Here is a 108428-nt window from a genome sequence, read left to right as displayed (position 1 = left end):
TGCCGAACGTCGCGATGCGCTCGCCTTCCAGCGTCGCGTCGAGGGCGTAGACCAGATGGCCCGGTTCGGTCTGCGGCAACAGCTCAATGTGCAGCGACAGCAAGCGCGGCTCGTATTTGAGCAGCGTGTCGGCGATGGTCCGCATCAGTCCATGGGCGGCAGACGGCAAGCCTTCGAGCACGGCGCCCATGTCCGGCAGGCCGTAATCGGGCAGGTGCGCGAGGGTGCCCGCGCGGCTGTTGAGAATGCGCTGCAGGTTGTCCAGCACCGAGAGCACGTACTGGTCGTCCTCCGCCACCCGGGCCAGATCGAGTTCACCGGTGAAATTCTGCAGCAGGGTTTCGTAGAGCGACGGGTTGAGCTCGGTCATGGCTCAACCCTCGGCCAGGGGGCGCAGCGTCAGCCGGCTTTCCCCCAGTTCGATAACCCGTGGCCGGTCCGGGTCGAGGTCGTCGCGGTTGAGCAGCATGCGCCAGTCGTTGGCCTGTGAATCGGGCTCGCGGAACAACCCGACGACGGCGACCACCCCGGCGTTTTCGTCCAGCGGCACATCCAGCTGCGCACCCTCCCCCGGCTTGATCACCAGTGAGCGCTGATCCAGCAGGTCAGCGCCGAGGAGGCGGTCGGCGTCCCGCAGCAGGTCGTCGTAGGTGGCTTTGCTTGCCGATTTGCCGTCGCGCAGCTGGTACACCCGCACCATCACCGGCACCGACAAGGCGCGCATGATGTCAGCGCCGCCGTCATCTTTGAGCCAGAGGTAAACGGGAATTGCCATGTGAAACTCCTTGCTTGGGTTATCGAGTGCCGCGAAATGCGACGGGGGTAGCCGGCCCGGCCCCGGCAGAAAGCGACCCGCAGGCCCCCTCTTCCGGCACCAGACGGATATCGACGCGGCGGTTGGCCCTGCGCCCTTGTTCGGTGTCATTGCTGGCGATCGGTTGACTGGCGCCGTAGCCCTGCACGGCGAAGCAACTGCCGGGAATGCCGCCCATGCGCTGCATCCAGTCGCGCACCGAAGCGGCGCGGTCGCGGGACAGGCGCAGGTTCTGCTCGGCGCTGCCGGTGGCGTCGGTATGCCCGGTGACGACGATCAGCCAGCCGGGTCGGGCCTTGATGCCGACCAGTGCGTTGATCAGCACCTGGGTCGACTCGGCCTTGAGTTCGGCGCTGCCGGTGTTGAACAGCGACAGCGTGTCCAGCCGCACTGGCCCGGACGCCTGCGCCGTGTCGGTTGGCGGCCGGTAACGGCCGATGGCGTGCCAGACCGTGGTGCGCAGCTGTTCGGCGCGGTAAAGGCCGAGGCCCAGCGACCAGGGCTCGCCGTAGCGGTAGTAGTCATCCAGCCGCCGGGCGTCGTCGTGCAGAACGGTCAACGCCGCTTCGCGCCGGGCTACCGCCTGCTGGTCCTGGCGATCGGTTTGGTTGATCGAAGCGTAGCGGCGCAGGTCGTCACCGACCTGGCGGATCAACAAGGTGTTCTGCCGGGCCGAGCTCGACACCGCGACGACGGCAGCGAAGACCGTCAGCCAGACGCCGATGACAGTGGCGCGCCGCGCGGCGCTGTCGCCGGTGTGTCGGGGCAGCAATTCCAGCAAAGGATCCGGCGCGGGCAAAGCACCGCCCGTGTCGATCGTTAACCGGGTCGGCACCAGCGCAGTTTTTACCTGTATCCAGTGCTGCCAGACGCTGCCAGGCATCGGGTCAGGCAGACACGCCACTTGGCAGATTGCATAGGCCACTGGCGACGGCGCGCGATGCCGGCCGATCCCGGTGAAGTGCGGCGCGACGTACTGAACCAGCCATGCGCCGTGGGCGTTCATCTGCACGGCGAGCTGCATACGGTCAGTGAGCGCGGCAGCATCTTGCCTCTGCCAGTCCTCGACGCTGACGCAAGTGCCGTTGCTTCGCACCCGCGCCGATGGCTCGCCATTTTCCCAGCTGAACCAGACGGGTTCGGTGCGCAAGCCGCCCTCTTCCCGGCTGAAGCCGGTCCCACGAGCATCCCCCGGCCCTTGGGACATGTGCTGATAATTCACGACCCACAACGGCAACGCCTGCGCACACCTGCGGACCACCGACAGCTGATGAATCAGCGCACGAAGCTGGCCGGCCAGCACCGCGCTGTCCGCGTGTTGGGCTGGATTGATGACGAACATGACGCTTATCTGCGCACGCCATTGCGGACGGGCGGCCAGCAGCGCAGCGGCCACACCGGGCAATCGTTCAAGGCTCGGCACGCTGACGTAACAACCGCTCGCCGTCGTCCGCACAGCGGTTTGCTCGGCGATATCGGCATCAGCATCGGGATCAACAGCAAAAAGCCCCGCCGCCCCCTCGCCACACACCAGCACCACTGGCAGCCGATGTTCGCTGCCGGGAAGGGCTCTGAACTCATCCAGACTTAGCGAACCACCGACACGCGCCGACCTCCGCCCCGCCAGCAGCCATCCAACGACCACCAGAATCACGGCGCCAAAGACAGCGACCGCTTGAGCGACCAGGCTCAGCGGCAAAACGCTGATCACCATCAGCGCCAGGCATCCCGACCACAGGGAAAGCGCGCGCATCAACTTGAGTGTCATGGGCGCGTCACACCCGCTCGGTCACAAGGGAAGCGACCAGCGCCGCCAGGTGCGAATCCAGCAACCACCAGATGCCCGCCAGCAATAATCCGGCCGCCAGCAGATGCAACAGCGGTGCGCGCAACCAGGCCGGCAAGGGTTTGCGTCCCCTGGCGTCGATCCAGGTGGACAGCGGCTGATCCAGGGTCAGCGGCGCTACCCGGGCGGTCAACTCGGCCATCAACTGTTGCCGCTCGGGGTGGTTCGGTTCCTTGTAGCGTCCGAGAAACCCCAGCATCAGAACGCGGTGATACACCCTCAGCACGCTCGGGTCCGGAGACGGCTCGTGCAGCACCTCACGCATTTCTTCGTACAGAAACTGCCCCGCCTGATGACGTCCGAAGTAATGCGCCTGAAGCGGTTCGTGGGTCCATTTGGCGCGGGCACTGGCATCGGCGTGGGCCAGCACGGTTTCATCCAGCAGCGCGCATTGAGCGTGGCTGATGAAGTCGACACTGCGCTGGCTGACGCCGGCTTGCTTGAGGGCATCGCGAACCTCTACCACCTGGCGGGTGCACAGGTTCCAGAGCGCATCGCTGTCCGGGGCGGCCGCGCCATGGCGCAACTCGACCACCAGCAGGTAACTGTCCTGCAGCAGCTGATCGACATTGACGGGCTGGGTAGCCGACTGGCTTTTCATCGGCCGGCTCATGAGCGCAATACCGCAAACAGCTCAAGCTTGACGTCCGGCAGCGTGGCCGGGACGTAGAACGCACAGACCCCTTCGGCGAGCACGGCCTGACCGCTTGGATGAGCGAAGTCCAGAGCGAAATACTGGTTTTCAAGACGCAGCGGGATCGCCGCCGGCACGTGGCTGAGGGGCTGCAGCGGAACGCCGTCCAAGGCTGCGTTGATCAACCGATCGACGTCGTCCGGCGTGCCGACCTTGCACAGCCGCGGGAACTGCGCCTGCAGTTGCGCCGGTGCCTCGCGGCAGCGCACCGACAGGTAAAAGTCAGCGGCGTCGGCCTCACGCAGCCGTGGGTCGTTGAACGTCACTTGCCAGCGCCCCGGGAGCACCCGCTCCAGCGCCAGAGCGATCACCCGCGACGGCAGACTGGCTTCGAGCAACGTCGAAATCATCTGCATCAAGGGCGGGAACACCGTTTCAAGCGCTTCGTGACGGTAGGCCGGAATCGCCTCAACGTCGTGTTCGAGGGAGAACGTCAGCAGCGCCCCCGCCAGCTTCACCAACTCCTGATAGACCTGCTCGGGATGGCGCGCAGGGCTTGCCTTGAAATCGGCAAGCACGGGCTGGTAAGTGTTGAGCGCATTGAGCAGCCAGAATAGCGAGACATCGGCCACTGCGAAGTCGGCCATGCGCTGGTTGCTCTCACGGCGCATGCCCATCAAGCGCTGGCGCTTGGACGCCAGTTGGGTCAGCAGATTGTCCAGTTGCACCAGCAAACCCGCGTGCCCTGCAAAGCTCAACAGCGGTGGCACGAACGCCTCGTCCAGGCACGCGCGCCCTTGCCCGTCCCGCACCAGCCGGGCGACCGGACAGGTCAGGTAATCGGCATTGTCATCGCTGGCCAGACGCAGGCTGAGCAGGTGCTCGAGCACGCCGATCGACTGTTGATCGTCGCCGTACAGATCCTGCACCTCACGCCACTCCTGCCGGTAGCGCACCGGTCGGTCAGCGCGAGCCCCCTCGAACAGGCAGTTGCCGCCATTGGCCTGCTCCAGGGGCAAACACAACATCACTGTGGCGCCCTGCCCCGGTTCGATCAGGATGTGTTCCAGGGCCAGCGCGGCGGGCAGCCGATCAACGCTGTCGGTGTCGATCAGCGTGCCATCCGGCAGCCGCACGCGCAGCGTGGACGCCTTCAGTTTGCCCAGCCGCAACGCTTCAAGATCAAACGTCGCTGTCTGCACGCCCCACGGATGGACCCGCGACAGATGGGCGATGCATTCGTTGGTCCAGGCTTCCCAGCGCGCTTGCTGCTGGAATTGCTGCTGGGACAGCAGCGCCCCGGCAGCCCAGAGAGGTCGGTCGATTTTCATGTTGTGCTCACCTATGGCCGACGTCAGGTTTTGGCTTTGGGCATCTGGGAAACCAGCGACAGATTCACGTCCATGCCTTCCACCTGGAAATGCGGCACGGCGTACAACTTCACGCGGAAGAAACCGGGGTTGTCGTCGATGTCCTCCACCGTCACCCGCGCGTCACGCAGCGGATGGGAGGCCTGCAAATCGTCCCCCGGGTCGGTCATTTCGGTGACCAGCCCGCTGATCCACTTATTCAATTCCAGTTCCAGCAAACGCCTGTCCTTGGTGGTGCCGATGTTTTCGCGCTGAATCAATTTCAAATAATGCGCAATGCGCGACAGCAGAAAGATATAAGGCAGCCGCGAATTGATCCGGCTGTTGGCCGTGGCATCGGCGGTGTCATACAGCGCAGGCTTTTGCGTCGAGTTGGCGGAGAAGAAACAGGCGTAGTCGCGATTCTTGTAATACGAGAGCGGAATAAACCCCAGATTGGCGAATTCAAACTCCCGGGTTTCCGGAATCATCACTTCCGACGGGATCTTCACCTGACTGCCGGTGCCCAGGTCATATAAATGAATCGGCAGGTCCGTGACTGCCCCACCGGACTGTGGCCCGCGAATTTGCACACACCAGCCGTTATTGACGAAACTCTTCACCATGTTTGCAGCGAAGGCGAAAGAGGCATTGGTCCACAGGTATTTGCTGTGGTCGGTGCCTTTGACACTTTCCACATAATTGAAACTGCGCACCGGAATGGTGTCCGGGCCATAGGGCAACCGCCCCAATACCCGGGGCATGGTCAGCCCGATATAACGGGAATCATCGGTGTCTCGGAATGACTTCCACTTGATGTATTCCGCGCGATCAAAGTAATTGCCGATGTCTTTGATGGCAGCCACTTCCTCCATGGTTTCCTTGCCGAAGAAGGCCGGGCCGACTGAACCAATGAACGGCATATGCGCCGCCGCTGCGACTTTCGATATATTGCGAAGCAGCGCGATATCTTGCGGACTGCGATCAAACTCGTAACTGGAAACAGCCGCCGCAATGGGCTCACCGCCGGGTGTGTCGTATTCCTGGGTATAGGTGTGCATATACAGACCGCTCTGGGCGATCTCGGGGGCGTCTTCGAAATCCTGGACCAGATGGTCCTTGCTGATGTCCAGCAACTCGATGCGCACGTTCTGGCGGAAGTCGGTCTGATCGATCAGCGACTTCGCTCCGCGCCACGTCGACTCGACCCGCTGGAAGTCCGGGTGATGCATGACGGCATCAAGCTGACGGCTGATCTGCGCGTCCAGCGAGGCGATGTGTTCGTCGAGCAGGGTCTTGTCGAGGCGCTGAACCTTGCGCGACGAACCCTTGAGCAGGTTGAGGAACACGCTGACGGCTGCGGTCACGCGCTCATCGGCGGAGATCTCCGACAGCGCCTCGTTGTTCTGGAACGCCTCGATGTCGCCCAGGGCTGACACCGGGTTGAGGTTGATTTTGGAAAAGAGCGCGCTATAAACGCCCGTGCTTTCTTCGGACAAAACGGTGCCACCGCCTGAGACTGCGGAAGAGTGTTTCGAGGACATGTTTGATACCTGCTATCAGAGACCCGGGTGATTAACGCTCTGTGGGTGCGGCGAGCATCGCCAGTTCGGCGCGCAATTCATCGCTCAGCGTTTCGTCTTTGACGATGCGTTCAAGTTCGTGCCGGAAGGTGGCGTTGTCGAGCAGGTTTGATTTGAGGTCACGCAACAGATTGCGAGTCGCCAGCAGCGCGCGCAACGAGGGTATTTGTCTGGCCACGTGTTCCGGCTCGAAGTCTTTCATTCTTTCGAAATTCAAATCCACTGAAGCGTCGGAACCTTCGTCGGCGAAGGTGTTCTCAACGGTGAGTTTCAAGGCAGGGGAAAATTCCGCCAGCACACTGTCGACATTGTTTTTATTGATATTAATCTTGGTGCGTTCGGACAAGGGCCGGTCTTCCCGGCCATTGCTGTAGTCCCCGAGCACCATTAATTTAAGCGGCAATTCGACTTTTTTCTGCGCACCGCCAGTGTGCAAATCGAGTTTTATATTGACCCGCGCCTTGGGCACTTCATTTTGAAAGCTGTTTGAAGCCATAACTCCTCCGTCGAAAATGCCACACATCACAAAGGGGAATATCCGGATCGCAGGGCCTTTGTATCAGCCGAACGCCCGCACCCCAAGCGGTCAAGTTTTAACAAGTGTGAGCAAAGAATGGGCTGATGAAGTTTTCATCGAGCTCGGGAAGCGGCAAGGCTAATTCCCTACGAATAAAAACTCTACCTACCAAAGAGAGGAAGAGAGGTGTCCTACGGAAGTCTAGAATCCTTCCTACAAAATAATCTCAGACAGAGGAAGGGCTACAGAATTAAACACCCAGCGCAATACAGTGGCGGCGGGTTTTAAAGTACAGCTATAAAAAAACCGCAGGCGGTTGAACAGCATCCGCTGTGCAACACGCCTGCGGCCGGTTGGAGCAAATGAATCAGAAAATATAATCCGTGGTCAGGAACGTCGACTCACGGTTGTGAATGATGTCGCTGATCAGCGCCTTGTTGCTCTCCTGGAACTTGGTCGCCACCAGGGTGCGGATCGAGAACACCCGCAGCGCATCGTCCACCGACAGCGTGCCCTCGGCCGAATTCTTGCGGCCGTTGAACGGGAAGCTGTCCGGGCCGCGCTGGCACTGCGCGTTGATGTTGATCCGGCCCACCTGATTGGCGAACGCATCGACCAGACGCCCGACCTGCTTGGAGTCGTTGCCGAAGATACTCAGCTGCTGACCGAAATCGGAATCCAGCACGTACTCGATCACCGTTTCCAGATCGCGGTACGCCACCACCGGTACCACGGGGCCGAACTGTTCTTCGTGGTAAACGCGCATGTCCGGGGTGACCGGGTACAGCACCGCCGGGTAGAAAAACTGCCCGTGGGTCGTGCCGCCACCTTCGTTCACCACTTTGGCGCCTTTGCTCACGGCATCGTCCACCAGCCCTTGCAGGTAATCGGTCTTGCCCGGCTCCGGCAGTGGCGTCAGCGAGACGCCCGGTTCCCACGGCATGCCCGGCTTGAGCTGGGCGAGTTTCTCCTCGAACTTTTCAAGGAAACTGCCGACCACGTTTTCATGCACGAAGAGGATCTTCAACGCCGTGCAGCGCTGGCCGTTGAACGACAGCGAGCCGGTAATGGCTTCCGTCACGGCGTTGTCCAGGTTGACATCCGGCAGCACGATTCCCGGGTTCTTGGCATCCAGACCCAGTGCGGCGCGCAGACGGTGCGGCTTGGGGTGGAGCTTTTTCAGGGCGCTGGCGGCCTTGTTGGTGCCGATGAATGCGAACACGTCGATCTTGCCGCTGGCCATCAGCGCACTGACGGTCTCGCGGCCGCTGCCGTAGATCACGTTGATGACCCCGGCCGGGAAGCTGTCGCGGAACGCTTCGAGCAGCGGACGAATCAGCAGCACGCCAAACTTGGCCGGTTTGAACACCACGGTGTTGCCCATGATCAGCGCCGGAATCAGCGTGGTGAAGGTCTCGTTCAACGGGTAGTTGTAAGGGCCCATGCACAGGGTCACACCCAGCGGGACGCGGCGAATCTGGCCGAGGGTGTCCTGCTCCAGCTCGAAGCGGCTGGAGCGACGGTCGAGCTCCTTGAGGGCGTTGATGGTGTCGACGATGTAATCGCAGGTGCGGTCGAACTCTTTCTGCGAGTCCTTGAGGTTCTTGCCGATTTCCCACATCAGCAGCGTCACCACCGCGTCGCGCTGCTCGCGCATCAGCTTGAGAAAGGTCTCGACGTGATGAATGCGATCAGCGACACGCATGGTGGGCCAGGCGCCCTGGCCACGGTCGTAGGCGTTGACGGCGGCGTCCAGCGCGGTCATTGCGGTGTCGGCGTCCATCAGCGGCGTGCTACCCAGCACCACGGATTCCAGGCCCGCGTCGGTCTTCAGCGAGACCGGGCTCAACACCGGCGCCAACGGCCCGTGCCATTGATGCAGTTCGCCATTGACCAGGTAATCGCGCTGCTCGATGGCGGGGCCTGCGCGAAACTGCTCAGGGATCTCGTCGGCGCGCGGGTACAGGTTGTCCAGGCGGTTTTGCAGGGTCATCTCATTTACCTCTTCCAGTCGGTCATCGTGCCAAACAGGCTGGACACACTACGCCACAGCCGCCGCCGAATGAAAAGCGTCGAGATAAATGTCACGTCCGGGTGACACGAAAACCGTCTGCCACCCGTGCCAGAGTTGGCGTTCAGGCCACCGCGGTCTGGTTGCGACCGGATGCTTTGGCCCGGAACAGCGCCTTGTCCGCGAGGGCCAGTAGCCCATGCAAATCCTGATCGTCGTGGTCCCACTCGGCGACGCCGAGACTCGCCGTCACCCCTTCGTCGTGCTGGCAGATGATGTCGGCGATGGCCGAGCGCAGTCTCTCGGCAATGATCTGCGCCGCGTCGATCGGCGTGTTGGCCAACAGCAGCGCGAATTCCTCTCCGCCCAGGCGGCCGCTGACATCTGCGTCGCGCACGGATTGGCGGATGACCCTGCCGATCTGCCGCAAGACCTCGTCACCTGCCTGATGGCCGTGGCCGTCGTTTATGTGTTTGAAATGGTCGATGTCCAGCATCAGGGCGCAGAGCGGCAGATCGGCCTGCTTGCAGGTCTCGTACACGGCTTCGGCCCGATGGAAGAAGGCACGGCGGTTTTGCAGTCCAGTCAGCTCGTCTGTCTGCGCGGCGTGGGCGGCGATACGATGGGCGTGTTCCATTTCACGGCTCAGGCGAAAGGCCTTCTCCATGGCCTGAGACAGTTTGCGCGTCGCGCTGACCACAAAGCCGGCAAAGATCAGCGACGCAGCCGCCATCCCCTGCTGCGCGGTCTGGGGCTGAACCAACAGCCAGATCGTGCACGGCAGCAGCACCAGCGCAATCGACACCAGGGTCATCGAGCGGTACGCCGAGTAGCAGGACACCGCACTCACTGACATGCCCACGGCGAACAGCAGCACCAGCGTCTGGATCAGCAGATCCCCGGCCTGCATCAGCGCCAGCGCGCCACCGCCCCAGATACCGGCCGACAACACCAGCGTGATCCAGTAAGTGCTTTCCCAGCGCTCAGGGGTCCGGGCGGTTTCCGGCATCCGGAAATAAATGGCCAACATCACCAGGCGCAAGACGGTCGACGCGCCCAGCAGCCCTAGCCACCAGACAATCAGCGAGTGTTCCAGGCGCTCCCAGCAGATCCACGAGAGGATCACAGCCGCCAGCGCGCTGCCGAACACCGAGAAAAAACTTTGGCGCAGGAGCAGCTGCAATCGATCGTTGCGCACTTGGGCCCGTATCAGGGCCTCACGCGCCGGTTGAGAATCATGGAGGTACATCGAGTTCGCCCGACCCTGGCACTGGAAACGGGCCGATTGTGGCATCGTGCTATGACGCTTAACAACTCGCGCGCCAATTAACTCACATCTAACGAAAAGCAGCGTCGCCGATCGTTGCCTGTCAGGGCTCCAACCCCTCTGAAACGGGGGTTTCGGGCGAGGGCCATGACTGCGGACCGAGCAGCTCGATCAGCCTCAGCGCGTTGCCTGTAGCGGCGCCACTGGCGGTGTTGTCAAAAATACACCACGTCGGCGCGCCGCCTTGGGCCTCGGCCTTCAGCGCTACGGCCAGACGCGCCAGATAATCTTCTTCATAGGCGCTGTAATAGAGGCGCGGCGCCCCGTGCAGTCGCCAGTAGCGCAACCCCGGCCAACCTGCCGGCTGACTGTCGTTGCTGAGCCTCGACGGGTCGACCGTTGCTTGCGTAATGCGCCAGTGAGTCAACAGCGATTCGGCCTGCACCCAGGTTTCATGGCGCGGCTCAATGACCACCTGCCCCGCAAAGCGCTCGCGCAACCCGGTGAAAAACACCTCTGCCACGCCTGGCTCGAACGCTAGCGACGGCGGCAGTTGCAGCAGCAGGCACCCCAACCGCTCGCCCAGTTCACCGCATTGCCCGAGGAATTCATCCAGTGCCGGTGCGCAGCCCTGCAAGCGGTGTTCATGGGAAATGAGCTTGGGGATTTTCACCGAAAAGCGGAAATCCGCCGGCACCGATTCAGCCCAGCGCGCATAGGTCTGCGGACGATGGGGCCGGTAGAACGAGCTGTTGATTTCAGCGGTATTGAAGTGCCGGGCGTAGCGTTGCAAGTGGGTGCCGTCCCCCGGAAACGCCGGCCCATGCTCGCGGCCCAGACTCCAGCCGGCGCAGCCCACGAAGATTCTGCCAGGCTCCTTCGAAAGAGCGCCGTCCAAAACGGCATTGTTCAAAACAGCATCTCCAAGGCTTCGCCCATGAAGATCTCTGCGGTCTTCGGGCCGATGCCGTCGAACGCCAGCAGGCGCTTTTCGAAGTCGTGACGGTCAGCGCTGGCGGCGGCCATTGCACTGACCGCACCGCCATATTCATCCGTCAGCTTGTTCGCCAGTGCCAGCAGGCGCACGGCGGTGGATTCGTCGTAACGCGCGTAACCGCCCTCGCCCAGCATCCTCACCCGTTCCCGGTGGGTGCAGGCTGCCAGCTTTCGCGGGGTGTCGCACCCGTGCCTGTCGACGATGACGTCGTAGGTCTGCACCGCCGCCTGCGCCCGAATCCGCTTGCCCATCAGGAAACTGGCCAGCAACCATTTGAACAGCGCCAGTTCACCGCCCTGTACAAGGTCGATACCCAATTCCTGCGCCGTGATGTGCTTGCCCATGGCCGCTCCTCGATTTCCATTGCTGGAGTGACTTCTCAAGGGGCGGATGAGTTCGATCTTTTGGGCGGTGTCTGGATCGACAGCCCTCAGGCGTTGGACAGCTGGTTGATGCCGATGACCTCACCGCTCCAGATCATCTCGTAATGGGCACTCTGCACGATGGACGTGACGTGGCGCGGAGTCAGGAGTGCCCAGCAATGATTGCCCGGCGAGCGCACCGATTGGTACCGCAGCCCGGCAATCCCGGCCTGCTTCGCGGCCTTGCCCAGCACACGGGATTGCGCGTAGTCGTCGGGTGCGTAAATGGGGTCGGAGAACGGGATGGCGGTGGCGTCAACGCAGCCCGCCTCGGTGAAACTGCAACTCAGGCAGCGGAACACAAAACGCTCGTACTTCAGCGCCGCAACCCGTGACCAGTACAGCTGTTGATGATGGCGCACCTCGGCGATGGCCGTGTCGACCGTGTCGGCCAGGTACAGCGCGCCGAACTCACCGCTGCTGAAGCGCGAGCCCGCAGGATTGACGTGGGTGAACGGCGCGACTGCGTAGGAACAACCGGGAATGCCGAAAGGGATTTCGGTCAGGGGAATCAGCTCGATGCGGCCGACTTCGTTCTGCAGGCGCGGGTTGGTGAGCGCCTGAATCCGGTACAGGGTCTCGAACTCGGCGGCGTCGGCGACGTCGCTGAACAGATCGATCGGCGGGAATTTGGAATTGACCAGGCGATAGCCCTGCTGCGCCTCACCGGCGAGCTCGGGAAGCGCGTCCGGCGTCACCATTGGGCGCCCCGGAGCGTGTCGATGCGTCGGAAAGTTTCGTAGAGCGAGATCATGTCGCCCTGGGCCATGACGTCCAGAGGCTTTCTGCCGTTGAAAAACTCGTTGTGGTTTTCCATCGACGGGAAGCCGTAGGCGTTGTCGGGATTGTCGAACAGGGTTCGCAGGGCGGCGTGGATGTTCAGCACGAAGCTGACGCGCTGCATCTGGTCCTGATCCAGCGCCACCGACCACTGTGCGTCGTCCTGGCGGGCGCGGGTATAGGTGCTTCGGGAAATGCGCAGAATCTGACAGGCCTGCTCGCTGTTGGCCTTCCATTTGTCCAGAACCCGCAACGCCGCCCGCAAACCCACCACGCACTCGGACTTCGACAGTTGCCGCGCTGGAATGGCGATGGTCATGGAATTACCTCTTGGTCACGGCAGATGCCTTTTCTGTAGACGCAACCTTAATCCATCTGCATCCACGGACGCAATGTCAAGTTGCAGCAGCATGGACTTATAGCGCGACATCCGACGCTTTCCCGGCTAAAGCCGGTCCTACATTCGAGGCCATCACCGCCTCCCTGAATGCACGCGATCCCGAGTAGGACCGGCTTTAGCCGGGAAGAGGCCTGCGCGAGCACCCTCACCTCTGCGGTATGACACCTGACGTTTCCCGGCTAAAGCCAGTCCCGCATTTGAGGCCATCTTCATCTCGCTGAATGAACGCGATCCCCAGTAGGACCGGCTTTAGCCGGGAAGAGGCCTGCGCGAGCACCCTCACATTTGCGGTATTAAAACTGACGTATTCAACAGCCATCCTACGGTCGAGATGATATCCAACCCACTGAAACACACGCCCCCAAAACGCTCGTCCCAGAGCCTTCAATCCCGTGAAAAAAATGTGAAAATGACATTAGTCACATCTGGTAATGATTCGCATCTTGATTCAGAATCGCGCTCCCCACCGCCCTCTCAGGAACGTCCATTGTGATCCCTCGCCTCCCCGCCTCCTTTCTTCTGGCTGGTGTCGTCACCGCCATGTCTGCCGCCAACGCAGCAGACGACCTCACTTTGCCGGCGATGCAAATCCAGGACACCGTTCCCCAGGACGACGGGCAAAGCGTGGGCTATCAGGGCAAGCCTTCTTCGAGCACCACCAAGCTGGGGCTGACCAACAAGCAGACGCCACAGGCGATCACCACCATCACCCGCGCGCAGATGAACGACTTCAAAATGAACGGGGTCAAGGACGCCCTGCGTTCCGCGCCGTCAGTGACCGTTGAGCAAAGCGAAAGTGACCGCACGGAGTTCACCTCCCGCGGGTTCGACATCGGCAGCTTCGAGTACGACGGCATGGGCATGCCCTTCGCCCAGACGATCATGATCGGCGATCTGGACATGGCCGAGTTCGAGCAAATCGACGTGCTCCACGGCGCCAACGGTTTGATGAGCGGCACGGGCAATCCTTCCGCCACGGTCAACTTCATCCGCAAGCGCCCGACCCGGGATTTCCAGGCGCAGATCGACACCAGCGTGGGCTCGTGGGACAACCGACGCATCGACGTCGACGTGTCGGGGCCGTTGACCGACACCGGCAATGTGCGCGGCCGCTTCATCTATGCCCACGACAAGGGCAACTCGTGGATGGACCGCTACAGCCACGAGAAAAACGTCGCCGCCGGCCTGCTGGCATTCGACCTGTCCGACGCCGACACCCTGACCGTGGGTTTCACCCAGCACAACAGCGATTCCAACGGCAGCACCTGGGGCAACCTGCCGCTGGTTGACATCAACAATAACCCGATCCACTACAGCAGCCGCTCGTCCAATGTGGGCCAACCGTGGACCTACTGGAACATGCACACCCAGCGCGCGTTTGCCGAATGGAAGCATGACTTTGGCAACGGCTGGAACGCCACGCTCACCGGCACCGGTATTACGGAATACCAGGACACCAACATGCTGTACGTGTCGAGCGTCACCGATGACGACGCCTCGGTGTTCGCCGCTGATACCTCCAGCAAGGCGCACCAGTTGCTGGGGGAAGCCAAAGTCTCCGGGCCCTTCAGCCTGTTCGGCCGCGACCATGAGTTGACCTTCGGCGCCGCCTATGGCCGCACGCACCAGAAAGCCCGTGAATACGATGCTGGCGGGGGCACCTACTTCGACACCTCGTTCGCTGGCATTCTCGCCGGCAATACCCCTTCGCCGCAGTTTGACTACACCAGTGACGTCACCAACACGCAGAACTTCGAGGACCGCCAGAAGAGCCTGTTCGCCGGTGCGCGCTTCAGCCTGGCGGATGACCTGCACTGGATCGCCGGTGCGCGCATGCTCAGCGTCGACGGCACGGGGGAGAGCTATGGCACCGATCACTCCCAGCGCGAGCACGGCAAAGTCACGCCCTACACCGGTCTGGTGTACGACCTGACCCCGCAGTGGAGCGTCTACACCAGCTGGACTCAAATCTTCAATCCGCAGTACGGCACGGTCGGCGTTGACGGGAAAGTGCTGGCGCCGCTGGAAGGCAAGAGCCTGGAAGCCGGCGTCAAAGGCAGCGTGATGGACGATCGCCTGAACCTGACGGCTGCGGTGTTCAAGACCAAACAGAGCAACGTCCAGTCAGCGGACTTCGTCGAGGTGGGCTCGCAGTTCCGCTATTTCACCGACGATTACAAGAGCCACGGCATCGAGCTGGAAGCGTCGGGCGAAGCGCTGCCGGGCCTCGACCTGCTGGCGGGTTACACCTACGTGCACATCGAAAACGATGACGGCGACAAGGCCCGCCGTTATGTGCCGACCCATGCTTTTCGCGGCATGGCCAGCTACCGGTTGCCAAGCCTGCCCCAAGCCAGGATCGGCACTCGGGTGAGCTGGCAGAGCGGGATTCAGAACGATCACTACAGCGTCATCCGCCAGAACGCGTACGCGCTGGTCGACCTGATGACCAGCTACGACATCGACAACAACTGGAGCACGGCGCTGAACTTCAACAACGTCACCGACCGCAAATACCTGACCTCGCTGTACAGCGGCACGGCGAGCAACTACGGCGCGCCGCGCAACCTGACGGCATCGTTGACGTGGCGGTACTGACCAACCCGAAATTTTTTATCACGGCCGCTTGACTTCCCTTTTCCAATCAGTAAGATAGCGCGCATTCCGCGATAGCTCAGTTGGTAGAGCAAGTGACTGTTAATCACTGGGTCCCTGGTTCGAGTCCAGGTCGTGGAGCCAGACAGAAGCAAACGAAAAGGCCAGCGCTTAGCTGGCCTTTTTCGTTTCCGATCGCTTTTCCCGGGCGCTCCCAGCCTGAAGCGGGACTGCATCAGCCCCGCTGCGCCCTTATCGTCAGGCCTTGGTGTAGCGCAGCCACACCGCGCCGCCGTCCTGCACATCCGCCGACGTCAACTTCAAATGCGTTGGTTGTTTCCACGCCTCGGTCGGCACCTCGAACGACGCCGGATGCTCGCCTCGCCCGTCGATCAGCGGCAGAATCAGCACACTGACTTCATCGACCAGCCCGGCGCTGACGAACGAGCCACTGACATGGGGGCCGCCCTCGACAATCAGGCGCTTGCAGCCCAGCTCGCTCGACAGGATCTGCACCACCTGCTGCAGGTCGATCTCGGTCTTCCCGGCAAAAATGTAAGAGACCTGAATCGACTGCAGGTACGCCAGGTAGTCATCCGACGCCCCTTCGGTCAGGACTTCGACGACGTGGGAATCCAGCGCCTGATTCTTTTTCCAGCCCACCTTGCCCTGGGGGTCGATGGACACGGCATAGGCCTTGGCGCTGCGATCAGCGAAGTAATGACTGCGCTCGATGAGGCCTTTGGCGAGGCCCTTTGGATAGCCCTCGTCGTGGGCGATTTCCTGCATCGTCACGCGCCCGCAGATCCAGGCATCGAACTCGAACGTCTGGGCGAGCTTTTCGTATAAATCTCCGGCGTCTTTCTTGAACGTGCGATCCCAGCCATCGGTAAGGGCGTGGCCGTCGAGGGAGGACATCATGTGGCAAATGACATAAGGCTGCATGGCAGGCTCCAGGCTGATAAGTGTGTAGAGCCGACCCGGATCCCGCGGCAATAGTTCACCCCGTCACTCGACCTGGCCTTCACAACCTGCTGCCCATCATTGCCGGTGATGTAGACCATGAAGGCTATTGTCTTCAGCTTCGGCAGGGCTCGCGTAACATCGCGTCATCCCAGACCCGACACGGACTTGCCACCATGACCCTGCACATCATCAATGCCTTTGCCCTCACCGCTGTGACCGTTTTCCTGGTCAACCGCGCGTTCGCCTTATACGACCTGATCAATGCAGCGACGGTGTCAGAGCATCACTGAGGGCCTGACAGCCCGACGCACGACGATTCAAGCAAGGCACCGAAATGCCAGGCCGCAATGGCCTGGCGGTCCCGCGATTATCGGCGGCAGACCTGTTCAATGACTTAGAAATAGGCCTGCAGCGCTTCAAGCCCACCCACGTAAATCCCCTTGAATAATTCCTCGACGTCCGCATCGGTCACACCGTCGGCGGTGAACACGCCTGACCATTCCACCCACGCCCCCTCATCGCCATCCTCTTTGACTTTGAACGTCGCCAGATAGTCCTTGATCGGAAACGGTCCTTTGTCGATGGAGTAGCTGTACGTGCGAGCCGAATTATCGTAGGTCTGCAGGCGCTCGGTGATTTCAGCACCGTCGTCGGTGGTCAGGTGACGGACGCGTCCGCCCTCTTTTGCTTCGCTGCTCTTGATGAACGGCAGCCACTCGTGCAGCGAGTGGAAGCCACCGGTGAGTGCCCAGACCTTTTCGGCCGACACCGGGATGCGAATGGATGCAGATGCTTGAGCCATGATGTTCTCCAGAAATGCGGGCAGCGGCCGGTCAGCCAGCGCTGGATCGCGTGGCGGGACCGCGCCCTCTCTAAATAAGCGGTAACCGCGAGCAATCTTGTCACGATTGCCGCTGTTTCGGGAGGGTGAGCGCCGCAAACATCAGTCACCCTACCGGCGATGATGATCTGCTTGCGCCTGGCGTGGCCCCTCGTTTCTCGGGGTTCGTCCGGTCACGCCTGCACCCCAGTCACGATTGGCGGTGGCTGGGCTTGTTGCGCAGGAAGATCAAAAGAATGAATCAACAGCTTCCCGGCGGAAGCCGGTCCTACAAGTGACCGCGATGCCTTAGTGGGACCGGCTTTAGCCGGGAATAGGTCTCACGCCGAGATGAAGGTGTCAGGCAACGAAACCGTCACCTTCCAGCAGCGAGCGCAGCATCCAGGCGGCTTTTTCGTGAACCTGCATGCGCTGGGTCAGCAGGTCGGCAGTGGGTTCGTCGCTGACCTTCTCCAGCAACGGGAACAGGTCGCGGGCGGTGCGTACCACCGCTTCCTGCCCTTCAACCAGTTGCTGGATCATGTCGGTCGCAGCGGGCACGCCCGGCTCTTCCTTGATCGACGACAGCCGTGCGTAGGTGGAATAGGTGCCCGGTGCCGGGAAGCCCAGGGCTCTGATGCGTTCGGCAATGGAGTCCACTGCGGTCGCCAGTTCGGTGTACTGCTCCTCGAACAGCAGGTGCAGCGTGCGGAACATCGGGCCGGTGACGTTCCAGTGGAAGTTGTGGGTTTTCAGGTACAGCACGTAGGTGTCGGAGAGCAGCCGGGACAGTCCTTCAACGATCTCTGCACGGTCTTGCTCGTTGATTCCGATTTCAATAGCCATGAGTTGCTCCCTAAGGTCTGTTGATTGCTGAGGGGTCGATTCTAGAGAGCACGCCCTGTTAACTGAAATCACCGCTGCCAATCGCTGCCATCGACACGGCCTATGAAACGCCGTCGCCCAACGACAATCGGCGTTGAAACAACAGTAGCCATTCGCGAGCAAGCTCACGCCCACAAAATCGTGGATCGCCCCGGGTTTCGGCCGGTTCGTTGGACTGGTGGGAGTGAGCTTGCTCACGAAGAGGCCAGGACTGCCGGCCACTTTCTCTGGGGAATGACAGTCCGACTTCGTGAGTAAGGTGGAGCGCCACCCCGGTCACTGCCACAGGTCTGCGGCATGTTTTGAAACCGCGGTCTGCTCCCCCAAAACCTCTGGTGAGTGGAAATCAGATTCCGCTCAACGCCAGGTCCATCGCGAAGTACGTGAAGATCAGATCCGCGCCCGCGCGCTTGATGGCGCCGAGGGTTTCACGCACGACGCGGTGTTCGTCGATGGCGCCGGCCTGGGCGCCGAACTTGATCATCGCGTACTCGCCGCTGACCTGATAAGCCGCCAGGGGAAGGTTCGAGGCTTCGCGGATGTCGCGGATGATGTCCAGGTACGCGCCGGCCGGCTTGACCATCAGCGCATCGGCGCCTTCGGCCTCGTCCAGCAGCGATTCGCGCAGGGCTTCACGACGGTTCATCGGGTTCATCTGATAGGTTTTACGGTCGCCCTTGAGCGCCGAGCCGCCGGCTTCGCGGAACGGGCCGTACAGCGCCGAGGCGAACTTGGTCGAGTACGCCATGATCGGCGTCTGGGTGAAACCGGCGGCGTCGAGGGCGGCACGAATCGCTTTCACCTGGCCGTCCATGGCCGCCGAGGGGGCAATCACGTCAGCACCGGCACGCGCCGCCATGACGGCCTGCTTGCCGAGGTTTTCAATGGTCGCGTCGTTATCGACATGGCCGCCATGCATCACACCGCAGTGGCCGTGGTCGGTGTACTCGCAGAAGCAGGTGTCGGACATCACGATCATTTCCGGCACGGCGGCCTTGATGGTCCGCGAGATCCGCGAGACCAAGCCGTTTTCCTGCCAGGTGTCGCTGCCGGTGGCGTCCAGGTGGTGGGACACGCCGAAGGTCATCACCGACTTGATGCCCGCACGGGCGTATCGCTCGACTTCCTGCGCCAGCTTCGACTCGGGAATGCGCTGCACCCCAGGCATGCTGTTGATCGGCACGAAGTCGTCGATTTCTTCTTCGACGAAGATCGGCAGCACCAGATCGTTCAGGGTGAATTCGTTCTCCTGAAACAGCGAGCGGAAGCTTTCGTTGCTGCGCAGACGGCGTGGACGGGCAGCGGGAAACAGACTGGACATGGCGGTTCCTGAGCTAAAAATATCCGGAAGATTGCCGGGCCCGAAAGGTCCGGCACTTTCAATGGCGCGAAGCTTATGCCTGCGCCGCCCTTGATTCAAACGCCGTGACAAGAAAGTCCCTTACGTCGGCCGCAACAGTGTTCAGAAACAGCGTGCAGAAACGGCGTGGAGAACCAACGCAACGGCGGCAGGTCATTTAGCAATGCCGCAGCCGTTCCGCCTGCGCATCGCCAGAATGAGGCCGACCTTGAGCAACCCTTCCGATCAGCGCAACAACCGTTCTCTGGACGGTATTAACTTCTTTCTGGCGGATGTGCGCGATGGGCTCGGGCCCTACCTCGCGATCTACCTGCTGGCCGTGCACAAGTGGGATCCGGCAAGTATCGGACTGGTCATGACCCTCGCCGGCATCGCCGCGCTGGTCACACAAACCCCGGCGGGTGCGCTGATTGACCGCACCCGCAGCAAGCGGATGGTGGTGATCGTGGCGGCCTTGCTGGTGACCGCCGGGTGTCTGGCGCTGCCGTTCATTCACGCGTTCACTTGGGTGGCGATCACCCAGAGCATCAGCGCCATCGCGGGCTCGGTGTTCGCCCCCGCCATCGCCGCCATCTCCCTGGGCATCACCGGGCCGAAAGCCTTCACCCGACGGACCGGACGCAACGAAACCTGGAACCACGCCGGCAACGCCTGCGCCGCTCTGCTGGCCGGCATTTTTTCATGGATGTTCGGGCCGATTGCGGTGTTCTACCTGATGGCGTTCATGGCGCTGGCGAGCATCGTCGCCGTCTCATTTGTCGATGCCTCGGCGATTGACCACGACGTCGCCCGCGGCTTTGACCCCAACCATGACCAGGGTAAGGACCAGCCCAGCGGCTGGGCGGTATTGCTGCACAACCGACCGTTGCTGGTGTTCGCCATCTGCTGCGGGCTGTTTCACCTGGCCAATGCGGCCATGCTGCCGCTGGTGAGTCAGAAGCTTTCGCAGATCGACGTCAACCTCGCCACGCCGCTGACCTCCGCCTGCATCGTCGCCGCGCAGTTGGTGATGGTGCCAGTGGCCTGGCTGGTGGGGGCGAAAGCCGACGTCTGGGGGCGCAAACCCTTGTTGCTCGCCGGCTTCATTTTTCTGCCGCTGCGGGGCGTGTTGTATGTGATGTCGGACAACCCGTACTGGCTGGTGGGCGTGCAGTTGCTGGACGGCATCGGCGCCGGGGCGTTTGGCGCGCTGCTGCCGCTGGTGGTCAAGGACCTGACACGCGGCACCGGGCGCTTCAACGTCAGCCTGGGGGCGATCTCGACAGTGTTTGGCCTGGGCGCGGCGCTGAGCAACGGCCTGGCCGGACTGGTCGTCCGCGAGGCGGGCTACAGCGCGGCGTTTCTGACATTGGCGGCGATTGCGGCCGTGGCGTTCGTGCTGCTGTGGCTGGCGGTGCCGGAAACCGGCGAAGCCGTGGCCCATGATCAACCCGAGGGCGCGCCAGCTACCTGATCCACGGAGTTGAAGGTCGGGGGAACGACGTTCGACGGCATGGCGCCGTCGTTCGCCGGGAAATGGGTTTAGAATGCCGCCCCTTTCCCACTGCCGACCTGCCGCCCACCGATGAATGCCGACGCCCTCGACCTGCTCGACTCCCACCTCCAGACCGCCCTCGCCGCCCCGCCCGCCGAGACTCGCCGCCTGTTTCACGGCCGTGGCCGACGCTGGCCGGGGCTCGAGCAACTGACCGTCGACTGGATGCAGCGCGTGGTGCTGGTGTCGCTGTTCAAGGCGCCAGGCGCCGATGAGCTGGAAGCCCTGAAGCAGCGGCTGTCCAGGCTGATCGAGTCACCGGCGTGGCAGCAATCCCGCGCCCACACGCTGTTGTTGCAGCACCGCTATCTGCCGGACAGCCACACCGAGGCGCTGTTGGGCGAGGTGCTGGAGGAATGGACGCTGACCGAGGGCGGCCTGCGTTATCTCGTGGATTTCGGCAAAAAACAGAACACCGGGCTGTTCCTCGACATGCGCTACGGTCGCGACTGGGTGCGGGCCAATGCAGCGGGCAAGCGGGTGCTGAATCTGTTTGCCTACACCTGCGGGTTTTCGGTGGCGGCGATCGAGGGTGGCGCGGAGTGTGTGGTCAATCTGGACATGTCCCGGGCTGCGCTGAGTCGCGGCCGCGACAACCATCGCTTGAATGGCCATGACCTGAGCAAGGTCACTTTTCTCGGCCACGAGCTGTTCAAGTCTTGGGGCAAGGTAAAAAGCACGGGGCCCTATGATCTGGTGATCATCGACCCGCCGTCGTTTCAGAAAGGCAGCTTTTTGCTGACCAAGGATTATCAGCGGGTGCTGCGCAAACTGCCGGAACTGTTGACCCCGGACGGCACGGTGCTGGCGTGCATGAACGACCCGCTGCTGGGCGCGGACTTTCTCATCGAAGGCGTGACCCGGGAAGCGCCGGGGTTGCGGTTTGTCGAGCGGTTGGAAAACCCGCCTGAATTCGCCGATGCCGAGGAAGGGGGTGGGTTGAAAGCGTTGGTGTTCCGCCAGGGCTAATCGCAACGCGCGCGGCTTGGTAGGACAGGCTTCAGCCGGGAAGAGGCCCGTTTGTACACCACCAATTCTGCGATGTGACGCCCGACGCCTTCCCGGCTAAAGCCGGTCCTACAAGGACGCGGAGCGTCTAGGTCTGCATGCCCACGCGGAGCGTGGGAACGATCATCACTGAGTGATCGCAGTGCGTCAGTGGGACCGGCTTATGAACATCCGAGTTCTAGGCACTCAACCGCGAGATCACGTCATTCAACCCCACCGACAACACATGGAGATCCTGACTCGCGGTCTGCGTGCGCTGGACGTTGTCCTGGTTGGTGGTGGCAATCGCAGTGATTTCCGTCAGGTTGCGGGAGATGTCTTCGGCCACGGACGTCTGCTCTTCCGCAGCCGTCGCAATCTGGCGGTTCATGTCACGGATGGCTTCCACGGCACTGGTAATGCGTTCCAGCGAGGAGCCTGCCAGCGCCACCTGATCGACGCTTTCCTGGCTGCGGGCCTGCCCGCTTTCAATGGCTTGGGCAGCATCGACGGCGCCGGTCTGCACCGAGCTGATGATCTGGTTGATTTCCGCCGTCGAGGCCGCGGTGCGCTGGGCCAGCGTGCGCACTTCGTCGGCAACCACCGCAAAACCGCGCCCGGCATCGCCGGCACGGGCTGCTTCGATGGCCGCGTTCAGCGCCAGCAGATTGGTCTGCTCGGCGATGCCGCGAATCACTTCCAGCACCTTGCCGATGCGCCCGCTGTCGGTTTCCAGACGGCGAATGACGTTGGCGGTGTTGCTGATCTCGGTGCGCATCTGGGTGATCGCTGTGATGGTCGCGCCCATCACCTTGCTGCCTTCCTGGGAACTGCGATCCGCTTCGTCAGCGGCCTGGGCGGCCTGAGCCGCGTGGCGGGCGACTTCCTGGGCGGTGGCGGACATTTCGGTCATCGCCGTTGCCACCTGATCGGTGCGCTCGAACTGCTCGTGGGTGCCCTGGGCCATCAGTGCGGCAATCGCCTTCAGTTCGCCACCGGCACTGTCCAGGTCGGTGGTGCTGCGCTTGAGGCGGGTAAAGGTGTCGGCAAGGAAATCCCGCAGCGTGTTCGCCGCAACGGCCAGACGTCCCAGCTCGTCCTGACGGGTGATGCTGACGCGGTCGCTGAACTTGCCCTGACTCAGTTGCGCGACGTATTCGATCAACATGCGGATCGGGCCGACGATGTTGCGGTTGACCATCCACAGGGTGAGCACGCCGACCAGCAACGCCGAGGCGAGCATGACCAGCGTGCCGATAAGGATGGTCCGGTCGGCGGTGCTGCTGAGGATCGTCGACTGCTGGTCACTTTGCTTGCGCAGGCCAACCACCAGGCCGGTCATCTGCTCACTGGCGGCACGGTCAACGCCTTTGACGGCCATGTCACCGGCAACCGGATCGCCACCGGAGGCAATGTAAGCGTCACGGCCTTTGCGGTAGGCCACGCCGAGGGTGCGGTGCTCGTTGCGCAGCGCGTCGACCTGGGTTTTGGTCGCGGGGTCCAGCCCGTCCATTGCACTCAGGCTGCCGAGGGTGTCCTGCACCTGGCGTTCCTGGTCTTCGAACTGCGCCCAGAACTTGTCGCGGTCGGCCGGCTGTTTGCCGCGCAGCAGCACGTTCTTCCATTCCTGCACCTGAACCTTGAACTGCAGGTTGGCCTGATCGACCAGTTGCGAGGCGTGCAACGGCCCCTCAAGCAGACCGCGATAGGCGTGGACGTTGCTGGACAGGAACTGGAAACACGCCAGGGCAATCAGCACGACCAGCACGAGGCTGCCGCTGAGCAGCGCGAGGATCTGCAATCTCAGGGATTTCGACATAGGAGGATCTCAAAAGGGAGGACAACCTGCTCCGAGGATCACCCGGAGTTTTTGCGGCTTGCCACATCCCTGTGCCATCGCGTCGGAGCGGTCCGAAAACGAGGCGCCTGCACAGAGTGCTTCGACCCTGCGCAGGGCTTCTTGAAGGCCGGCCCGGCAGATCCGACGAACGGCTGAGAAGCCCCAAGAGCAAGGCCTGCAGCCCAATCAAACGGTTATCGAAATGTACTGAAAGGGATTCAGATGAGTGTGTCGGCAGCGGCAGTCATTCTCGCTGACCGAACACCTGAGAGGGGCGGCGCAGCACCGGATCGAAGGGATTGATCTTCTGGCTGATCGCCGTTGCCTCGCGCTTGAGCATGTCCACCACCGTGGGCATGCGGTCTGCACTGAGGCGGTCGCTGAGGGTGGCCACGCTCAACGCCGCCACGGCCCGGCCATCGCGGTCGAGAATCGGCACCGCCAGACCCGCCATGCCTTCCAGCACGCCGGTGTTGCGCGCGGCGTAGCCGGTCCGCCTCACTGTGTCGATTTCCGAGCGCAGCATTACTTCGTCGTAGAGGTGGAAATCCCGCAGGCGCGGCAAGTTGTAGCGGATGACGGTCTCGCGTTCTTCTTCCGGCAGAAACGCCAGGATCGCCAGACTGCCCTGCCCCACGCCCAGTGCCACCCGACCGCCGATGTCGCCGGTGAAGGTGCGGATCGGGTACGGCCCTTCGCTGCGGTCCAGACACACCGCATCGAAACCACTGCGGGCCAGCAGAAACAACGAGTCCCCCAACGAGGCCGATAGGCGCAGCAAACTCGGCCGCACCACGTCGCGCAGGTTGCCGGACTGTCCGGCGCGCGCGGCAAGGGCGAAAAATTCCAGGCTCAGGCGGTAACGCTTGCTGCGCAGGTCCTGCTCGACCATGCCCTCGTCCATCAGGCTGCGCAGCAAACGGTGGGTGGTCGGTTGCGACAGACCCACCTGCTGCGCCAGTTGTGTGACCCGTTCACTGCCATCGGGACAATTGCCCAGCGCCCGCAGCACGGCAAACACGCGAGAGACCGCACCAACCCCTGTTTCTTTCTCAGCGCTCTTCCGCTCAGTGGAATCCATTTCGCCCCGATCCTCATTTCTTTTCGCTGATTGAATGAATTCGCAAAAACTACTCACTCAATGAAATTGCTCGTTGAGCGCATCCTAGTCTTGGGCCTAGGATCGGTCCACAGGGCGATTTGAATAACAGCGGCAGCCGACACCGATCGAGCGCCAGCGTCCACGGCCACACGCAGCACTTCTCTTCGCATCTGCCCATAAAAAACGCACGCCTTCGGTGTGCACGAAAAAAGGTGGAACGCAGCCATGGCTTTTCTTCAACTCCAGGCACTGTGCAAACGCTACGGCCCCATCGATGTCGTCGTGGCCACTGACCTTTCCGTGGAGCAAGGCGAATTCGTCTCCCTGCTCGGCCCCTCCGGCTGCGGCAAAACCACCACCCTGCAAATGATCGCCGGCTTCGTTGATGTGAGCGCCGGCCGCATCCTGCTGGACGGCCGCGACATCACCCACGCCAAGCCGGCCAGTCGCGGGCTGGGCGTGGTGTTTCAGTCCTATGCGCTGTTCCCGCACATGACCGTGCGCGACAACGTCGCCTTCGGCCTGAAAATGCGCAAAGTCTCCGCCGCCGACATCGAGCGCCGCGTCTCCCGGGTGCTGGAACTGGTGCGCCTCACGCCCCATGCCGAGCGTTACCCTCGCGAGCTGTCCGGCGGCCAGCGTCAGCGGGTGGCTTTGGCCCGGGCGCTGGTGATCGAGCCGCCGGTGTTGCTGCTGGACGAACCGCTGTCCAACCTCGACGCCAACCTGCGCGAAGAGATGCAGTTCGAGATCCGCCGCATCCAGCGCGAAGTCGGCATCACCACCCTGATGGTCACCCACGACCAGGCCGAAGCGCTGTCCATCAGCGATCGCGTCGTGGTGATGCAGGCCGGGCGCATCACCCAGATCGACGAGCCCTACCACCTCTACGAACACCCCCGTACGCGTTTCATCTCCGGCTTCGTCGGCAAGGCCAATCTGCTGCGCGGCGATCGCGATGCCAGCGGCGCGGCCCAAGTACGCCATGAGCCTGGCGACGGCGAGCTGGTGTTAAGCCTGCGCCCCGAAAAAATCGACCTGGTGCCTGCGGGGACCGGTCGCCTGCAAGGCCGTGTGGTCATGCGCTACTTCCTCGGCAGCCAGTGGCTGTACCGCATCGAAACGCCCATCGGCGAAATCACTGTGGTGCGCCGCAACGATGGCGACGCGCCGATGAACGAAGGCTTCGCGGTGGGCCTGGACTGGCCGTCGGACCTGCTGCGGGTGTTGGGCGTCGACGAGGTGCCGGCATGAGTGTGCTGCGCGACACCGGACGCGGGTACCTGCTGTCGGCGCCGGCCCTGGCGCTGTTCTTCGGCCTGCTGGTGCTGCCGTTGCTGCTGACGCTGGTGCTGTCGTTCAACGTGTTCGACTACGAAATCGGGGTCAAGGGCGGTGAGTGGACGCTGGCGCAGTACACCAATCTGCTCACCGATTCGTACTTCTACGAGATCTTCCTGCGCACCTTCTGGATCAGCGCGCTGGTGACCCTGCTGTGCGTAGTGATCGGCGTGCCCGAGGCCTACATCCTCAGCCGCATGGGCACCCCGTGGCGGTCGATTTTCCTGATCCTGATCCTCACGCCGCTGCTGATTTCGGTGGTGGTGCGGGCGTTTGGCTGGAGCCTGTTGCTGGGCGCCGACGGCTTGATCAATCAGGCGATCCAGGCCCTCGGCGGTCGACCGATCAAGATGCTCTACACGCCGTTCGCGGTGATTCTGGCGCTGGTCCACGTGATGCTGCCGTTCATGATCATCCCGGTGTGGACCTCACTGCAAAAGCTCGACGCCTCCGCTGAACAGGCCGCGCTGTCCCTTGGCGCGACTCAGGCGCAAGTGATGCGCAGGGTGGTGTTGCCTCAAGTGATGCCCGGCGTGCTGTCGGGGACGTTGATCGTCTTTGGCCTGTCCGCCAGCTCGTTTGCCATCCCCGGACTGCTCGGCGGGAGGCGCCTGAAGATGGTCGCCACCGTCGTCTACGACCAATACCTCTCGGAACTCAACTGGCCCATGGGCGCGGCGATTGCCGTAGCGCTGCTGCTGATCAACCTGCTGGTCATGCTGTCGTGGAACCGGCTGGTCGAAGGCCGCTATAAAAAATCCCTGGGGGAATGAGCGATGTCCAAGAACGGTCCTCTGGCCCTGTCGTTTCATGCCCTGGTGGTGGTGTTCATGCTGGCGCCGCTGGTGGTGGTGTGCCTGGTGGCCTTCACCCCGGAGAACACGCTCAGCCTGCCGTGGCACGGGTTTTCCCTGCGCTGGTTCAGGGCGGTGTTCGAGCGCGCCGACTTCATTCAGTCCTTCTATAACAGCCTGATTCTGGCGGTGGCCGCCGCCACGCTGGCGACGTTGATTGCGGTGCCAGCGGCGTTGGCGATCACTCGCTATCGCTTTCCCGGCCGCGACTTCCTCAACGGCCTGTTCCTGTCGCCGATCATCATTCCCCATCTGGTGCTGGGGGTGGCGATGCTGCGCCTGTTCGCGCTGATGGGCGTGAACGGCAGTTTCGTCTGGCTGATGTTCGCCCACGTGGTGGTGATCACGCCGTACGTGCTGCGCCTGGTGATTGCCGCCTCCATCGGCATGGACCGCAGCGCCGAGCAGGCCGCCGAATCCCTCGGTGCCAGCCGCTTCACGCTGTTCCGCCTGATCACCCTGCCGATGATCCTGCCCGGCGTGGCCGGTGGCTGGCTGCTCGCGTTCATCAACAGCTTCGATGAAGTCACGCTCTCGATCTTCGTCACCTCGCCCTCGACCCAGACCCTGCCGGTGCGCATGTACGTGTACGCCACCGAATCCATCGACCCGATGATGGCGGCGGTTTCCGCGCTGGTCATTGCGCTGACGGCGGCGACCATGATCATTCTCGACCGGGTGTATGGCCTGGACCGTGTGCTGGTGGGGAGGCATTGATGACTGTTCGGTTTACCCACCTTTGCCCGATGGAGCGCACGCCATGGCCTTGCTGAAACGACTGACCGAACGCGACCGCGCCGTGCTGCCCTTCACCCTCGACGGTCAGCCGGCCAGCGGCTTGCAGGGCGATACAGTGCTCACGGCGGTGCTGACGGCAGAAGACTCATTGCGCGGCAGCGACTTCAGCGGCGAACCCCGGGCCGGTTTCTGCCTGATGGGCGCGTGCCAGGATTGCTGGGTGAAACTGGGCGACGGCCGCCGGGTGCGGGCCTGCTCGACGCTGCTCGAAGCCAATGTCTGCGTGACCCGCGATCCGGGGCGCAGCCTATGAACGGGGCGAAAAACGGAGCCGTCAGCGAGGCCGTCAACGCGCCAGCGACCTCGGGTGCGAGCACGGTCATCGTCGGCGCCGGCCCCGCCGGAATTCGCGCGGCGCAGACGCTGCTTGCCCACGGTCTGCGCCCTTGTCTGCTGGATGAAAGCCTGCGCGGCGGCGGTCAGGTCTATCGACGCCAGCCGGAGCATTTCAAACGGTCGGCGAAGGCGCTGTACGGTTTCGAAGCGGGCAAGGCCGAGTCGGTTCACACCACCCTCGATCAGTTGCAGGCTGAGATCGACTACCGTCCCGAGACGTTGGTGTGGAACGCCGAATCGCGCACCCTCGATACCCTGCACAATGGCCGCGCGGCGCAGGTCCCGTTCAAGCATCTGATCGTGGCCACCGGGGCCACCGACCGCATCCTGCCGGTACCGGGCTGGACATTGCCCGGCGTCTACAGCCTCGGCGCGGCGCAGATCGCGCTGAAGTTTCAGGGCTGCGCCATCGGTCAGCGCGTGGTCTTTGCCGGCAGCGGGCCGCTGTTGTATCTGGTGGCGTATCAATACGCCAAGGCCGGTGCGACGGTGGCGGCGGTGCTCGACAGCTCGCCCTTCTCCGCCCAGACCCGCGCCCTGCCCGCGCTGCTCGGGCAACCGTCGACGCTGGCCAAAGGGCTTTATTACCGCGCCTGGCTGACGGCCCACGGTGTCCCGGTCCACCAAGGCGTTCATCTGCATGACATTCAGGGCGAGCGACGGGTCAGCGGGGTCAGCTGGCAGCAGGGCAAGCAGCTCAAGGACCTGGCCTGTGATGCGGTCGCGTTCGCCCATGCCCTGCGCAGCGAAACCCAGCTGGCCGATCTGCTCGGCTGCGACTTCGCCTGGAGCGCGTTGAACCGTGCCTGGCTGCCGACCCGCGACGCCGCCGGACGCAGCAGCGTCGAGGGGGTTTATCTGGCCGGTGATGGCGCGGGCATCATGGGCGCCGACGCCGCCGAAATGGCCGGCGAACTGGCGGCGCTGACCTTGCTCGGCGATCTCGGCTACCGCATCGACCGCGCCCGCAGCATCGAATTACAGCGCCAACTGGAAGCCATCCAGCGGTTTCGCCAGGGGCTGGAAACCGCATTCCCGTTCCCCGAAGACTGGGCGGCCAAGGCGCCGGACAGCCTGATCGTCTGCCGTTGCGAGGAAGTCAGCGCCGGCGAGATCCGCCAGACCGTGGCCGAGGGACATTGGGAAATCAACCGGGTCAAGGCCATGTGCCGGGTCGGCATGGGCCGCTGTCAGGGGCGCATGTGTGGGCTGGCCGCGACGGAAATCGTCGCTCACGCATCGGGCCGCGAGGTTGCCTGCGTTGGTCGATTGCGTGGGCAGGCACCGATCAAGCCGCTGCCATTTGGCGTGGAGGCAGAACAATGACCCAGCCCGTCGAGGTGGATGCGGTGGTGATTGGAGGAGGGATTGTCGGCGCCTCGGCGGCGCTGTTTCTCGCCCTGAGCGGCAAACGCGTGGCGCTGCTGGAAAGGGACTTTTTCGGCTCTCACTCAAGCGGTGTGAACTACGGCGGCGTGCGCCGTCAGGGCCGGCCGTTGTCGCAACTGCCGCTGTCCCGGCGCGCCCATGAAATCTGGGGAGACCTGCACGCGTTGATCGGCACTGACGGCGAATACGTGCGCTCCGGGCATCTCAAGCTGGCCCGCAGTGACAAGGACATGGCCGCGCTGGTCGCCTATGAAGAGGCGTCCCGGGGATTTGGGATGCAGCTGCAGTTGCTCGACCACGCCCAGTTGCGCGCGCGTTTTCCCTGGGCCGGGGACGTGGCGGTGGGCGCCTCGCTGTGTGCCGACGATGGCCATGCCAATCCGCGCCTCGTTTCTCCGGCGTTTGCCTTTGCTGCGCGCCGCGCCGGTGCGCAGACGTTCGAGCAGGCCCACGTCAGTGCGGTCAGCCATGACGGTCAGGCGTTTGTCGTGCGGACCGCCGATGATCAGTGCTTTCGTGGACCTTGGCTGCTCAATTGCGCCGGCGCCTGGGCGGCTCAACTGGCCCAGCAGTTCGGTGAACCGGTGCCGATGCGCGCGGGCCACCCGGCGATGCTGGTGACCGAGCCGCTGCCGATGTTCATGGACGTCAGCACCGGCGTCGAGGGCGGCGGCATCTATGCCCGTCAGGTGGCGCGGGGCAATTGCGTGCTGGGCGGCGGTCAGGGTTTTCCGCTGGACCCGGCCACCGCGCGTCCCGGTCAGGCGGCGATTCTGGAGATCCTGCGCAACGCCGTTGAGCTGTACCCGCCGCTGGCCGGTGCCCAGGCCATTCGCACCTGGAGCGGCACCGAAGGTTATCTGCCCGACCGCGAACCGGTCCTGGGTGCCAGTTCCACGCAACCCGGTTTACTGCACGGCTTCGGCTTTGCGGGATCGGGCTTTCAGATTGGCCCGGCGGCGGGCGAGGCGCTGGCGCAGATGGTCTGTGCCGGGGCGCCGAACATCGACCTGACGCTGTTCTCGATCACACGCTTTCAATCGCAACCGCGCACTTCATCGCCTGCCATCGTCGTGCCGTCCGGCACCGATAACGTCATTCCATTGCTCAGAGGAAGGTCGAACCCATGACTCATATGAAACGTGTTGCCCTGACTGGCTTGTCTTGCCTGCCGTTTGCCGTGTTTGTTGCTTCGATGCCCGTACAGGCCGAACCGACGCTGTACCTGGGCATGAACGGCGGCACCATGGAGCGCTTGTACGCCGACAACGTGCTGCCCGCGTTCGAGAAAGCCAACAACGTCAAGGTGGTGATCGTGCCAGGCACGTCCTCGGACATCCTCGCCAAGGTTCAGGCCAGCAAGGACAATCCGCAGATGCACGTGATGTTCCTCGACGACGGGATCATGTACCGCGCCATTTCCATGGGCCTGTGCGGCAAGCTGAATCCGAGCGCGAGCCTGGCGGACATCCCGGCCAAGGGCAAGATCAAGGACGAAGCGGTGGCCGTCAGCCTTGGCGTCACCGGGCTTGCCTACAACACCAAGATGTTCAAGGACAATGGCTGGAGCGCGCCGACGTCCTGGGCCGACATGGCGGACCCTAAATATAAAGAGAAGCTGGTGTTCCAGTCGCTGGCCTCTTCTACGTTCGGGCTGCACGGTTTTCTGATGTTCAACCGGTTGCAGGGCGGCAACGAAACCAACGTCGAGCCGGGTTTCAAGGCGTGGCCAAAGACGGTGGGGCCGAACGTGCTGGAGTACATCGCCAGTTCCGCGAAGATATCGGAGATGGTGCAGACCGGCGAAGCGGCGCTGTTCCCGCTGACGCCGACCCAGGTCACCGCGCTCAAGCTCAAGGGCGTGCCGGTGGAATACGCGCCGCCGAAGGAAGGCGGTGTGGTGTTGAACGTGGCCGAATGCACCATCGCCAACAACGACCAGCCGGAACTGGCGCAGAAACTCGCGGCCTTCCTGCTGACCCCGGAAGCCCAGGCGCCGGCCCTGGAAATGGGCGACCAGATCCCGTCCAACCCGAAAACCCCGACCACCGACAAGACCCGTGGCCAGGTCGAAGCCATGAACAAATACCTGGAAACCGCCGTGACCATCGACTGGGATCAGGTCAACCAGGTCCGCCCGGAATGGAACGCCCGCTGGAGCCGCACGATCGAGCGCTAGATGGTTAAAGCAGGACCGCGATCCAACAGTAGGACCGGCTTCAGCCAGGAAGGCGTCGGAGGCCATACCGCAAATTGGATGGCGCACATACTGGCCTCTTCCCGGCTGAAGCCAGTCCCTCACCGACCGCGATCCAACAGTGGGACCGGCTTCAGCCGGGAAAGCGTCGGTAGGCGCGCTGCAAAATTGTGGGTCTAAACACTGGCCCATTCTCGGCCAAAGCCGGTCCCACTAATCGACCGCGATCCAACAGTGGGACCGGCTTCAGCCGGGAAGGCGTCGGAGGCCATACCGCAAACTGGATGGCGCACGCGCTGGCCTCTTCCCGGCTAAAGCCAGTCCCACTAACCGACCGCGATCCAACAGTAGGACCGGCTTCAGCCGGGACGGCGTCGGAGGCCGCGCCGCAAATTGGATGGCGTACGCACTGGCCTCTTCCCGGCTAAAGCCAGTCCCCCTGACAGACCGCGATCCAACAGTGGGACCGGCTTCAGCCGGGAAGGCGTCGGAGGCCATACCGCAAATTGGATGGCGCACGCACTGGCCTCTTCCCGGCTAAAGCCGGTCCCACTAATCGACCGTGATCCAACAGTGCGCCCGGCTTCAGCCGATCTCAGGCCCGGAACGCCGCAAATCGCACCACATGTGCACCTTCGACACATACTGCTCTCCCACCGCCACCGCATACGGCTCCACCCCAAACGGGACAAAGCCCATCCGTTCGTATAAGCCCTGCGCGCCGCGGTTGCCGTCGGTGACGGTCAACTGGACCAGCAACAGCGGTGGCTGGCTACGGGCGTAGGCCAACACGCTGCTGATCAGGTCGTGGCCAATGCCTTTGCCGCGATGGGCGTGGGGAACATACATCCCGAACAGCGTGGATTTGTGGCGGGCTTTCCTTCTGGTTTCCAGGGACAGGCCGGCAACCCCCAGCAAACTGCCTGATTCAACGGCGCCAAACACCACCTCTTTCGCGTCAGGCCCGACCACAAGCCGCTTTTCCCACCAACTGATCGGCAAAGCTTCGCGCTCGCCGACGTCGGAGGTAAACGCATCAGGATGGAGGGCGTACGCTTCAAGCATCAGGGCTCGATACGCCGAGGCATATTCCGGGGTCAGTCGCTGAATGGTCGTGGTCATCGAGGTCGCACCGCAGGGTCGAGCGCTGATTATGTGGCTCAGCCGGTGTGACGACTACCGCCCGCGCGCAGATTCAACAAACGCCCTCTCCCTTCGCGCCCGTTCAGTCACGCATCGGCGTGCAGCATGCGGCGAAACACCGGGTTTTCACGCCGGCTATTGCAAAAACCCTGCTCATCGCTGCAACCTCCACGGTTTGTGCAGTTCAGACTAATCGCGACAGGTAAAATCGCGCACCGTGGGCGCGTCAGTTCGAGGGAGATTTCCATGCGTTTCAGATCATTCATCCAGTGTCTCGCTGTTGTGCCCCTGGCGCTGCTGATGGCAGGGACAGCCGTGGCCGGCGAAGAAACGCAGCTGATCCAGTCAATCAATACCTACCGCAGCCAGGCCCAGCCTTGCGCCAATGTGGCGTCGACCGAGCTGCCGCCACTCAACAGCGACCCGCGCCTGAACCTGCCGGCCAGTGGCACGGTGGACCTGCAGCCGATGCTGGCCCGGGCGTCGTATCCGATGGTCAGCGTCCAGGCGATCACACTTTCGGGCCCGCGCGACGCGCAAGCGGCGATGGCCGCCATTCAGGAAAGTTTTTGTCAGGTGGTGCTCAATCCGCAGTTCGTCGACATCGGCGTCAGCCGCAACGACCGCGACTGGCGCATCGTGCTGGCACGTCCGCTGCTGGCGGGCGGGTTGGGAAATGCGCAGGCCGAGGGCCAGAAACTGCTGGGGCTGATCAATGAAGCGCGCAAGCAGCCGCAGCAATGTGGCGCCCAGTCGTTTCCTGCGGCGGCGCCGCTGGTGTGGAACGACACCCTGATGAGCGCAGCCGAGAGCCACTCGCGTTCCATGGCCAACAACAATTATTTCGATCACAAGGGTCGCAATGGCGGGACGCCGGGGGACCGTGCGGAGCTGGCCGGGTACATCGGCCAGCAGATCGGCGAGAACATTGCCGCCGGCCAGGACAACGCGCGCAAGGTGGTCGAAGGCTGGCTTGCCAGCCCCGGCCATTGCGCCAACCTCATGAACCCGCAGTTTCATGACCTGGGCGCTGCGTACGCCACCGACCCGAAAAGCGACGCCGGCATTTACTGGACGGCGCTGTTCGGGGTGCAGTAACGCTAGCAGCTACTCAAGCGCCGCTCTCATCAACCCCACAGCGTGCGGCCGAAGAACGTCAGCGTGCGGTCCATGGCCAGCTGCGCCCACACCGGGTCGTATTGCGTGCCCGGAATCCGGCCAGGTCCTACGGCTTCTTCGTTGGCAAAGGCGTGGTGGGCCAGGTAGCGGTGGAATTCCAGGTCCACGCCGCCTTCGCTGAGTTTGGCTTCGAGCTGATCGACGCCGTCCGCCGGGAAGAACTCATCCTGGGTGCCCCAATGCGCCAGTACCGGCACCTTGATCGCCGCAGGGTCGAGGAATTCCAGCGGCGGCATGCCGTAGAACACCACGCCGGCAGACAGTTCGGGGATGAAGTTCAGCGCCAACAGGGTCAGCGCGCCGCCCATGCAGAAGCCGGTGACGCCGACTTTCTGGCTGTGGCCCTTGAGGTATTGCACGGCGCCGCGGATGTCCTGGGTGGCGGCGTCGGCGAAGTCGAGTTTGTCCATCAGGTGATGGGCTTCTTCTTCCTCGACCGTCATTTCGCCACGGTACAGATCAGGCACCAGCGCCAGATAGCCCGACGCGGCAAGCCGATCGGCCACGCCACGGATCTGGTCGTTCAGGCCCCACCATTCCTGAATCACCACCACGGCCGGTGCGCCGTCGGTCTTGGCCGGGCTGGCCAGGTAGCCACTCAACTCTTTGCCGTCGGGGCGTTTGAAGGTGACGGTCTTGCCCGTTGCCTGTGTCGATGCTTGAGTCATGGGGTTCTCCGGAGAAGGAATTCGCGTTGATTAACAGCGTGAGACGACTGACCGTCAGTGCTACGACAGCAACACGACGCGCAACAGCGTGACGCACGTGAAACTAATGACCGGTCCGGCGTGGAGTCCGTTCAGCCGTTCTGCAGATCCGTGCCCATGGCCGCGCCGGCGCTGTCTCGACAACGCTCGTCACGGGGGGCAGAACGATGATCGCGCAGCTGCTGTTGCAGCGTCGCTGCCGAGGGCGCGTAAAGGAAGCCGAAGGACACGCTGTTGCGTCGGCCTTTCACCGCGTGATGCATGAGATGCGCGTGGTAGAGGCGTTTGAGGTAGCGGCTGCGCGGCCGTGGTCGCGCAGGCCAATGACGATGGACCATGCCATCGTGAATAAACACGTAGAGCAGACCGAACGCCGCAACGCCGGCGCCCACCCACTGCAATGGATCATGGCCGCTGTTGCCGGCAACGATCAGCGCGATCGCCACCAGGGCCAGGGCCAGCAGATAGAGGTCGTTGGTTTCGAACGCGCCGAGCTGTTCTTCGTGGTGGGACTTGTGCAGGAACCAGCCCCAGCCGTGCATCACGTACTTGTGGGCGAGGAAGCCGACCCCTTCCATGGCGACAAGGGTCAGGAGAAAAATGATGAAGTTGAAGATCATAGCGTCGGGAGGGCCGATGGGTCTGGGCGTCGAGGAGCAGCATACCGGGGTCACGGGAAATTTCCAGATTCGCGCTCACAACGTTTGCTTTCCTGACCAACCGATGTAAAAAATGGCCCCATGGGTGAGCGTCTCGAACGCTTACTGTATTTGTGCCCTGCCCCCTCGCGGCGGCCGGCACCGCTTTCAAGGAATCAAGAATGGCTCCAAGACACGTCATCAACGCTTCGGTCAGCCCCAAGGGCAGCCTGGAAACACTGTCCCAACGTGAAGTCCAGCAGCTCAGCGCCGCAGGCTCCGGCAGCATTTACACCCTGTTCCGCCAGTGCGCCCTGGCCATCCTCAACACCGGCGCCCATGTCGATAACGCCAAGACCATCCTGGAGGCTTACCAGGACTTCGAAGTGCGCATCCACCAGCAAGACCGTGGCGTGCGCCTCGAACTGCTGAACGCCCCGGCCGACGCCTTCGTCGACGGCGAGATGATTGCCAGCACCCGGGAAATGCTCTTCAGCGCCCTGCGCGACATCGTCTACACCGAGAGCGAGCTCGACAGCCAGCGCATCGACCTGAGCAGCTCCCAGGGCATCACCGATTACGTATTCCACCTGCTGCGCAATGCCCGCACCCTGCGCCCCGGCGTCGAACCGAAGATGGTGGTGTGCTGGGGCGGCCACTCGATCAACACAGAAGAATACAAATACACCAAGAAAGTCGGCCACGAGCTGGGCCTGCGCAAACTGGACATCTGCACCGGTTGCGGCCCTGGCGTGATGAAAGGCCCGATGAAAGGCGCGACCATTGCCCACGCCAAGCAGCGCATCACCGGCGGCCGTTACCTGGGCCTGACCGAGCCGGGCATTATCGCGGCCGAAGCGCCGAACCCGATCGTCAATGAGCTGGTGATCCTGCCGGACATCGAGAAGCGCCTGGAAGCCTTCGTGCGGGTCGGCCACGGCATCATCATTTTCCCGGGGGGCGCAGGCACGGCGGAGGAATTCCTCTACCTGCTCGGCATCCTCATGCACCCGGACAACCAGGACCTGCCGTTCCCGGTCATCCTGACCGGCCCGAAAAGCACCGCGCCGTACCTGGAGCAGCTGCACGCGTTCGTCAGCGCCACCCTGGGCGAAGAAGCGCACAAGCATTACCAGATCATCATCGACAACCCGTCGGAAGTGGCACGGCAGATGACCCTTGGCCTGGCTTCGGTGCGCCAGTTCCGCCGCGACCGTGCCGACGCGTTCCACTTCAACTGGCTGCTGAAGATCGAAGAGAGCTTCCAGCGTCCATTCGAGCCGACCCACGCCAACATGGCCAGCCTGCAACTGCGCCGCGACCTGCCGCCCCACGAACTGGCCGCGAACCTGCGCCGGGCGTTCTCCGGGATCGTGGCGGGCAACGTCAAGGACAAGGGCATTCGCCTGATCGAAGAACACGGCCCGTATGAAATCCACGGTGACGCCGAAGTGATGCAGCCGCTGGACAAGCTGTTGCAGGCCTTCGTCGAGCAGCACCGGATGAAGCTGCCGGGCGGCGCGGCGTATGTGCCGTGTTATCGGGTCGTGTCTTAACGGAGCATGGCCTGAGGTCACCCTTCAGGCATGACACTGCATCACCCTTGTGGGAGCCCAATTGTGGGAGCGAGCTTGCTCGCGAAGGCGGCATCACTGCCGCCAGAGATGCGCAGGCCGAACGGGCCTCTTCGTGAGCAAGGTGGAGCGCCACCCCGGTCACTCCCACAGGTAAGTCATCACGCGCAAAACCTGCCCCTCCCCGAATTCCGGAACCGACCCATGATCCACATCCGCCTTATGACCACCGATGATTTCGAGGTCTTCTGGCCCACCTTTCAGGCCGTCGTCCGGGCCCAGGAAACCTACGCCTACGCCCCCGACCTGACCTGCGAGCAGGCCCGGCACCTGTGGCTGGAATACCCGCTGCACACGCTGATCGCCGAAGAAGACGGCGTGCTGCTCGGCAGCTATTACCTCAAGGCCAACGCGGCAGGCCCCGGCAGCCATGTCAGCAACTGCGGCTACATGGTCACCCCGGCCGCGCGGGGTCGTGGCGTCGCGCGCCTGATGTGCGAGCACTCCCAGCAACTGGCGCTGGACAGCGGCTTCTCGGCCATGCAGTTCAACTCCGTGGTGGCCACCAATGAAGTCGCCGTTGCGCTCTGGCAGAAACTCGGGTTTGAGACCGTCGGCCGTCTGCCTCGCGCTTACCGCCATGCCCGGCTCGGGCTGGTGGACTGCCTGGTGATGTACAAATGGCTGGCCGACATGCCGGCCTCGCGCAAAGCGAAGAGCCCGTTGCTGATCGGCCGCAAGAACATCGAATCGGTCATCTCCCGCCCCCGACGCAAGCCCTCTCACGGGCCTGCCTGATCTTTTCAGAAAATCGGGAACCACCCTCCGCCCTGACGCCACTCACCCCGCCAAGCACTCACTTGCATGGACGGCGTCAGCATGGCTTTACCTCCAGTGTTCCGTGGTCATACCACCAGTGTCGGCACCACCCACCTGAACCCAGCTGCAGCACCCGGAACCGGAACCGGAACCGGCCCCACGCAGCGCAAAAACGTGCTGGCGCGCATGGCCACTGCCAGCCGGTCAACGCTGCAGAAAAGCCGCCACTTCGCAGGCGGTCTGTTCAAGGCCCGACCGGGGGATGCCTCGTCAATTCCCCGCAGCACAGCCGCTGCAAACACCCCGCAGACCGCGCTCGCCCCCCATGCGGCGCCGGCTTCAACAACGGCAGCTGCATCAGCCACGCCACAAGCGAACGCGCCCGTGCCGCCAACCGGCCCGACACCCAGCGCTCCGACGGCAGCCCAGCCACCAGCCAACGCCCTGACACCCCGGCTGAGCATGGCGCTGCACAATCAACGACTGACCTTTGGCGGCCCCGACCAGCCCAACCCCAGCGAGCGGTTGCTCGAAGGCATTTTGAGCAAACACGATCAGCGTTATCAGGACCTTGCGCCGCTCAATCAGGACGCGCAGAAAGCCGAATACCTGATGGTCGACAGCCAGAACCGGCTGCTCCACGCCCATGCCAGCGATATCGCCATTTCACTGTTCAAGAGCAGTGAGAACCGCGTCGCCTCAGCCAGCGACGGCAAAAAAATGGCGATGCCCACCGATGCCCATCGCGCGCAGATCACCGGCGTGCACAAGGACGCGAACAACACCGCCTGGCGTATTCACGAAAATAAGTTGTACGCGTTGCATGGGGGCCAATGGCAGGAGAACACCCAGGGAGCAACGCTGAAAACCTTGCACAACATAGGCGGCGGCAACCTGTTGGGGCTCAACGACGAAGGCAAGGTGTACGAGCTGAGTGATCTGACCAAGCCGCTGGATTTCACAGAAAAGGTCACGGCCCTCGGACGCTCCACCGCCGGTGCACTGATGGCGCTCAGCGAAAACGCCTCAGGCAACCAGTTACTCCAACTGCGCAACGGGCTTGGCGCCGACTGCCATGATGCGTTCCCGCTCATTACCCCCACCGGCACGGATAACGATGCCGCCATGAAAGCCAAATCCGTGGCGCTCATCGGTGATCGTCTGCTGGCGACGACAGCCTCGGGCGAACTCCTGGAGGCGCATTTGCCGACCGCTGAAGCGCAACAAAACAACCTCTTCGTGAATGAGCTCACACTGCAGAAAGTGCGCCCCTCGCCCGCCCTGCAGACGGCCTTTGGTCACCATACCGTCAGCGGCTTTTTTCATGACGAAAAAAACCTGCTGCACGCCACCGTCAAGGACCAGCGAGGCGTAGAGCACAGCGCATCGTGGGATCAGGCAAAACAGGACTTCGTGCCTGGCTGGGTCATGGCGCCGCTGGTCATGGATCGTCAGCACGGCTTGCCTGTCCTGACCCCTGACGCCGCCACGCAGATTCAGCTGCCGCGCGGCAAAATCGCCCTCTACGAGCAGAAGCGCTTATCGCGGGTCCAGGCACCGCGCGGCGAATACGTCCGTCCTCTCGACAAGCGGTTAGTGCACAACCCGCCCGTTGAAGAATTGAAAGAAACCGTCGAAAAGACGCTGTTGGTGCAAGACCCGCGCACCGACGAATGGAAGAAGACCAGCGAAAAGGACATCAAAGCGCTGCAGGCTGGCCAGGACGGCTCCGCTTACCTCATCGACAAGGATGGCAAGCTGAAACAGCTGAAAGTGGCGCCCCAGGCCGCAGCCCATGAAATGGGGCGCGGCGCCGACCTGGCCCTGCAAGGTCGCGGGACTGAAGCCAAGGGCACCGCCCTGCGCGGCGCCGAGGGTGTGGTCGCCGACAAACTGGCCGTGCAGAACGATCAGAACTTCATGACCCTCAGCGGCGGCAAACTGCGCCTCCACGACCAGAACGGTGAACGCGCGGTGCTGCCACAGCCACCCGGCACGGGCGATATCCAGGCGATCAGCACCGGCGGCAAGCACTGGTTCGCCCTGCGCGGCGGCGCAGTGTTCCAGCTGAGCGGCGACGAGGCCAACGCTCGAAGGCTCAATCCTCAGCGGACCTGGCAAGCGGTTCAGGGCCCGACCACCCCACCGGGGACCGTTCTTCAGGACCTGCGCCCCAATCACGATGGACGTTTGCTGGCCACCACCAGCGCCGGAGAATTCGTCAAGACCGCGACCGGGTGGGAAGCCGCCACACCCGCACCGGCGCGCCCGAGCAATGACCACGCGGCCTTCAATCGGCTGGCGGCGGCCGAGCCGGAAACCCTGCGCAGAGGCTCGGCCAAGGTCACCGTCAACGTGATGGGCAGTAACAACATCGAGAGCATGAAGGCCAAGCAGTACGCCCCTGCCTCCCTCCGGCAGAATTACCTTACCTCCCATCTTTCGCTGACCGGCGCGGTGAAAGTACCTGCCGACAGCCTCCAGCACGCCTGGAAAGGCCGCGAAGGCCTGAAGCCGATCTACACCGAAGAAACCGCGCTGCTGCGCGAGCTGAGCACCCGCGCGGCTGCGGCGACTGGCGCGGCGACCGGCACACCGCCGCGCCCCATGGCTGCGCGTATCAATGCGCTGGCGCCTCGCCTGTCACCTGAATCGAGCGAGCTGGCGGAGCTGTTCAACTGGTTCCAGACCAGCGTCACCGAAGACCTGCAGAAGACGCTGCGCGAACTGGCCCAGGACGAAGGCGCGTTGCTGAAAAATGGCGCGTTCAATCCGGCCTTCCAGGGCAAGCCGCGCAACAATGACATGCTGCCGCAAGTGGCCAGCGTCCTTCGTGACAGCGGCATCGACAACGCTCACGAACTGGGGCAGCTGCTCACCAAGCTGAAGAACGCGCATTTCACGCTGGAGCGGCGCAACACCCAATCGCCGCTGGATGGCTCTCGCACCCAAGGCGATAACCAGGCCCTGCTGCGCGCTCGCCTGGCGCTGGACGTCAAGGTGCTCAACGACATCAGCGCCGCCCTCGACGGGTTCGCCAATGAAGTGAAGAAACCGGGGGCGAAGGATTTCGACACCATCGCCACAGCGCTGGCCACCTTGCACAACGACGCCTACGAAGGCAGCCCGGTGAAGCGCTACACCGATGCCGGCTTCCGTGACCATGCCTCCCTCGAAGCCAGTTACGACGCCACCAAGAACCTGCTCAAGCACTTGCGCAAGGACAACCACCCGCTCAAGCGCAACGTGCTGCAAGGGCTGCAGACCCCTGCCGGCCCGAATAACGCCGCTGTCATGCTCGCCCTGACCGAGGCGCTCCAGAATCTGGAGCCTCGAGAAAGCCTCAAGCTGAACCGCAATTACGGCGGCGGCGTCACCGGCGGCGTCGCGGGGCCGGCCGAGCCCGCGTTCCTGGGTTTTCGCGGCAATATCGATCCAGAGCGGACCTACGGCCTGACCTTCACCCGATTCGACCGCGGCCTGAAGGTGTCGATGAGTCGCGAAGGCGCGATCAGCGGCACAGGAAGCTTCGGTTTTGGTGGCGGCAAAAGTGACACCAAAACCACGCCCGGCGACAGCCACGCCAACCTCCAGACCAACGGCGGCTGGTTCGGCGGCAGCCTGGACGCCAAGTACAAGTATGCCAACAGCACGGCGCTGAGCTTTTTCATTCGCGACGACGAAATCGATGATTTCATGATTGACCTGATGCAGACGCAACTGGCCAGCAGCAAGCGTCCGGCGCAGGGAGGCCTCAAACCCATGGCGTTGATGGATCGCGGCGTCGAGAAGGAAGTGCGCACCACGGGCAAGCACGCGTTCGACCTGGATGCCGGGGTCAACCTTGAATCCCGGACCAACAAGGGCCGCACCGATGCCGAACCCGTTGCCGGCTTCATGCGCTTCGGCGCCGGCCTGCTGGGAACCGTGTCATTGCTCAGCGCCGAACGGGAACGCACTGAGGGCCACGGCAGCGACGGCCTGCACGCCGACGTCTATAGCAGCAACCGCGCGCGGTTCCTCGAAAAAGGCTCGGTGACCGGCTACGCGCGGATGTTCAGCACCGTCTTTACGTCGCGCCCCAGCAACCTGTTCGTGGCCGGCGGCGCACCCTTGGGGGTCAGCGCGACACTGGCGTTCGACAACAAGACCGGCAAGAGCTACGACGTGCGCTTCAAGAACGCCCTGCCGCTGCGAACCGCCGACGTCAAAACCCTGGGTGACACACTGGAGAAGGCCTTCCCCGGCATGAGCAAGAATCCGTCGCCCGCCGGCAAGGCTCCTGAGAAGGTGCTGCAGGACCTCAAGGACAAATACCTGAAGGCCACGTCAGACGAGAACGACGCGCAATACGCCGCGCGCCAGAGCCTGCGCCAGCTCGACCGGCAGAACACCGCTGCCAGCCAGGGCTCCAGCCTGATGTCGCTGATGGACATGGTGGTCAAACACAACAACGTCAACCGGCTGGATCAGGCCGCCTCCTCCAAGCGGCAGATCGACCGCGTCAAACAGATGCTCGGCCGTGACTGCAACCCGGGCAACGCCGAGCGGATTCACGAAATGATGAGCGCCGACCCGCAGCTCAAAGGCCTGCTCGATGCGATGAAGGACAGCAAGGGCACCACTCGCGCCGAAATCAAGCTTGAGGTCCGTGACGACGTCAAAGAACGCATCGAGGATGGCGCATTGAGTGGACGGCTGACCGACGCGATGCTCAAGGACATACTCGGCGACAAGAACAATCTGCGCATCAAGAGCATCGCGGTCTTCAGGACCGCCGCGAAAGAAGACGCGTTCGGCACGCCGTTCCCCTTTGTCAGCTTCAAGAGCGGCAGCGCGCTGAGCATCGAACGCCTCATGGGCGAAGTCACCTTCGACTACGGCCCTGACCAGAGGAACCCGAAAAAGGCCACCGCCGACGGCGCCATCGCCGACCGTGGCGACTCGCAGCCCGCCCACGAGCTGGGCCAGGCCGGCAATGGCGCTTTCCGGCCGCGCTAGGCCGCCGCGCCCGCCCCTCTATTGATCGAATCGAACCCCCGGACAGGACACCGCAAATGATGAACACAACGACACACGCAGACGCCTGCATTCAGGCACTGGGCAAACGACTGGGCACCGCCTTGCAACTCGAAAACGGCGTGTGCGCGCTGTTCGATGAGGGCCGCGAAGTGGTGATCATCGAGGTACCGACGGCGGGCGACGTCGCGATTCTGCATTGCAAACTGTCGCTGCGCCCCGACCCGAGCCTGTATGAGCGGCTGATGCGGCTCAACTTCGACAGCGGCGCCATGAGTGGCTGCTGGCTGGCCCTGGATGAGCAACAGGCGGTTCGCCTGTGCACGCAACTGCCACTCAAGGCACTGGATGAGATGACCTTCGTGGACTGGGTGCAAGGGTTCGTGCTGCACACCCGTGACGTTGCCGGTCTGCTGCTGCAGCGCGCGGCATCGCCGGCAAAAGCACCGATGCACGCGCAGGGACAGGGCGGCCTGTCGCGGCGGATCGGCTGACCTCGCGCCAGCCCACCGACGCGGCCACGGGAAATCGGGGCGGTGACGCTTTCAGGGCCGGGCATGGCGCTTTCAAACTTGCCGGAATGCCATCTCTCGACGATTCTCTATGCACGGCCGGATGGGCCGTGCTCACAAGAAACGCGCCGGAGAGGCCAGCATGACGACCGTAGCCGAACTACTGAAGTTGAAAGACCCGCACCACGCTGACGTCCACACCGTCGGGCCCGGGGAGATGGTCCTCGAGGCGATCAAGCTGATGTCCGAAAAGAACATCGGTGCTGTCCCGGTGGTGCGCGATGGCAAGGTGGTCGGCATCGTCAGCGAGCGGGATTACGCCCGCAAGATGGAGCTCAAGGGCCGTGCTTCGGCCGGGACCCCGGTCAGCGACATCATGACCCACGACGTACAGACCGTGGGCTCGCAGCACACGGTCGAGCACTGCATGAACATCATGACCGACCGCCGGCTGCGCCATTTGCCGGTGGTGGACGAAGGCCGACTGATCGGTTTGCTGTCCATCGGCGACCTGGTCAAGGCGGCCATTGCCGAACAGGCCAGGCTGATCGAGAAAATGCAGGAATACATTCGCGGCGAAAGTTACTGAGCCCAGACACCTTCTGCGCCCCACAAAAAAGCCGGCGCTTTTTGGGCTCCGGCTTTGCTTTGCGCGAGTGAATGGATCGCCGGTTAGCGAACCTTGAAGCGATCGATCATCGCCACCAGCCGCTCGTTGGACGCCATCAGCGCCTCGACGCTGGTGTCGGTCTGCTGACCGCAGCCCACCAGTTCACCGACCATGTGCCGAATGGCGATCATGTTCTGGTTGATCTCCTCGGTGACCGCGCTCTGCTCCTCTGCCGCCGTTGCAATGTGCGCGCTCAGGTCATGGATGCGCAGCACCGAACCGGCCATCCCGTCCAGGCCTTCGTTGACGCGGGACGTACGGTCGGCCGTCGACTGGCAACTGATCTTGGTTTTCTCCATCGCGCCCACCGCAGTGCTCACGCCCTGTTCCAGCCGCGCGAGCATCTCGTTGATCTCCGATGTGCTCTGCTGGGTACGACCGGCCAGCGCCCGCACTTCGTCGGCCACCACCGCAAAGCCTCGGCCCTGCTCACCCGCCCGCGCTGCTTCGATGGCCGCGTTCAGCGCCAGCAGGTTGGTTTGCTGGGCGATGCCGCCGATGACACCGAGCACATCGGTGATGCGTTTGGCATCGACCTGCATTTCCTGGACGTACTGGGTCGCTTCTTCGACCTCGGCCACCAGCGCCCGCACGCTGACCGACGCTTCGTCGACGACGTCCCGGGAGCGCTGCGCGGCATCGTTCGCCGATTGAGTAAAGCTCGCCGTCTGCGTAGCGTTCTCGGCGACGCTGTCGGCGGTGGCGCTCATCTCGTTGATCGCGGTCACCGCCTGATCGGTTTCCGAGGCGTGGCGGTTGAGGATCTGGTTGATGTTGCGCGACTGATCCTGCAATTGCACCAGCCCGGCAGAGATCTGCTCGGTGCCGCTGCGCACCTCGACAATCATCGCCTGCTGGAAGGCGATGAACTTGTTGACCGAGTGGCCGACAGCGTCCAGTTCATCCTCGCCCTTGATCGGAATGCGACGGGTCAGGTCGGCCTCACCCGAAGACAGCGCGTCGATGTTGGTGCGCAGAACGGTCAGCCGTGCCAGCAAGCGATGGAAGGCAAAGCCCAGCACCACCAGCAACAGAATGACCAGGGGAATCTGCAACCAGCCCAGGGTCTTCAGCACTTCGGTGCTGCTGGCGGTGAGCATGGCGGTTGGCAACGAGGTGGCGATCATCCACGGCGTGCCCACCACAGGGCGCAGGAAGAAGGTCAGGTCACCCAGTTGCGGGTCGATGTATTCCCGGGAATACACAGCGTCGCCAGAGACCTTGCCCAGGCCGTCCTGAATGGCCTTGGCGAACATCGACTGGCCGCTGAAGCCGGCGACGTTCTTGAGGATGATTTCGCCGGGAATGCGGCTCTGGTTGGTGAGGATCTTGCCGTCGCGCTCGACGATCATCACCTGACCCTGAATGTCTTTTTCCTTGTCCTGGATCAGGCCGTTGAAGAAGCCCAGGGTGACGTCGATGGTCGAAACACCGTAGAGCGCGCCATCTTTGTAGATGCCCATCGCGCAGTTGGTGCGCGGTTGCGGGCTGGCTTCGTCCTGATAGGCCGCCGCCCAGGCGCATTTGCCCTTGGGTGCGTTCTGCCCGGCGCGGTGCCATGGCTGTTCCCAGTAGTTGGGCGCAGGGTCGGAGTTCCAGAACGTGCTCACCACCAGCTGGCCACTGCCGTCACGGTGGAAAAACGAGCTGTGTTTGTTGCGCCCCGGGGTGCGCTTGTCCGGCATCGGCCAGACGCCGCCGCCGAAGACTTTCTGATCGCCGTACTGATCGACCAGGCCTGGCAGCACAGTGTCGATGCCATCGCTGTCCAGCAGCGGAACCGCCTGGGTGATCGCCCGGGACTGAGCCTCTACGCGCGCCAGGTCCGACAGAATTCGCGTGCCGATCTGGTCCACCTGGCTCAGCACCACTTTTTCCTGGGTCTCTCGCACCTTGGGCGTGACGAAATGTACGATGCCCTGCTCGGTGATCACTGCGATGACCACAATCAAGGTCACAAATATGACCGTATAGCGCGCCTGCACTGTTTTAAACATCGTCGACCCCATGCCATGAATTTTATAGTTGTTTTTTGCAGACTCCTGAGGAGCTATCGACCGCAAGCCGACAAGGATGAGGGATAGCGCAAAGGTTTTTTCCGGCACAGCGGGGCGTCATTGCACCGGAAGGAAATTCAGGAACAGCAGGCTCTGGGCGTAATTCAAACCGATGCGTCTATATCGCTCGTCGAGCATCTGGGTGAGCAGGTCCAGGCGCGCCACGATCTTGCGGAACTCGGTGGCGAAACTGAGGTTGCTGCCCTCCTCCGAAATCTCGTTGGAGAACAACAGCAGCTCGCCATTGGCGTTCTGCCGCTGGCTCAGCAGCCAGGTGGCCTTTTCGATATTGCGCGCAGCATTGTTGACGAACGTCGGGTTGATCTGGTCGGTCATGAAGAATTCGAGGCGCCCGCCGTGGGCCGTGACCAGCATGCTGCCAATGGCATAAATGAACGCGCCGACGCGATCGCCAAGGAATTCAGGGCTCAGGGCGTAGCTCAGCGCTGCCAGGTCACGTCGCGTGCCCAACTGCGGCAACGGCTTCTTCTGCTCGATGGCCTGCCGCACGTTGCGTTCGGCCGCCGCGGCATCGACGAAGCCGGACTTGCGCCACTCCCCAGGGTTGCGCAGGTAGAGTTTGTTCATCAGCAGGTAAAGGCTGTCGAGGTTGTCGGCCATCGCCAGCGTCGCCATACGGTCTACGCTGGTCTGGAAGAACTCCTGGGGCCGCGTCTCGCTGAACTGCGTGGCGACATCCTGGCCGTCCTGGCGCGTACACCCGGCAGAACCGAGCCCAAGCATGCACAGGGCAAACAGCGGGCGCAGGCGTCGGCAAACGGATAAAACAGAAAACACGGCGAGCATCAATCCCAAGCTTTAACGAACGGGACGCCGCGTCTATCGCCGCGTCCTGGCCATGGTCAGAACGGCCCACGGCGAAAAAGTGCAATATCGGCGGCAAATTCGCAGCGCGTCCAGGGCGATTGGGCCGCCATGTGAGCTTTCATGCAAATGATTCCCTCATCCATTTGACGCAGCCCTTCGCTTTCACCAAGCTAGCCGCCTTCGCATGATTTTCAGGAAACACCCCGCGTGATGACCACAAGCCTGCACTGGCGCCGTTTCGTATTCTGCCTCGCCCCACTGATCGCCCTGCTCGCTGCCTGCGACGGCGGCGCGCCGAAGACCAAGCCCTCCGAAGCGACGACCTACGTCAGCGTCGAGTGGGACAAACTGCCGGCGGTGAACGACACCGACCTTATGGCGGGTTACAACAGTTGGTTTTCGGCGTGCAAACGCCTGGCCAAGGACCCGGTCTGGGGCGGCACATGCGCCCTCGCCGCCCAAGTGCCGCAGAATCCTGCGGCGGTGCGCGACTTTCTCAAGAATCAGCTGCAGGTCTACAGCCTGCGCTCCTCCGAGCACGGCGCCAACGGGCTGATCACCGGCTATTACGAGCCGATCTATAAAGGCAGCGAGCAGCGCAATGAGGCGCACCCGGTGGCGGTGTATGGCGTGCCCGATGACCTGATCATCGTCAACCTCGACAGCATCTATCCCGAGCTCAAGGGCAAGCGCCTGCGCGGGCGCCTGGATGGCCGAGTGCTGCGTCCCTACGACGACGCCGCCACCATTGGCACCAAAGGCGCCAGTGCCCCCGTGCTGGCCTGGCTGGAAAACCCCATCGACCTGCAGTTCCTGCAGATCCAGGGATCGGGTCGGGTTCAGCTGGAAAGCGGCCGCCAGCTGCGCATCGCCTACGCCGATCAGAACGGCTACCCGTACAAGCCGATTGGCCGCTGGCTGGTGGAGCAAGGCCAGTTGACCAAGGACGAAGTGTCCATGGGCCGCATCCGCGACTGGGCGATTGCGCACCCCGAACGCGTCAATGAACTGCTGGGCAGCAACCCGAGCTACGTGTTCTTCACCCTGCGCCCGGACAGCACCGAAGGCCCGCGCGGTTCGCTGAATGTGCCGCTGACCGCTGGTTACAGCGTGGCGATCGATCGCAAGGTGATCCCCCTCGGCAGCCTGTTGTGGCTGTCGTCGACACGCCCCGACGGCACGCCGCTGGTACGCCCGGTCGCGGCGCAGGACACCGGCGGCGCCATCGCCGGCGAAGTCCGCGCCGACATGTTCTGGGGTACCGGTGACGCGGCGGGCGAACTGGCCGGCAACATGAAACAGCAAGGCCAGATCTGGATGCTGTGGCCCAAGGGCGCCGCCCTGCCCGACACCAAACCCAAAGACTGATCGAACTGAACCGCCGACTGATGTGCCACCCGCGTCGGTCGGCGTCACTTCAGGGTTGCGTCATTCCCGGGTTGAACTGAAATCGGTTTCAAGTATCACAGCATGCTTCTTCCCGGAAACCCTTCTCGATCCCCCATGAATACCTCCCACACCCCGCATGATTTCAACATGGGCTGGCTGCTGTTCGCCCTCGCCATGGGCGCCTTCGCCATCGGCACGACCGAATTCGCCTCAATGACCCTGCTGCCGTTCATTGCCGGTGACTTTCAGGTCACCCAGCCGCTGGCCGGGCATGCCATCAGTGCCTACGCCCTGGGCGTGGTCATCGGCTCGCCAGTGATCATGGTCCTGGGCGTCAGACTGCCCCGCCGGGCCTTGCTGGTGGCCCTCGCCGCTTTCATCGGAATCGCCAACGCGTTGAGCGCCGTCGCGCCGTCGCTGCCATGGCTGGTGTTTTTCCGCTTTCTCAGCGGGTTTCCCCATGGCGCGTACTTCGGCGTGGCCATGCTGCTGGCCGCGTCGCTGGTGCCGAAGAATCGCCGCGCCCAGGCGGTCTCCCGCGTGTTCATGGGGCTGACCATCGCCACCATCATCGGCGTGCCGTTCGCCACCTGGATCGGGCAGACCATCGGCTGGCGCTGGGGCATGGCCATCGTCGCCGGCCTCGCCGCGATCACCGCGGTGCTGATTCGCTGCCTTGCGCCCGCTTCCCCTGCGGATACCGACGCCAGCCCGTTGCGTGAACTTAACGCACTGCGCTCGCGGCAGGTGTGGCTGACACTGGGCATCGCCGGCATCGGCTTCGGCGGGATCTTCTGCGTGTACACCTATCTGGCGGCCACGCTGATCGAGGTCACCCACGCTTCGGCTTTCATGATTCCGGTGGTGATGGCGGTGTTCGGTCTGGGCACGACGGTGGGCAACCTGGTTTGTGGCTGGGCCGCCGACCGCGCCACGATGCTCGCCGCTGGCGTCTCGCTGGGCTTCACTGCGCTGGTGCTGGCGCTGTACCCGTCGGCGACCGACAACCTCTGGCTGCTCATTCCGCTGGTGTTTTTCATCGGTTGCGGCGTCGGCCTGGCGGCGATCCTGCAAACACGCCTGATGGACGTTGCGCCCCATGCGCAATCCCTGGCGGGTGCGCTGGTGCAAAGCGCGTTCAATGTCGCCAACGCCATCGGCCCGTTGGTGGGCGGGGTGGTCATTGCGGCGGGCTACGGTCTGCCGGCCACGGGCTATGCCGCAGCGGCATTGACGCTGGGCGGTCTGGGCATGTGGTATTGGGCGCTGATGGATGCGCGGCAGGCGGATCGCCGTGTTGCACGGCAAGCCTCAGGGTCGGTCTGAAGCGGGTAGCTGTTTGAGACGAGGTCGATCCGAGCTTCGCCCCGGCACTGCGCCTGGGCGAGCTCTCGACCTGTCAAGCGTTGGGGTCAGCCTCATCGGGCGACGGGAACAACGTATCGACCTTGTGCTTGCTTGAAGTGCGGACCGGCGCCATGGCAGCGGACTCCGCCAGGCGTGTGGCCATTTCCCAATGACGGGACTCCTGCCCTTCAGGCTTGCCTTCGGTCTCCCAGATCAACTGGGCCAACTGACGAACAGTTTCTTCGTCGACATTCATGCGTATCCCCCATTTATGCTTTCGCAAGACATTGGCCGGCGCCAGAGCGGTGCCGAATCCATCGTCAGCTACGGTACCCGCCATGAACAGTACCAGCCGATAACGAGGGTAAATGACGGGCGTGCACGCGCCGGCGAACGCAAGCCGGCCGCTGGTCGGACTTAACGGATCCACCGGAAATCGACGGCGAACCACGATGGCCCCCTCAATCCCTGTTGCGTTTGAGCAACAGGCTGGCCACCAGGCCCAGGCCCGCTGCAACACCGACGGCCGCCCACGGATGGGCGGTGACGTAGGATTTCGCATTACCCACCGCACGGGTCAGCGCAGGTTGGGCGTCCATCTCGATCTCGGTCACCGCACTGGTACCGCGGGCCAGAAAATCCTTCAGCCGCTCACGGGCCTGAGTAGTGCGGTCCTCATTCAAGGCATCCCCTGCCGCCAGCAAGGCATTGGTCTCGTCGAGAAAAGTGTTCAGCTCGGAACGGGTTTTCTGATAAAGATCGTCACGCAGTTTTTCGGTGATATCGCTTGCCATAATATTTTGCCTCCTGGGTGTGAGAAAGGTTGACTGAAACGCCAATCGATTCGTTCCAGCCAGTTTGAAAAAACCCCTCCATGCGGCGCGGCACGTAATCAAGCACCGCTGGCCGTGCAGGCCGAACAGGGACTCAACAGCCGTATGACGCGTTCAAAAGTGAATCCATGAAAGTAGTGCCGATCCTTGAGCTGCCCGTCGAGCAGCAAGCCCGTGTGCGGCAACTCCGCAATCAGCCCGACGTGCGCAAGTTCATGTACACGGACCATGAAATCAGCGAAGCCGAGCACCTGAACTGGCTTGAGGCACTGCGCTCAAGCTCCCGGCAGCAGGTCTTTGTCGTTGTGCTTGAAGCCGCACCGGTGGGGGTTGTGTCGCTGAGTGCCATCAACCGCACCCACGGCACGGCAGAGTGGGCCTTCTACCTCGACACCACGCTGCAGGGCAAAGGCCTTGGCAGTCAGGTGGAGTTATGGTTGCTCGATCACGCGTTCGGTGCCGCAGGGCTGGAGAAACTCAACTGCGAAGTGCTCGAGATCAACCCGGCGGTGATCAAGATGCATCAGAAATTCGGCTTCGTGGTTGAGGGAGTAAGGCGGGAGCACATCGTGCGCGATGGCAAGCGGATCGGCGCGGTGCTGCTGGGTATCACCAAACGTGAGTGGCAGGCGCAGCGGCCCAGGGTGCTGGCCGCGGTGGAACGAATTGCGGGGCGTCGTTAGCGCAGTGTGCAGAGGTGCGCGCCCATGCTGAGTCTGATGCGGGCGGTACTGTTCGCAGATCAGGTCTTCGCAGATGCAGATCAGGCGATGTTCAACAGCCGAACCGCCGGGCGTTCATCGGCTTTGCAGTACAAATAATCGCGCCATTTTCTAAAGGCGCTCTGCTGCCGGACGAAAGCCTCTTCCCATTGCACGCCGCCGATGTGCTCGACGGGGATAGACATCATCTGCTCGGTCGCCTGATCCAGCTCGCTGATCAGGTCGAGTGCGTTGGGAATGTCGTGGATCTGAGGTCTCATCCGGGGCACCTTATTTTTTGATTAATGAATGGAGTGCCCAACCCCTTGATAGTGCGCGCGTTCCGACGAGTGGCTATTTTGTGTAATAAACCGTTCGAGCTGTAAGAAAAACCCCACACAATGGTGGGGTCTGATGAAACCGGGCAGGTTTAGCGGTTGCCCGAAGAGGACGCCTCGTCTTCATCGACGGGAGGATTGTCAGGAATCTCCATGTCATCCAGCCCCTTGTTTCGGGCTTCGCTTGCCGCGCCTTCACCCTGCCGGGCTGACTCGGTATCCGCGTGGGTGTCGGGATAAATCTCTTCTTCGCTGCCCGGCTCGGCAGGACCCTGATACGCGTTATCCGGCCCGTTGTCTTCGATACCCATGATGACCTCCAGTACGAGTCGCAGGAAATCTGCGCTTACAGGACAGAGGTGCATCAGGAAGGATTAGTGCCCGGTGGAAGATGAATGGCGCGTGAACACTGAGCGATGCACTGAATGCTGCGCACAAAAAAACCGCCGAAGCGGTTTCTTTTGTACAGCCGACACCGGTGGTGTCAGACCTTGAAGCGAGCCACCATGTTCTGCAGGGTGTTGCCCAGGCGTGCCAGTTCCAATGTCGAGGCAGCGCTCTGCTCCGTCGCGGTGGCGGACTGGTCGGCGACGTCACGCACACTGATGACGCTGCGATTGATTTCGTCGGTCACCGCGCTCTGCTCCTCAGCCGCGGCCGAGATTTGCTGGCTCATCTGCTCAATCGTGCCAATGGAATGCGTAATCTCTACGAGCGCTTGCTCGGCCTGACGCGCCAGCTCGACGGTGCCCTCTGTCCGCCGCATGCTGGCGTCCATCAAGCTCGACGCCTCCACGGTGCCGTGCTGGAGGGCCTGGATCAGCGCTTCGATTTCAGTGGTCGAGCTTTGTGTGCGCTGGGCCAGTGACCGGACCTCGTCGGCCACCACCGCAAAACCGCGACCCTGTTCGCCGGCACGTGCAGCTTCGATGGCGGCGTTGAGTGCGAGCAGATTGGTCTGCTCGGCAACGGCTTTGATCACGTCGATGACACTGCCGATCTTGTCGCTGTCATGGGTCAGACGCTGCATCGCCACGCCCAACTGCCCGACTTCTCCAGACAGCTGACTGATTTCCCTGGTTGCATGCTGCACGACGGTGCTGCCATGGACCGCGCGCTCGGTGGCTTGCCGGGCTGCACGCGAAGCGTCCTCGGTGTTTTGCGCAACCTCCTGCACGGTTGAAGCCATTTCATTCATGGCCGTTGCCACCTGATCCACTTCCAGTTTCTGCTGAGTGACGCCAGCGCTGGTCTGTTCGGTCGCGGCCGACAATTCTTCGGCAGCGGTTGCGATCTGGGTAACACCCTTTCCGATACCGCCAATCAGTTCACGCAAGGAAGACGTCATGTGCTGCATGGTGTTTTGCAGCAGGCCCAGTTCGTCCTTACGGTCTGTGCCAATGTCGTAGGTCAGGTCGCCATCGGCGATGCGACGGGCAGCGATGACGCTGTCATTCAGTGGACGAGTGATCTGACGAGTGATCAGTGCCGCGGCGAGAACACCCAGTAACAGCACCACTAACGCGACACTGAACAACTGGATGATCGCATTGCTCTTTTCATTGTTTGCTGCGACCACCTGGGAGGCCATCAAGTCATCGACCCTCTTAAGGGTGTCGGTTGTCAGCTTTTGTAACGCGTCGCGTATCTGGTCATTTTGTTGCAGCATCTGCGAGATGGTCGCCATATTCTCTTTGTACTGGCGAAGCGCAACAAGCGAGGTATCGACTGCTGCATTTGACTGTGCGGGGAGCTGGCTTCGGGCCGCAGGCGCTGCCGGGTTTCAGGCAGAGCAGCCAGCACCGCTTTGGCGGACAACTCAGGGTATGAGCCGATCCGCAGCCACTTCTTGCGCACCACCAGACTCCAGGTGCCGCGCGGACGTGCCTCGGTGAAGCGGAAATACAGCCCGGGATGGCGTGGATCACGCATCAGCACCGCAGCAGGGTCTTCGGCACGGCGGCGCAACTCTGCATCGGAGAACGCAACGGTCATGGTCATGCAGCCACCACAGTCGGTGCGAGTCGAAGGTAAGCACGGATCTGCTCCATCGCATCAAAGTGACCCCGGCACACGATCGCCAGATAGCCCTGATCGTTGAGCCGGCGAATCCACGCTTGCTGGCTGGCCGATACCGCCGCGTCGTTCGGTGCCGTCGCCTTGAACTCGAGGTAAAGGCCGAAGTAGCCGCCGCGCGCCATCGGCAGCACTAGGTCGGGCACGCCCGCTTTGACGCCCTGCCCCTTCAGCTTGATGGCGACCAGCTTGTGACGGTGTCCGCCATTGGGGACGTGATAGATCAAAGCGGCCACAGCAGGCAGGCGCAGTTCGAGCTCCTTGATCAGCGCTGCCTGCTCCAGGCCTTCGCGGTCGACCGGCTTCTCGCGGGTGGCCTTCGGCTTGAACAGCTTCATTTCGAGGAACCGCGCAGCGGAGTGAAAGCGAAGCCGCCGCGCCCGTCATGCAGAACTTTGGCAGTGTTCAGCAGTGTTTTGAGTTGCGACCAGGTCATGGCTTTCCCCTGTAGAATTCGGCCTCAAAACCCCGTGCAGCGAGCTCCAATTCGACCTTTGCCCAACTGGCCGAGGACATGACCGCCTGGCCGTTGAACATCAGCACCGTTTCGCATGGCACCTGTTTGGCGTGGATGCGGTACCGAAGCTCCGGTCTGCACTTCCAGTGGCACCACTTGCGCTCGGTACGCCACTTGATCGTTTTCGTAGTCGGTAGGTGCTCGGAAATGACCACCGGGATCCCGCCGAACATCATTGCTAGGCTGTTCAAGCTGCCACCTTCCCTTCACTCACCAGAATGTCGATGGTCCGCACCATGCCTTCCATGTGCATCGTGCGGAGTTGGTCACGGCTGAATTCGGTGCTGCGACGCGCGTCGACGGCGTCGTGACAAGCTGAGCACGCCCAAGCAGCTTGCAGATCATGCGGTTTGAGGCCAGTGCCGCAGCGCGTGCCGGCCATACGCAGGTGAGCCAGCACCGTGGTTTCAGGGTTACCGTTGCACACGCCCGGCACACGGATCTGGCAGTCGCGGCCGCGCGCGGCCTTGGTGAACTTGGTCTGCTTGGTCATCACATCCACGCCCCGAACTGAGATTCAACTGGAGGGACAGACCCGTCGTAGCCGGCCCCCATGAAAGCGATGAAACACCTGGCGACATTGGCGAGCGCCTTGATCGTTCTCATCGTGCGGGCTCCATCAGGTCGACCACTTCGAAGGTGCCGGGCCACATCAACCGGCCGAACGACTCGGCGACGCCCTTGCGATCAAACAGCGCGACAGCAGGATCCGGCGGAATCGACAGATCGATCTTTGAGGAGCACGCGTACACCGCGTACCGGAACGCCGTCGGATCTGGTGAGGCAAGTCTGTTATTTGTCATCAGAAACGCTCCTGGCCGGCAGCCGTCTTGAGTTCGGCCAAGGCCGCGCGCGCATGGCGCTTGCGGAGGTAGCTATCAACTCGGCGGCGCTGCGCTTGCTTCACGCGCTCGCGCTCCTTCACACGCTTGCTCGCTTTGAGAATCTGACGGACTTCGTCGAGCTTGGCGCGAACATGTGGGGCGACATGAGTCGGCTGATTGCCAGTGAGCAGACCAGCGATGGCTTGCCCTTCCTCGGTGATGGGCGCAATGCGCAGGTCAGCGAGATATTTGCTGCCAGTCTCATGGGTGATGAGTTGCGAGCGCACGGCGGACTCAATGGCGACCAAGCGACGAGAGGAGTCGTAGCCCAGCGATACTTCCCATTTCGCTGGACGATCTTCGGCGCGGGCAAATGCGACAAGGCGCTCGTAAGCGCTCATGAAGGCCATGCGCGCGCCCACCTTGTCGCCAGCTTCCAGAACCGGTGTTGAGGCAGACATGGCCTGGCGGATTTCAGCGGTCAGTACGACGGTCTCGTACTCATCACTTGCGGAAAGGGCAATCGACCAGGCCTCATCTTTGCCCGGGCGACCGTCGGCGGCGTGTACGTTCTTCAGCACCATGCCAAGGGAAAGCTTCCCACTCGGCTCGCGGCGACAGGCCCGCAGCGCTGCGATGATCACGGCTGCCTCATAACCGGCGAGATCCTCGGCGATAACTTGGGCGCCGGCGGCGCTGATCGTCTGGCCCATCGCTTCAGCGGTAGCGCAGATTGCCCCTGAAAGTTCGGCGATTTCGTCACAGGAAAGCATTGCGGCGCCCTCCTTCGCGGATGTTTTCAGCAGCCTGTTGCGCGGCGTTGATGTTCGCCTGGGTCTGCTCGATCTGGCGCGCCGTCGTCGCGTTCATCTGGCGATTGGTTGTCCACTGCGTGTGGTAGGACTCGGCCTTCGCCAGCAGGTCGCCGATGCTGTGCATGTTCCCCACGACGCGGGCATCGTTGATGGTCAGGAAGAACGCAGAGACGTGATGGGCAACATCGATGCCCAGACGGTCGACCAGCAGCGACACCTGCTTGGCAACTTTGGCGTTCCATACCGGCCATGCGTTATGGCGCTTGCGGTAGGCCATGGCGTAATTCGCCCAAGCCTTGAAAGTTTTGCACGCCTGATCTTTCGGGCCTGGCATGTCATCGGGAATTACGCAGCGAGGTGCCTCGTTGGAAATCAGAGTCAAAGTGGCGGCTTGCGACGGCGCAGCCGGGGCGAGTTGCAAACCCTGACTGGTATCCTGATTGGTATCCTGATTGGTATCCTGATTATTGGTATCCTGATTTGTCGGAGATATTTCCGACCCTTGTTCGGATTTTTTTCCGACCTTGCTCGGAGATTTGTCCGAGGTAGCTCGGATATTTTTCCGACCCTTTGCTCGCTCTTGGGTCGGATATTTTTCCGACCCATCAAGCTTCCTGTTCCACTCGGTGCCTTTTTCGGTCAGGCGGAACAACGTGATGTTGGAAGTGCTGGAGAGCTCAATGAGTCCTGCCTCGTCCAGGGCCTTCAGCATCCTGTATGCCGTATCTGGTTTGTCGGTGAGCAGCGGCAGCTCTTCGACGATTTTGGCCTTGCTGAGGGCGAAGAAAATACCGGCATCAGTCTTCACCGGCTTGGCCCAGCTCGGGCAGCCATAGACGAATGCAAACAGAAGGGCTTGCTGGGAGTTAAGCCCCCATTCCAAAGCCTTCACCTGGTTTACGGTCACTGTGAACTGCATGTCAGAACTTCTCGCTCTGGAAGATTTCAGCCAGGCGAGTCAGGCCTTTGGGGGTTACCAATGGCTGGAAGGCAGCACGTTCGATACCGGTCTCAGTGTCGGGCTTGAGGGCTGTCACCTTGTGCTTGAGGAAGCCGGAGCGGATTCGGGGCTGCATAGCGATCCAACGAGTGGAACCACCGCGGCGATAAATCCAGCGGTTCGCCTGGAGCCAGTCGAAAAGCTTGGAGGGCGTGAGCCCGAGGTGCTTTGCCGCGTCGGTGATGCAGATCGCGCCCTCTGCGGCTGCAAGACGTTGAATAGCGGCGACCTTCGGCGCCTGAAGCTGAATCACGCCCAAGAGACGGCTGTTCTCACGGGCTTGATCCGCCGCCAGCTGCAAGGCCTCTGCGTAATCCGCCGGTATCCGATGGACGCCAGCCGCTTGGCCCTCCAGCTCCTGCCAGCGGTCAACCAGCCGAGCGGTGAACTCAGGACTGAGCTGGGCGACAACCACGAAACTGTCACGCTTGCACAGGTGGTAAACGGATTCAGTGCGCGGACGGCCCAGCGAGTCTTTGGTCTGTTCGTCCCCCACTGGGGGTTGGACGATCGTGCGGCGCTGGACGAGGCGGTCGACGGATTGCTTGACCTTGTCATGGCGCGAATTCAGGAGGTCCGATATCTCACGCGACGACATAGACTGACGCGTCATGTTTTGCCGCATTGGGAAGACTGACGAATCAGTGGCCCTATTGCTCTGGGTGTTCGGGGTGTGCATAATCTACCTCGCAAAAGGTGTAGAAAGAGCCGACCTCGACCGTCGGCTTTTTTGTGCCTGGGATTTAATGAATCTTCGAAGCGATGAGGGATGCCTGATCCGCCATTGCGACTGCATGAGCGGCGAGCGACCGGCAGAAGGATTCGAAGGACTCGGCATAGATGTGGTCCTTGTGATCGAACACGCCATCCGCGAACACCTTCCCGCCCAGCCCGGCGACAAGGCCGAAGTCGGTGGCGATGCCAGCGAACACTTGCAGCGCGTCATCCACACCGGAACCAATCTGCTTGACGGCCAACAAGCCATAACGACTCGCCAGCTCGGTCAGAGCGCGATCACGCCATGGCTGATCAAGGGCGGCCACCCATGACTCCTCAATCCACGACGGGATTTCGATACGGTCGCCGCTGTCATCAAGCCAGCGCTCGACACGCTTACTCCACGCTTTGTAAGCACGGCCGTACGCCTGCATATCTGCGGTCTTGGTCAGGCCCCGCAGATCAGGAAAGCCTTTGTCCCTGCAGCGTGCAGGAGCTCGGTTGAACAGCTGGTGATTCAGCTGCTCGGCGAAACCGTCCTGGCTCATGCTGGTGCGGGCGATCATGTCGCGAGCAATGGCGACCAGTACCGCATCGCGTGTTTCGTGTCGCAAGTTCGACGTTTCCATGAAACCCTCTGGCTCGTAATCTGTGGTCATGCCATTCCGCCACTACTAATCAAGGACGAGTCGATGACCGCCTCAGTTTCTTCAAGCGACGATTTGCCCGGGTGGGCTTCCGCGAGCAGCCAGGACGGTTCGAAGGGTTTGCCATTGGCCGAAGCGAGCGCTGCAATACGCTCTGCATACCGAGTTTCGCCGGTGTACTCCGTACGCGGCAGGCATTCGGCGGAGAGCCACTTGTAAACCGCTCGGGGCGACTTGCCGCACGCCAGCGCCACCACTGGAACGCCGCCGGCGTCATCAATCGATTTCTTAAGCGGGCCCATGCGGCCTCCATAGATAATATGAACTAGCAGTACATATTATGTCGGAACTGAAAGTACATGCAAGGCCATGCGATATTGAACCTATGGTTCAAATAGAAGAAATCCGCACTGCTTTCGCCTCTCGCCTCAAAAAGTCACTTGCCGCCAAAGGCATTGATCAGTGGGGAGCGGGCGCTCGTCTCGCAGAAGTAGCCAAAGTCACCCCAAAAGCTGCTAGCAAATGGCTGAATGGCGAGGCAATCCCAGGGCCCGCCAAGATGCATGCAATTGCTACTTTTTTGGGCGTAAAGATCGAATGGCTGCAACACGCGTCCGGGGATGGCCCTGAGGCATTCGTATCGCCCCATGAATCGGCAGTGCCGGGTCCGGACCCCCACTCCGCTGCGGACAAGATTCGCCAGATGCTGGCCGGGAAAAGCTTGGGTGAAGATCGCCTCCAGAAGCTGTTGGACGTTGCAGAGGGGCACGAGCCGGAGGGAAGTGCCAGCGTCTTGGTGAACGATGCCTATCGGCCCGGTAAAGTCGGCGATGAGGTTTGGATTGCTCACTATGACGTGCGGGGGGCGCTGGGCGGCGGTGAAGTTGCGCACGACTTTCCGGAGATGCTGCAGGATGTGCGCGTCAGCCCTTCCCAGCTCCGCTCAATGGGCGTTGAGTTCAAAGAGCACTACCACCTGAAGGTGATCACCGGCTGGGGCCAGTCGATGACGCCGACGATCAAGCACGGCGACCCTTGCCTGGTAGATATCAGCATCAAGGAATTTATCGGCGACGGAATCTACTACTTCTCGTACGGCGGCTTCCAATACATCAAGCGCCTCCAGATGAAGGGCAAGGATAAATTCAAGATGATCTCGGATAACCGAAAGCATAAGACCGAGGACATTTTCATCGACGAGACATACATCCAAGCCCGCGTGCTATTTGTATGGAATGGTAATCTTGTCTAGGGAGTTCTTCGGCATGCACGATGACATCTGATGGGGTATGCCGAGGGACGAGCGACCACCCGATTTGGGGGCCGCCGGAGCAACGGCAGCTTAAAGTTTCGAGTAATCACCTCATAGCTTAATACAAACTTCACTGAGTAGATGATAATGGATGGATTCACACGGTTTGTTCCACGCGAATTCTCCGGCACAACCAAAATCACGGACAAAGGAATACGAAATCATTTTAGTAAGACTGTGTCACCTTGGAGACCCTTGGTTGAACTCGTCTGGAATGGTTTCGATGCAAAAGCAAGAAATGTAACCGCCAGTATCATTTCCAATAAACTTGGCGGTGTCGAATCCATTACTGTCCTAGATGATGGGGACGGAATTGATGTAGACGGAAGCGAATGCAGCTTCTTTAATTTTCGTGACTCGAAAAAGAAACGCTCTCACGATGTTCATGGTGAAAAAGGTATCGGAAGACTATATTTCCACAAAATATGCAACAAAGCTGTTTGGTACACGAAGTCGTTCGAAACAGATGCCAAACTGACCGTCCATAGCGATGCGCTGGACAAAGTTGAAGCCACTACTATTCCGCCAAGCAGTCAACATGCATTGCTTTCAGGTTTGGACTCGGGCACTTGCGTAGAACTAACTAGATTTTCAGAGCCTTACCCCAGCCATGAAACAGTGGCTAAATATCTATCTCTTGAGTTCGGATGGTACCTGGCTATTAATCCAAGCAAGACTATAACTCTCAATGGGGAATTAATTATTCCTCCAGAGCATAATTCAGAAACTGCTTCGCTAGAAATTGATGATAGCCAGTTCCAAGTTAAGTTAATAAATTGGGCTGAAAAACCGACATCCGGAAAATCCTACATCTATTACACCTCGTCTAAAGATAAGGTTGTTAGCTATGCGCTAAGCAGCCTCAACCAGAAGCCCGGTTACCATACAACCCTAGCGGCCTCCTCTGCTTGGTTTGACGCGTCGGAAGCTGAAGACGACAGATTGCATCTATCGTTTGACACATTGACGCAGACCAAAACGTGGAAATCCCTGCAAAAGCAAATTAGTGATTTCGGCCAGGAGCACTACAAGCGTTTTCTTGTCAGCAAGGCAGAAGAGCAGCTCAAAAAGTTCGAAGCGGACGGGGAGCTCCCCACTTATGATGGAGCTGGTAAAGCATATGCAGAATGGAGGCTTGGGCACCTCAGAAACATACTCCGTATCATCCTAATTTCCGACCCAAAAGTATTCAAAGATAGTAATAAAAAACAAAGAAAACTTGTGATTAGGTTATTGGACAGACTGGCTATATCCAATGAAAATGACGCTATACTCGAAGTTCTCGAAAGCGTACTAGATTTGGATGACTCTTCTATGCAGGTTTTTTCCGATCAGATTAAAACAGCAAAACTAAACAATATCATTAGCACTATCGAAAAGCTTCAGCGTCGTGAAGAAGCCATTTCAAGAATTTCGGAAATTATGCTACATCATTACAAGAGCGTTCTCGAAACACCGGACCTTCAAGGCGTGATCGAAGCAAACACTTGGCTGTTCGGGAGCCAGTACGAAACCATTGGGGCGGAAGAAACAACCTTCACCAAGATTGCACAAAATCTGCGAGACAAGGTAAAGGGAATCAATGAGGTTCTGGAAGAAGATCTGGAAGATGGGAGCACCATAGCTGGTGCGAACAAACAAACAGATCTGTTCTTAGTTCGTCGCAGCATGCAGCACGACTCGGTCAATAATCACCCTTATTTCAAGTGTGTAATCATTGAAATCAAACGCCCAAGCATTGCTCTTAACAAAAACCATCTCCGTCAAATTGATGATTATGCTGGAATACTGGCGAAGCACCCAAGTTATCAGGGAATACAAACTAGATACGAGATCATCCTGCTAGGCCGTAAGATTTCGGCTGTGGATTACGACATTGGTGAAAGACTTGAGCAGCTAGCAGATAGGAATGACCCTGGACTAGCCGGAGCCGGCTTGATCAAAAAGTATGTGAAAACTTGGCAGTCCATTGTCGAAGAGTTTCGCCTATCAAATCATTACTTACTTAATACACTGCAAAGCCAGCGGGATGGCTTAGAAGAAACGCAGGAAGAGTTGCTGACGAATCTGCAAGCTGGGTCCAACTGATTCAACTATCCGGACAGCTTGGACCCTACCCTGTCTCCATCCTTGCCGCTACCCTTCGCGAGTATCCGATAAATCTCGCCGACCTAGTGAGCCGCGTTCGTCCAGCCCCTTCTGCTTGACAACGTAGCCCGCCACCTGAGCGGGCTTTTTTGTGCGCGTCAGAAAGGAGCCGGCTCTTCTGGCTCGAATGGATCTGCGGCCTGGGCTGGCCTCTCGTCATCCGCCGATGGCTCCCACCTTAACGTGATCGATGCATCTTCGTGATTGTGGGCCAGCTCAATCCCATCTGCTTCTGAGAGCGCGCTCACAATCTCGCTCCACTCCCTCTCCCCGTCCGTATCAAGCCGATGAATCCTGACCTCCCGCCGCTCTTGGGCGATCGGGTGGTTGATCATCGACGATACCCGTAGCGAAAGCCGCTCCATCGCGCTCATCGGTTTCGGTGCTGCTTCATTCTTACTGCCCTTCTGCGTCATAAGTGCCTCCTTAGGAAAGCTGTATATCCATACAGTTAGGGATGCGGAGGATAACGAACCATGAGCTCGTCGTAAATCCTAAATCCGCTGGTGGCTCACAGTCCCCAAAAAGGTCGCATTGATAATCTGTACTTTTGGTACTTGACGCAATATGAACCTGTAGTTCATATTTGACCCATCGCAGCGACTCACCGCTCCGAGCTGCCCGCAGGCGCAGCCGCTCTTTAAAAACCAGCCGCAACAAATAAACAGACCGCATTGCCTCTACCGGCGACCGGCGATCAGACAGGCGAACGAGGAAAGCCTGCCAACGACAGGGAAAACCTTGGACGGCTGATCGATGACGAAACGTCAGAACCGCGCGAATGACCCAGGCAAGCAATGCAAACCGCCAATCCCAGCGGCAGAAGGGAGAGACACCGAATTGAATTAGCGCTCCGAGCTTCGGCTGTGAGGAGTGCCGGACCTCATGTGATGTGCCAATAACCAACCGGGCACAGGGCTGCACGTCGCATGTTGTAAGTACCCAATGACCACGCCAGCAACGCTGATCGAGCTGATGTGAACAGGGAAGCCCGCCGCCAACCCACGATGCCGAAACCTGCAATCAGCCAGCGGGGATTAGGTACTAGAAGCAACAACACCGCTGACGCTGTCCCCCGGCCTGTCGCCAGTAGCGAGGCCGGGATTTCACCGATTGGCCTTGGTAACAGGGCCAGACGGGAAATCAACCGCCCTGGAGGGCACCAGCATGAACATCAGCGGTTTGGATAAGGCAGAGGTCTTGGCGGCACTCTTCAATGCGTCACGCCAGCAAGGGATGGGCTTTTTGAATAGTCGCGGCGATCGCGATATGTCGAAAGAGCGGGCAGCGGAGATACTCAAAATTACCGAGGACTTCGACTATCTGGATGGCCGAGTGATGAAGATCAGCCTGAATCACGACGAAGTCGAAACCCGCCTTTACGACCGCGACAACGGGCAAGGCTCTGCCGAACGCGCCATCGCTCATCTGATTGCGGCGCGGGACAAAACTGCTGCTGGAGTAGCGATGCTCACGCCGGGGCCGGGAACAGCCACTTCACGGTCTCGCTCGGCGGCGAGATCCACTACTGACAACAGCTTGGATCTGACCAACCCGCTGAACCCGCTGAGCCCATTCAGCCCGCTTAACACTTCGTTCGATCACGCGCCGCAATCATCGTCGGACTCCTGCTCGAGCAATAGCCACACCAGTAGCGATTACGGTTCGAGCAGTTCATCAAGCGATAGCTCTTGCAGCTACTCAAGCGACAGTGGCTCGTCCAGCAGCAGCTACGACTGAAACGCATGTGGACCTCGGATGCCGCCAAACACATCACGCTCGAGCTGGAACATTTCGCAGGCTCGATGAAGTTCGACGGCGACCTTGCCGAGGGTTTGTTTCTCGCAGCACGGCACCTGACCGGGCAGGAAAGGCTGGAGCTGATCCAGCGCCTGCAAGACAGTCACGCCGAAGTGAAACCAGTCGGCAGTTAGACAACCAGCGCCAGCGTCAGCCTGACGAAAACTGCCCGATGCCCTGGTACTCCCCAGCACCAGGCCGCATCGGGGTGCGATCTTGCCGGAACGTGCATACCGGTTACCTGCCAGCCCAGCACGGGGCATTGAATCCGGCAGTTTGAGGGCTCGCCCTCGAAGATCGTAACCCGATGCGGACGAGTCCACACCGCGAACGCGGCCCCCTGCTCCGACTGCATCGGACACTCCGGCAGTCGAAACCCATTCGAGGATGACCGCCATGAAATAACAGATTACTACCGGCCTACCGCATCAGGCGGCGCCGGCAAACAAGGCTCACGTAGGGAGGCCTCGTGAACCAGCGAAACGAAAAGCCCCACATCAATGGGGCTTTTTTTCACCCAGCGTTTACCCGCCAGCACTCTCCCCTGCGCCCAATCGGCCTATGTCAGGCGGCCAGAGTGCTGACGAATAAACGCACCGAACTGAGGAAAGGACATGCACCCACAAATTCAACAGCGCGTGGATGGCCTGAACGCCATGCGCGCTCGCACTCATCTCGCCACAGCGGAGTTCTACGCCATGATCGGTAAGAAGCCGCCTGCTCAAAAGATTCGCTACCAGGCAGTAGCAAAGAGCGCCAATGCCTGGCACGTCGTCGAGATCAACACCGGTAAGGTCGTCGGCTTCCGCTTCAGCTACAAGGAAGCATCCAATTACGCCCAGCTGCTGGAGGCTCGCGCCGACAGCGTGGTCGTAACGCTGTCGCAGCCGGTGCTGCAATGATCGGCGAAAGCGTGCCGGACCAGCACAAGCAGGCCATCGCACAGCTCGCCGCCCAGATCGACCACTTTCTCGCCACCGGCCAGCGCATTCAGCACATCGAGCAAGGCGTCAGCGCCAACGCGCCGCTGCTGGGCACCACGAATCACCTTGAAACGCTCAAGGCCAAACGCGCCAAGCGTGCACCGCGGATTCGAGCACTGGCCGAGGCCGGACTGAATGCGCGCCAGATCGGCATGAAGATCGGTGTCGATACCCGCACTGTCGCCCTAACCGCCCGCGAGCACGACATCACATTCACCGCGGCCACCTGATGCGGCGTCTATTCAAGTGCGCCAATCAGCGTCGGCGCCAGACCTGGCTAAACCTGCCAGCGCTACAGATCGGAGATCCACACGATGGAAAAGACAGCAGCGGCGAAACACTCGGCGGACTACCGCCGGCGCCAGAAAGAGGAAAAGGAAAAGCTGGGGATCGAAACGCTAGAGGTCGATGCCCCAGTGGGCACCAGGTCGGGCATGACACTTGCAATGAAGGACCACGGTTACAAGCAGGTGCAGGAGCTGTGGCAGGACCTAGCGCTGTCGTTTCTTGCAGCACCGCGTGAAGAGCAAGCCCGCCGGTTGCGCAAACCTAGCGCGTCAGCTTTTGCGGTGACTCCCAGACTGGCGCGTCAATTGAAAGCGGCCGGCATGGCCCAGGTGGACCCCGATGCAGACAAAGAGTGAACTCACCCAGGTGCAGGCCGAGACATTGGCGTTCATCACTGCGCATATCGCCAAGCACGGCTACTCGCCAACGTTCGCAGAAATCGCCGAGGCTCAGCAGGTAAACGTCAATGCTATCGGGGACCGCATCGCGCAGATGGTTGAGAAAGGCGCAGTTACCAAAGCTGACCGCGTTGCGCGCAGTATTCGGCCTGTTACGCTTACGCAACATCGCACCTGATTGTTACGCAAGCGTTACCTCAGCTAAGGCGTCGTCTTTGTGTACGTGAAGTGCTGAATATTCTGGCTCAAAAATTCGGCTATCTCCTGGGCTTTGGCAAAGCTTGTCCCTGACGACAAATCGAACGCGTAGAGGTCCATTGGCATTTCCGAATCACTGCTCAAATAGCCGATCTCAATCCAAGGTGTGTGTTCAGCATCATTGTGCTGATGAACTCTGAATAGCGGTTTAGCACGCAACGTCATATTCGCCCCCAAGACCAACCTCATGCCCGTGATCATCTATAGCCCACTCCCGCATCATTCAGCAATATCCGATCGTCAAAGCGGGCGCCCAGATGGTATTAAACGAATTTAGAGTGAAACCCGCCGAAATGGGAAAAAGTGATATCTTGACATAATCCAGAAAGATCGCCGTAAATACTTTTCGCGCCTATGTCCATCGAAATCAGACTGATGTAGACCGATGCTATACACTCCCGCGGGATAATTATCTGTACGGCAAGCTCAGCAGGGAACACAGACCAAGGCTTATTACCTATGGAGAAATGCCCACTCTGCGACCTAAGTCTTGAATTCAAATAGTCAGGTATGTAAAAACATACTTCTTCATTCCGCCCAGCGGACACGTCAGCGAACACGTCTTGAGGCAAATCTTCCCCCTGTGCGAAAAATATTTCAGTCTGGGCTGCCTTTTGCGCTGTAACCATATATACAGCCGCATCTTCTTTGGGTATCCCATAGTTCCCTTGTTTATCCCTGGGATTTCTGAAGATATTCAAACGATTTTGCAGGTCTACCGGCACTTCGCTAGGGTGGTGTCGAGCGTAAACTACCCCGCTCAGCGCAAAATAAAGAGCCACCAACGGCGACAACGTCCAGTCTAACAAACGGGTAGGCATTCCATAATGCTGCGCAAGCGACAGAACATCCCAATTATTCTGCGAAGTGAGATTGGCATAAGCGTGCCGCTCAGAATTAAATATCGTAAACGCACTACGTGCAGTATTAGCCAAATGCTCTGCCCCCAAAGCTTTATAAGCCCTAGCATAGCCAGACGCAAGTTCCCAGCTGGAACTTGCGTGGCCTCTGTATCTAGCTCCAAATATGTTTTCTTCGTTGAGCCTGCTGATCGTCTCAACATATTCAGTCAAGGTTTCAACTATTACGACTTGATCATAGCCCGACACGCGACCACCTTTTTATACAGTTCTAATGTTGAGACAGATCCGCGACGCTAGACGTGTCCTATGAGTTACGTATAGCCCACCACCAACCTATTCGCCACTGAACTTTCGGAGGGCGGCGCACACATGGAGATCACCATGGACGACAAATACGAAACTCAACGCCGCGCCGCGATCGCGAAGCGCAAGAAAACCGAGCAGGACTACCGGGGCCGCGCCGCAGAAAACATGGTCGATCACGAATACACCTCCATCGTCGATCAAAGAGACGCAGTGATCTGGCGCTGCAAAGCTGCAAAAAGCACGTTCTACGCTTTCGACATCCTTATGACCCGCTTCGGCATTGCCGTAGTCGGTGACATCGACAACCTGACCTTCAGCGTGGGCCTGAGCTACGGCATTGAGTTTTTGGCTGGTGACGACGTGAGTTACTACCTGCACACGAAGCTCAGTGAGGTGTGCAAGAAGCGCAGTTTCAGCGAGGACCTATTCCGCGAAGTGTTGATGCGCAACATCGCCCAGGCTCTACATGAAGAGTGCGAGGAAGAGATGTTCGAATCACTTCCTGAGTGGCTACAGGATTCTGATCGGGTTGACGCCATCCACTGGCATGAATTTCGGCAGCTTGTCTTGGCCAAGCGGCGAGTTATGAGCCACACCGATGACCGCTGGATGCACTGGGATGACGCGCTCGATGCGGCGCATGAAATAACCTCTACTGATGAAGCCATGATGTTCATGCGCGATAACAGCGAGGCGCTTTGCCTGGGTGATGAGTGGTACGAAACCAGAGTAGATGAGCCATCACAAGGGCTGATGCAGTGCCTGTACATGATCAACCACGCCGCCAAGGCGATCATGGCGCAGAAGGGACAGGCTGCAGCCTGATCAATCAGACCAGCAGCGCGTCAACCGCAAGCTCGATCTCCTTGATGGCAGTCGGCACATGCTGCGAATCATAAGACTTGTACTGCAGCAGCTCATCAGCTACCGCCTCTGTAAGACCATCTAAGTTCAACCCCTTCTTCTGCGCAACGCTTAGCACTGCCTTGAGCGCAAGATGCAAACCCTTTTCTCTATCTTCGTACATGCCGTATCCCTTCCTGTGGAGCGGTAAGCGTAGACCAAGTTCGCTAAGGCAATCGCGGTGGTCCGCTCGATCATCGTCAAGGCCACCAGCGAGTCGGAAACAACCTCGTTGATACCTGCGGCAGCCGCAGTGCGATGGACCAGATCGGGGCGCGTAGCAAAAAAACACTGCCGGCGGCGCTGCAATTCCACGTCGTGCCGTTCGAAGGTCTGACCGAGAAGCTCATCACACTGCGTATCTCGGTCATTACCGGCGGGCCGGCGCCGGAGCTGAAGCGGCGGTGGATCGGCGAGGAGGTGCGGCGCGAGAACATTGGTCGGGAGTTCAAAGCGGTGTTGGAAGCGGCTCTTGGCTCTACATTAAAGCTATCGTTGGGAAGCTTCACGGACTAACCCTTGAAATCCGCGCCATGGCGAACTGGTATTGCCAGTAGCGGCGCGGAAAGATGAGCTTTCTTACCCGATTCAGGCAAATCGCTTCTTAGAGAGATATCTTATACATAGGATCTAAGTTTTCGTTCCGACAAAGGCTTCCCTGTAATACGCAGACATAAGGAATCCATAGCGATCTCGCACTCTTCAAGCCGGTCTGTCCCATATGAGTGAAGGCCCTTGATGAACGGTTTGATCTCATCATCTTCCGAGAAATTTATGAAATGGTCACGGACATGCTTAACTTCTGCGAGTTTCTCGTACAGCTCGCTGACGTCTTTGAACAGGTCCTGATCAATTTCTGCTAAGCCCACGTACAGCTTTTCAAATACCGCTGTGTGCACTGGCCATAAAGTGTTGGTCTCCGGAAGTGTAGAGATATGAAACCGAATTTTCTCGCTTCCCGCTGACGACTTGTAGTAAGAAATCTCTGTCAATTTAGGATGTGAAATCAGCGAACACATGTCTTTTAGTGATGAAACGGTCCAGGCGTTTTTGCGCAGCTCCTCTAAAAGGAGGAGCTTGTATGCCGTGATTTTTCGTTGCCGTTCGGCGCGGCGCTTAAAAAACTCAATGACCTCCTTAATCAAAAATAGAGCGAGAGCCGCGATGACAGTCACTGGAAGTATTTTCTCGAAGATCAATTTCTGCCCACCTGTTTACGTCGGCGAGGCGCCGGCGGGATTCGCATAACCTATCGCTCCTCAAATATCCACCACGAAGGCATGATCAGTGAATTGCCGGCAGCGCATCAGCCGCCGCCTCGATCGCCAAAGTGGCTTCAGCCACATCCGCTGGGTTGTAGAGCTGCTCGCCGTACATCGACTGAATCGCCAATTCCGTGAGCTCGTCGATATCGACGCAGCATTCCTGCGCCGCAACCAGCACCGCCTTCAGCGCCATCCGCAAAACCCTTTCGCTGTCTTCGCTCATCACGTGCGCTCCTTGACTGTAGAAATTACTGACTCCAAGGGACCTGAAGTCCTGCTCTCCACTAGCGGTCTATGTGTATCGCCTTAACCGCTGACTCGATTTCACAGACCGCCATCGGTATGTGTACTGAGTCATAAGCCTTGAAACGCAACAGCTCGCTGACTGCCGACCTGGTCAGCTGGTCCAGATCAAGCCCTTGCTTACGAGCCGCGTTTAGGACGGCTTTCAGCGCCAGTCCTATCGCAAACCTCCTATCTTCGCTCATGACCGTATTCCTTCCTGTGGAGCGGTAAGCGTAGGCCATATTTCCCATCGCATGGAATCGAACCATGACATACGAACTACACCTGGGCGATTGCCTCGAGGTGCTGCGCGGCATGCCTGCCGACTCCATCGACAGCATCGTGACAGACCCACCGTACGGCCTGCGCTTCATGGGTAAAAAGTGGGACTACGACGTGCCCAGCGTGGAGATCTGGAGCGAGTGCCTGCGAGTGCTCAAGCCTGGCGGGCACCTGCTGGCGTTCGCATCCGCTCGGACCTACCACCACATGGCGGTTGGGATTGAGACAGCCGGGTTTGAGATCCGCGACCAGATTATGTGGGTTTTCGGCAGCGGCTTCCCGAAATCGCTCGATGTGAGCAAAGCAATCGACAAGGCGGCCGGCGCCGAACGCGAGATCGTGGGTCGTAAGACCGGCCGAGCCGCCACGCCTGTTACAGATTTTCGTGGGGGCAATCTGATTGGAGCCAAAGGGCGCCTCGACACATCAGCGATCACGGCGCCGGCCACCGACGATGCCGCACATTGGGAGGGCTGGGGCACAGCGCTGAAACCAGCGCACGAGCCAATCTGCGTTGCGCGCAAGCCTTTGGATAAAGGGCTTACGGTCGCCGCGAACGTGCTCAAGTGGGGCACTGGGGCGATCAACATCGGCGGTTGTCGCATCGGCCTGGCCGACACAGCCTACGCCCGAAACTGCTCCGGCGATCGCGGGAGCGCTGGCACTCGATCGATCGAGGGGCAAGGTGTAACGACTTTGCGCGCTGGCGGCGGTTCCGCTGCCTCGGGCCGCTGGCCCGCGAACCTGATTCATGATGGCAGCCCTTCTGTGGTGGCCATGTTCCCTGCTGAGGCTGGTGCATCTGCTCCAGTGAAGGGCACCGAACCCACGGCGAATGGTTTCAGTGGTGCCGTGGCCTACAGCGGAATGATGGGTCGCGTGCAAGGCGCCTTCCACAGCGACAGCGGCAGCGCTGCCCGGTTCTTCTACTGCGCCAAGACCAGCCGCTCCGACCGGCACGAGGGCTTGGATAACCCAGGGCCGCAGTTCAAGCAGGGCAACACCCTGCGCAAGGTCGAGAATACAGACACCAAGGGCAACAATCATCCGACCGTCAAACCCACCGAGTTGATGGCCTATTTGCTGCGCTTGGTCACGCCAGTCGATGGCGTGGCGCTTGATCCGTTCATGGGCAGCGGCAGCACCGGCAAAGCGGCGATGCGCGAAGGCTTCCGGTTCATCGGCTGCGAACTTGACCCTGCATACCTCGCCATCGCAGAAAGCCGCCTCAAGCACGAACTGACCAGGCTCGCGCAGATGGCGAAACAGCCGGTCGACACCCAACTCGACATGTTCAGCGCCTAACCCCCCGTTCCCAACTTTGAATCACGCCACTGGCGAGGATCCCTTATGTCCGCAAATCAGAAGAACCAGTCACCCAGTTTGCACGCAACGCCCCAGCCGGTGGGGTACGTGAACCGCGAAGACGCCCGAAACCTTGAAGCGGGAACGGCCGACTGCATGCTGGTGATGCGCGAGCACACCGGACGGTTCGAGCGCCCCGTGTACTCCCGGCCAGAGGCAGCGAATGTTGGCGACATCGGCTTCGGGGCTGTAGTACCAACCGCCTCGGAGCGCGCTGGGCGGATCTACGTCGCTGGGCCCATGAGCGGAATCACTGACTTCAACTTCCCGGTTTTCAATGCAGCGGCTGCGATGCTGCGTTGCTTGGGCTGGACGGTTGAAAACCCCGCTGAACATGCCCTGGCTGACAACTTGGAATGGGCCGATTACATGGCCTATGACCTGACGCGTCTTGGACTGTGTGGCGCGATCTACCTGCTCCCGGGCTGGAGCAATTCAAAAGGCGCGAAGATCGAGAAGGGCATTGCGGTGACGCTGGGCATGGACATCCAGTTTGATCCGAACGCCGAGCAGGTCGACGAAAGCGTCCCGCCGGCCCTCCCGGAACTGAACAGCGATCTGCGTGAAATCCTCGGGCGTCCGAACTTCACCTGCCACTTCATCGCCAAGGCGCTGCGGCTGATGGGCTTCGACATCCCTCAGAAATCTGAGGATGAACAGGCCGTAACCATTTACTGGATGCTTGGGCACTACCTTCGAGATCCGGTTAACTGGCGAGACGCCGCTTCCGCCGAACTGAAAGCCAGCATGCCAGAACCACCCGCTGAGCAATAACCCCGCCGCTCGCTCTGCCCCACCCAATCCCTATTGCCTGCTGCGTATGCGGCGAGGACGAAGTCATGCCTGAAGATAAGCAGCAAGTCATTCAATTGCCGGTCGACCGCGGCCAGCACGGCCAATGGACACACCCAGCCTGGCCGGATGACGGCGAAGAAAGTCAGCTCCCCTACACCTGGTTCGCCGAGCATGGTCTTGAGTTCGGCCTCGTTGAAATGGAGAACGATGGTCCGGAAGACTTGGTAGCGGCGTGGTTTGGCGAAGGGGAAACCGATTGCACACCTTGGAACCCTACCAAGCCCGCAGGAGAAGGCTGGTTCATTTTCTCCATTCACGACACTGAAGACGGCCCTATCTGCGTTTGGGTCAGACCACTGGTGACGCCATGACCAGCTCTGGTTCTGGTGGCAGCGCGAAGGAGGCGGCATGAGCAGTCTTGATGCTGGTACCGGCATGCTGCCAGCGCCCCTTCATAATTATGGTCGAGAGTCTGAGGTTTACCGGTGCTCTATTCACAGGGGTGCTGATTGCGGCATGTGCGGCGGTACTGGATTCCGTGCCGTGTGCAACCGGACTGCCTGCCACGAGCATGGTTGCCAGGGTGGCTGCTCCCGCACCGCAGAAGATTTTCGGATTCAGCAACTTCCGTAACCCCTCCCCCACCTATCCACATGCCTGCCGGTGTACGGCCGGCGAGGAATTCCTATGTCTGCAGTTCAACGCTTCCACGAAGCAGCCAACGACGCGCTGGTCAAACTCAGCGAGCACTGCCTTCCTGGCGCCAAGTTGGCGCTTGTCATCTACACCCCGGGCGAGCCGGAGCGCGACATCGTCATTGAGGATCAAGGTCTTGATCGGGACGAGGTGGTCAGCGTAATACGCCGGCGCGGCCTGAGCATCGATGGCGACAACGCCTACAAGCGCGATCTGTGCGACAGCATCGCCGGCGCCATAGCGATCGGATACCAAAACACCAACCACTCAGCCGAAGGTCATTGGGCGAAGCGCTTCTGGGAGATGGGCCGGGCCGAGGGTGAGATGCGCGAAGCGTTGACCGCGGTGCTTAAGCTGACTCGCGAAAACCTCCGCGCCTGCCAGGCAACCATCCATTACGCCGGCGGCTTCGATCCGGCCTACGTGAACGACGCCCAGGAAGCGATGAAGGTGGCTGACGAAGTTCTGGCGAAGTACCCGCCACTTAACCCCGCGTAGACCCGGACGGGGAAGAGGTATCCCATGAAGCGTGAACTGATCAAGATCAGCGAATTTCAGCGGCGGCGTTGGGGCGAAAACGGGACACCGCCCTGCCCCCAGGCAATCCGCAACTACATCCGAGACGGCAAGCTTCCCGGCGAGCAGATCGGCAAACTCTGGTATATCGACTGGGCGGCATTCAACAAAGCCGCCGGCAACGATCTCGTCGCGATGGTATTGAAAGGAGCTGCATGATGGTCCCACGGCCGCGCAACAAGTCGAACAAAGGCTTGCCGCAGAACCTTTACCTGGATGACCGGCGCGGCACATACCGGTACCGGCGCCCGACTGACGGGAAGTGGTTTCAGTTCGGCACCGACCGGGTCAAGGCTGTGGATGCGGCCAAGCAACTGAACTTGGCATTCATGCAGGGCGCTGACCTGGTCGGCGTGGTACTCGGCGAATCAGCCGAGCTTTTCACCGCCTTCCTGGACGACTACGAGAAGAACGTGCTACCGCCGCGGGAGCTGTCCAAGGGCACACTCGGGCTTTATGCCGTGCACTTCCGCAGATTCCGGCGCGAATTCGAGGGCAAGGCTGTCGATCAGATATCGATTCGCATGATCGCTCAGATGCTCGACCTGCTGACGCCGCGCACTGCCAACCAATGTCGCGCCCTGCTGATCGATATATTCAACCACGCGGCGGCCAAGGGGCTGTGCCCCGATAATCCAGCAGCGAGTACCATCAACCGCATCGAGAAGAAAACCCGCAAACGTCATACGGTCGACGGACTCAAGACGATCCGGGAGAAGGCACCCGCCTGGCTGCAAAACGCGATTGATCTTGCGTTGATCACCGCTCAGCGCCGCACCGATATCCTCGCGATGAAGTTCGAAGACGTGAAGGACGGCTATCTCTACGTGGTCCAGCAGAAGACTGCGAAAGCCAGTGACGCGGCGTGGATCAGGTTCAAGGTGACGCCAGAGCTGCAGCGAGTGATCAGCCATTGCCGTGACAACGTGGTCTCCCCGTTCTTGGTGCACCGCAGACCTGATCGCAAGCGGCAGAAGCAGGCTGAGACCAAAGAGCACTGGACCAAGGTAGAGGAACGTTACCTGACGCGCGCATTTAAGGAAGCCAGGGAGGCAGCGGATTGCTACAAGGGATGGAAAGAGGAAGAGATGCCGGGCTTCCACGAAGTCAGGGCGCTTTCGCTGTACCTGTACAAGAAAGCCGGCAAGGATGGGCAGAAGATCGCCGGCCACGCCAGCGAGGGGATGACTAAAAACTACCAGAAGGAGCATGCCGAGGTGATCTGGTCAGAGGCCGTTCCGGACCTCGATATCAGCGACATCGCTGGATAGTTTTGCGCCAGTTTTGCGCGGGTTTTGCGCAAGCCAGAAATGAAAAAGGGAATCGAGCCGCTAAGTGGCTGATTCCCTTTACAAAATATGGTCGGGACGGAGTGATTCGAACACTCGACCCCTAGCACCCCATGCTAGTGCGCTACCGGACTGCGCTACGCCCCGACTAGGCGTTACTCACTGCTGCTTCTGTGTTGCGGGTTCTTGCGAAAGCGTCGAGGAATATACCCTAAGCTTTTGAATGATGGAAGTATTTCGGCTCACCGCGCGAAATTGCTAACGCAGCACGACCAAGACATCCTCCAGCTCGACAATCATCTGTTTGATCAGCTGCTTGTACTGCAGCGAATCATCCTTGACCTCATCGCTGGACATGCGCAGACGCGCGCCGCCAATGGTGAAGCCCTGATCGTAAAGCAGCGCGCGGATCTGGCGGATCATCATCACGTCCTGTCGCTGATAATACCGGCGGTTTCCGCGGCGCTTGACCGGGTTGAGTTGAGGAAACTCCTGCTCCCAATAACGCAGAACGTGCGGTTTGACCGCGCAGAGCTCGCTGACTTCACCAATGGTGAAGTAGCGTTTGCCGGGGATAGGCGGTAGCTCGTCGTTATGACTTGGTTCCAGCATAAGCCTCAACTCGGGCCTTCAGTTTCTGCCCTGGGCGAAAGGTGACCACACGGCGAGCGGTAATCGGGATTTCTTCCCCTGTCTTGGGATTCCGGCCCGGTCGCTGGCGTTTATCGCGCAGATCAAAATTGCCGAATCCGGACAACTTGACCTGCTCGTTATCTTCCAGAGCGTGCCTGATTTCCTCAAAGAACAGCTCGACCAGTTCCTTGGCTTCTCGTTTATTCAGGCCTAGCTCTTCGTACAGACGTTCGGCCATCTCAGCTTTCGTCAGAGCCCCCATACGCTACATCCTTAACGTGGCGTTTAACCTTGCCTCTAGCGAGGTGAGAATTTGCTGCGTCGAAGCGTTTACCTCATCGTCGGTAAGAGTGCGCGATGGATGTTGCCAGGTCAAGCCGACTGCAAGGCTTTTTCTAAGCGGATCAATGCCTTTACCCTGGTAAACATCAAACAGCCTGAGGTCTGTGAGCCATTCCCCTGCATTTTCACGAATAACGTCCAGCACGGCAGTCGCCGAAACTTCACGATCGGCCAGCAGCGCCAGGTCGCGACGCACTTCCGGGAAGCGTGAAAGCTCGTGGAATTTTGGCAGGCGGCCAACAGCAACCTCAGCCAGCACCAGTTCGAAAACGAACACCGGACGATCAAGCCCCAGGGTCTTCGACAGCTCCGGGTGCAGCGCGCCGATGTAGCCGACTTCTCGCCCGTCACGCTCGATACGCGCGGTCTGACCCGGGTGCAACGCGGGATGGCTTCCGGGTACGAAACGGAAATCATCCTGCGCACCGGCGAAGCCCAGTACTGCCTCGACGTCAGCCTTGACGTCGAAGAAGTCGACGACATCGCGGCCCTGCGCCCAGCCTTCCGGCAGACGGCTGCCACAGATCACACCGGCCAGCATGGGCTCTTGCTTCAGGCCTTCCAGTTGACCGACGAATCGCAGGCCGCTCTCGAACAGACGGACGCGATCCTGCTGGCGATTGAGGTTGTGTTGCAGCGACTTCACCAGACCCGGCCACAGGGACGAACGCATCGCCGACATGTCAGCCGAGATCGGATTGGCCAGCAACAGCGGCTCAACGCCCGGGCTGAACAGCTCGAACCATTTCTGATCGATGAAGCTGTAGGTGATTGCTTCCTGATAACCGCGCGCCACCAGCAGACGACGCAAGGCCGGCAGATCACTCTGGGCTTCGGCACGCGGTTGCGGGGCCAGACGCGCCTGCGGGTAACGAACCGGCAGACGGTTGTAACCGTGAAGGCGGGCCAGTTCCTCGATCAGATCGACTTCGAGGGTGATATCAAAGCGATGACTTGGCACTTCGACGCGCCATTGCTCGCTGGCGTGAGGCGCGACGGTGAGACCGAGCGCGGTCAGCAGCCGCTCGATTTCCGCGGCGTCCATCTTCATGCCCAGCATCTGCTCGATACGCTCGGCACGCAGAATGATCGGCTCAACCGAAGGCAAGTGCTGATCACTGACGTTCTCGATGACCGGACCGGCTTCACCGCCCGTGATTTCCAGGAGCAGGCCAGTGGCACGCTCCATGGCTTCGCGGGCCAGTTGCCAGTCAACGCCGCGTTCATAGCGATGGGACGCGTCGGTGTGCAGACCATACGAACGCGCCTTGCCGGCAACGGCAATCTGATCGAAAAAGGCGCTTTCAAGGAAGATATCGCGGGTCGTCGCCGACACGCCGCTGTGCTCGCCACCCATGACACCGGCGATGGCCAGGGCACGCTGGTGGTCGGCAATGACCAGGGTATCAGCGCGCAGGCTGACTTCCTGACCATCCAGAAGCACGAGCTTCTCGCCCTCCTCCGCCATGCGCACGCGAATGCCGCCATTGATTTCGGCAAGGTCGAACGCATGCAGTGGCTGGCCCAGCTCAAGCATCACATAGTTGGTGATGTCGACTACTGCGTCGATGCTGCGGACATCCGAGCGACGCAGGCGCTCAACCATCCACAACGGCGTAGGCCGTGACAGGTCGACATTACGAATCACACGGCCCAGGTAACGTGGGCATGCCGCAGACGCGATCACGTCCACCGGACGCACTTCATCGTGCACGGCGGGAACCACTGGCACCTGCGGGCGCGTGACGACTGCGTCGTAGAGCGCACCCACTTCACGGGCCAGACCCGCGACCGACAGGCAGTCGCCACGGTTGGGCGTCAGATCGACTTCGATGCTCGCGTCGTCCAGCTCCAGATAAACGCGCACATCCTGGCCCACCGGCGCATCGGCCGGCAGCTCCATGAGGCCGTCATTGCCCTCGCCCACCTGCAACTCGGCTTGTGAGCACAACATGCCGTTGGACTCGACACCCCGCAGCTTGGCTTTCTTGATTTTGAAGTCGCCCGGCAATGCGGCGCCGATCATGGCAAACGGGATCTTCAGACCGGGGCGCACGTTTGGCGCGCCACACACAACCTGAAAAGTCTCGGCACCGTTGCTCACCTGGCAAACGCGCAGCTTGTCCGCGTCCGGGTGCTGCTCGGTGCTCAGCACCTCGCCCACCACAACACCGCTGAAAACGCCCGCTGCCGGGGTGACGCTGTCTACTTCAAGGCCGGCCATCGACAGACGAGCAACCAGCTCGTCGCGGGATACTTGCGGGCTAACCCAGCCGCGCAGCCATTGTTCACTGAATTTCATCCTGCTCTCCTAAAGAATTCGTTACGGGCGACCTAGCGAAATTGCGCGAGGAACCGCAAGTCGTTGTCGAAGAACAGGCGCAAGTCGTTGACGCCATAACGCAGCATCGCCAGACGCTCTACGCCCATGCCGAAGGCGAAGCCCTGGAATTCTTCCGGATCGATGCCCGACATGCGCAGCACGTTCGGGTGGACCATGCCGCAGCCCATGACTTCAAGCCAGCCGGTCTGTTTGCAGACGCGGCAGCCTTTGCCGCTGCACATCACGCATTCCATGTCGACCTCAGCCGAAGGCTCAGTGAACGGGAAATACGAGGGACGGAAACGCACTGCCAGCTCTTTTTCAAAGAACACGCGCAGGAATTCCTCGATGGTGCCTTTCAGGTCGGCGAAGTTGATATCGCGGTCGACCAGCAGGCCTTCGACCTGATGGAACATCGGGGAATGGGTGATATCGGAGTCACTGCGATACACACGGCCGGGGCAGACGATGCGGATCGGAGGCTTCTGCGATTCCATGGTGCGGACCTGAACCGGCGAGGTATGGGTGCGCAGCAGCATGTTCGCATTGAAATAGAAAGTGTCGTGCATCGACCGGGCCGGGTGATGGCCTGGGATGTTGAGCGCTTCGAAGTTGTGATAATCGTCTTCGACCTCAGGGCCTTCGGCAATGCCGTAGCCAACGTGGGTGAAGAACTGCTCGATTCGTTCCAGAGTGCGGGTAACCGGATGCAGACCGCCAGTGGTCTGACCACGGCCAGGCAGGGTCACGTCAATGGATTCGGCCGCGAGCTTGGCCGCAAGATCAGCCTCCTCGAACGACGCCTTGCGCACATTGAGAACCTCTGTGACACGCTCTTTGGCTTCGTTGATCAGCGCGCCGACTTTTGGACGCTCATCAGTGGGCAAATTCCCCAGGGTCTTCATCACCTGAGTCAATTCGCCCTTCTTGCCAAGGTACAGAACCCGGATTTGCTCCAGGGCATTGATATCTTCAGCGCTTTGCACGGCCTCAAGTGCTTGAGAGACCAGCGCGTCCAGGTTTTCCATGTACAGACTCCAGATACAAAATAGGGGAAGAGCTTACAAGGCTCTTCCCCTATTTATGACGTTTAACACCGAACCCCGAGCGGGGTCCGGTGATTGCCGGGGACTTAGGCCAAAGTGGCTTTAGCTTTCTCGACAATCGCAGCAAACGCCGCTTTTTCGTTCACTGCCAGATCAGCCAGAACCTTGCGGTCGATCTCGATCGACGCTTTTTTCAGGCCAGCGATGAAACGGCTGTAGGACAGACCGTTGATACGCGCACCAGCGTTGATACGAGCGATCCACAGAGCGCGGAACTGACGTTTTTTCTGACGACGGTCACGGTAGGCGTATTGGCCAGCCTTGATTACCGCTTGCTTGGCAACACGGAATACGCGTGAACGCGCGCCGTAGTAGCCTTTAGCAAGTTTCAGAATTTTTTTGTGACGCTTACGGGCAATGACGCCACGCTTTACACGAGCCATGAGTTAATTCCTCTGTTCTTGATCAAAATTAGCAAAGGCGCAGCATGCGCTTGACTTTTGCCACGTCGGACGGATGCAGCAAGCTGCTTCCACGCAATTGACGCTTACGCTTTGTCGACATTTTGGTCAGGATGTGGCTCTTGAAAGCGTGCTTGTGCTTGATGCCATTCGCGGTTTTCAAAAACCGTTTAGCTGCACCACTTTTAGTCTTCATCTTTGGCATGTTCGGATACTCCGCATTCAGTTGATAAACATAACCGCAAGGCCTGCCGTGCCCTGGTGGTTATTTCTTCTTTTTCGGGGCGATGACCATGATCAGCTGGCGTCCTTCCATCTTAGGATGCTGTTCGACCGAGCCGTATTCGAGCAGGTCAGCTTCAACCCGCTTCAACAGCTCCATCCCCAGCTCCTGGTGGGCCATCTCACGACCGCGAAATCTCAAGGAAATCTTGGCCCTGTCCCCGTCACTCAGGAAACGTACCAGGTTGCGTAGTTTTACCTGGTAATCCCCTTCCTCCGTCCCTGGACGAAACTTGATTTCTTTAACCTGGATCTGCTTCTGATTCTTCTTGGCGGCAGCAACCTGCTTCTTCTTCTCGAAGATCGATTTGCCGTAGTCCATCAGTTTGCAAACAGGGGGTACTGCATCGGCGGAAATTTCCACCAGATCCAGCTTGGCCTCTTCAGCCTTAAGAAGCGCGTCTTCAATTGACACAATCCCAAGCTGCTCACCCTCAGCCCCAATTAAACGAACCTCACGTGCCGAGATATTCTCGTTGATCGGGGCTTTCGGTGCAGCTCGTTTATCTTGTCTCATTTCACGCTTAATAATAATTACTCCGAATCTTGGCGACCACGCCGGGAAACCGCTTGTGCAAGGAACTCCGAGAACTGGGCGACCGGCATCGAGCCAAGGTCTGCGCCTTCACGTGTACGCACAGCGACAGTTTGTGTTTCAACCTCCCGATCCCCAATCACCAGGAGATACGGAATTTTGAGCAACGTATGCTCACGGATTTTAAAGCCGATCTTTTCATTTCTCAAGTCGGACTTGGCACGGAATCCGCTTTGCGCCAATGTTTTTTCCACCTCAAGGGCAAAATCAGCCTGCTTATCAGTGATATTCATGATCACTGCTTGAGTTGGAGCAAGCCACGCCGGGAAAGCGCCTTCGTAATGCTCGATCAGGATTCCGATGAAGCGCTCGAAGGAGCCAAGGATTGCGCGGTGCAACATGACCGGGTGCTTGCGACCGTTGTCTTCCGACACGAATTCGGCGCCCAGACGGATCGGCAGGTTGAAATCGAGCTGCAGAGTACCGCATTGCCAGACGCGACCCAAGCAGTCCTTGAGAGAAAATTCAATCTTCGGACCGTAGAACGCGCCCTCGCCCGGCTGCAGATCGTACGGCAGACCAGCGCTGTCAAGGGCTGCAGCCAGTGCGGACTCGGCGCGATCCCATAATTCATCGGAACCGACACGCTTCTCCGGACGGGTCGAGAGCTTCATTTCGATGTCTTTGAAACCGAAATCGGCGTAAACGGCCATGGTCAGCTTGATGAACGCCGCGGATTCAGCCTGCATCTGCTCTTCGGTGCAGAAGATGTGCGCGTCGTCCTGAGTGAACGCCCGCACGCGCATGATGCCGTGCAGCGCGCCCGAGGGCTCGTTGCGGTGGCAAGCGCCGAATTCGGCCAGACGCAGCGGCAACTCGCGGTAGCTTTTCAGGCCCTGATTGAATACCTGTACGTGGCACGGGCAGTTCATCGGCTTGATGGCGTAGTCGCGGTTTTCCGACTCGGTGGTGAACATGTTCTCGGCGTAGTTGGCCCAGTGGCCGGACTTCTCCCACAGCGAGCGGTCGACAACCTGAGGCGTCTTGATCTCGAGGTAACCGTTCTCGCGCTGGGTCTTGCGCATGTACTGCTCGAGAACCTGGTAGAGCGTCCAGCCGTTCGGGTGCCAGAAGACCATGCCCGGCGCTTCTTCCTGGGTATGGAACAGGCCCAGACGCTTGCCGATCTTGCGATGATCGCGTTTTTCGGCTTCTTCGATGCGCTGAATGTAAGCAGCCAGCTGCTTCTTGTCGGCCCACGCCGTGCCATAAACGCGCTGCAACTGCTCGTTCTTGGCATCGCCGCGCCAGTAGGCGCCGGACAATTTGGTCAACTTGAATGACTTCAGAAAACGCGTGTTCGGCACGTGCGGGCCGCGGCACATGTCGACGTATTCTTCGTGGTAATACAGGCCCATCGCCTGCTCGTTCGGCATGTCTTCGACCAGACGCAGCTTGTAGTCTTCGCCGCGGGACGTGAACACCTCGATCACTTCCGCGCGCGGCGTGACCTTCTTGATGACGTCGTAGTCCTTCTCGATGAGCTGCTGCATGCGCTGCTCGATCGCCGCCATGTCGTCCGGGGTAAAAGGACGCTCGTAGGCAATGTCGTAATAGAAGCCATCATCGATGACCGGGCCGATGACCATCCTGGCAGTCGGATAGAGCTGCTTGACGGCATGGCCCACCAGGTGCGCGCAGGAGTGACGAATGATCTCCAGGCCTTCCTGATCTTTGGGGGTGATGATTTGCAGGCTCGCATCGGTATCGATGATGTCGCTGGCATCAACCAGTTGACCATTGACCTTGCCGGCCACGGTGGCTTTGGCCAGGCCTGCGCCAATGGAGGCTGCGACCTCGGCAACGGATACCGGGTGATCGAAAGAACGTTGACTGCCGTCGGGAAGAGTAATAGTTGGCATGGCGCCTCCTCTCCTAGTGGTGACCCCTACCAAAGGTCACGTGGGTGGGATAGAGCCAGTACGCGATTCGGTGGTATGCCTGCCTCACAGTGGCAGGAGCCCGAAGGCCAACCTGAAGACCGAACCAGAGTGACTGGAACTTACGAAATCGACAGACTTGCAGCAGGGCAACGGGGCCCCGCGAGACGCGAGCTAATCTGCAGGCGCGCATGCTATCACAGGGTGACGGCAGGGTCAGCTAAACGGTAGAGGGCGGCTTATGCCGACGGCAACCGCATCGGGCGTTGCCAGGTCCACGGAACTGGTGCGCATTGATGGCCTCAGATTATCGGTAGTACACGTTCAAGGCCTGAAACCTCAACGGCCCAACGACAAAACCGACATAAAGGAATCCACCATGAAGCTTCTACGCGTTGCCGCCCTCCTCGCCCCGCTGGCCCTGACCCTGCCCCTCAGCGCTCATGCCGCGATGGACGCGAAGACCAAGACCAGCTACATGAATGAATGCACCGCCGCAGCCACCCAGAGCAATCCGTCGATGGACGCCAGTGCAGTCAAAGCGCACTGCGAGTGCGGCGCTCAGCAGATCAACCAGAACTTCTCGGACAAAGAGATCGCGTCGCTGAATGACAAAACGACGCCTCCCAGTACCGATATGACCTCTCGCCTGCAGGCCGCAGTGAGTAAAAACTGCCTGAGCGGCAAAAAATAAAAAATTTACATTTCCTTGATGCCCCCGACCGGGGCGTAAAGGAACGCCCGTGGGGCGATGCCCTGAAGGCCGCGAATTCAGCGGGTTTCAGGGCCAATGGAAGGGTTGACGGCCACACGTGCCAATGGGGCTGAAAAGGCTCGAAGTGCCCATTTGGGGCGTTATATCGAAGATGTTGACGCAAAGTTCTAATTGAAAAAGTCCAGCATTCACACAATTCGACTATGATAGCGCTCGTGTGCCCAGTTGGCCTGAGCAACACAGCACTACTGAAAATTATGTTCCTGGAGATACACCATGTCTAATCGCCAATCCGGCACCGTAAAATGGTTCAACGATGAAAAAGGCTTCGGCTTCATCACCCCACAGGGTGGCGGCGACGACCTTTTTGTACATTTCAAAGCCATTGAATCCGACGGTTTCAAAAGCTTGAAAGAAGGCCAGACTGTTTCCTTCGTGGCTGAGAAAGGCCAAAAGGGCATGCAAGCTGCTCAGGTTCGCCCGGAGTAATCCCAGCGATCTGAAAAAACCCCGTCACTGACGGGGTTTTTTATGCCTGCGATTTCATCTTGCGGTGACGTTACCCGCAATTGACGCGGTTGACCTTCCCGGAATCATCGGTGTTCAGGTTCAGACGGTCCGAGCGGTATTCCAGTGTCACGATGTCGTTGGGCCCGAGCACTCTGGCTGTCTGCGCGCCAGCCTTGGCCTTCGCCTGATCCAGCAATGCCGCTGAAGCTGGCTTGCCGACGGCGAACTGCACCGCTGCCGCATCACAACGGGCATAGCCACCAGCGGAACTGACCGGGGAACTGGCGGCGCTGTCCTCAGGCTGGCTCGAAGACTCCGACGTGCTGCTGCAACCGGCCAGCAGCGCTGCAGCGAGCACCAGACCTGATGATGCGTATTTCCAGGGCATACAACCTCCTAACATTTATTCAAAGCTGAACCTCTGCGACAGCGGTCGAGCGGCTTCGTTTCGCCGCGTCCGGGCCAGGCCATACAAGCGCGCCCCGTCGCAGGCAGCGCAGGAGTCTGCCCCAGGCATCGTCTGCCGGGCGCAATCAATCGTGACAAAACGTTAAAGCCGTGCCCGCAGGACGCGCTGCACAGGACGAGCGCGACTCAATAGACGTCGACGTAGTCCGTGGTGGGGTTGGCCCAGTTATCGCGAAGGGCGTTGTAGATCTGCGTCACCCAGACTGCATCGCTGGCCGCTACCGGGCCGACTCACCCTGACCCGGCAGCCCAGGTTTCCAGGCGAAACAGCAGTCCGCCGATGTCCACGCCGCCCACCGCGTCGCTGGAGATCCAGGCATGGCCGTCGCGACTGACGCGCAACTGATTGTGCACGCCATCCCGCGCCGCCGCGATCATTTGCCGGACCGCGTCGTGGGTAAAGGAAACGGGGTTATTGAGATCGATAGACACGGTGTGCACTCTGGTTGCTCTGCGCCACGTAGCGGGATGCCACGGGGCGCAGCACGGCTGATTTACTTCAAAAGGCCGAGGCGCTGGGTCAGCAGGTCAAAAAAGCCCTGGGCATCGCCATTTTCCACCCAGAACACATTTTTGTTCTGCGCGAGGGTGTCGTACCAGTCGGCAATGGTCTGGCCGTGGGTGACGCCTTCACGGTTGTCGATCACCAGATTGACTTGCCGGCCGCTGAACAGCTCCGGCTTGATCAGCCAGGCGATCACGCTCGCATCATGTACCGGCCCGCCGGGCAGGCCGTAATGGACCATGTCAGCCTTGACGTACTCGTTGAGAATGTCGCTGACCAGCTTGCCGGCCTTATTGTTCAGGCCATCGATCTGCTTGAGCCGCGCTTCGCTGGTAAGGATCTTGTGGGTGACGTCCAGCGGTACGTAGGTCAGCTTCACACCGCTGGCCAGCACCACCTTCGCCGCATCGGGGTCGGCGTAGATATTGAACTCGGCCACCGGGGTGATGTTGCCGCCGTTGAAATGGGCGCCGCCCATGACCACGACTTCCTTGATGCCCTGTGTAATCTCCGGCGCCTGAATCAGTGCAAGCGCCAGGTTGGTCTGTGGCCCGAGCATGGCGATGGTGATGCTGTGGGGCGCAGCTTTCTTCAGGGTGTCGACCAGGTATTGCACGGCATTGCCTTCAGCCAGCGGCTGCTTCGGCTCATGCACTTCTACGCCCGGCAGGCCTTCCTTGCCGTGGATGTTCTCGGCGTAGATCGGCGTGCGCACCAGCGGCCGGCCTGCACCGGCGTACACCGGCACCTCTTCGCGACCGGCCCATTCCCGTGCCAGCCGGGCATTGCGCGAGGTCTTATCGATACGCACGTTGCCCGCCACGGTGGTGATCGCCATGACATTGAGTTCTTGCGGCGACGCCAGCGCGAGCAGCAAGGCGACAACGTCGTCAGCGCCCGGGTCAGTGTCGATGATCACGTCGCGCTTTTCGGCGGCATGCACCGACGTGGCAGATAAAATGGCCAACAGCGCGGCACTCCTGATCAGTCCGGTGAAAAAATGATGATGCGTCTTCATGGGAACTCCTTGTTCCTGACTGCTCAATCGGAAAGATGAGCGTTAAAAAACCACACCCGCTACCAGCGCGATGTTTGTGTACGGCTGGCATTCGCCGGTGCGGATGATAGCCCGGGCGCCACGGCTGAGGTGTTTCAGCGCGTCATGACTCATCAGGCGTTGCTCGCCCAGGTCGCCCGAGGCGTGCAATGCAGTGACGGTGGCCAAGGCGGGCGGCTGTTTCGACAGCATCTCTTCGGCAAGGACATGACTCTCGACCTGCATTTCAGTCAGCACCACGTTCAGCACGCTGACGAAGTCAGGCACACCGTGGGTCAGCGCCAGATCAATGAGTTCGACGCCCGCGGGCACGGGCATCCCCGCATCGACGATCATCAGAATGTCGCCGTGCCCGAGGGACGCGATGGCGCGGGACAAGGCGATGTTAAGCAGTGGCGTTTTTTTCATGATGAATGCCCTTGTGCTGCAGAGGCCTGAACCTCGGCAAACGTAGGAATGGAAGGCTGCGCGCCTGACCGGGTCACAGACAGCGCCGCCGCGACCTGACCGAAGCGAATGGCTTCAGATTCAGACTTGCCATCGGCCAGCGCCGCTGCAAAACCGCCGACAAAGGTATCGCCTGCCGCCGTGGTGTCAACGGGCTGGACCTTGGGCGCCGGGAAGTGCTCGGAGCGCGATTTGCCGGCAAACAAGGCGCCCTGCTCGCCCAGCGTGACGATGACTTTGCTGACGCCCGCCGCGAGCAACGCCGAGGCGGCGGCGTCTGCGCTGGCGGTGCTGTCCACGGGCAGACCGGTCAATGCGCTGGCTTCGCTTTCATTGGGGATCAGGTAGTCGATCCAGGCGAACCATTCGGCCGGCAGCGGACCCGTGGCCGGTGCTGGGTTGAGGATGACGGTCTTGCCCAGTTCGTGGCCGCGCTTGAGGACGTGGCCGACGGTGTCCAGCGGCACTTCAAGCTGGCAGATGATGACTTCGGCCTGGGACAGCAAGGCATCGAAGCTGTCCACCACGGAGGCGGTGACGTGGCCATTGCCGCCGGCCACGATGACGATGGCGTTCTGGCTGCTGTCATCGACGACGATCAACGCGACGCCGGTGGACTCCCCGGCGATGCGGGTCACTGCCTGACAGTCGATGCCTTCGGCCAGCAGCGCAGCGCGAAGTTGTTCGCCGTAAGCGTCATCGCCGACGCAGCCGACCATGGCGACACTGGCGCCCAGTCGCGCCGCCGCCACGGCCTGATTGGCACCCTTGCCGCCCGGCACGGTGACGAACGACTGCCCCGCCAGGGTTTCTCCGGCTCGCGGCAAACGCGGCGCACGCGTTACCAAGTCCATGTTCAGGCTGCCCACTATCACTACTTTTGCTTGCATGACGTTTACTCTTCAGAACGCTTTCAGAACACTGTTTTGGACCGGGCAACGCGCCCGGCTCAACGAAGCTGGGTGAATGCCCGGGGTGGAGGCGCGGTGGATTCGCGCAGCACAATGCTCGGTGCAACGATCAGGTGTTCGACAGGGGTTTCCCCCCGCGCCGAGATCCGCCGCAGCAACACTTCGGCCGCACGCTCGCCCAGTTGCAGAATGGATTGGCCCACGGTGGTGAGGGCCGGGTAAACGTATTGGCTCATCTGGATGTCGTCGAAGCCAATGACCGACAGATCCACCGGGACCCGTACGTTACGTTCGGCAGCGGCGCGCAACACACCGATGCCGACCATGTCGTTGGCCGCAAAAATCGCCGTCGGCGGATCCTGCTCCAGCAGTTTGACCGCTGCGCAATAGCCACTGTGGCCGGTGAAATCGCTTTCCACCACCCAGCTTTCCGGGACGTCGACCGCGGCTTCCTGCATAGCACGGTAATACCCCGCCAGCCGCATCTTCGCCACGCTGGTCTGGACCGGGCCGCAAATACAGGCGATGTGCCGATGGCCGAGGGACAGCAAATGGGACGTCGCCAGATAAGCGCCGAGCTCGTGATCGATGCGCACCAGATCAGCCGTGACGCCGTCCAGGTCGCGGTCGACGATGACCAGCGGTGTGCGCACCGCCGCCAAACCCTCAAGGACGCTGTCACCGCCGCCCACCGACGACACGATCAGGCCGTCGACACGTTTCTCCAGGAGCACGCGCAGGTAGCTGCGCTGCTTGTCGGGGTTGTCATCGGAATTGCAGAGGATCACGCAGAAGCCGTTACGCTCGCAGTAATCCTCGATGCCCCGAGCCAGCTCGGCGAAATACGGGTTGATGCCGTTGGGAATCAACAGACCGATGGTCGCCGTGGCCTTAGCCTTCAGCGACCGCGCAACGGCGCTGGGCACGTAGTCGAGCTGCACGATAGCGGCCTCGACCTTCTTGCGCACGGCTTCGCTGACCGGTCGGGTGCGGTTAAGGACATGGGACACCGTGGTGTAGGAAATCCCGGCAATCGCCGCTACGTCCTTGATGGTTGCCATGTCAGCCGCGCCGCCGCGCGCGATTGCTGCGGTAGGTGTCGAGGACCACGGCGACGACGATGACCGCGCCGGTGATGATGCGTTTGGTTGGCTCGGTCGCGCCGATCTGCGCCAGCCCTGCCGCCAGTACCGAAATGATCAGCACGCCGAAGAAGGTGCTGATCACCGAGCCGCGCCCACCCATCAGGCTGGTACCGCCGATGACCACCGCCGCAATCACTTGCAGCTCAAGGCCTGAGCCGGCGTTGGGGTCGGCGGCTTCCAGGCGTGAAATCTGGAACAGCGCGGCGACGCCCGCCAGCAGCCCCATCAGCGAGAACACCAGGATCTTGTACGGCTTGGGGTTGATGCCCGCCAGACGCACAGCTTCTTCGTTGGTGCCGATGCCGATCAGGTAGCGGCCGAACACGGTGCGCGTCAGCACCGCCTGGGCCGCGAAGATGACGATCAGCGCGATCACGAACGACGGCGAAATGCCGAAGGCGAACGGGTTGGAGAGCCATGCAAATGAATCACCGATGTACGCAGTGCGTGAATCGGTCAGCTGATACGCGACGCCCCGTGCCATTTCCAGCACGCCGAGGGAAACGATGAAGGAGGGTATGCGCCACGCCACGGTGATCGAGCCGGTCAGCGTACCGGCCGCCGTTGCACAGGCGATGCCCAGCAACGCCGATGGAAACACGCCCCAGCCCCAGCCGAGCATGGCGACACTGACCGCCGACGCCGCCAGCGCCAGCACCGAACCCACCGACAGGTCGATGCCGCCGATGATCAGGATGAACGTCATGCCGACTGCCAGCACCATCAGGTCGGGAATCTGGTTGGCCAGGGTGCTGAAGGTTTCGTACGACAGGAAATGATCGCTGAGCAACGAGAACAACACGATCATCGCCAGCAAGGCGCCTGCCAGCCCCAGGTAAGTGCCCAGGCCGAAGTAGTTGCCGCTGCGCTTGCCCGGAGACGGCAGCGCGGCAGGAGTAGTAGAAGTTTTCATCAGTCGATCCTGGGCGCGGCTTCAGACAGCAGCGCATCACGTTTTTGATAGCCCGCGAAGGCAGCGGCAAGCAGTTCGTCCTGGGTCCAGGTGTCGCGCTCGAAGGTGTCGATCAGGCGCCCGGCGGACAGCACGCCGATGCGGTCGCAGATCAGCATCAGCTCGCGCAGATCGCTGGAAACCACCACCAGCGCCCTGCCCTGACGGGTCAGTTCACCCAGCAGCGCGTAGATGTCGAATTTGGCGCCGACGTCGATGCCGCGGGTGGGCTCGTCGAATAACATCACCTGGCAGTTACGCTCCAGCCAGCGGCCGATCACCACCTTCTGCTGATTGCCCCCCGACAACTCCGACACCAGTTGCGTGGGGCTGGAACTGCGGATGCGCATGGCTCCCACCTGGCGCTGAGCCAGAGCGATCTCCGAATTACCGTTGACCACGCCGGCACTGGAAATGGCGTCCATGTTGCCCAGCGCGATGTTGGCGCTGATCGATTGCGACAGCAGCAGGCCCTCGCCTTTGCGGTCTTCGGTGATCAAGGCAATGCCATGACCCACGGCATCCACCGGCGATTTGATCTGCACACTGCGCAACGGACTGCCGACCTCGATGCTGCCGCTGTCCGCCACGTCGGCGCCATAAATCAGCCGCAGCAACTCGGTACGCCCGGCGCCGATCAGACCGGAGATCCCGAAGATCTCCCCAGCCCGGACATCAAAGGACACGTCGCGGACCTTGTCGGAGCGATTCAAGCCTTTGACCGACAGCGCCACCGCGCCGATTTTTCGCTCGCCCAGGTCAATGTGCTCGCCCAGTTCGCGGCCGACCATCAGCGTGACCAACTGCTCGCTGTTGTAATTGGCCATGGCATCGACGCACACCAGCTTGCCGTCACGCAGCACAGCGATGCGCTGGGCGACGCGGGCCAGTTCTTCAAGGCGATGGGAGATGTAGATGATGGAAACGCCACGGTCCTGCAGGCGGGTGATCTGCTCGAAGAGCATTTCCACCTCGCGGGCCGTGAGCATCGCCGTCGGCTCGTCGAGGATCAGCACGTGGCAGTCGCCGATCAGGTTGCGGGCGATTTCGACCATCTGCTGATGGCCGATCCCCAGTTCGCTGACCAGTGTGTCCGGGTCGATGGCCTCGAGGCCGACCTGGGCCATGGCCTTGATCGCGTCCTCCCGCAGCTTGCGGCGATTGATGAATCCTGCGCGGCTGGGCAGATTGTCGAGAAACAGGTTTTCCGCCACCGACAGCGTCGGCAACAGATTGAGTTCTTGCATGACCATGCGCACGCCAAGCTTTTCGGCCTGGGTGCGACTGGCAGGCTGGTAGGGCTGCCCCTGAAATTGCATCTGGCCGGTGGTCGGGGTGACCAGACCGCCGATGATTTTCGACAGGGTGCTTTTGCCGGCGCCGTTTTCGCCGGTCAAGGCCAGCACTTCCCCGCGCATCAGCGTCAGGTCGATGTCGCCGAGTACGGGTTGGGCGTAGGTTTTGCCAATACCACTGACAGATAGAACAGCGGCCTGAGCAGACGCTGACATAACGATCTCCACGCGCCTGCCCTCACGGGCAGGCGGTACATATTTGGAAAACTGCTGAGGTGAACAGTGCCGGGTGAAAACCAGAGCGGCTTATTGCGGCTTGGTGACCAGCTCGACTGGGGTTTCGATCACACCGTTGGTGATCTCGAGCTTCTCGCCCTTGACCATCTTCAGGGCGGTATCGATACCGAACACGGCCTGACGCGCAGCGAACTGGTCAGCGGTGGCCAGAATGCGGCCGTCCTTCAGCATCGGCTTGATGGCGTTGATGTTGTCGTAGCCGACGACTTGAACCTTGCCCGCCTTGCCTGCCGCACGAACGGCGGAGACAGCGCCCAGCGCCATGCTGTCGTTACCGGCCAGCAGCGCTTTCAGATTCGGGTATTCGTTGAGCATGGCGGACGCGACGGCGTTGCCCTTGTCGATTTCCCAGTTACCGGACTGCGTGGAGACGATCTTCATCTGCGCAGCGTCCATCGCGTCCTTGAAGCCCGCGGTGCGTTGCTGCGCATTGGTGGTGGTCGGCACGCCTTCGATGATGCCGACTTCATCACCCGCTGCCAGCTGCTTGGCCAGGTAGTCACCCACCAGCTTGGCGCCCTTGCGGTTGTTCGGGCCTACGAAAGGCACTTCCATGCCCTTGCTTTTCAGCACATCAGCGTCGAGCTGGTTGTCGATGTTGACGACTTTGATGCCCGCATCCATGGCCTTTTTCAGGACCGACGCCAAAGCCTTGGAATCGGCCGGGGCGATGACCAGCGCGTCGACTTTCTTGACGATCATCTGGTTGACGATGTCGATCTGCGCCGCCGTGTCGGACTCGTTCTTGATCCCGTTGGAAATCAGGTCGAAGTCAGCGGAATGCTCTTTCTGATAGACCTTGGCGCCGTCTTCCATGGTCAGGAAGAATTCGTTGGCGAGGGATTTCATCACCAGCGCGACGGTGGGCTTTTTCGCGTCGTCGGCAAAGGCGGAAGAGAGAGGCAGGGTTGCAGCGCAAGCAGTAAGCATGGCAACAGCAAGAAGGCGTGCAGCGAATGGCAGCTTCATGGAATCACTCCGACATTATGATTGTTGTTATCGGCAGCGTTTACGCGTCATGGGAAGGATCGACGGAATCGCAAACGTTTGCGTGAGCGAAACTATGGGAATCGTTTAGGATTTTGTCAACTCTGCAAAGCAAGGGAATCTAGGGATGGGCCGGTATGGCCCGGCTCCTCCGATCACCGTTGCAGTGCTGATGGCCTGCACCCCGAATCGGAGGATAGAAAGGAAATTGAATAGTTACGCGCGTTCCTGATAGGCGGTTGCGCGGCGGCCGGCCGAATGCAGTTTCAAGTCATCCTTCAACCTGGCTATCAGGTTGGCAATGGCACGGCTGGAGTTGAGCGAACTGACCGGGATACCCGCCGCGAGCAAATCTGCGTGGCCCCTTTCCCGATCAAAGATTTGCACCATTATTTGATCCTGGGCATCGATGGTGCATTTACATTTTGCAGGCAGAAAGCCTGATTCGACGATATGGCAGAGTTCAAGTGTGGACATCATGGCAAATTTCCTTATTTGGTTATGCACGGTGGATATCGCACAGGGGCAGCAATTCCAAGAGTTTCTCAAGAATGGGACGAACGGGCATGACCCAGATCAAAAGGTCTTCTTCCATGGAGGGTTCGACGAGGTTGACGCTGTGACCCCAATCAGACCGGCGCCGCACATACGGCCTGCTGGATGGCGTAAATGGCGCGGGTTTGAGGAGGTGATCGATGCGACAAGCCAGTAAGCTGGGCGCCTCTAAAATGGCCATTCGCCAATCTCCTTCAGCGGCAGTGAACTAATCACGCCCGCGGCGGCCAGAGGGGCTCGCGCTGCAACATGGCAGTCGCTGCACAAGAAAGATTTCTACCGTATTTGGAGCACATGATGGGTCGGGCAAACAACGAGTTTGAGTTCTGGTGGGGCACTTCGGGGCCTTGGGTCGAGCCGCCGAATGTGCGCCGCAACGGCACCAGCGGTGTGCAGCGCGTGGTGCACGATGGCAAGACGCTTTACGTCAAACGCCAGACCGGCCACCTGTTTCGCAGCCTGCGCTACCCCACCGGCCGCCCCACTGCACTGCGTGAAGGCATCGCGCTGACCAAGCTCGAGGAACTGGGCGTTAACGCGCCCCGACCTGTGTTCTACGGCGCACGCAAAGTTGCCGGTGTATGGCAGGGCGTCCTGGTGACCAAGGACCTGGGCGGCTTCATCGACCTCGACACCTGGTATGCCCAGGGCGGCGCGAGCACCTTGAGCGTCGAGCAACATCAGCGCCTCTTCAAGCGTCTCGCTGAAACGCTGGCGAAGATGCACCTGGGCAAATGGCAGCACGGCTGCATGCGCTCCAAACACATCTTCATCAAGGCGACCGTCACCGACACGCGCTTTGACTTCGAGCTGGCGCTGCTGGATCTGGAAAAATCCCACGGCCGGATCACTGCCCTGGGCGCCGCGCGTCACGACATCCCCCAGCTCAGAAGGCATTCGTTCTGGGACGAGTCCCAGTGGCAGTACTTCCTGTCGTGCTACGAGCAAGCCATCGGCCGAGCCATTTAAGCGCGGCAGCAAAGGCAGGCAGGCCCCCTCACGCGCAGCAGCACCCGGCGTGAGGAGCCTGGCCCGTCAAGGGACGTAACCCGCCTGCTCGCTGATCCATGCCGGGGCTGCGCGCTCGTTGATCACCTGCGCCACTTTCGACGCGATGTCAGCGCGGGTGAACGGCTTGGCCAGCACGTCGAAACCGGCAATCTGCGTTGCCGATTCGCGGGTGTAACCCGTGACCACGAGCACCGGCAGCGCAGGCAAGACCTCGCGCAGGCTCACGGCGAGCTGTGTGCCGCTTTTTTCGGCCATCAGCTGATCAGTGATGAGAACGTCCGGCCGCAAGCCGGCGCTGACCATGTGCTCGGCGGCGGACGGCGACGCCGCTTCGGTCACCTGATAGCCCAGGTCACGCAGTTGCAGCGCAACGGTGTAGCGGACCAGTTCCTCATCGTCCACCACCAGCACGTGAAAAGGGTGGTCCGCGCCAGGCGCTGAGTCGCCCTCGCCTTCTGCCGGTGTCAGCACCTGCGCACTGGAAACCGGCAGCCAGATGTCAACCCGCGTGCCGAGACCCGGCGCGGACTGAACATCAAAACCACCGCCGGATTGCAGGGCCAGCCCCTGCACCATCGACAACCCGAGTCCGGTGCCCTTGCCGACGCCCTTGGTTGAGTAGAAAGGCTCAACGCAGCGTTGCAGGACTTCCTCGCTCATGCCGCTGCCGTTATCCGAGACCGTCAGCCTGACGTAGCAACCCTGTGCGGGCGCCGGACCCAGCCCCGGACTGTCGGCCACCACTTCAGGTCGCGCACTGATTTTCAGGTAGCCGCGTTCGGCAATCGCGTCACGGGCGTTGACCGCGAGGTTGAGCACCCCCAGTTCAAGCTGATGGGGGTCAATGAGAATGTTGGGCAGATCTGCAGGAATCTCGACAATCACTTCGATGGTCGGGCCGAGCGAGCGCTGGATAAGGTCACGCATGTCGTTGACCAGACTGTCCAGGGCCACGACTTGGGGTTTGAGCGTCTGCCGGCGGGCAAAGGTCAGCAGACGGCCCACCAGAATCCGCGCGCGATCCGCCGCCTGCAGCGCCGCGTCGATCAGCCGATGGGAGCGATCATTGCTGACCGGCTGGCGCCTCAGCAACTCCAGCGACGTCATGATAGGCGTCAGCAGGTTATTGAAGTCGTGGGCGATGCCGCCGCCCAACTGGCCGACCATCTCGATCTTGCGCGACTCGTGCAGCAGCGCAATGGCCGCTTCGCGCTCGGACACCATGGTAGCGACGCGCTGTTCAAGGCTTTCGTTGAGTTCGATCAGTTGATGTTCCGCGCCGACCCGCGCCGAGATGTCCACGCACACGAACAGCAGCCCGCTGACCTGCTGCTGGGCATCGAGCAGCGGCGTGACGTGGGTCTGCACCCAGACCACAGAGCCGTTCGCCCGCACATGGTGCTGGGTCAGTTCGAAGGGCGCTTCGGCGGTCATAAAGTTCTCGTAGAACATCGGCTGCGCGCCGGCTGCCAGATCCTTCTGCAATTCAAGGATCGAACGGCCGGCGATCGCCCGGCGCTGCAGACCCATGATGTCGCAGTAGCGATCATTGACCTGCTGAAACACGCCTCGGTGATCACACAAGGCAATGCCGGCACCCGCCTGCTCGAACATCCCGGCCAGTTGCGCGGAACTGGCGTGCAGCGCCGCTTCAGCCCGCGTGTGGTTGATCCACTGCCAGCCCAGCTTGGCTGTTTCCTCGATGAGGTGGATGTCGTGGGGACTACAGACCCGCTGCCCTTCGAACTCAACGGTAAACACGCCGGCCAATGTGTCATGGCGCATCAACGGGACGTGCACGGCCAGACTCGTTGTGACGGTCGATTGAGAGGCAGGGGCGTCAGGGTTGGCGCGAACGGCGTCGCCCTTCACCAGCGCTTGCACGGTAATGCCTTGGTGCAACGCAGAACAGGTGTCATGACTCACGGAGATCAGCCCTGATCGGGCCGCCACCTCACCCTCACGGTATTCACGGAGAATGACGAAATCGCCCCTCTCCTCGTCCGTTTCCGCAATATGGACGCGGGCGGCGCCCAGCTCTTGTCCGATACGCCGGATCACGTCTGCCTTGATCTGCTCGGGGTCGCGAATGGAGGGCAGCGCCTGGCCCAGTTCAAGCAGCAGCGCCTGACGACGCTCGAAATGCACACGCTCGGTGGTTTCGGTGACAACGCAGAGTACACCGCCGACGGATCCGTCGTTCTGGTGCACTGCAGAGTAGGAGACGTCGAAGTAGACGGTCTCGCCGTAGCCATGCCGTTCGATGTAGAACGCACGGTCCTTGGCAGCAAACGTTTGCCCGGTTTCCCGCACACCGCGCAACAGTGGCTCAAGGTCGTCCCACAGTTCGCGCCAGTTCTCGATCGCAGGCCGACCAAGGGCGCGGGGGTGCTTCGAACCGATGCTCGGTGCATAGGCATCGTTGTAGAGCGCGACAAATTCGGGCCCCCAGAAAAGCACGATCTGCGCCTGCACGGGAAGGATCGTGCCCATCAGGGTTTTTAGACCGTCGGGCCAGTCGGCGGGCACGCCAAGGGGCGAGCCATTCATCAAGGGGGACTGAAGCAGATCACCGACCGCACCGCCGTTGGCTAGAAAGCGCAGGGGGGCTGCGCTGAACCCGGTGTTGGGTGGGCTATCCATAATTAGGGCCTGACAGGAAATATCGTGAGCAGATTGCATCGCTTAGAGCGACGGCGATGCAATGGCGTTCCATTCAGATCGGGATGAGTTTGCACACACATGGCCCGGTAGCCGTAACAGCCGGGCCCTGACGCGACTCAATCCTCTTCTTTGACGGTAGCCACCTCGTCAGCGCGCACGCGGATGGTTTTACCGGAGATGTCTTCGAACTCATAAAAACCGTCTTTGCTCTTGGTTTTCGGCGCGTCCTTGGTCACGTACTGGGTGCCGTTCTGCAGGGTAACGACAGTCGATGTGGAGCAGCCGGCCAACGCTGCACAGCAGGCGAACGCGACGGGCATCAGCAATGATTGGATTTTCATAAAGTCTCCTGAGGGGTGTGGCTCGGGCGTGGTGCGCGCAAGCGATCAATCGTCATCTAGCAGATCAGATCAGCGTGATCGAGTTTGGTTCGCCATCTGCACAATCAGCCGAAAAATCAGCAACTTGGGTGAAAGCAGGTTTTTGTCCGATCCGCTGTTGCGAAACGTCTGACACTCAAATACTGTATGCGCATACAGCAAACAGGAGGGTCACTTCGTGTCTGACACCGACGTATCAACGGCAGCATCGCCAGGGCACTACGAGCGCATGGCCGTGCGGGTCCAGAAGATCATCAACTCGCAGAGTGCGCAGAAAGCCCGCGCGGCGCTGATTTTCAGGCTCCCGGACGAACTCGAAGACGACTGGAAACAGTTGCTGGAAGAGATCGACGAGAACGACAACGTGACCCTGGCCTGGCGGGACGACGGCGGCGTGCAGATTTTCTGGACGGTGCCCAAGGAAGATTGACCTGCAACCCGAACCCACCTCGATGAACGACCCAGTTGGATAACATGCTCAGATTTTGTGCTGCTCTGCTTTTGGCTTTTACCTTCCTGCAAACCGCTTACGCTGACGTCAACATTGGCACCTGGAACCTGGAGCACTTGAGCGTGCGCCCGAACAAGGACTTCGAGGGCATCGCCAAGGTCGCCCGGAAGGTCGACTTTCTCGCCGTTCAGGAATTGATGAGTGAAGACGCGCTGGACGCGCTGGCCAAGGAGCTGACCCGGCAGACCGGCAAGCACTGGAGTTCGATGGCCTCCCATGCCGTGGGCCGCTCGTCCTACAAGGAAATGTACGGATTCGTGTGGCGGGACGATGCCGTCGCGTACGAAGACGGTGCCGTAAGCTACCTGGACCGCAGCGATACCTTCGAGCGCGAGCCCTACTCCGCACAATTCCGCTCGCTCAAGGACGGCAAGACCTTTGTCGTGGCCACCGTGCACATCCTCTACGGCAAGAACCAGGCGGACCGCGCTTCGGAAATCGTCGCGCTGTCCAACTACTGGACCTGGTTGCAGGAAACCTACCCCGGCAACAACCAGATCATGCTGATGGGCGACTTCAACACCCCGCCCAACTCGCCGGCGTGGGACAAACTCGATACCAGCGCCAGGCCGCTGGTACTGGAAGGCGCCAGCACGCTGTCGACCAAGGATGGCAAATTCGCCAACCTCTACGACAACATCTTCATCAGCAAGCAGTCGGCGATCCGGGTGAACAAGGTCGAAGTGTTCGATTACCCGAAATTCCTCGGCCTGACCCACGCCAAGGGCCGTGACAGCGTCTCCGACCACGCGCCGATTTTCCTCAGCGCCAACCTGAGCGGCGGCAACGGCGCAGCCAGCGCGTCTGCCGTCACCGCGCAAGCCCGACCCTCTGCGGGCAATCCGATGAAACCCGCTGCGAGTGCCGGTGGCAGCCCGGCCAACCTGACGCTGGCGATTCGCGGCAACAGGAAGACCATGGTTTACCACCGCCCGGACTGCCCTTCGTACAACGCGATCGCCGAGAAGAACCGGGTGGAGTTCAACAGCCCGGCGGCGGCAGAAGCGCAGCATTATCACTTGGCAGGCAATTGCCATTGATCCACAACGGCGCACGCTGATCCCCACTCAACTCGCCTGCCACACAGTGGCAGGCGAGACTGCCCAGAACGGGCTGACTTCCCGACTCATTTACGCGCCAGATCGTGCTGAATGCAGCCCTCGTAGTAGGTCTGCTTCACAGCGGCGGGCTTCAGCTTCGAGGGGCTTTTGTAAGTCTGCTCCGTGATGCCCAACGCCATCTTGCTCATCCACGGTTTGGCGAACTTGCGGCTCTGCAGCTTTTTGCGCGCGCTGTAGAGGGTTGTCCCAGAGAGTTTGGACTGCTGCGCCGCCCCCGCGACCCCCGCTCCCCATTTGCAGACCTGCAGGTCGTTCTTGCTGAGGTCCTTGGCGTGCGCGGTGACGGACACCGCTGCCAGAAAAGCCGCCACCACGGCCAAGCCCACACTGCGCATACACATTTCATCCCGGAATTAATTGATAAAAAAGGATTTTTCCAGAAATGGCAGCCGGCGCGGGCCATCAATATGCCTCTTTCGCACAAAACATTTCCGGCGCTGCCAGCGGTCACTGTATCGGGCTGATCCGATCCCCGGCAGCCCCCTCGAAAACGCCCTATTCATCCGTTCAATTCGTCTGGATATAGGGGCAATATCCATATCGATATGGCACATGGCCGCCCATCGGCGAGGGATTTTAAACGCTCAGGGAGGTGTGCAATTCTGCGTCGGCTGGTCGCCTCGCAACCCGATTGCGGACGGCCCGTCTCGGGTGGAGATGCATTACGGCCCGAGGCCCATTGAGAGTTGATCAGCCTGTATCGATCTCGAAATGAAAAGACAGCAATGCCGATGCAGTCGACGCGCAAGCTGTCCGGTACATCAAGGAAGCCCTTATTCACCCGGCGTCACTGCACGCCCCCCCCTACAGGCCAGGACAATGAATGACTACAAGGATTTTGTAATTCATTACCGCTTTCAAGGTGAGCCGCGGCACTTCAATCATCACGGCAACCCTCTCTGCGAAAGTGAGGCGCTGCATTTTGCGACCTTGCACGCCGGGGTGGGCGCAGTCGAGGGCCACATTTGCGCAGGCCCGGTGAAACTGGCGCTGCTTTGCGCGGAAGGCCTGGGCGTCACGCAGGTGCGATGGAAACGCACCTGATCGAGGAAAACTGCAAACAAACCCTGATTCACGCGGTCGGAATTTACAAGCAGCGCTCATCACACCAGCAAAGCGAGGTAAACATGACCATCGACAACGCATTGAAACAGGAAGTCCTGACCCGATTGCTGCACGCCCACCCGGCAGGCCTGGGCAAAGAAGTACTGGACAACTACAGGGGGGAGAACGCAGTCGCAGACACTCTGGAGCATTTGCAGACGGCGGGCTTGATCCACGACGGCTGCGTCCATCGCGTCAGTGAGGGGGATCGGTCTCTGAAGTACCCCATCAAACTCAGTTCTTCGGGTGTCGAGGCGGCCAAGCAACTGGAGGTGGAGCAGTCCCGGCACTAAGCGCGTGCGCGTGCAATAAAAAAACCGGCCAAGGCCGGTTTTTTCAGGTAATCGATAAAGTGGTGTTCTCCCCTGGTGCTGCCTGCACTGGACATCGTAAGCCTGTCAGGACGCAGCACCACAGGGGAACGAGAAGGAGCCTACAAGCTGAGTCTCGTTTTCGTCACGCCCCGTATTGTGACTTCATGCGTCCAGCCCTCTCCCCAGCCTCTGGCTTAACGCCTGCGCTCAGACCGCCGGGTAGTCACCGGTGCCATCTGGCCAAGGGGTCAGCAGCTCGAACCCCGTCTCGGTCACCGCCACCATGTGTTCCCACTGCGCCGACAACGACTGGTCGCGGGTGAGCACGGTCCAGCCATCCTCCAGCACGTAGGTGCCCGGCTTGCCGGCATTGATCATGGGCTCAATGGTGAAGACCATGCCGGTCTTGAGTTTCAGCCCCTTGCCCGCCGCGCCGTAGTGCAACACTTGAGGTTCTTCGTGGTACTTGCGACCGATGCCATGTCCGCAGTATTCGCGCACCACGCTGAAGCCTTCACGGTAGGCCACAGTCTGGATGGCGTTGCCAATGTCGCCCAATGTCGCGCCGGGCTTCACCGCGTTTATCCCCGCCAGCGTGGCTTCGTAGGTGGTTTCGACCAGACGGCGGGCGAGCGGGCTGACCTCGCCGACGTAGTACATACGGCTGGTATCGCCGTGCCAGCCATCTTTGATGACGGCGACGTCGATGTTGACGATGTCGCCGTCTTTGAGCACATCTTCCGCCGAAGGAATACCGTGGCAGACGACCGTGTTGGGCGAGATGCAGGTGGTTTTGGTGAACCCGTGATAGCCGACGTTGGCGGGGATCACTTTCAGCTCGTTGACGATGTACGCGTTACAGATGTCATCCAGCGCTTCAGTGCTGATGCCCGGCTTGACGTGCTCTGCGATCATCGCCAGTACGTCTGCCGCCAGACGCCCCGCCACACGTAGCCCGACCAGGTCGGCTTCGGTCTTGATGCTGATGCTCACTGGGACACCGCCCTGGCCGGTGCCAGATCCGGTACAAGGTCGCTGGCCTGAAGGCTCAACACGGCGCCGCCGGACGTTTCAGCGCGAATCAGCAACTGGCAGATCTCGCTGTAATTCAGACCGGGGTGCAGCTCGGCGAGCATGCCCACCCGCATCCAGTGCTCGGCCTGAGCATTGATCGAGCGACTCAAGGCCGCGCTGGCGCAACGAATGTTGGCGTGCATCTGTTCGGAAATTTTGACCAGTCCCATAGCGACCTCTCGAAGAATATACGGAGCATATACGTTCCATATATTTGATCGCAACCGGCCTTGGTCATCTGCTACGCAGAACGCGACCCTATGCAGAGCACGACCTTTTACGCAGAGCCGGAAAACTCAGTCGCGCACTCGGAGAGCGACGTGGCCAGCTGCGAAATCGCCTCGCGGTCGTCTTCGCTGAGCGCCCGGTAATGAGTAATGACCGCCCGCTCCGCTTCGTTCAGTGTGTCGGTGGCAATGGGGGTACGCTCGCCCGACAGCACGTACATGACGTCGATGCCTTTTTTGCCCAGGGCCGCGAGGTAATCCGAGCGTGGGATGCGTTCACCGCTCTCGTATTTACCTTGTGCGTTGGCTTCTACGCCTCCGATGGAGCCGAAGTCCTGTTGCGACAGCCCGAGCCGTTTGCGTTCTTCTTTCAGACGTGAGCCGAGATCTTTCATAAACGAGGGTCCTGAAGTTGACTATGTTCAAAGAGCAAGACCCCATTGGTCCGAGGGAGTTGCGCCCTTGGGCTCATTTGGTCAATCTTCCGAATTGACGGCTCAAGGAATCCCCTTCGTGGCCGATAGGTTCTGATGTACCGCTATTCTTTTCGAATGGCCGCCCGATTTCTGTAGTTCGGAGAACCAGACAATGATTTCTTTCTTACTGGGTTGGTTGGCGCTGTCCGCCGTAGGCACATTGATTGCCCTGGCGGTGATTCGCACCGGTAAAATGCGCCAGCCTGACGCAGATGAAACGGTGTCCGGTCAAATACCCGTCCCGGTCCTGGTGCGATTCAAACCCTGAATCAGCCCCTGTCGTCTTGCCGGGAGCAACCCCTTACATCACTCCCCTGCGAGCTGAGCCTGTTCGGCCGCGTAGCCGCTGGCGTTGCCCGTGGCATATCCCGATGCGAAGCCACTGCTGGCTGGCACAAACGCAAGGTTGGCCTGATTGGCGCTGAACTGGCGAAGTCCGGATGCCAGGGCTAGAAAATCCTCACGCTGCATCTCGTTGCCCCATACGCTGCTGAACGACGATTCGTTTTTCTGGGCGGTGAAGTCCTGACGGGTATTGGCTTGATTGATTTGCATGGCTGCTCTCTTCTTCTCGATACTGTTTAAACATACAGTATTTTCAACGCCCCTCGAACGCAAGTCCTGTCGCGACGAATGGTCACTCGGATAACCCCGGGCAGTGTGGACGTCCGAGCGACTTGCCACCCTCTCAGGCACTGGATCCGTAACCATGCGCTTAAACCCGGGCGAGCGCTTCCAGCCGATCAAGATCTTCTGCGGGCAACACAATCCCGTCTTTCAACGAACGCTCCCGCTGGCGATAACGGCGATCACCCGGCATCCGCTGCTGGCCAACGCCGTGCATCTGCCTGACCAGCTCTTCGCTGCGCTCGGCAAATGCCTGACCGCCGCCCTTGTCCGGATCGATAACGATGATCACCTGACCGGTCCAGGGGGTTTGCGCCCCGGGAGACTTCGACATATCAAACTCGAAGGAGAAATGGCCGCCGGTGAGCGCGGCGGACAACAGCTCCACCATCATCGACAGCGCCGATCCCTTGTAACCGCCGAAGGGAAGCAAGGCGCCGCCGTCGAGAATAGCTTTCGGGTCTTCGGTCGGCTGGCCATTGCGATCGACGCCCATCCCGGGCGGGAGCATGCGTCCCTCTCTGGCGGCAATCTGCACGTCACCATGGGCGATGGCACTGGTCGCCATATCAAAAACGATGGGCTGACCGTCGGCGCGGGGCGCGGCGAAGGCAATAGGATTGGTGCCAAACAAAGGCTTTTGTCCATCGTGGGGCACGACACAGGTCATGCTGTTGACCACGCTCAACGCCACCAGCCCCTCCTGGGCGAACGGCTCGACGTCCGGCCACAGCGCGGCAAAGTGATGAGAGTTACGAATGGCCAGAATGGCAATCCCTGCGCTTCGCGCCTTGTCCATGACCAAAGCCTTGGCCGCCTGCATCGCCGGCTGGGCAAAGCCGCCCATGGCATCGACGCGCACAAACGCTGCGCCGACGTCCTCGACCTTCGGCTCCGCCCGGCCGTCGACCCAACCCGCTGCCAGCGACGACAGATATCCCTTGATGCGGAAGACGCCATGGCTGTGGGAGCCATCGCGCTCGGCGGCCGCGCAGTTGGCGGCCAGCACGTGCGCCACCTCGGGCGAGGTGCCATGGCGCACGAAGATCTGCCGCAGCAGCTCGGTCAGATCGGCAAAGGAAATCGTCCGGGTGGTCTGGCTGTCGTGGGTTGAAGGCATCTGAAGCTCCGTTGTGATTATTGGACGTGGAAGCGAAACAGAGAAGGCAGGCGCCTGGAGACGCTCGTTCTGCAGAGTACTGCGCGGCCACAAGCGGGTAAACTGCGTGCCTCGCGCAATGGCCGCCCTGACCTCAACCGAACGAGGACCGCTCGATGGATTCGCTGACCGCTGATAGCCAGATCGTGAATTGCCACACCGTCGTCCTCGGCGCCGGCATTGTGTGCTGACGCCCATGGCGCGCGGGATTCGCCTCACCACCGGCGTCGAGTTCGCCGCACCAGACGCGCCCATCAACGAGATCCAGCTGCGCCGCTGCGAAGCCATCGCCCCAAGGCTCTATCCGTTAGGCGAGCGGCTGGACGATGAACCCAGGCTGGGTCGCCGGCCGTGTTTGCCGGACATGCGCCCGGTCATCGGGCCGGCGGCTTCCCACAAAGGGCTGTGGTTCAACTTCGGGCACGCCCACCATGGTCTGACCCTCGGCCCGGTCACAGGCCGACTGCTGGCGGAAATGATGACCGGCGCCACGCCGTTTACCGATCCGGCGCCTTACAGCCCCAAGCGGTTCGCGTAAACCGCCGCGCGCTGCACAGCGCTGATTACTCCGACTGCAAGCGCTTCTGGAAGAACAGCCGCTGGTGCCCGGGCGGATAATCATCCAGCTGGCCAAACTGCTCATAGCCGTGCTTGCGATAGAACTCGGGTGCCTGGAAATCGAAGGTGTCGAGCCACACGCCGACGCAGCCCCGTTCGCGGGCGAGGTCCTCGGCCATCGCCATCAACTGGCTGCCCATGCGCTGGCCCCTCGCCTGTTCAGGCACCACGAGCAGTTCAATGAACAGCCAGCTGTAGAGGATTCGGCCATGCAGACCACCGAGCACGGCATCGGTCTGTTCGTCGCGGACAAACAGGGCAAATTTCTCGGATTTGCCGTCGCCCGCCATGGCAGCGTTATAGGTCCTCAGTGGCTCGAGGATCTGCAGGCGTTCTTCTTCGGAGGGGTTGGACTTGAATTCGATCCGGACACTCATGCATCGCTTCCTGCTGACGTAAAGGGGGAAGTGCAAGGTTGTCGGATATGCGAGGGGGAGTAAAGCTACGAGGGGTTAAAGCGAAGAAGTGGCAACAGATTCAGTGAGGATGGATGTGGAAGCCCGGGGGCTCCCACACGCGCTCAGGCGCAGAGTCGATCAGTCTTTCTGATCGCGCAGGACATTACCGGAGGTGCCGTCGATGCGGAATTCGTACGTCAGGCTGTCCGCTTTGCGGCCTTCGCCTTCCCAGTAGCCTTTGTCGTCGGCTTCGATGCTGTAGATCTCTGTGTAGCCTGCCGACTTGGCTTTTTCGATCGCTTTTTCGATGGTGATCCAGCCAGCGCCCGGCTTGTCCGCCAGAGCGAACTGTGCAGTGGTCAGGGCAGCGGTGGCGAGAACGGCAGCGGTAAGTTTCTTGATCATGATTGAACTCCATTTCCCTTTGCGGGCTTTTTGAATGCGATTTTTTGGAGTTCCTGACCCGAAAAATAGTTCATCCGGGGTTTTGTAACCGCTTGATGCTGCCGGATAAATGCCGCCATGAAGGCCGCGTGAGCGAGGCACCGATCAGATCCGATCAGCGCTTGACCTTGCGCCGCAGCACGCCGTTGAGCACCACCACGACGACGGCGACAAAGATCGCGATGTATTGAAAGGTCTTTTCGCTGAGCACGCCGGTGTTCTGCAGATGGGAAAGGCCAAGCATGATGGCCAGAACGCTGAGGGCGATGATGATTGAGTAAATCAGACGCTGTTTGTTGGTCATTGCGGGATTCCTAAAACCGGTCGAGATGTGGGGCGCAGTACACATGTGCGGACATGGTACCTGCTCGCATCGATGCTGACACGCCCGCATCAGGACCGCGTCGAGGCTGCGACGAAGCGTCTCGGCCGCTGATGCCCGTCACTTTCACGTGGTTTAATGCGCGCACTTTCAGTCGCTTAAGCGTTTAAGGGCGGTAGGACGGGTCTGCCAACGACGCAGAGTTCTCCCTCCGCACTCATTCAACAAGGAGTTCCCAATGCCCCATGAAGGCAGCCTGTTGCAGGCCGCAGTCGTGTTCCTGCTCGCCGCCGTTCTCACGGTTCCTCTGGCCAAACGCCTGCAACTGGGCGCCGTGATTGGCTACCTGATCGCGGGTGTGATCATCGGCCCGTCTTGCCTCGGCCTGATCGGCGATCCGCAAAGCGTCGCCCACATCTCCGAGCTTGGCGTGGTGCTGCTGTTGTTCATCATCGGCCTGGAGCTGTCGCCGCGACGCCTGTGGACCATGCGCAAATCGGTATTCGGTGTCGGCATGGCACAGGTGCTGCTCACGGGGGTGGTCATTGGCGCGGTCGCCTTGCTGGGCTTCAATCAGCCGCTCAACAGCGCCGTGGTGCTCGGCCTGGGGCTGGCGCTGTCGTCGACCGCCTTTGGCTTGCAGAGCCTGGCCGAACGCAAGGAGCTCAATGCGCCCCACGGTCGCCTGGCCTTCGCCATTCTGCTGTTCCAGGACATCGCGGCCATTCCATTGATCGCGCTGGTGCCGATGCTGGCAGGCGGTTCACACGATGCCGGTTCCGGCGATTCCCTGCGTCACGGCCTGCAAGTGCTCGGCGGTATCGCCATTGTCGTGGTCGGCGGTCGTTACCTGTTGCGTCCGGTGTTCCGCATCGTCGCCAAAACCAAACTGCAGGAAGTCTCCACCGCGACCGCATTGCTGGTGGTGATCGGCACGGCGTGGCTGATGGATCTGGTGGGCGTGTCCATGGCGCTGGGGGCATTTCTTGCTGGCCTGCTGCTGGCTGATTCCGAATACCGCCATGAGCTGGAAGCGCAGATCGAGCCGTTCAAGGGTCTGTTGCTGGGACTGTTCTTCATCAGCGTCGGCATGGGCGCCAACATCGGCCTGCTGATCAATTCGCCGTTCACCGTGCTGGGCCTGACGCTGCTGCTGATCGGCCTGAAATTGCCGCTGCTGTTTTTCGTCGGTCGTCTGGCGGGCGGCCTGGGCAAGCAAAGCGCGCTGCGCCTCGGGCTGGTCCTGGCCGCGGGCGGTGAGTTCGCTTTCGTGGTGTTCAAGATCGGCCGCGATCAGGGCCTGTTCGATGCCGCGCTGTACGACACCCTGGTGCTGACGATCACCCTGTCGATGGCGCTGACGCCGCTGTTGCTGCTGGTCATGTCGCGCTGGCTGAAACCCAAGCCGGTGGTCAAAGAAGTACCGCCCGAGTACAAGGAAATCGAATCCGACAACCCGCGTGTGGTCATCGCCGGCATGGGCCGGATGGGGCAGATCGTTGCGCGTATCCTGCGCGCCCAGAACATTCCGTTCATCGCGCTGGACACGTCGGTGGAAACCATCGAGTTCACCCGCAGTTTCGGTAATGTACCGGTGTTCTACGGCGACCCCCTGCGCCCGGAAATCCTCCGCGCCGCGAAGGTGGATCAGGCCGAGTACTTCGTCATCGCCACCGACGACCCGGACACCAACATCAAGACCGCCGAGCTGGTGCGCAGGCTGTACCCGCACATGAAGATCATTGCCCGGGCCCGTAACCGTCAGCACGTTCACCGCCTGCTGGATCTGGACGCCGAGGCGGTGCGGGAGACGTTCTATTCAAGCCTGGAGATGACCCGCCGCACCCTGATCGGGCTGGGCCTGAGTGAAGCCCAGGCGGCGGCGCGGATTGATCGATTCAAGCGTCACGACGAACAAGTGCTGAATCGCCAGCACCTGATCTACGACGATGCCGCGAAGGTCATGCAAAGCGCGCTTGAGGCGCGGACCGAGTTGTCCGAGCTGTTCGAATCCGACCGGATGGACGAGGAAGCGAGTGACGCGCAGCCTGCGTTGAAGGCTAAAAAACAGTAGCTCCACGGGTGAGCCTTCTGAAGAAGGCTCACCTCTTCAGCCCATGACTTCGCTCAGCGGAATGAAGTTGAGCAAGTCACCCTCCGCCACCGTTGTGCCTTCCACAATCTCGATCAGCCCGTCGGCCCAGGCGGCGCTGCGCAGCACACCCGAACTCTGATTGCGGTAGGCAACCAGCCGGCCCTGTTCGAGGCGTCCGCGCAGGTACTCGCGCCGATTGCCCGGTTTGGTCCAGGTGAATGCAGCCGGCACCTGAAACTGCAGCGGCTTGACGGCCTGCACGCCCAAGCGTCTGAGCAGGTAAGGACGGGCAAGCAGCGCGAAAGTCACCAGCGTCGAGGCGGGATTGCCCGGAAGGCCGATCACCGGCACCCCACGGAAGTGGCCGAAGGTCAGCGGCTTGCCGGGTTTTATGGCCAGTTTCCACAGGGCGATCTCGCCTTCTTCACGCAGCGCGTGGCCAAGGAAATCGGCTTCGCCGACGGACACGCCGCCCGTGGAGAGGATCAGGTCGACGTTGTTCAGGCTGCCCAGCGCCGCGCGGGTTTTCTCGAGGTTATCGGGAAGGATGCCCGCGTCGACCACCTCGCAGCCCAGCCGAGTCAGCCAGCTGCACAGCAGCACGCGATTGCTGTTGTAGATCTGCCCTGGTCCCAAAGGCTGCCCCGGCTCGATCAACTCATCGCCCGTGGACAGCACAGCGACCCGAGCGCGCCGTGTGACCTGCACGTGGCCGAAACCCATGCTCGCGGCCAGGCCCAGTTCAATCGGGTTCATGACGGTGCCGGCATCCAGCACCATGTCGCCGACCGTGGTCTCCTGCCCTTTGGGGCGAATGTTCTGACCGGCGCTCAAGGGTTCGAGAAAGCGCACCGCCTCATCCGCCTGGACTTCGGCGTTCTCCTGCATCTCGACGCAATCAGCCCCTTCAGGGACCGGAGCGCCGGTGAAGATCCGCGCACAGGTCCCGGGTTGCAGTGGCTCGGGCGCGTGCCCGGCGAAGATCCGCTGGCTCACCGGCAACGGCTCGCCGGTCCAGTCCGCGACGCGCATGGCGTAACCGTCCATGGCGCTGTTGGGCCAGGGCGGCAAATCCAGCGTCGAGACCAGATCCTCGGCCAGCACGCGTCCCAAGGCATCGGCCAGCGCCACGCTTTCACGCTCGGTGATCGGCGCGGCGGCGGCGAGGTCCATCAATCGCTGCATGGCCTCTTCGACCGGCATCAGGCGACTCTTTTCAGGTGCGCTCATAAAGGCTCACCCGCGGGTCGCGCAGGGTTCGGCCTTTTTCAGGTGCGGCACGAAATTGCACGGACGGAAGCTGTTGTTCAACTGGTCGGCGAGGATGCCGTCCCAGCCCGTGCGCACAGCATTAGTCGAGCCCGGCAGGCAGCAGACCAGCGTGCCGTTGGCCAGCCCGGCAAGGGCGCGGGACTGGATGGTCGAAGTGCCGATGTCGGGCAGGGAAATCTGGCGGAACAGCTCGCCAAAACCGTCCACTTGCTTGTCCAGCAGGCAAGCCACGGCTTCCGGGGTGCTGTCGCGGCCGGTGAACCCGGTGCCGCCGGTGATCAGCACGACTTGCACTTCATCATCGGCGATCCAGGTCGCCACCTGGGCGCGGATCTTGTACAGGTCATCCTTGAGCAGCACGCGCTCGATCAGGCCGTGACCGGCGGTGGTCAGGCGATCGACGAACATCTGGCCGGAGGTATCGGTTTCAAAAGTACGGGTGTCACTGACCGTCAGAACAGCAATGTTCAGGGGTACGAAAGGCGAGTCTGCCTTGGCTTTCATGGCGAGGTCCGGTTGTAGAGGAAACAGGGCGGTGTTATATCACAGCACCTGTTTTTTTCCGCGCCGACCGAGCTGAACATGCCCCCTTCCGACGCCCTCCCGCCCTGCTCTATCCTGCTGCTCGCCGGCGGCCAGGGTCGCCGTATGGGCGGACGAGACAAAGGCCTGATCGCCTGGCGCGACAAGCCTTTTATCGAACATTTGCACGATCTGGTGCGCCCCCTCACGGACGATGTGATCGTATCGTGCAACCGCAACCGCGAGCACTACGCGCGCTACGCCGACCAACTGGTGGAGGACGAGCAACAGGACTTTCCCGGCCCTTATGCGGGCATTCGCGGCGGCCTTGCCGTGGCAAAACATGACTACCTGTTGGTCATCCCCTGTGACATGCCGCTGCTGGATCGCGCGCTTCTCGAGGGCCTGCGCCAGACCGCAGCCGATAACCCCGGCGTGCCGGTGATGGTCCGCCAGGGCGAGCAGTGGGAGCCGCTGTTATGCTGCATCCCCTGCCAACACGCGAACGTGTTCGAGCAGCATTGGCGACAGGGCCAGCGCAGCCCACGCCGGACCCTGGCAGAATTGCACGCCGTCGCCTTGCAGTGCGAAGCCGACGACCCGCGTCTGGCCAACCTCAACACGCCGGATCTATTGACCGAGATCACGCACTGAGCGCAGCGGGCAGGTTTCATGGAACTTTGCCGTTACACTCTGCGTCAGACACATCACTAAACAAAATACCCCGGAGACACAGCAATGAAACAACGGACTCTTCCTGCCGCCTTCCTGCTTGCACTGAGCCTCGCCTCCCTGGCCGGTTGCTCTTCGCCAACCGTGATCACGCTGAACGACGGCCGTGAAATCCAGGCAACCGACGAGCCCAAGTACGACGAAGATTCGGGCTTCTATGAGTTC

At 60.8% G+C, this 108428-nt stretch carries 121 protein-coding genes, 2 tRNA genes and 3 pseudogenes (2 of these 126 only partly in view); 48 read left to right on the top strand and 78 right to left on the bottom strand.

The features are described 5' to 3' along the window. From tssE to SLW74_RS13915, 13 genes and pseudogenes are all read right to left on the bottom strand, one after another. Positions 1-370: the 5' portion of a type VI secretion system baseplate subunit TssE gene (gene tssE / locus SLW74_RS13975; RefSeq protein ID WP_369318039.1), read on the bottom strand. The gene continues 71 nt to the left of window position 1, outside the view; only the first 370 of its 441 coding nucleotides appear in the window; it begins with the start codon at positions 368-370; its stop codon lies beyond the left edge, outside the window. Between the two features lie 3 nt (positions 371-373). Then, a pseudogene (gene tssJ, locus SLW74_RS13970) lies at positions 374-724 on the bottom strand (type VI secretion system lipoprotein TssJ); the annotation flags it as partial. A gap of 70 nt (positions 725-794) precedes the next feature. Beyond that, positions 795-2582, bottom strand: a complete 1788-nt coding sequence (locus SLW74_RS13965) for an OmpA family protein (protein WP_410929240.1) — start codon at positions 2580-2582, stop codon at positions 795-797. A 7-nt stretch (positions 2583-2589) separates the two neighbouring features. Then, entirely contained in the window at positions 2590-3261 is a 672-nt protein-coding gene (gene tssL, locus SLW74_RS13960) for a type VI secretion system protein TssL, short form (RefSeq protein ID WP_083233205.1), read from the bottom strand. 8 nt (positions 3262-3269) lie between these two features. Beyond that, complete coding sequence (gene tssK, locus SLW74_RS13955) at positions 3270-4625, bottom strand: type VI secretion system baseplate subunit TssK (protein ID WP_410929239.1); 1356 nt, start codon at positions 4623-4625, stop codon at positions 3270-3272. A 23-nt stretch (positions 4626-4648) separates the two neighbouring features. Next, complete coding sequence (tssC, locus tag SLW74_RS13950; protein WP_410929238.1) at positions 4649-6187, bottom strand: type VI secretion system contractile sheath large subunit; 1539 nt, start codon at positions 6185-6187, stop codon at positions 4649-4651. Between the two features lie 31 nt (positions 6188-6218). Further along, entirely contained in the window at positions 6219-6722 is a 504-nt protein-coding gene (tssB, locus tag SLW74_RS13945; protein ID WP_410929237.1) for a type VI secretion system contractile sheath small subunit, read from the bottom strand. A 388-nt stretch (positions 6723-7110) separates the two neighbouring features. Continuing rightward, entirely contained in the window at positions 7111-8736 is a 1626-nt protein-coding gene (locus SLW74_RS13940; RefSeq protein ID WP_192175127.1) for an NADP-dependent glyceraldehyde-3-phosphate dehydrogenase, read from the bottom strand. 142 nt (positions 8737-8878) lie between these two features. Then, entirely contained in the window at positions 8879-10003 is a 1125-nt protein-coding gene (locus SLW74_RS13935; RefSeq protein WP_410929236.1) for a diguanylate cyclase, read from the bottom strand. A 121-nt stretch (positions 10004-10124) separates the two neighbouring features. Then, positions 10125-10934, bottom strand: coding sequence for a DUF72 domain-containing protein (locus SLW74_RS13930; protein ID WP_410929235.1), 810 nt, complete (start codon positions 10932-10934; stop codon positions 10125-10127). After that, positions 10931-11362: a DNA methylase gene (locus SLW74_RS13925; protein ID WP_410929234.1), complete on the bottom strand. Its 432-nt coding sequence runs from the start codon at positions 11360-11362 to the stop codon at positions 10931-10933. The genes SLW74_RS13930 and SLW74_RS13925 overlap by 4 nt, the downstream gene beginning before the upstream one ends. 86 nt (positions 11363-11448) lie before the next feature. After that, positions 11449-12141 (bottom strand): RES family NAD+ phosphorylase, encoded by a 693-nt coding sequence (locus SLW74_RS13920; RefSeq protein ID WP_410929233.1) that lies wholly within the window; start codon positions 12139-12141, stop codon positions 11449-11451. Next, complete coding sequence (locus SLW74_RS13915; protein WP_065991569.1) at positions 12135-12539, bottom strand: antitoxin Xre-like helix-turn-helix domain-containing protein; 405 nt, start codon at positions 12537-12539, stop codon at positions 12135-12137. The genes SLW74_RS13920 and SLW74_RS13915 overlap by 7 nt, the downstream gene beginning before the upstream one ends. Positions 12540-13160: 621 nt before the next feature. Here SLW74_RS13915 and SLW74_RS13910 point away from each other — a divergent pair. After that, positions 13161-15218, top strand: coding sequence for a TonB-dependent siderophore receptor (locus SLW74_RS13910; RefSeq protein WP_410929232.1), 2058 nt, complete (start codon positions 13161-13163; stop codon positions 15216-15218). 65 nt (positions 15219-15283) lie between these two features. Further along, a tRNA-Asn gene (locus tag SLW74_RS13905) sits at positions 15284-15359 on the top strand. A gap of 114 nt (positions 15360-15473) precedes the next feature. Here the strand turns inward: SLW74_RS13905 and SLW74_RS13900 are convergent. The 4 genes from SLW74_RS13900 to hemB form a co-directional block, all read right to left on the bottom strand. Beyond that, on the bottom strand, positions 15474-16160 hold the full coding sequence (locus SLW74_RS13900; protein ID WP_410929231.1) for a RibD family protein: 687 nt from the start codon (positions 16158-16160) through the stop codon (positions 15474-15476). Between the two features lie 415 nt (positions 16161-16575). Continuing rightward, entirely contained in the window at positions 16576-16983 is a 408-nt protein-coding gene (locus tag SLW74_RS13895) for an SRPBCC family protein (protein ID WP_410929230.1), read from the bottom strand. A 378-nt stretch (positions 16984-17361) separates the two neighbouring features. Continuing rightward, the gene (locus SLW74_RS13890) at positions 17362-17847 is read right to left on the bottom strand and encodes a Dps family protein (RefSeq protein ID WP_065991566.1); all 486 of its coding nucleotides are present in this window, start codon (positions 17845-17847) and stop codon (positions 17362-17364) included. A 385-nt stretch (positions 17848-18232) separates the two neighbouring features. Further along, entirely contained in the window at positions 18233-19207 is a 975-nt protein-coding gene (gene hemB, locus SLW74_RS13885; RefSeq protein WP_065991565.1) for a porphobilinogen synthase, read from the bottom strand. A 247-nt stretch (positions 19208-19454) separates the two neighbouring features. Here hemB and SLW74_RS13880 point away from each other — a divergent pair, with 247 nt between their 5' ends. Together SLW74_RS13880 and SLW74_RS13875 are read left to right on the top strand one after the other, a co-directional pair. Next, the gene (locus SLW74_RS13880; protein WP_410929229.1) at positions 19455-20699 is read left to right on the top strand and encodes an MFS transporter; all 1245 of its coding nucleotides are present in this window, start codon (positions 19455-19457) and stop codon (positions 20697-20699) included. 111 nt (positions 20700-20810) lie between these two features. Beyond that, the gene (locus SLW74_RS13875) at positions 20811-21749 is read left to right on the top strand and encodes a class I SAM-dependent methyltransferase (protein ID WP_410929228.1); all 939 of its coding nucleotides are present in this window, start codon (positions 20811-20813) and stop codon (positions 21747-21749) included. A gap of 217 nt (positions 21750-21966) precedes the next feature. On the opposite strand, the gene SLW74_RS13870 is transcribed toward SLW74_RS13875, so the two are convergent. Both SLW74_RS13870 and SLW74_RS13865 read right to left on the bottom strand, forming a co-directional pair. Further along, positions 21967-23586, bottom strand: a complete 1620-nt coding sequence (locus tag SLW74_RS13870) for a methyl-accepting chemotaxis protein (protein WP_296308474.1) — start codon at positions 23584-23586, stop codon at positions 21967-21969. Positions 23587-23851: 265 nt separating this feature from the next. Then, positions 23852-24688 (bottom strand): IclR family transcriptional regulator, encoded by an 837-nt coding sequence (locus tag SLW74_RS13865; protein ID WP_296308476.1) that lies wholly within the window; start codon positions 24686-24688, stop codon positions 23852-23854. Between the two features lie 246 nt (positions 24689-24934). On the opposite strand from SLW74_RS13865, the gene SLW74_RS13860 reads away from it, so the two are divergent. The 7 genes from SLW74_RS13860 to SLW74_RS13830 are packed head-to-tail and all read left to right on the top strand — an operon-like array spanning position 24935 to position 31606. Next, positions 24935-25963 (top strand): ABC transporter ATP-binding protein, encoded by a 1029-nt coding sequence (locus SLW74_RS13860; RefSeq protein ID WP_410929227.1) that lies wholly within the window; start codon positions 24935-24937, stop codon positions 25961-25963. Continuing rightward, positions 25960-26823, top strand: coding sequence for an ABC transporter permease (locus SLW74_RS13855; protein WP_410929226.1), 864 nt, complete (start codon positions 25960-25962; stop codon positions 26821-26823). Before SLW74_RS13860 ends, SLW74_RS13855 begins: the two co-directional genes overlap by 4 nt. Positions 26824-26826: 3 nt before the next feature. Further along, a complete protein-coding gene (locus tag SLW74_RS13850) occupies positions 26827-27621 on the top strand; it encodes an ABC transporter permease (protein ID WP_410929225.1) in 795 nt (264 codons plus the stop codon). A 43-nt stretch (positions 27622-27664) separates the two neighbouring features. Next, complete coding sequence (locus tag SLW74_RS13845; RefSeq protein WP_410929224.1) at positions 27665-27955, top strand: (2Fe-2S)-binding protein; 291 nt, start codon at positions 27665-27667, stop codon at positions 27953-27955. Continuing rightward, positions 27952-29364, top strand: a complete 1413-nt coding sequence (locus SLW74_RS13840; RefSeq protein ID WP_410929223.1) for an FAD-dependent oxidoreductase — start codon at positions 27952-27954, stop codon at positions 29362-29364. Before SLW74_RS13845 ends, SLW74_RS13840 begins: the two co-directional genes overlap by 4 nt. Next, the gene (locus SLW74_RS13835; protein WP_410929222.1) at positions 29361-30557 is read left to right on the top strand and encodes an NAD(P)/FAD-dependent oxidoreductase; all 1197 of its coding nucleotides are present in this window, start codon (positions 29361-29363) and stop codon (positions 30555-30557) included. Before SLW74_RS13840 ends, SLW74_RS13835 begins: the two co-directional genes overlap by 4 nt. Then, positions 30554-31606: an ABC transporter substrate-binding protein gene (locus tag SLW74_RS13830; RefSeq protein WP_296314273.1), complete on the top strand. Its 1053-nt coding sequence runs from the start codon at positions 30554-30556 to the stop codon at positions 31604-31606. Before SLW74_RS13835 ends, SLW74_RS13830 begins: the two co-directional genes overlap by 4 nt. Positions 31607-32209: 603 nt before the next feature. Here the strand turns inward: SLW74_RS13830 and SLW74_RS13825 are convergent. Next, positions 32210-32746 (bottom strand): GNAT family N-acetyltransferase, encoded by a 537-nt coding sequence (locus SLW74_RS13825; RefSeq protein WP_410929221.1) that lies wholly within the window; start codon positions 32744-32746, stop codon positions 32210-32212. 321 nt (positions 32747-33067) lie between these two features. On the opposite strand from SLW74_RS13825, the gene SLW74_RS13820 reads away from it, so the two are divergent. Continuing rightward, positions 33068-33865 (top strand): CAP domain-containing protein, encoded by a 798-nt coding sequence (locus SLW74_RS13820; RefSeq protein WP_410929258.1) that lies wholly within the window; start codon positions 33068-33070, stop codon positions 33863-33865. Between the two features lie 29 nt (positions 33866-33894). Here SLW74_RS13820 and SLW74_RS13815 read toward each other — a convergent pair whose 3' ends face one another. After that, positions 33895-34614: a dienelactone hydrolase family protein gene (locus tag SLW74_RS13815; protein WP_192131321.1), complete on the bottom strand. Its 720-nt coding sequence runs from the start codon at positions 34612-34614 to the stop codon at positions 33895-33897. A gap of 131 nt (positions 34615-34745) precedes the next feature. Further along, positions 34746-35273: a sterol desaturase family protein gene (locus tag SLW74_RS13810; RefSeq protein WP_410929257.1), complete on the bottom strand. Its 528-nt coding sequence runs from the start codon at positions 35271-35273 to the stop codon at positions 34746-34748. A 200-nt stretch (positions 35274-35473) separates the two neighbouring features. On the opposite strand from SLW74_RS13810, the gene ppnN reads away from it, so the two are divergent. The 5 genes from ppnN (at position 35474) to SLW74_RS13785 (ending at position 43804) form a co-directional block, all read left to right on the top strand. Next, entirely contained in the window at positions 35474-36847 is a 1374-nt protein-coding gene (gene ppnN, locus SLW74_RS13805) for a nucleotide 5'-monophosphate nucleosidase PpnN (protein ID WP_205482979.1), read from the top strand. A 222-nt stretch (positions 36848-37069) separates the two neighbouring features. Next, positions 37070-37663 (top strand): GNAT family N-acetyltransferase, encoded by a 594-nt coding sequence (locus tag SLW74_RS13800; protein WP_410929220.1) that lies wholly within the window; start codon positions 37070-37072, stop codon positions 37661-37663. A gap of 81 nt (positions 37664-37744) precedes the next feature. Then, entirely contained in the window at positions 37745-42685 is a 4941-nt protein-coding gene (locus SLW74_RS13795; protein WP_410929219.1) for an AvrE-family type 3 secretion system effector, read from the top strand. Positions 42686-42741: 56 nt separating this feature from the next. Continuing rightward, complete coding sequence (locus tag SLW74_RS13790) at positions 42742-43197, top strand: type III secretion system chaperone (protein WP_410929218.1); 456 nt, start codon at positions 42742-42744, stop codon at positions 43195-43197. 160 nt (positions 43198-43357) lie between these two features. Further along, the gene (locus tag SLW74_RS13785) at positions 43358-43804 is read left to right on the top strand and encodes a CBS domain-containing protein (RefSeq protein WP_065991548.1); all 447 of its coding nucleotides are present in this window, start codon (positions 43358-43360) and stop codon (positions 43802-43804) included. A gap of 83 nt (positions 43805-43887) precedes the next feature. Here SLW74_RS13785 and SLW74_RS13780 read toward each other — a convergent pair whose 3' ends face one another. The 3 genes and pseudogenes from SLW74_RS13780 to SLW74_RS13770 all read right to left on the bottom strand — a co-directional run bounded on the left by SLW74_RS13780 (position 43888) and on the right by SLW74_RS13770 (position 46686). Next, entirely contained in the window at positions 43888-44733 is an 846-nt protein-coding gene (locus tag SLW74_RS13780; protein ID WP_410929256.1) for a methyl-accepting chemotaxis protein, read from the bottom strand. A 27-nt stretch (positions 44734-44760) separates the two neighbouring features. After that, positions 44761-45570: pseudogene (locus SLW74_RS13775) on the bottom strand (cache and HAMP domain-containing protein); the annotation flags it as partial. Positions 45571-45999: 429 nt separating this feature from the next. Next, entirely contained in the window at positions 46000-46686 is a 687-nt protein-coding gene (locus SLW74_RS13770) for a hypothetical protein (RefSeq protein ID WP_410929255.1), read from the bottom strand. A gap of 294 nt (positions 46687-46980) precedes the next feature. Between SLW74_RS13770 and SLW74_RS13765 the strand changes: the two genes are divergently transcribed. Beyond that, positions 46981-48138, top strand: a complete 1158-nt coding sequence (locus tag SLW74_RS13765; RefSeq protein WP_410929254.1) for a murein transglycosylase A — start codon at positions 46981-46983, stop codon at positions 48136-48138. A 135-nt stretch (positions 48139-48273) separates the two neighbouring features. Next, positions 48274-49485, top strand: a complete 1212-nt coding sequence (locus tag SLW74_RS13760; protein ID WP_410929217.1) for an MFS transporter — start codon at positions 48274-48276, stop codon at positions 49483-49485. A 73-nt stretch (positions 49486-49558) separates the two neighbouring features. On the opposite strand, the gene SLW74_RS13755 is transcribed toward SLW74_RS13760, so the two are convergent. Then, on the bottom strand, positions 49559-49762 hold the full coding sequence (locus SLW74_RS13755) for a DUF2934 domain-containing protein (protein WP_065991738.1): 204 nt from the start codon (positions 49760-49762) through the stop codon (positions 49559-49561). 205 nt (positions 49763-49967) lie between these two features. Then, positions 49968-50300, bottom strand: coding sequence for a YqjD family protein (locus SLW74_RS13750; RefSeq protein WP_410929216.1), 333 nt, complete (start codon positions 50298-50300; stop codon positions 49968-49970). A 167-nt stretch (positions 50301-50467) separates the two neighbouring features. On the opposite strand from SLW74_RS13750, the gene pseH reads away from it, so the two are divergent. Next, the gene (gene pseH, locus SLW74_RS13745; protein WP_065991543.1) at positions 50468-51022 is read left to right on the top strand and encodes a UDP-4-amino-4,6-dideoxy-N-acetyl-beta-L-altrosamine N-acetyltransferase; all 555 of its coding nucleotides are present in this window, start codon (positions 50468-50470) and stop codon (positions 51020-51022) included. 80 nt (positions 51023-51102) lie between these two features. Here the strand turns inward: pseH and SLW74_RS13740 are convergent, their stop codons facing one another. The 13 genes from SLW74_RS13740 to SLW74_RS13680 all read right to left on the bottom strand — a co-directional run bounded on the left by SLW74_RS13740 (position 51103) and on the right by SLW74_RS13680 (position 58276). Beyond that, positions 51103-51321: a hypothetical protein gene (locus SLW74_RS13740; protein WP_065991542.1), complete on the bottom strand. Its 219-nt coding sequence runs from the start codon at positions 51319-51321 to the stop codon at positions 51103-51105. Positions 51322-51470: 149 nt separating this feature from the next. Next, positions 51471-51689, bottom strand: a complete 219-nt coding sequence (locus tag SLW74_RS13735) for a hypothetical protein (protein WP_192131307.1) — start codon at positions 51687-51689, stop codon at positions 51471-51473. A gap of 173 nt (positions 51690-51862) precedes the next feature. Further along, a complete protein-coding gene (locus SLW74_RS13730; protein ID WP_410929215.1) occupies positions 51863-52969 on the bottom strand; it encodes a methyl-accepting chemotaxis protein in 1107 nt (368 codons plus the stop codon). 32 nt (positions 52970-53001) lie between these two features. Beyond that, on the bottom strand, positions 53002-53379 hold the full coding sequence (locus SLW74_RS13725; RefSeq protein ID WP_410929214.1) for a hypothetical protein: 378 nt from the start codon (positions 53377-53379) through the stop codon (positions 53002-53004). Further along, complete coding sequence (locus tag SLW74_RS13720) at positions 53376-53792, bottom strand: VRR-NUC domain-containing protein (protein ID WP_410929213.1); 417 nt, start codon at positions 53790-53792, stop codon at positions 53376-53378. Before SLW74_RS13720 ends, SLW74_RS13725 begins: the two co-directional genes overlap by 4 nt. Before the next feature lie 94 nt (positions 53793-53886). Beyond that, on the bottom strand, positions 53887-54162 hold the full coding sequence (locus SLW74_RS13715) for a hypothetical protein (protein WP_410929212.1): 276 nt from the start codon (positions 54160-54162) through the stop codon (positions 53887-53889). Then, positions 54159-54464 (bottom strand): DUF1364 domain-containing protein, encoded by a 306-nt coding sequence (locus tag SLW74_RS13710; RefSeq protein ID WP_410929211.1) that lies wholly within the window; start codon positions 54462-54464, stop codon positions 54159-54161. The genes SLW74_RS13715 and SLW74_RS13710 overlap by 4 nt, the downstream gene beginning before the upstream one ends. 109 nt (positions 54465-54573) lie before the next feature. Beyond that, entirely contained in the window at positions 54574-54774 is a 201-nt protein-coding gene (locus SLW74_RS13705) for a hypothetical protein (RefSeq protein ID WP_410929210.1), read from the bottom strand. Next, the gene (locus tag SLW74_RS13700) at positions 54774-55568 is read right to left on the bottom strand and encodes a hypothetical protein (RefSeq protein ID WP_410929209.1); all 795 of its coding nucleotides are present in this window, start codon (positions 55566-55568) and stop codon (positions 54774-54776) included. The genes SLW74_RS13705 and SLW74_RS13700 overlap by 1 nt, the downstream gene beginning before the upstream one ends. Then, positions 55555-56529: a phage replication protein gene (locus SLW74_RS13695; RefSeq protein WP_410929208.1), complete on the bottom strand. Its 975-nt coding sequence runs from the start codon at positions 56527-56529 to the stop codon at positions 55555-55557. Before SLW74_RS13695 ends, SLW74_RS13700 begins: the two co-directional genes overlap by 14 nt. A 1-nt stretch (position 56530) precedes the next feature. Further along, the gene (locus SLW74_RS13690; RefSeq protein ID WP_410929207.1) at positions 56531-57223 is read right to left on the bottom strand and encodes a phage antirepressor KilAC domain-containing protein; all 693 of its coding nucleotides are present in this window, start codon (positions 57221-57223) and stop codon (positions 56531-56533) included. Between the two features lie 130 nt (positions 57224-57353). Further along, entirely contained in the window at positions 57354-57986 is a 633-nt protein-coding gene (locus tag SLW74_RS13685) for a hypothetical protein (protein ID WP_410929206.1), read from the bottom strand. Continuing rightward, complete coding sequence (locus SLW74_RS13680; RefSeq protein ID WP_410929205.1) at positions 57983-58276, bottom strand: hypothetical protein; 294 nt, start codon at positions 58274-58276, stop codon at positions 57983-57985. Before SLW74_RS13680 ends, SLW74_RS13685 begins: the two co-directional genes overlap by 4 nt. An 83-nt stretch (positions 58277-58359) precedes the next feature. Between SLW74_RS13680 and SLW74_RS13675 the strand changes: the two genes are divergently transcribed. Continuing rightward, positions 58360-59226 (top strand): XRE family transcriptional regulator, encoded by an 867-nt coding sequence (locus tag SLW74_RS13675; RefSeq protein WP_410929253.1) that lies wholly within the window; start codon positions 58360-58362, stop codon positions 59224-59226. A gap of 141 nt (positions 59227-59367) precedes the next feature. Then, complete coding sequence (locus tag SLW74_RS13670; RefSeq protein WP_410929204.1) at positions 59368-61374, top strand: ATP-binding protein; 2007 nt, start codon at positions 59368-59370, stop codon at positions 61372-61374. 158 nt (positions 61375-61532) lie between these two features. On the opposite strand, the gene SLW74_RS13665 is transcribed toward SLW74_RS13670, so the two are convergent. Further along, a complete protein-coding gene (locus SLW74_RS13665) occupies positions 61533-61850 on the bottom strand; it encodes a DUF1654 domain-containing protein (protein WP_410929203.1) in 318 nt (105 codons plus the stop codon). A gap of 751 nt (positions 61851-62601) precedes the next feature. Between SLW74_RS13665 and SLW74_RS13660 the strand changes: the two genes are divergently transcribed. From SLW74_RS13660 to SLW74_RS13635, 6 genes are all read left to right on the top strand, one after another. After that, on the top strand, positions 62602-63174 hold the full coding sequence (locus tag SLW74_RS13660; RefSeq protein WP_410929202.1) for a hypothetical protein: 573 nt from the start codon (positions 62602-62604) through the stop codon (positions 63172-63174). Positions 63175-63179: 5 nt separating this feature from the next. Beyond that, positions 63180-63368: a hypothetical protein gene (locus tag SLW74_RS13655; protein ID WP_410929201.1), complete on the top strand. Its 189-nt coding sequence runs from the start codon at positions 63180-63182 to the stop codon at positions 63366-63368. Between the two features lie 480 nt (positions 63369-63848). Further along, positions 63849-64136: a hypothetical protein gene (locus tag SLW74_RS13650; RefSeq protein WP_410929200.1), complete on the top strand. Its 288-nt coding sequence runs from the start codon at positions 63849-63851 to the stop codon at positions 64134-64136. Continuing rightward, positions 64133-64447, top strand: coding sequence for a hypothetical protein (locus SLW74_RS13645; protein WP_410929199.1), 315 nt, complete (start codon positions 64133-64135; stop codon positions 64445-64447). Before SLW74_RS13650 ends, SLW74_RS13645 begins: the two co-directional genes overlap by 4 nt. A gap of 84 nt (positions 64448-64531) precedes the next feature. Continuing rightward, the gene (locus tag SLW74_RS13640) at positions 64532-64861 is read left to right on the top strand and encodes a hypothetical protein (protein WP_410929198.1); all 330 of its coding nucleotides are present in this window, start codon (positions 64532-64534) and stop codon (positions 64859-64861) included. After that, entirely contained in the window at positions 64845-65081 is a 237-nt protein-coding gene (locus SLW74_RS13635) for a LexA family protein (RefSeq protein WP_410929197.1), read from the top strand. The genes SLW74_RS13640 and SLW74_RS13635 overlap by 17 nt, the downstream gene beginning before the upstream one ends. Positions 65082-65424: 343 nt before the next feature. On the opposite strand, the gene SLW74_RS13630 is transcribed toward SLW74_RS13635, so the two are convergent. Next, positions 65425-66270 (bottom strand): FRG domain-containing protein, encoded by an 846-nt coding sequence (locus SLW74_RS13630; protein WP_410929196.1) that lies wholly within the window; start codon positions 66268-66270, stop codon positions 65425-65427. 135 nt (positions 66271-66405) lie between these two features. Between SLW74_RS13630 and SLW74_RS13625 the strand changes: the two genes are divergently transcribed. Next, positions 66406-67155 carry a hypothetical protein gene (locus SLW74_RS13625; RefSeq protein WP_410929195.1) on the top strand — a complete coding sequence of 250 codons (750 nt, stop codon included), beginning with the start codon at positions 66406-66408 and terminating at the stop codon, positions 67153-67155. Between the two features lie 4 nt (positions 67156-67159). Here the strand turns inward: SLW74_RS13625 and SLW74_RS13620 are convergent, their stop codons facing one another. Further along, positions 67160-67357 carry a hypothetical protein gene (locus SLW74_RS13620; protein ID WP_410929194.1) on the bottom strand — a complete coding sequence of 66 codons (198 nt, stop codon included), beginning with the start codon at positions 67355-67357 and terminating at the stop codon, positions 67160-67162. Between the two features lie 134 nt (positions 67358-67491). Between SLW74_RS13620 and SLW74_RS13615 the strand changes: the two genes are divergently transcribed. Then, positions 67492-67749 carry a DUF2303 family protein gene (locus SLW74_RS13615; protein WP_410929193.1) on the top strand — a complete coding sequence of 86 codons (258 nt, stop codon included), beginning with the start codon at positions 67492-67494 and terminating at the stop codon, positions 67747-67749. A 101-nt stretch (positions 67750-67850) separates the two neighbouring features. On the opposite strand, the gene SLW74_RS13610 is transcribed toward SLW74_RS13615, so the two are convergent. Then, positions 67851-68432, bottom strand: coding sequence for a hypothetical protein (locus tag SLW74_RS13610; RefSeq protein WP_410929192.1), 582 nt, complete (start codon positions 68430-68432; stop codon positions 67851-67853). Positions 68433-68517: 85 nt separating this feature from the next. Then, positions 68518-68721 carry a hypothetical protein gene (locus tag SLW74_RS13605; RefSeq protein WP_410929191.1) on the bottom strand — a complete coding sequence of 68 codons (204 nt, stop codon included), beginning with the start codon at positions 68719-68721 and terminating at the stop codon, positions 68518-68520. A 329-nt stretch (positions 68722-69050) separates the two neighbouring features. Here SLW74_RS13605 and SLW74_RS13600 point away from each other — a divergent pair, with 329 nt between their 5' ends. The 6 genes from SLW74_RS13600 to SLW74_RS13575 all read left to right on the top strand — a co-directional run bounded on the left by SLW74_RS13600 (position 69051) and on the right by SLW74_RS13575 (position 73768). Next, the gene (locus SLW74_RS13600; protein ID WP_410929190.1) at positions 69051-70370 is read left to right on the top strand and encodes a DNA-methyltransferase; all 1320 of its coding nucleotides are present in this window, start codon (positions 69051-69053) and stop codon (positions 70368-70370) included. A 45-nt stretch (positions 70371-70415) separates the two neighbouring features. Beyond that, positions 70416-71204, top strand: a complete 789-nt coding sequence (locus tag SLW74_RS13595; protein ID WP_410929189.1) for a DUF4406 domain-containing protein — start codon at positions 70416-70418, stop codon at positions 71202-71204. A 65-nt stretch (positions 71205-71269) separates the two neighbouring features. Further along, positions 71270-71596, top strand: coding sequence for a hypothetical protein (locus tag SLW74_RS13590; RefSeq protein WP_410929188.1), 327 nt, complete (start codon positions 71270-71272; stop codon positions 71594-71596). 316 nt (positions 71597-71912) lie between these two features. Beyond that, positions 71913-72419, top strand: coding sequence for a hypothetical protein (locus SLW74_RS13585; protein WP_410929187.1), 507 nt, complete (start codon positions 71913-71915; stop codon positions 72417-72419). A gap of 24 nt (positions 72420-72443) precedes the next feature. Further along, the gene (locus SLW74_RS13580) at positions 72444-72656 is read left to right on the top strand and encodes a hypothetical protein (protein ID WP_282372619.1); all 213 of its coding nucleotides are present in this window, start codon (positions 72444-72446) and stop codon (positions 72654-72656) included. Then, on the top strand, positions 72656-73768 hold the full coding sequence (locus SLW74_RS13575; protein ID WP_410929252.1) for a tyrosine-type recombinase/integrase: 1113 nt from the start codon (positions 72656-72658) through the stop codon (positions 73766-73768). Before SLW74_RS13580 ends, SLW74_RS13575 begins: the two co-directional genes overlap by 1 nt. An 88-nt stretch (positions 73769-73856) precedes the next feature. Here the strand turns inward: SLW74_RS13575 and SLW74_RS13570 are convergent. The 9 genes from SLW74_RS13570 to thrS all read right to left on the bottom strand — a co-directional run bounded on the left by SLW74_RS13570 (position 73857) and on the right by thrS (position 81330). Then, a tRNA-Pro gene (locus SLW74_RS13570) sits at positions 73857-73933 on the bottom strand. A gap of 111 nt (positions 73934-74044) precedes the next feature. Next, complete coding sequence (locus SLW74_RS13565; protein ID WP_410929186.1) at positions 74045-74398, bottom strand: MerR family transcriptional regulator; 354 nt, start codon at positions 74396-74398, stop codon at positions 74045-74047. Then, positions 74379-74681, bottom strand: coding sequence for an integration host factor subunit alpha (ihfA, locus tag SLW74_RS13560; protein WP_002553164.1), 303 nt, complete (start codon positions 74679-74681; stop codon positions 74379-74381). The genes SLW74_RS13565 and ihfA overlap by 20 nt, the downstream gene beginning before the upstream one ends. A 3-nt stretch (positions 74682-74684) precedes the next feature. Continuing rightward, a complete protein-coding gene (gene pheT, locus SLW74_RS13555; protein WP_410929185.1) occupies positions 74685-77063 on the bottom strand; it encodes a phenylalanine--tRNA ligase subunit beta in 2379 nt (792 codons plus the stop codon). A gap of 32 nt (positions 77064-77095) precedes the next feature. Next, positions 77096-78112 (bottom strand): phenylalanine--tRNA ligase subunit alpha, encoded by a 1017-nt coding sequence (pheS, locus tag SLW74_RS13550; protein WP_410929184.1) that lies wholly within the window; start codon positions 78110-78112, stop codon positions 77096-77098. A 104-nt stretch (positions 78113-78216) separates the two neighbouring features. Beyond that, on the bottom strand, positions 78217-78573 hold the full coding sequence (gene rplT, locus SLW74_RS13545; RefSeq protein ID WP_007905879.1) for a 50S ribosomal protein L20: 357 nt from the start codon (positions 78571-78573) through the stop codon (positions 78217-78219). A 28-nt stretch (positions 78574-78601) separates the two neighbouring features. Then, positions 78602-78796 (bottom strand): 50S ribosomal protein L35, encoded by a 195-nt coding sequence (gene rpmI / locus SLW74_RS13540; protein WP_003442181.1) that lies wholly within the window; start codon positions 78794-78796, stop codon positions 78602-78604. A 60-nt stretch (positions 78797-78856) separates the two neighbouring features. Next, positions 78857-79408, bottom strand: coding sequence for a translation initiation factor IF-3 (gene infC, locus SLW74_RS13535; RefSeq protein ID WP_172613086.1), 552 nt, complete (start codon positions 79406-79408; stop codon positions 78857-78859). Continuing rightward, positions 79408-81330 carry a threonine--tRNA ligase gene (gene thrS / locus SLW74_RS13530; protein WP_192131284.1) on the bottom strand — a complete coding sequence of 641 codons (1923 nt, stop codon included), beginning with the start codon at positions 81328-81330 and terminating at the stop codon, positions 79408-79410. Before thrS ends, infC begins: the two co-directional genes overlap by 1 nt. Before the next feature lie 397 nt (positions 81331-81727). Between thrS and SLW74_RS13525 the strand changes: the two genes are divergently transcribed. Both SLW74_RS13525 and SLW74_RS13520 read left to right on the top strand, forming a co-directional pair. After that, complete coding sequence (locus SLW74_RS13525; RefSeq protein WP_410929183.1) at positions 81728-82042, top strand: hypothetical protein; 315 nt, start codon at positions 81728-81730, stop codon at positions 82040-82042. A 297-nt stretch (positions 82043-82339) separates the two neighbouring features. Next, positions 82340-82552 carry a cold-shock protein gene (locus SLW74_RS13520; protein WP_032631434.1) on the top strand — a complete coding sequence of 71 codons (213 nt, stop codon included), beginning with the start codon at positions 82340-82342 and terminating at the stop codon, positions 82550-82552. Positions 82553-82622: 70 nt separating this feature from the next. Here the strand turns inward: SLW74_RS13520 and SLW74_RS13515 are convergent, their stop codons facing one another. The 11 genes and pseudogenes from SLW74_RS13515 to SLW74_RS13465 form a co-directional block, all read right to left on the bottom strand. Then, positions 82623-82961 (bottom strand): I78 family peptidase inhibitor, encoded by a 339-nt coding sequence (locus SLW74_RS13515; protein ID WP_065991528.1) that lies wholly within the window; start codon positions 82959-82961, stop codon positions 82623-82625. Between the two features lie 206 nt (positions 82962-83167). Continuing rightward, positions 83168-83473: pseudogene (locus tag SLW74_RS13510) on the bottom strand (hypothetical protein). 62 nt (positions 83474-83535) lie between these two features. Next, positions 83536-84564, bottom strand: a complete 1029-nt coding sequence (locus SLW74_RS13505) for a nucleoside hydrolase (protein ID WP_410929182.1) — start codon at positions 84562-84564, stop codon at positions 83536-83538. Positions 84565-84606: 42 nt separating this feature from the next. Then, positions 84607-85011 carry a D-ribose pyranase gene (gene rbsD, locus SLW74_RS13500; protein ID WP_369318093.1) on the bottom strand — a complete coding sequence of 135 codons (405 nt, stop codon included), beginning with the start codon at positions 85009-85011 and terminating at the stop codon, positions 84607-84609. Next, a complete protein-coding gene (rbsK, locus tag SLW74_RS13495) occupies positions 85008-85940 on the bottom strand; it encodes a ribokinase (RefSeq protein WP_065991524.1) in 933 nt (310 codons plus the stop codon). Before rbsK ends, rbsD begins: the two co-directional genes overlap by 4 nt. A gap of 59 nt (positions 85941-85999) precedes the next feature. Continuing rightward, positions 86000-87022, bottom strand: a complete 1023-nt coding sequence (locus tag SLW74_RS13490) for a LacI family DNA-binding transcriptional regulator (RefSeq protein WP_192131278.1) — start codon at positions 87020-87022, stop codon at positions 86000-86002. Position 87023: 1 nt separating this feature from the next. Next, entirely contained in the window at positions 87024-88019 is a 996-nt protein-coding gene (locus tag SLW74_RS13485; RefSeq protein WP_065991522.1) for an ABC transporter permease, read from the bottom strand. Then, positions 88019-89569: a sugar ABC transporter ATP-binding protein gene (locus SLW74_RS13480; protein ID WP_369318094.1), complete on the bottom strand. Its 1551-nt coding sequence runs from the start codon at positions 89567-89569 to the stop codon at positions 88019-88021. The genes SLW74_RS13485 and SLW74_RS13480 overlap by 1 nt, the downstream gene beginning before the upstream one ends. A gap of 90 nt (positions 89570-89659) precedes the next feature. Continuing rightward, positions 89660-90619, bottom strand: a complete 960-nt coding sequence (locus SLW74_RS13475) for a sugar ABC transporter substrate-binding protein (RefSeq protein WP_065991520.1) — start codon at positions 90617-90619, stop codon at positions 89660-89662. 234 nt (positions 90620-90853) lie between these two features. Further along, positions 90854-91117, bottom strand: a complete 264-nt coding sequence (locus tag SLW74_RS13470) for a DUF1652 domain-containing protein (RefSeq protein WP_369318096.1) — start codon at positions 91115-91117, stop codon at positions 90854-90856. A gap of 19 nt (positions 91118-91136) precedes the next feature. Next, positions 91137-91373 carry a hypothetical protein gene (locus SLW74_RS13465; protein WP_410929181.1) on the bottom strand — a complete coding sequence of 79 codons (237 nt, stop codon included), beginning with the start codon at positions 91371-91373 and terminating at the stop codon, positions 91137-91139. A gap of 116 nt (positions 91374-91489) precedes the next feature. On the opposite strand from SLW74_RS13465, the gene SLW74_RS13460 reads away from it, so the two are divergent. After that, entirely contained in the window at positions 91490-92161 is a 672-nt protein-coding gene (locus SLW74_RS13460; protein WP_192131273.1) for a lipopolysaccharide kinase InaA family protein, read from the top strand. A 66-nt stretch (positions 92162-92227) separates the two neighbouring features. Here SLW74_RS13460 and SLW74_RS13455 read toward each other — a convergent pair whose 3' ends face one another. Then, entirely contained in the window at positions 92228-94846 is a 2619-nt protein-coding gene (locus SLW74_RS13455; RefSeq protein ID WP_410929180.1) for a PAS domain-containing protein, read from the bottom strand. Between the two features lie 137 nt (positions 94847-94983). Continuing rightward, on the bottom strand, positions 94984-95208 hold the full coding sequence (locus tag SLW74_RS13450; RefSeq protein ID WP_037010898.1) for a YgdI/YgdR family lipoprotein: 225 nt from the start codon (positions 95206-95208) through the stop codon (positions 94984-94986). Between the two features lie 268 nt (positions 95209-95476). Between SLW74_RS13450 and SLW74_RS13445 the strand changes: the two genes are divergently transcribed. Together SLW74_RS13445 and SLW74_RS13440 are read left to right on the top strand one after the other, a co-directional pair. Continuing rightward, positions 95477-95677, top strand: a complete 201-nt coding sequence (locus SLW74_RS13445; RefSeq protein ID WP_065991514.1) for a DUF1654 domain-containing protein — start codon at positions 95477-95479, stop codon at positions 95675-95677. Between the two features lie 44 nt (positions 95678-95721). After that, complete coding sequence (locus SLW74_RS13440) at positions 95722-96798, top strand: endonuclease/exonuclease/phosphatase family protein (RefSeq protein ID WP_410929179.1); 1077 nt, start codon at positions 95722-95724, stop codon at positions 96796-96798. A gap of 86 nt (positions 96799-96884) precedes the next feature. Here the strand turns inward: SLW74_RS13440 and SLW74_RS13435 are convergent, their stop codons facing one another. Beyond that, positions 96885-97214, bottom strand: a complete 330-nt coding sequence (locus tag SLW74_RS13435) for a hypothetical protein (protein ID WP_065991512.1) — start codon at positions 97212-97214, stop codon at positions 96885-96887. Between the two features lie 484 nt (positions 97215-97698). On the opposite strand from SLW74_RS13435, the gene SLW74_RS13430 reads away from it, so the two are divergent. After that, entirely contained in the window at positions 97699-97923 is a 225-nt protein-coding gene (locus tag SLW74_RS13430; protein ID WP_065991511.1) for a DUF6555 family protein, read from the top strand. A gap of 83 nt (positions 97924-98006) precedes the next feature. Next, complete coding sequence (locus SLW74_RS13425) at positions 98007-98276, top strand: hypothetical protein (RefSeq protein WP_369318100.1); 270 nt, start codon at positions 98007-98009, stop codon at positions 98274-98276. Between the two features lie 228 nt (positions 98277-98504). Here SLW74_RS13425 and map read toward each other — a convergent pair whose 3' ends face one another. The 3 genes from map to SLW74_RS13410 form a co-directional block, all read right to left on the bottom strand. Then, the gene (gene map, locus SLW74_RS13420) at positions 98505-99290 is read right to left on the bottom strand and encodes a type I methionyl aminopeptidase (protein WP_296309340.1); all 786 of its coding nucleotides are present in this window, start codon (positions 99288-99290) and stop codon (positions 98505-98507) included. Next, on the bottom strand, positions 99287-99541 hold the full coding sequence (locus tag SLW74_RS13415) for a ParD-like family protein (RefSeq protein WP_065991509.1): 255 nt from the start codon (positions 99539-99541) through the stop codon (positions 99287-99289). Before SLW74_RS13415 ends, map begins: the two co-directional genes overlap by 4 nt. Positions 99542-99648: 107 nt before the next feature. Beyond that, entirely contained in the window at positions 99649-99993 is a 345-nt protein-coding gene (locus tag SLW74_RS13410; protein WP_065991508.1) for a helix-turn-helix domain-containing protein, read from the bottom strand. Between the two features lie 193 nt (positions 99994-100186). Here SLW74_RS13410 and SLW74_RS13405 point away from each other — a divergent pair, with 193 nt between their 5' ends. After that, positions 100187-100342: a hypothetical protein gene (locus SLW74_RS13405; RefSeq protein ID WP_410929178.1), complete on the top strand. Its 156-nt coding sequence runs from the start codon at positions 100187-100189 to the stop codon at positions 100340-100342. 38 nt (positions 100343-100380) lie between these two features. Here the strand turns inward: SLW74_RS13405 and SLW74_RS13400 are convergent, their stop codons facing one another. Together SLW74_RS13400 and SLW74_RS13395 are read right to left on the bottom strand one after the other, a co-directional pair. Then, positions 100381-100629: a hypothetical protein gene (locus SLW74_RS13400; protein WP_410929177.1), complete on the bottom strand. Its 249-nt coding sequence runs from the start codon at positions 100627-100629 to the stop codon at positions 100381-100383. Positions 100630-100789: 160 nt separating this feature from the next. Then, positions 100790-101821 carry an Ldh family oxidoreductase gene (locus SLW74_RS13395; RefSeq protein WP_410929176.1) on the bottom strand — a complete coding sequence of 344 codons (1032 nt, stop codon included), beginning with the start codon at positions 101819-101821 and terminating at the stop codon, positions 100790-100792. 190 nt (positions 101822-102011) lie between these two features. Here SLW74_RS13395 and SLW74_RS13390 point away from each other — a divergent pair, with 190 nt between their 5' ends. Further along, entirely contained in the window at positions 102012-102398 is a 387-nt protein-coding gene (locus SLW74_RS13390; RefSeq protein WP_410929175.1) for an NAD(P)/FAD-dependent oxidoreductase, read from the top strand. Between the two features lie 25 nt (positions 102399-102423). Here the strand turns inward: SLW74_RS13390 and SLW74_RS13385 are convergent, their stop codons facing one another. The 3 genes from SLW74_RS13385 to SLW74_RS13375 form a co-directional block, all read right to left on the bottom strand. Further along, on the bottom strand, positions 102424-102855 hold the full coding sequence (locus tag SLW74_RS13385) for a GNAT family N-acetyltransferase (RefSeq protein ID WP_410929174.1): 432 nt from the start codon (positions 102853-102855) through the stop codon (positions 102424-102426). Between the two features lie 159 nt (positions 102856-103014). Then, positions 103015-103281 (bottom strand): PepSY domain-containing protein, encoded by a 267-nt coding sequence (locus tag SLW74_RS13380; RefSeq protein WP_065991503.1) that lies wholly within the window; start codon positions 103279-103281, stop codon positions 103015-103017. Between the two features lie 154 nt (positions 103282-103435). Beyond that, a complete protein-coding gene (locus SLW74_RS13375; protein ID WP_065991502.1) occupies positions 103436-103624 on the bottom strand; it encodes a hypothetical protein in 189 nt (62 codons plus the stop codon). A 256-nt stretch (positions 103625-103880) separates the two neighbouring features. On the opposite strand from SLW74_RS13375, the gene SLW74_RS13370 reads away from it, so the two are divergent. Then, the gene (locus SLW74_RS13370; protein ID WP_410929173.1) at positions 103881-105716 is read left to right on the top strand and encodes a monovalent cation:proton antiporter-2 (CPA2) family protein; all 1836 of its coding nucleotides are present in this window, start codon (positions 103881-103883) and stop codon (positions 105714-105716) included. Positions 105717-105752: 36 nt separating this feature from the next. Here SLW74_RS13370 and glp read toward each other — a convergent pair whose 3' ends face one another. Both glp and moaB read right to left on the bottom strand, forming a co-directional pair. Continuing rightward, entirely contained in the window at positions 105753-106967 is a 1215-nt protein-coding gene (gene glp / locus SLW74_RS13365; RefSeq protein WP_410929172.1) for a gephyrin-like molybdotransferase Glp, read from the bottom strand. 6 nt (positions 106968-106973) lie between these two features. Beyond that, a complete protein-coding gene (gene moaB, locus SLW74_RS13360) occupies positions 106974-107513 on the bottom strand; it encodes a molybdenum cofactor biosynthesis protein B (protein WP_065991499.1) in 540 nt (179 codons plus the stop codon). A gap of 78 nt (positions 107514-107591) precedes the next feature. On the opposite strand from moaB, the gene mobA reads away from it, so the two are divergent. Both mobA and SLW74_RS13350 read left to right on the top strand, forming a co-directional pair. Beyond that, positions 107592-108185, top strand: coding sequence for a molybdenum cofactor guanylyltransferase MobA (gene mobA, locus SLW74_RS13355; RefSeq protein WP_410929171.1), 594 nt, complete (start codon positions 107592-107594; stop codon positions 108183-108185). A gap of 84 nt (positions 108186-108269) precedes the next feature. Continuing rightward, on the top strand, positions 108270-108428 hold the 5' portion of the coding sequence (locus SLW74_RS13350) for a YgdI/YgdR family lipoprotein (protein WP_065991497.1). 66 nt of this gene lie beyond the right edge of the window; only the first 159 of its 225 coding nucleotides appear in the window; the start codon lies at positions 108270-108272; its stop codon lies beyond the right edge, outside the window.

Source organism: Pseudomonas sp. W5-36 (genome assembly GCF_046540455.1).
Taxonomy (GTDB): domain Bacteria; phylum Pseudomonadota; class Gammaproteobacteria; order Pseudomonadales; family Pseudomonadaceae; genus Aquipseudomonas; species Aquipseudomonas graminis_B.
The sequence above is the reverse complement of the archived record's forward strand: the minus strand, read 5'-3'. Positions and strand labels throughout refer to the sequence as shown.

Bases quoted from the DNA above. Each gene is read 5' to 3' on its own strand.
- SLW74_RS13790 (WP_410929218.1), top strand. From the start codon at position 42,742: ATGATGAACACAACGACACACGCAGACGCCTGCATTCAGGCACTGGGC.
- SLW74_RS13465 (WP_410929181.1), bottom strand. From the start codon at position 91,373: ATGGCCATTTTAGAGGCGCCCAGCTTACTGGCTTGTCGCATCGATCAC.
- hemB (WP_065991565.1), bottom strand. From the start codon at position 19,207: ATGTCCAGTCTGTTTCCCGCTGCCCGTCCACGCCGTCTGCGCAGCAAC.
- SLW74_RS13405 (WP_410929178.1), top strand. From the start codon at position 100,187: ATGATTTCTTTCTTACTGGGTTGGTTGGCGCTGTCCGCCGTAGGCACA.
- SLW74_RS13640 (WP_410929198.1), top strand. From the start codon at position 64,532: ATGGAAAAGACAGCAGCGGCGAAACACTCGGCGGACTACCGCCGGCGC.
- SLW74_RS13820 (WP_410929258.1), top strand. From the start codon at position 33,068: ATGGCAGGGACAGCCGTGGCCGGCGAAGAAACGCAGCTGATCCAGTCA.
- SLW74_RS13525 (WP_410929183.1), top strand. From the start codon at position 81,728: ATGAAGCTTCTACGCGTTGCCGCCCTCCTCGCCCCGCTGGCCCTGACC.
- moaB (WP_065991499.1), bottom strand. From the start codon at position 107,513: ATGAAAGCCAAGGCAGACTCGCCTTTCGTACCCCTGAACATTGCTGTT.
- SLW74_RS13710 (WP_410929211.1), bottom strand. From the start codon at position 54,464: ATGACCAAGCAGACCAAGTTCACCAAGGCCGCGCGCGGCCGCGACTGC.
- SLW74_RS13875 (WP_410929228.1), top strand. From the start codon at position 20,811: ATGAATGCCGACGCCCTCGACCTGCTCGACTCCCACCTCCAGACCGCC.
- SLW74_RS13455 (WP_410929180.1), bottom strand. From the start codon at position 94,846: ATGGATAGCCCACCCAACACCGGGTTCAGCGCAGCCCCCCTGCGCTTT.
- SLW74_RS13920 (WP_410929233.1), bottom strand. From the start codon at position 12,141: ATGGTGACGCCGGACGCGCTTCCCGAGCTCGCCGGTGAGGCGCAGCAG.
- SLW74_RS13490 (WP_192131278.1), bottom strand. From the start codon at position 87,022: ATGGCAACCATCAAGGACGTAGCGGCGATTGCCGGGATTTCCTACACC.
- SLW74_RS13645 (WP_410929199.1), top strand. From the start codon at position 64,133: ATGATCGGCGAAAGCGTGCCGGACCAGCACAAGCAGGCCATCGCACAG.
- rbsK (WP_065991524.1), bottom strand. From the start codon at position 85,940: ATGCAAGCAAAAGTAGTGATAGTGGGCAGCCTGAACATGGACTTGGTA.
- SLW74_RS13450 (WP_037010898.1), bottom strand. From the start codon at position 95,208: ATGAAAATCCAATCATTGCTGATGCCCGTCGCGTTCGCCTGCTGTGCA.
- tssB (WP_410929237.1), bottom strand. From the start codon at position 6,722: ATGGCTTCAAACAGCTTTCAAAATGAAGTGCCCAAGGCGCGGGTCAAT.
- SLW74_RS13740 (WP_065991542.1), bottom strand. From the start codon at position 51,321: ATGAGACCTCAGATCCACGACATTCCCAACGCACTCGACCTGATCAGC.
- SLW74_RS13760 (WP_410929217.1), top strand. From the start codon at position 48,274: ATGAATACCTCCCACACCCCGCATGATTTCAACATGGGCTGGCTGCTG.
- SLW74_RS13635 (WP_410929197.1), top strand. From the start codon at position 64,845: ATGCAGACAAAGAGTGAACTCACCCAGGTGCAGGCCGAGACATTGGCG.
- SLW74_RS13585 (WP_410929187.1), top strand. From the start codon at position 71,913: ATGTCTGCAGTTCAACGCTTCCACGAAGCAGCCAACGACGCGCTGGTC.
- tssC (WP_410929238.1), bottom strand. From the start codon at position 6,187: ATGTCCTCGAAACACTCTTCCGCAGTCTCAGGCGGTGGCACCGTTTTG.
- SLW74_RS13650 (WP_410929200.1), top strand. From the start codon at position 63,849: ATGCACCCACAAATTCAACAGCGCGTGGATGGCCTGAACGCCATGCGC.
- SLW74_RS13415 (WP_065991509.1), bottom strand. From the start codon at position 99,541: ATGGGACTGGTCAAAATTTCCGAACAGATGCACGCCAACATTCGTTGC.
- SLW74_RS13900 (WP_410929231.1), bottom strand. From the start codon at position 16,160: ATGCAGCCTTATGTCATTTGCCACATGATGTCCTCCCTCGACGGCCAC.
- SLW74_RS13795 (WP_410929219.1), top strand. From the start codon at position 37,745: ATGGCTTTACCTCCAGTGTTCCGTGGTCATACCACCAGTGTCGGCACC.
- rpmI (WP_003442181.1), bottom strand. From the start codon at position 78,796: ATGCCAAAGATGAAGACTAAAAGTGGTGCAGCTAAACGGTTTTTGAAA.
- glp (WP_410929172.1), bottom strand. From the start codon at position 106,967: ATGAGCGCACCTGAAAAGAGTCGCCTGATGCCGGTCGAAGAGGCCATG.
- SLW74_RS13395 (WP_410929176.1), bottom strand. From the start codon at position 101,821: ATGCCTTCAACCCACGACAGCCAGACCACCCGGACGATTTCCTTTGCC.
- SLW74_RS13755 (WP_065991738.1), bottom strand. From the start codon at position 49,762: ATGAATGTCGACGAAGAAACTGTTCGTCAGTTGGCCCAGTTGATCTGG.
- SLW74_RS13865 (WP_296308476.1), bottom strand. From the start codon at position 24,688: ATGGATTCCACTGAGCGGAAGAGCGCTGAGAAAGAAACAGGGGTTGGT.
- SLW74_RS13520 (WP_032631434.1), top strand. From the start codon at position 82,340: ATGTCTAATCGCCAATCCGGCACCGTAAAATGGTTCAACGATGAAAAA.
- SLW74_RS13655 (WP_410929201.1), top strand. From the start codon at position 63,180: ATGTGGACCTCGGATGCCGCCAAACACATCACGCTCGAGCTGGAACAT.
- tssK (WP_410929239.1), bottom strand. From the start codon at position 4,625: ATGAAAATCGACCGACCTCTCTGGGCTGCCGGGGCGCTGCTGTCCCAG.
- SLW74_RS13700 (WP_410929209.1), bottom strand. From the start codon at position 55,568: ATGCTTTCCTGTGACGAAATCGCCGAACTTTCAGGGGCAATCTGCGCT.
- SLW74_RS13515 (WP_065991528.1), bottom strand. From the start codon at position 82,961: ATGCCCTGGAAATACGCATCATCAGGTCTGGTGCTCGCTGCAGCGCTG.
- SLW74_RS13890 (WP_065991566.1), bottom strand. From the start codon at position 17,847: ATGGCTATTGAAATCGGAATCAACGAGCAAGACCGTGCAGAGATCGTT.
- SLW74_RS13385 (WP_410929174.1), bottom strand. From the start codon at position 102,855: ATGAGTGTCCGGATCGAATTCAAGTCCAACCCCTCCGAAGAAGAACGC.
- SLW74_RS13800 (WP_410929220.1), top strand. From the start codon at position 37,070: ATGATCCACATCCGCCTTATGACCACCGATGATTTCGAGGTCTTCTGG.
- SLW74_RS13665 (WP_410929203.1), bottom strand. From the start codon at position 61,850: ATGACGCAGAAGGGCAGTAAGAATGAAGCAGCACCGAAACCGATGAGC.
- SLW74_RS13590 (WP_410929188.1), top strand. From the start codon at position 71,270: ATGCCTGAAGATAAGCAGCAAGTCATTCAATTGCCGGTCGACCGCGGC.
- SLW74_RS13735 (WP_192131307.1), bottom strand. From the start codon at position 51,689: ATGGGTATCGAAGACAACGGGCCGGATAACGCGTATCAGGGTCCTGCC.
- SLW74_RS13730 (WP_410929215.1), bottom strand. From the start codon at position 52,969: ATGGCCTCCCAGGTGGTCGCAGCAAACAATGAAAAGAGCAATGCGATC.
- SLW74_RS13765 (WP_410929254.1), top strand. From the start codon at position 46,981: ATGACCACAAGCCTGCACTGGCGCCGTTTCGTATTCTGCCTCGCCCCA.
- SLW74_RS13565 (WP_410929186.1), bottom strand. From the start codon at position 74,398: ATGCTGGAACCAAGTCATAACGACGAGCTACCGCCTATCCCCGGCAAA.
- SLW74_RS13895 (WP_410929230.1), bottom strand. From the start codon at position 16,983: ATGGCTCAAGCATCTGCATCCATTCGCATCCCGGTGTCGGCCGAAAAG.
- SLW74_RS13695 (WP_410929208.1), bottom strand. From the start codon at position 56,529: ATGCAGTTCACAGTGACCGTAAACCAGGTGAAGGCTTTGGAATGGGGG.
- SLW74_RS13470 (WP_369318096.1), bottom strand. From the start codon at position 91,117: ATGATGTCCACACTTGAACTCTGCCATATCGTCGAATCAGGCTTTCTG.
- rbsD (WP_369318093.1), bottom strand. From the start codon at position 85,011: ATGAAAAAAACGCCACTGCTTAACATCGCCTTGTCCCGCGCCATCGCG.
- SLW74_RS13835 (WP_410929222.1), top strand. From the start codon at position 29,361: ATGACCCAGCCCGTCGAGGTGGATGCGGTGGTGATTGGAGGAGGGATT.
- SLW74_RS13750 (WP_410929216.1), bottom strand. From the start codon at position 50,300: ATGGCAAGCGATATCACCGAAAAACTGCGTGACGATCTTTATCAGAAA.
- SLW74_RS13690 (WP_410929207.1), bottom strand. From the start codon at position 57,223: ATGACGCGTCAGTCTATGTCGTCGCGTGAGATATCGGACCTCCTGAAT.
- SLW74_RS13845 (WP_410929224.1), top strand. From the start codon at position 27,665: ATGGCCTTGCTGAAACGACTGACCGAACGCGACCGCGCCGTGCTGCCC.
- SLW74_RS13860 (WP_410929227.1), top strand. From the start codon at position 24,935: ATGGCTTTTCTTCAACTCCAGGCACTGTGCAAACGCTACGGCCCCATC.
- SLW74_RS13580 (WP_282372619.1), top strand. From the start codon at position 72,444: ATGAAGCGTGAACTGATCAAGATCAGCGAATTTCAGCGGCGGCGTTGG.
- SLW74_RS13940 (WP_192175127.1), bottom strand. From the start codon at position 8,736: ATGACCCTGCAAAACCGCCTGGACAACCTGTACCCGCGCGCCGACGAG.
- SLW74_RS13725 (WP_410929214.1), bottom strand. From the start codon at position 53,379: ATGACCATGACCGTTGCGTTCTCCGATGCAGAGTTGCGCCGCCGTGCC.
- SLW74_RS13770 (WP_410929255.1), bottom strand. From the start codon at position 46,686: ATGCTTGGGCTCGGTTCTGCCGGGTGTACGCGCCAGGACGGCCAGGAT.
- SLW74_RS13815 (WP_192131321.1), bottom strand. From the start codon at position 34,614: ATGACTCAAGCATCGACACAGGCAACGGGCAAGACCGTCACCTTCAAA.
- SLW74_RS13575 (WP_410929252.1), top strand. From the start codon at position 72,656: ATGGTCCCACGGCCGCGCAACAAGTCGAACAAAGGCTTGCCGCAGAAC.
- SLW74_RS13600 (WP_410929190.1), top strand. From the start codon at position 69,051: ATGACATACGAACTACACCTGGGCGATTGCCTCGAGGTGCTGCGCGGC.
- SLW74_RS13460 (WP_192131273.1), top strand. From the start codon at position 91,490: ATGGGTCGGGCAAACAACGAGTTTGAGTTCTGGTGGGGCACTTCGGGG.
- SLW74_RS13870 (WP_296308474.1), bottom strand. From the start codon at position 23,586: ATGTCGAAATCCCTGAGATTGCAGATCCTCGCGCTGCTCAGCGGCAGC.
- SLW74_RS13910 (WP_410929232.1), top strand. From the start codon at position 13,161: ATGTCTGCCGCCAACGCAGCAGACGACCTCACTTTGCCGGCGATGCAA.
- SLW74_RS13435 (WP_065991512.1), bottom strand. From the start codon at position 97,214: ATGCGCAGTGTGGGCTTGGCCGTGGTGGCGGCTTTTCTGGCAGCGGTG.
- SLW74_RS13855 (WP_410929226.1), top strand. From the start codon at position 25,960: ATGAGTGTGCTGCGCGACACCGGACGCGGGTACCTGCTGTCGGCGCCG.
- SLW74_RS13915 (WP_065991569.1), bottom strand. From the start codon at position 12,539: ATGACCATCGCCATTCCAGCGCGGCAACTGTCGAAGTCCGAGTGCGTG.
- tssL (WP_083233205.1), bottom strand. From the start codon at position 3,261: ATGAAAAGCCAGTCGGCTACCCAGCCCGTCAATGTCGATCAGCTGCTG.
- SLW74_RS13615 (WP_410929193.1), top strand. From the start codon at position 67,492: ATGGACCAGATCGGGGCGCGTAGCAAAAAAACACTGCCGGCGGCGCTG.
- SLW74_RS13720 (WP_410929213.1), bottom strand. From the start codon at position 53,792: ATGAAGCTGTTCAAGCCGAAGGCCACCCGCGAGAAGCCGGTCGACCGC.
- ppnN (WP_205482979.1), top strand. From the start codon at position 35,474: ATGGCTCCAAGACACGTCATCAACGCTTCGGTCAGCCCCAAGGGCAGC.
- SLW74_RS13480 (WP_369318094.1), bottom strand. From the start codon at position 89,569: ATGTCAGCGTCTGCTCAGGCCGCTGTTCTATCTGTCAGTGGTATTGGC.
- SLW74_RS13685 (WP_410929206.1), bottom strand. From the start codon at position 57,986: ATGACCACAGATTACGAGCCAGAGGGTTTCATGGAAACGTCGAACTTG.
- SLW74_RS13425 (WP_369318100.1), top strand. From the start codon at position 98,007: ATGACCATCGACAACGCATTGAAACAGGAAGTCCTGACCCGATTGCTG.
- SLW74_RS13605 (WP_410929191.1), bottom strand. From the start codon at position 68,721: ATGAGCGAAGACAGCGAAAGGGTTTTGCGGATGGCGCTGAAGGCGGTG.
- ihfA (WP_002553164.1), bottom strand. From the start codon at position 74,681: ATGGGGGCTCTGACGAAAGCTGAGATGGCCGAACGTCTGTACGAAGAG.
- SLW74_RS13965 (WP_410929240.1), bottom strand. From the start codon at position 2,582: ATGACACTCAAGTTGATGCGCGCGCTTTCCCTGTGGTCGGGATGCCTG.
- SLW74_RS13840 (WP_410929223.1), top strand. From the start codon at position 27,952: ATGAACGGGGCGAAAAACGGAGCCGTCAGCGAGGCCGTCAACGCGCCA.
- SLW74_RS13780 (WP_410929256.1), bottom strand. From the start codon at position 44,733: ATGATTGTCGAGGTGCGCAGCGGCACCGAGCAGATCTCTGCCGGGCTG.
- SLW74_RS13620 (WP_410929194.1), bottom strand. From the start codon at position 67,357: ATGTACGAAGATAGAGAAAAGGGTTTGCATCTTGCGCTCAAGGCAGTG.
- SLW74_RS13400 (WP_410929177.1), bottom strand. From the start codon at position 100,629: ATGCAAATCAATCAAGCCAATACCCGTCAGGACTTCACCGCCCAGAAA.
- SLW74_RS13675 (WP_410929253.1), top strand. From the start codon at position 58,360: ATGGTTCAAATAGAAGAAATCCGCACTGCTTTCGCCTCTCGCCTCAAA.
- SLW74_RS13445 (WP_065991514.1), top strand. From the start codon at position 95,477: ATGGCCGTGCGGGTCCAGAAGATCATCAACTCGCAGAGTGCGCAGAAA.
- SLW74_RS13595 (WP_410929189.1), top strand. From the start codon at position 70,416: ATGTCCGCAAATCAGAAGAACCAGTCACCCAGTTTGCACGCAACGCCC.
- SLW74_RS13785 (WP_065991548.1), top strand. From the start codon at position 43,358: ATGACGACCGTAGCCGAACTACTGAAGTTGAAAGACCCGCACCACGCT.
- pheS (WP_410929184.1), bottom strand. From the start codon at position 78,112: ATGGAAAACCTGGACGCGCTGGTCTCTCAAGCACTTGAGGCCGTGCAA.
- SLW74_RS13925 (WP_410929234.1), bottom strand. From the start codon at position 11,362: ATGGGCAAGCACATCACGGCGCAGGAATTGGGTATCGACCTTGTACAG.
- pseH (WP_065991543.1), top strand. From the start codon at position 50,468: ATGAAAGTAGTGCCGATCCTTGAGCTGCCCGTCGAGCAGCAAGCCCGT.
- SLW74_RS13370 (WP_410929173.1), top strand. From the start codon at position 103,881: ATGCCCCATGAAGGCAGCCTGTTGCAGGCCGCAGTCGTGTTCCTGCTC.
- mobA (WP_410929171.1), top strand. From the start codon at position 107,592: ATGCCCCCTTCCGACGCCCTCCCGCCCTGCTCTATCCTGCTGCTCGCC.
- SLW74_RS13810 (WP_410929257.1), bottom strand. From the start codon at position 35,273: ATGATCTTCAACTTCATCATTTTTCTCCTGACCCTTGTCGCCATGGAA.
- SLW74_RS13660 (WP_410929202.1), top strand. From the start codon at position 62,602: ATGAACATCAGCGGTTTGGATAAGGCAGAGGTCTTGGCGGCACTCTTC.
- SLW74_RS13430 (WP_065991511.1), top strand. From the start codon at position 97,699: ATGAATGACTACAAGGATTTTGTAATTCATTACCGCTTTCAAGGTGAG.
- rplT (WP_007905879.1), bottom strand. From the start codon at position 78,573: ATGGCTCGTGTAAAGCGTGGCGTCATTGCCCGTAAGCGTCACAAAAAA.
- SLW74_RS13830 (WP_296314273.1), top strand. From the start codon at position 30,554: ATGACTCATATGAAACGTGTTGCCCTGACTGGCTTGTCTTGCCTGCCG.
- pheT (WP_410929185.1), bottom strand. From the start codon at position 77,063: ATGAAATTCAGTGAACAATGGCTGCGCGGCTGGGTTAGCCCGCAAGTA.
- SLW74_RS13440 (WP_410929179.1), top strand. From the start codon at position 95,722: ATGCTCAGATTTTGTGCTGCTCTGCTTTTGGCTTTTACCTTCCTGCAA.
- SLW74_RS13705 (WP_410929210.1), bottom strand. From the start codon at position 54,774: ATGACAAATAACAGACTTGCCTCACCAGATCCGACGGCGTTCCGGTAC.
- SLW74_RS13625 (WP_410929195.1), top strand. From the start codon at position 66,406: ATGGACGACAAATACGAAACTCAACGCCGCGCCGCGATCGCGAAGCGC.
- SLW74_RS13670 (WP_410929204.1), top strand. From the start codon at position 59,368: ATGATAATGGATGGATTCACACGGTTTGTTCCACGCGAATTCTCCGGC.
- SLW74_RS13410 (WP_065991508.1), bottom strand. From the start codon at position 99,993: ATGAAAGATCTCGGCTCACGTCTGAAAGAAGAACGCAAACGGCTCGGG.
- SLW74_RS13485 (WP_065991522.1), bottom strand. From the start codon at position 88,019: ATGAAAACTTCTACTACTCCTGCCGCGCTGCCGTCTCCGGGCAAGCGC.
- SLW74_RS13935 (WP_410929236.1), bottom strand. From the start codon at position 10,003: ATGTACCTCCATGATTCTCAACCGGCGCGTGAGGCCCTGATACGGGCC.
- SLW74_RS13505 (WP_410929182.1), bottom strand. From the start codon at position 84,564: ATGAAGACGCATCATCATTTTTTCACCGGACTGATCAGGAGTGCCGCG.
- SLW74_RS13375 (WP_065991502.1), bottom strand. From the start codon at position 103,624: ATGACCAACAAACAGCGTCTGATTTACTCAATCATCATCGCCCTCAGC.
- thrS (WP_192131284.1), bottom strand. From the start codon at position 81,330: ATGCCAACTATTACTCTTCCCGACGGCAGTCAACGTTCTTTCGATCAC.
- SLW74_RS13475 (WP_065991520.1), bottom strand. From the start codon at position 90,619: ATGAAGCTGCCATTCGCTGCACGCCTTCTTGCTGTTGCCATGCTTACT.
- SLW74_RS13850 (WP_410929225.1), top strand. From the start codon at position 26,827: ATGTCCAAGAACGGTCCTCTGGCCCTGTCGTTTCATGCCCTGGTGGTG.
- SLW74_RS13680 (WP_410929205.1), bottom strand. From the start codon at position 58,276: ATGGGCCCGCTTAAGAAATCGATTGATGACGCCGGCGGCGTTCCAGTG.
- SLW74_RS13825 (WP_410929221.1), bottom strand. From the start codon at position 32,746: ATGACCACGACCATTCAGCGACTGACCCCGGAATATGCCTCGGCGTAT.
- SLW74_RS13380 (WP_065991503.1), bottom strand. From the start codon at position 103,281: ATGATCAAGAAACTTACCGCTGCCGTTCTCGCCACCGCTGCCCTGACC.